110 protein-coding genes and 1 tRNA gene (1 of these 111 running past the window's edge) are annotated in these 115,343 nt (G+C 49.4%); 70 read left to right on the top strand and 41 right to left on the bottom strand.

What is annotated here, in order from left to right:
* The 7 genes from murG to secA all read left to right on the top strand — a co-directional run.
* Window positions 1-100: the 3' portion of an undecaprenyldiphospho-muramoylpentapeptide beta-N-acetylglucosaminyltransferase gene (gene murG, locus XMD579_RS09625; RefSeq protein ID WP_173506301.1), read on the top strand. It extends 980 nt beyond the left edge of the window; 100 of the gene's 1,080 nt are visible here — the last part of the coding sequence; the start codon falls outside the window, past its left edge; it ends in the stop codon at window positions 98-100.
* Window positions 97-1,530 (top strand): UDP-N-acetylmuramate--L-alanine ligase, encoded by a 1,434-nt coding sequence (gene murC / locus XMD579_RS09620; protein WP_173506300.1) that lies wholly within the window; start codon window positions 97-99, stop codon window positions 1,528-1,530. Before murG ends, murC begins: the two co-directional genes overlap by 4 nt.
* A 5-nt stretch (window positions 1,531-1,535) precedes the next feature.
* Window positions 1,536-2,486, top strand: coding sequence for a D-alanine--D-alanine ligase (locus tag XMD579_RS09615; protein ID WP_173484340.1), 951 nt, complete (start codon window positions 1,536-1,538; stop codon window positions 2,484-2,486).
* Between the two features lie 2 nt (window positions 2,487-2,488).
* On the top strand, window positions 2,489-3,346 hold the full coding sequence (locus tag XMD579_RS09610; protein ID WP_371731526.1) for a cell division protein FtsQ/DivIB: 858 nt from the start codon (window positions 2,489-2,491) through the stop codon (window positions 3,344-3,346).
* A gap of 93 nt (window positions 3,347-3,439) precedes the next feature.
* Complete coding sequence (gene ftsZ, locus XMD579_RS09605; RefSeq protein WP_173483061.1) at window positions 3,440-4,591, top strand: cell division protein FtsZ; 1,152 nt, start codon at window positions 3,440-3,442, stop codon at window positions 4,589-4,591.
* 100 nt (window positions 4,592-4,691) lie between these two features.
* On the top strand, window positions 4,692-5,606 hold the full coding sequence (lpxC, locus tag XMD579_RS09600) for a UDP-3-O-acyl-N-acetylglucosamine deacetylase (RefSeq protein WP_173481271.1): 915 nt from the start codon (window positions 4,692-4,694) through the stop codon (window positions 5,604-5,606).
* A gap of 150 nt (window positions 5,607-5,756) precedes the next feature.
* Complete coding sequence (gene secA, locus XMD579_RS09595; RefSeq protein ID WP_173481270.1) at window positions 5,757-8,501, top strand: preprotein translocase subunit SecA; 2,745 nt, start codon at window positions 5,757-5,759, stop codon at window positions 8,499-8,501.
* Between the two features lie 91 nt (window positions 8,502-8,592).
* Here the strand turns inward: secA and XMD579_RS09590 are convergent, their stop codons facing one another.
* Genes XMD579_RS09590 through XMD579_RS09580 form a run of 3 tightly spaced genes read right to left on the bottom strand, consistent with a single transcriptional unit; the run spans window position 8,593 to window position 10,836 of the window.
* Complete coding sequence (locus XMD579_RS09590) at window positions 8,593-9,684, bottom strand: hypothetical protein (RefSeq protein ID WP_173481269.1); 1,092 nt, start codon at window positions 9,682-9,684, stop codon at window positions 8,593-8,595.
* A 2-nt stretch (window positions 9,685-9,686) separates the two neighbouring features.
* Window positions 9,687-10,007 carry a thiosulfate sulfurtransferase GlpE gene (gene glpE / locus XMD579_RS09585; protein ID WP_173481268.1) on the bottom strand — a complete coding sequence of 107 codons (321 nt, stop codon included), beginning with the start codon at window positions 10,005-10,007 and terminating at the stop codon, window positions 9,687-9,689.
* Window positions 10,008-10,026: 19 nt separating this feature from the next.
* Window positions 10,027-10,836, bottom strand: coding sequence for a symmetrical bis(5'-nucleosyl)-tetraphosphatase (locus XMD579_RS09580; RefSeq protein WP_173481267.1), 810 nt, complete (start codon window positions 10,834-10,836; stop codon window positions 10,027-10,029).
* Window positions 10,837-10,907: 71 nt separating this feature from the next.
* On the opposite strand from XMD579_RS09580, the gene XMD579_RS09575 reads away from it, so the two are divergent.
* Genes XMD579_RS09575 through XMD579_RS09535 form a run of 9 tightly spaced genes read left to right on the top strand, consistent with a single transcriptional unit; the run spans window position 10,908 to window position 20,707 of the window.
* Window positions 10,908-11,420, top strand: coding sequence for a DNA-deoxyinosine glycosylase (locus XMD579_RS09575; protein ID WP_173483060.1), 513 nt, complete (start codon window positions 10,908-10,910; stop codon window positions 11,418-11,420).
* A 34-nt stretch (window positions 11,421-11,454) separates the two neighbouring features.
* Entirely contained in the window at window positions 11,455-11,925 is a 471-nt protein-coding gene (gene msrA / locus XMD579_RS09570; protein WP_173481265.1) for a peptide-methionine (S)-S-oxide reductase MsrA, read from the top strand.
* Window positions 11,913-12,590, top strand: coding sequence for a glutathione S-transferase (locus XMD579_RS09565; protein WP_173481264.1), 678 nt, complete (start codon window positions 11,913-11,915; stop codon window positions 12,588-12,590). The genes msrA and XMD579_RS09565 overlap by 13 nt, the downstream gene beginning before the upstream one ends.
* A gap of 34 nt (window positions 12,591-12,624) precedes the next feature.
* Window positions 12,625-13,842 (top strand): multidrug effflux MFS transporter, encoded by a 1,218-nt coding sequence (locus XMD579_RS09560; RefSeq protein WP_173484344.1) that lies wholly within the window; start codon window positions 12,625-12,627, stop codon window positions 13,840-13,842.
* Between the two features lie 2 nt (window positions 13,843-13,844).
* Window positions 13,845-15,212, top strand: coding sequence for a ribonuclease J (locus tag XMD579_RS09555; RefSeq protein ID WP_173506299.1), 1,368 nt, complete (start codon window positions 13,845-13,847; stop codon window positions 15,210-15,212).
* Window positions 15,213-15,228: 16 nt separating this feature from the next.
* Window positions 15,229-16,002, top strand: a complete 774-nt coding sequence (locus XMD579_RS09550) for an NRDE family protein (RefSeq protein ID WP_173481261.1) — start codon at window positions 15,229-15,231, stop codon at window positions 16,000-16,002.
* Window positions 16,003-16,005: 3 nt separating this feature from the next.
* A complete protein-coding gene (gene leuE, locus XMD579_RS09545; RefSeq protein ID WP_173481260.1) occupies window positions 16,006-16,641 on the top strand; it encodes a leucine efflux protein LeuE in 636 nt (211 codons plus the stop codon).
* A 42-nt stretch (window positions 16,642-16,683) separates the two neighbouring features.
* A complete protein-coding gene (locus XMD579_RS09540; RefSeq protein ID WP_173506298.1) occupies window positions 16,684-20,001 on the top strand; it encodes a response regulator in 3,318 nt (1,105 codons plus the stop codon).
* 7 nt (window positions 20,002-20,008) lie between these two features.
* Entirely contained in the window at window positions 20,009-20,707 is a 699-nt protein-coding gene (locus XMD579_RS09535) for a tRNA (guanosine(46)-N(7))-methyltransferase TrmB (RefSeq protein WP_173481258.1), read from the top strand.
* Here XMD579_RS09535 and XMD579_RS09530 read toward each other — a convergent pair.
* From XMD579_RS09530 to XMD579_RS09520, 4 genes are read right to left on the bottom strand one after another with little or no spacing between them, the layout of a single operon-like run.
* Window positions 20,696-21,676, bottom strand: coding sequence for an LPP20 family lipoprotein (locus XMD579_RS09530; RefSeq protein ID WP_173506297.1), 981 nt, complete (start codon window positions 21,674-21,676; stop codon window positions 20,696-20,698). The two genes, XMD579_RS09535 and XMD579_RS09530, sit on opposite strands and share 12 nt — an antisense overlap.
* Window positions 21,673-22,680: a CsgG/HfaB family protein gene (locus XMD579_RS09525; RefSeq protein ID WP_173506296.1), complete on the bottom strand. Its 1,008-nt coding sequence runs from the start codon at window positions 22,678-22,680 to the stop codon at window positions 21,673-21,675. The genes XMD579_RS09530 and XMD579_RS09525 overlap by 4 nt, the downstream gene beginning before the upstream one ends.
* Window positions 22,661-22,789 (bottom strand): hypothetical protein, encoded by a 129-nt coding sequence (locus XMD579_RS11455; RefSeq protein WP_256368157.1) that lies wholly within the window; start codon window positions 22,787-22,789, stop codon window positions 22,661-22,663. The genes XMD579_RS09525 and XMD579_RS11455 overlap by 20 nt, the downstream gene beginning before the upstream one ends.
* Window positions 22,790-22,796: 7 nt before the next feature.
* Window positions 22,797-23,300, bottom strand: coding sequence for an LPP20 family lipoprotein (locus tag XMD579_RS09520; RefSeq protein ID WP_173483055.1), 504 nt, complete (start codon window positions 23,298-23,300; stop codon window positions 22,797-22,799).
* Between the two features lie 169 nt (window positions 23,301-23,469).
* Between XMD579_RS09520 and XMD579_RS09515 the strand changes: the two genes are divergently transcribed.
* Genes XMD579_RS09515 through XMD579_RS09505 form a run of 3 tightly spaced genes read left to right on the top strand, consistent with a single transcriptional unit; the run spans window position 23,470 to window position 25,927 of the window.
* Window positions 23,470-23,739, top strand: a complete 270-nt coding sequence (locus tag XMD579_RS09515) for a hypothetical protein (RefSeq protein WP_173483054.1) — start codon at window positions 23,470-23,472, stop codon at window positions 23,737-23,739.
* A gap of 14 nt (window positions 23,740-23,753) precedes the next feature.
* On the top strand, window positions 23,754-25,394 hold the full coding sequence (locus XMD579_RS09510; protein WP_173494868.1) for a SulP family inorganic anion transporter: 1,641 nt from the start codon (window positions 23,754-23,756) through the stop codon (window positions 25,392-25,394).
* Between the two features lie 35 nt (window positions 25,395-25,429).
* Complete coding sequence (locus tag XMD579_RS09505; protein WP_173488691.1) at window positions 25,430-25,927, top strand: DsrE family protein; 498 nt, start codon at window positions 25,430-25,432, stop codon at window positions 25,925-25,927.
* Here the strand turns inward: XMD579_RS09505 and XMD579_RS09500 are convergent.
* The 4 genes from XMD579_RS09500 to XMD579_RS09485 form a co-directional block, all read right to left on the bottom strand.
* Window positions 25,924-26,727 carry an ion transporter gene (locus tag XMD579_RS09500; RefSeq protein WP_173481251.1) on the bottom strand — a complete coding sequence of 268 codons (804 nt, stop codon included), beginning with the start codon at window positions 26,725-26,727 and terminating at the stop codon, window positions 25,924-25,926. The genes XMD579_RS09505 and XMD579_RS09500 overlap by 4 nt on opposite strands.
* Before the next feature lie 92 nt (window positions 26,728-26,819).
* A complete protein-coding gene (locus XMD579_RS09495) occupies window positions 26,820-27,194 on the bottom strand; it encodes a DUF2237 family protein (protein ID WP_173481250.1) in 375 nt (124 codons plus the stop codon).
* A gap of 18 nt (window positions 27,195-27,212) precedes the next feature.
* Window positions 27,213-28,268, bottom strand: a complete 1,056-nt coding sequence (locus XMD579_RS09490; protein WP_173506295.1) for a PQQ-dependent sugar dehydrogenase — start codon at window positions 28,266-28,268, stop codon at window positions 27,213-27,215.
* Window positions 28,269-28,966: 698 nt separating this feature from the next.
* Window positions 28,967-29,043 (bottom strand) — tRNA-Met (locus XMD579_RS09485).
* Between the two features lie 118 nt (window positions 29,044-29,161).
* Here XMD579_RS09485 and XMD579_RS09480 point away from each other — a divergent pair.
* Window positions 29,162-30,016 carry a DUF72 domain-containing protein gene (locus XMD579_RS09480; RefSeq protein WP_173481248.1) on the top strand — a complete coding sequence of 285 codons (855 nt, stop codon included), beginning with the start codon at window positions 29,162-29,164 and terminating at the stop codon, window positions 30,014-30,016.
* 13 nt (window positions 30,017-30,029) lie between these two features.
* Here the strand turns inward: XMD579_RS09480 and apaG are convergent, their stop codons facing one another.
* From apaG to lptD, 5 genes are read right to left on the bottom strand one after another with little or no spacing between them, the layout of a single operon-like run.
* Complete coding sequence (gene apaG / locus XMD579_RS09475) at window positions 30,030-30,416, bottom strand: Co2+/Mg2+ efflux protein ApaG (RefSeq protein ID WP_173481247.1); 387 nt, start codon at window positions 30,414-30,416, stop codon at window positions 30,030-30,032.
* A 26-nt stretch (window positions 30,417-30,442) separates the two neighbouring features.
* A complete protein-coding gene (gene rsmA / locus XMD579_RS09470) occupies window positions 30,443-31,258 on the bottom strand; it encodes a 16S rRNA (adenine(1518)-N(6)/adenine(1519)-N(6))-dimethyltransferase RsmA (protein ID WP_173481246.1) in 816 nt (271 codons plus the stop codon).
* A 6-nt stretch (window positions 31,259-31,264) separates the two neighbouring features.
* Complete coding sequence (gene pdxA, locus XMD579_RS09465; protein ID WP_173483049.1) at window positions 31,265-32,254, bottom strand: 4-hydroxythreonine-4-phosphate dehydrogenase PdxA; 990 nt, start codon at window positions 32,252-32,254, stop codon at window positions 31,265-31,267.
* Entirely contained in the window at window positions 32,254-33,540 is a 1,287-nt protein-coding gene (locus XMD579_RS09460) for a peptidylprolyl isomerase (protein WP_371740262.1), read from the bottom strand. The genes pdxA and XMD579_RS09460 overlap by 1 nt, the downstream gene beginning before the upstream one ends.
* A complete protein-coding gene (lptD, locus tag XMD579_RS09455) occupies window positions 33,527-36,145 on the bottom strand; it encodes an LPS assembly protein LptD (RefSeq protein ID WP_173506294.1) in 2,619 nt (872 codons plus the stop codon). The genes XMD579_RS09460 and lptD overlap by 14 nt, the downstream gene beginning before the upstream one ends.
* Before the next feature lie 111 nt (window positions 36,146-36,256).
* On the opposite strand from lptD, the gene XMD579_RS09450 reads away from it, so the two are divergent.
* The 13 genes from XMD579_RS09450 to dnaB all read left to right on the top strand — a co-directional run bounded on the left by XMD579_RS09450 (window position 36,257) and on the right by dnaB (window position 47,933).
* On the top strand, window positions 36,257-37,279 hold the full coding sequence (locus XMD579_RS09450) for an aminoglycoside phosphotransferase family protein (RefSeq protein ID WP_173506293.1): 1,023 nt from the start codon (window positions 36,257-36,259) through the stop codon (window positions 37,277-37,279).
* Between the two features lie 5 nt (window positions 37,280-37,284).
* Window positions 37,285-37,962 carry an N-acetylmuramate alpha-1-phosphate uridylyltransferase MurU gene (murU, locus tag XMD579_RS09445; RefSeq protein ID WP_217364122.1) on the top strand — a complete coding sequence of 226 codons (678 nt, stop codon included), beginning with the start codon at window positions 37,285-37,287 and terminating at the stop codon, window positions 37,960-37,962.
* Window positions 37,962-38,768 (top strand): co-chaperone DjlA, encoded by an 807-nt coding sequence (gene djlA / locus XMD579_RS09440; RefSeq protein ID WP_173488683.1) that lies wholly within the window; start codon window positions 37,962-37,964, stop codon window positions 38,766-38,768. The genes murU and djlA overlap by 1 nt, the downstream gene beginning before the upstream one ends.
* A 91-nt stretch (window positions 38,769-38,859) precedes the next feature.
* A complete protein-coding gene (gene rpe, locus XMD579_RS09435; RefSeq protein ID WP_173483045.1) occupies window positions 38,860-39,531 on the top strand; it encodes a ribulose-phosphate 3-epimerase in 672 nt (223 codons plus the stop codon).
* A complete protein-coding gene (locus XMD579_RS09430; RefSeq protein ID WP_173488682.1) occupies window positions 39,528-40,208 on the top strand; it encodes a phosphoglycolate phosphatase in 681 nt (226 codons plus the stop codon). The genes rpe and XMD579_RS09430 overlap by 4 nt, the downstream gene beginning before the upstream one ends.
* A 38-nt stretch (window positions 40,209-40,246) precedes the next feature.
* Window positions 40,247-41,233, top strand: coding sequence for an AEC family transporter (locus XMD579_RS09425; protein ID WP_173484355.1), 987 nt, complete (start codon window positions 40,247-40,249; stop codon window positions 41,231-41,233).
* Window positions 41,234-41,373: 140 nt separating this feature from the next.
* Window positions 41,374-42,399 carry an anthranilate phosphoribosyltransferase gene (gene trpD / locus XMD579_RS09420; RefSeq protein WP_173481236.1) on the top strand — a complete coding sequence of 342 codons (1,026 nt, stop codon included), beginning with the start codon at window positions 41,374-41,376 and terminating at the stop codon, window positions 42,397-42,399.
* On the top strand, window positions 42,399-43,208 hold the full coding sequence (gene trpC / locus XMD579_RS09415; protein ID WP_173488681.1) for an indole-3-glycerol phosphate synthase TrpC: 810 nt from the start codon (window positions 42,399-42,401) through the stop codon (window positions 43,206-43,208). The genes trpD and trpC overlap by 1 nt, the downstream gene beginning before the upstream one ends.
* A gap of 12 nt (window positions 43,209-43,220) precedes the next feature.
* The gene (locus XMD579_RS09410; protein ID WP_173481234.1) at window positions 43,221-43,625 is read left to right on the top strand and encodes an OsmC family protein; all 405 of its coding nucleotides are present in this window, start codon (window positions 43,221-43,223) and stop codon (window positions 43,623-43,625) included.
* A gap of 144 nt (window positions 43,626-43,769) precedes the next feature.
* Window positions 43,770-44,177, top strand: a complete 408-nt coding sequence (gene rpsF / locus XMD579_RS09405) for a 30S ribosomal protein S6 (RefSeq protein ID WP_173481233.1) — start codon at window positions 43,770-43,772, stop codon at window positions 44,175-44,177.
* 20 nt (window positions 44,178-44,197) lie between these two features.
* Complete coding sequence (gene rpsR / locus XMD579_RS09400; protein ID WP_173481232.1) at window positions 44,198-44,428, top strand: 30S ribosomal protein S18; 231 nt, start codon at window positions 44,198-44,200, stop codon at window positions 44,426-44,428.
* Between the two features lie 87 nt (window positions 44,429-44,515).
* Window positions 44,516-44,962 carry a 50S ribosomal protein L9 gene (gene rplI / locus XMD579_RS09395; RefSeq protein ID WP_173481231.1) on the top strand — a complete coding sequence of 149 codons (447 nt, stop codon included), beginning with the start codon at window positions 44,516-44,518 and terminating at the stop codon, window positions 44,960-44,962.
* A 103-nt stretch (window positions 44,963-45,065) separates the two neighbouring features.
* Complete coding sequence (gene dnaB, locus XMD579_RS09390) at window positions 45,066-47,933, top strand: replicative DNA helicase (protein WP_173506291.1); 2,868 nt, start codon at window positions 45,066-45,068, stop codon at window positions 47,931-47,933.
* Window positions 47,934-48,061: 128 nt separating this feature from the next.
* Here the strand turns inward: dnaB and XMD579_RS09385 are convergent, their stop codons facing one another.
* Both XMD579_RS09385 and XMD579_RS09380 read right to left on the bottom strand, forming a co-directional pair.
* Entirely contained in the window at window positions 48,062-48,661 is a 600-nt protein-coding gene (locus tag XMD579_RS09385) for a glutathione S-transferase family protein (RefSeq protein ID WP_173506290.1), read from the bottom strand.
* 2 nt (window positions 48,662-48,663) lie between these two features.
* Window positions 48,664-49,095 carry a thioesterase family protein gene (locus XMD579_RS09380; RefSeq protein ID WP_173488678.1) on the bottom strand — a complete coding sequence of 144 codons (432 nt, stop codon included), beginning with the start codon at window positions 49,093-49,095 and terminating at the stop codon, window positions 48,664-48,666.
* An 88-nt stretch (window positions 49,096-49,183) separates the two neighbouring features.
* Between XMD579_RS09380 and XMD579_RS09375 the strand changes: the two genes are divergently transcribed.
* Together XMD579_RS09375 and XMD579_RS09370 are read left to right on the top strand one after the other, a co-directional pair.
* Entirely contained in the window at window positions 49,184-50,350 is a 1,167-nt protein-coding gene (locus tag XMD579_RS09375) for an MFS transporter (RefSeq protein ID WP_173506289.1), read from the top strand.
* A gap of 150 nt (window positions 50,351-50,500) precedes the next feature.
* Entirely contained in the window at window positions 50,501-53,656 is a 3,156-nt protein-coding gene (locus tag XMD579_RS09370; RefSeq protein ID WP_173506288.1) for a PAS domain-containing sensor histidine kinase, read from the top strand.
* Between the two features lie 69 nt (window positions 53,657-53,725).
* Here XMD579_RS09370 and XMD579_RS09365 read toward each other — a convergent pair whose 3' ends face one another.
* From XMD579_RS09365 to XMD579_RS09345, 5 genes are read right to left on the bottom strand one after another with little or no spacing between them, the layout of a single operon-like run.
* On the bottom strand, window positions 53,726-54,604 hold the full coding sequence (locus XMD579_RS09365) for an amidohydrolase family protein (protein ID WP_173481225.1): 879 nt from the start codon (window positions 54,602-54,604) through the stop codon (window positions 53,726-53,728).
* A gap of 11 nt (window positions 54,605-54,615) precedes the next feature.
* Window positions 54,616-56,466: a feruloyl-CoA synthase gene (locus XMD579_RS09360; RefSeq protein ID WP_173506287.1), complete on the bottom strand. Its 1,851-nt coding sequence runs from the start codon at window positions 56,464-56,466 to the stop codon at window positions 54,616-54,618.
* Between the two features lie 32 nt (window positions 56,467-56,498).
* The gene (locus tag XMD579_RS09355) at window positions 56,499-58,271 is read right to left on the bottom strand and encodes an acyl-CoA dehydrogenase (protein WP_173506286.1); all 1,773 of its coding nucleotides are present in this window, start codon (window positions 58,269-58,271) and stop codon (window positions 56,499-56,501) included.
* A 24-nt stretch (window positions 58,272-58,295) separates the two neighbouring features.
* The gene (locus XMD579_RS09350; protein ID WP_173481222.1) at window positions 58,296-59,063 is read right to left on the bottom strand and encodes a 3-hydroxyacyl-CoA dehydrogenase; all 768 of its coding nucleotides are present in this window, start codon (window positions 59,061-59,063) and stop codon (window positions 58,296-58,298) included.
* Between the two features lie 16 nt (window positions 59,064-59,079).
* Window positions 59,080-59,850, bottom strand: coding sequence for a crotonase/enoyl-CoA hydratase family protein (locus XMD579_RS09345; RefSeq protein WP_173481221.1), 771 nt, complete (start codon window positions 59,848-59,850; stop codon window positions 59,080-59,082).
* A gap of 207 nt (window positions 59,851-60,057) precedes the next feature.
* Between XMD579_RS09345 and XMD579_RS09340 the strand changes: the two genes are divergently transcribed.
* The 3 genes from XMD579_RS09340 (at window position 60,058) to pobA (ending at window position 62,754) form a co-directional block, all read left to right on the top strand.
* Window positions 60,058-60,528, top strand: a complete 471-nt coding sequence (locus tag XMD579_RS09340) for a MarR family winged helix-turn-helix transcriptional regulator (protein ID WP_173481220.1) — start codon at window positions 60,058-60,060, stop codon at window positions 60,526-60,528.
* Between the two features lie 22 nt (window positions 60,529-60,550).
* Window positions 60,551-61,432, top strand: a complete 882-nt coding sequence (locus XMD579_RS09335) for a helix-turn-helix domain-containing protein (RefSeq protein WP_173495304.1) — start codon at window positions 60,551-60,553, stop codon at window positions 61,430-61,432.
* A 110-nt stretch (window positions 61,433-61,542) separates the two neighbouring features.
* Entirely contained in the window at window positions 61,543-62,754 is a 1,212-nt protein-coding gene (gene pobA / locus XMD579_RS09330; RefSeq protein ID WP_217362084.1) for a 4-hydroxybenzoate 3-monooxygenase, read from the top strand.
* Between the two features lie 63 nt (window positions 62,755-62,817).
* Here pobA and XMD579_RS09325 read toward each other — a convergent pair whose 3' ends face one another.
* From XMD579_RS09325 to XMD579_RS09315, 3 genes are all read right to left on the bottom strand, one after another.
* The gene (locus tag XMD579_RS09325) at window positions 62,818-63,993 is read right to left on the bottom strand and encodes a YbfB/YjiJ family MFS transporter (protein WP_371731454.1); all 1,176 of its coding nucleotides are present in this window, start codon (window positions 63,991-63,993) and stop codon (window positions 62,818-62,820) included.
* A gap of 79 nt (window positions 63,994-64,072) precedes the next feature.
* The gene (locus XMD579_RS09320) at window positions 64,073-64,981 is read right to left on the bottom strand and encodes a DMT family transporter (RefSeq protein ID WP_173481217.1); all 909 of its coding nucleotides are present in this window, start codon (window positions 64,979-64,981) and stop codon (window positions 64,073-64,075) included.
* 80 nt (window positions 64,982-65,061) lie between these two features.
* Window positions 65,062-66,561 carry a CoA-acylating methylmalonate-semialdehyde dehydrogenase gene (locus XMD579_RS09315; RefSeq protein ID WP_173506285.1) on the bottom strand — a complete coding sequence of 500 codons (1,500 nt, stop codon included), beginning with the start codon at window positions 66,559-66,561 and terminating at the stop codon, window positions 65,062-65,064.
* A 111-nt stretch (window positions 66,562-66,672) separates the two neighbouring features.
* Here XMD579_RS09315 and XMD579_RS09310 point away from each other — a divergent pair, with 111 nt between their 5' ends.
* Both XMD579_RS09310 and XMD579_RS09305 read left to right on the top strand, forming a co-directional pair.
* Window positions 66,673-67,551, top strand: coding sequence for a LysR family transcriptional regulator (locus XMD579_RS09310; RefSeq protein ID WP_173495306.1), 879 nt, complete (start codon window positions 66,673-66,675; stop codon window positions 67,549-67,551).
* A gap of 5 nt (window positions 67,552-67,556) precedes the next feature.
* Complete coding sequence (locus XMD579_RS09305; protein ID WP_173506284.1) at window positions 67,557-68,498, top strand: ketopantoate reductase family protein; 942 nt, start codon at window positions 67,557-67,559, stop codon at window positions 68,496-68,498.
* A gap of 8 nt (window positions 68,499-68,506) precedes the next feature.
* Here XMD579_RS09305 and XMD579_RS09300 read toward each other — a convergent pair whose 3' ends face one another.
* Entirely contained in the window at window positions 68,507-68,698 is a 192-nt protein-coding gene (locus XMD579_RS09300; protein ID WP_173506283.1) for a hypothetical protein, read from the bottom strand.
* 105 nt (window positions 68,699-68,803) lie between these two features.
* Between XMD579_RS09300 and purU the strand changes: the two genes are divergently transcribed.
* Complete coding sequence (gene purU, locus XMD579_RS09295; protein WP_173506282.1) at window positions 68,804-69,673, top strand: formyltetrahydrofolate deformylase; 870 nt, start codon at window positions 68,804-68,806, stop codon at window positions 69,671-69,673.
* On the opposite strand, the gene XMD579_RS09290 is transcribed toward purU, so the two are convergent.
* The 7 genes from XMD579_RS09290 to XMD579_RS09260 form a co-directional block, all read right to left on the bottom strand.
* Window positions 69,674-71,218 (bottom strand): cryptochrome/photolyase family protein, encoded by a 1,545-nt coding sequence (locus XMD579_RS09290; RefSeq protein ID WP_173506281.1) that lies wholly within the window; start codon window positions 71,216-71,218, stop codon window positions 69,674-69,676.
* Window positions 71,215-71,358: a DUF2256 domain-containing protein gene (locus XMD579_RS09285; RefSeq protein ID WP_173481210.1), complete on the bottom strand. Its 144-nt coding sequence runs from the start codon at window positions 71,356-71,358 to the stop codon at window positions 71,215-71,217. The genes XMD579_RS09290 and XMD579_RS09285 overlap by 4 nt, the downstream gene beginning before the upstream one ends.
* Window positions 71,358-72,662 (bottom strand): DASH family cryptochrome, encoded by a 1,305-nt coding sequence (locus XMD579_RS09280; RefSeq protein WP_173484369.1) that lies wholly within the window; start codon window positions 72,660-72,662, stop codon window positions 71,358-71,360. The genes XMD579_RS09285 and XMD579_RS09280 overlap by 1 nt, the downstream gene beginning before the upstream one ends.
* A gap of 67 nt (window positions 72,663-72,729) precedes the next feature.
* Entirely contained in the window at window positions 72,730-73,692 is a 963-nt protein-coding gene (locus XMD579_RS09275; protein WP_173506280.1) for an SLAC1 anion channel family protein, read from the bottom strand.
* A gap of 57 nt (window positions 73,693-73,749) precedes the next feature.
* On the bottom strand, window positions 73,750-74,430 hold the full coding sequence (gene tsaA, locus XMD579_RS09270) for a tRNA (N6-threonylcarbamoyladenosine(37)-N6)-methyltransferase TrmO (RefSeq protein ID WP_173494913.1): 681 nt from the start codon (window positions 74,428-74,430) through the stop codon (window positions 73,750-73,752).
* Between the two features lie 4 nt (window positions 74,431-74,434).
* A complete protein-coding gene (locus XMD579_RS09265) occupies window positions 74,435-75,250 on the bottom strand; it encodes an SDR family oxidoreductase (protein WP_173481206.1) in 816 nt (271 codons plus the stop codon).
* A 60-nt stretch (window positions 75,251-75,310) separates the two neighbouring features.
* Window positions 75,311-76,009: a ComF family protein gene (locus tag XMD579_RS09260; RefSeq protein ID WP_173481205.1), complete on the bottom strand. Its 699-nt coding sequence runs from the start codon at window positions 76,007-76,009 to the stop codon at window positions 75,311-75,313.
* Between the two features lie 99 nt (window positions 76,010-76,108).
* On the opposite strand from XMD579_RS09260, the gene bioD reads away from it, so the two are divergent.
* A complete protein-coding gene (gene bioD / locus XMD579_RS09255) occupies window positions 76,109-76,771 on the top strand; it encodes a dethiobiotin synthase (protein ID WP_173481204.1) in 663 nt (220 codons plus the stop codon).
* On the opposite strand, the gene XMD579_RS09250 is transcribed toward bioD, so the two are convergent.
* Genes XMD579_RS09250 through xseA form a run of 4 tightly spaced genes read right to left on the bottom strand, consistent with a single transcriptional unit; the run spans window position 76,760 to window position 80,395 of the window.
* Window positions 76,760-77,518, bottom strand: a complete 759-nt coding sequence (locus XMD579_RS09250) for an alpha/beta fold hydrolase (RefSeq protein WP_173506279.1) — start codon at window positions 77,516-77,518, stop codon at window positions 76,760-76,762. The genes bioD and XMD579_RS09250 overlap by 12 nt on opposite strands.
* Window positions 77,519-77,521: 3 nt before the next feature.
* Complete coding sequence (locus tag XMD579_RS09245; protein WP_173481202.1) at window positions 77,522-78,148, bottom strand: FKBP-type peptidyl-prolyl cis-trans isomerase; 627 nt, start codon at window positions 78,146-78,148, stop codon at window positions 77,522-77,524.
* Window positions 78,149-78,197: 49 nt separating this feature from the next.
* Window positions 78,198-79,010: a peptidoglycan DD-metalloendopeptidase family protein gene (locus XMD579_RS09240; protein ID WP_173506278.1), complete on the bottom strand. Its 813-nt coding sequence runs from the start codon at window positions 79,008-79,010 to the stop codon at window positions 78,198-78,200.
* A gap of 29 nt (window positions 79,011-79,039) precedes the next feature.
* A complete protein-coding gene (gene xseA / locus XMD579_RS09235) occupies window positions 79,040-80,395 on the bottom strand; it encodes an exodeoxyribonuclease VII large subunit (RefSeq protein ID WP_173506277.1) in 1,356 nt (451 codons plus the stop codon).
* Between the two features lie 170 nt (window positions 80,396-80,565).
* Between xseA and guaB the strand changes: the two genes are divergently transcribed.
* From guaB to tadA, 7 genes are all read left to right on the top strand, one after another.
* Entirely contained in the window at window positions 80,566-82,035 is a 1,470-nt protein-coding gene (gene guaB / locus XMD579_RS09230; RefSeq protein ID WP_173506276.1) for an IMP dehydrogenase, read from the top strand.
* 90 nt (window positions 82,036-82,125) lie between these two features.
* Window positions 82,126-83,706 carry a glutamine-hydrolyzing GMP synthase gene (gene guaA, locus XMD579_RS09225; RefSeq protein WP_173481198.1) on the top strand — a complete coding sequence of 527 codons (1,581 nt, stop codon included), beginning with the start codon at window positions 82,126-82,128 and terminating at the stop codon, window positions 83,704-83,706.
* A gap of 3 nt (window positions 83,707-83,709) precedes the next feature.
* Window positions 83,710-84,255, top strand: a complete 546-nt coding sequence (locus tag XMD579_RS09220; protein ID WP_173506275.1) for an NnrU family protein — start codon at window positions 83,710-83,712, stop codon at window positions 84,253-84,255.
* A 30-nt stretch (window positions 84,256-84,285) separates the two neighbouring features.
* Window positions 84,286-84,837 carry a hypothetical protein gene (locus tag XMD579_RS09215; RefSeq protein WP_173481196.1) on the top strand — a complete coding sequence of 184 codons (552 nt, stop codon included), beginning with the start codon at window positions 84,286-84,288 and terminating at the stop codon, window positions 84,835-84,837.
* A gap of 2 nt (window positions 84,838-84,839) precedes the next feature.
* Complete coding sequence (locus XMD579_RS09210) at window positions 84,840-85,391, top strand: hypothetical protein (RefSeq protein WP_173494915.1); 552 nt, start codon at window positions 84,840-84,842, stop codon at window positions 85,389-85,391.
* A gap of 135 nt (window positions 85,392-85,526) precedes the next feature.
* Complete coding sequence (locus tag XMD579_RS09205) at window positions 85,527-85,829, top strand: hypothetical protein (protein ID WP_173483010.1); 303 nt, start codon at window positions 85,527-85,529, stop codon at window positions 85,827-85,829.
* 102 nt (window positions 85,830-85,931) lie between these two features.
* Window positions 85,932-86,435 (top strand): tRNA adenosine(34) deaminase TadA, encoded by a 504-nt coding sequence (gene tadA / locus XMD579_RS09200; RefSeq protein ID WP_371731755.1) that lies wholly within the window; start codon window positions 85,932-85,934, stop codon window positions 86,433-86,435.
* Here the strand turns inward: tadA and mltF are convergent.
* Window positions 86,419-87,831: a membrane-bound lytic murein transglycosylase MltF gene (gene mltF, locus XMD579_RS09195; RefSeq protein WP_173506274.1), complete on the bottom strand. Its 1,413-nt coding sequence runs from the start codon at window positions 87,829-87,831 to the stop codon at window positions 86,419-86,421. The two genes, tadA and mltF, sit on opposite strands and share 17 nt — an antisense overlap.
* A 104-nt stretch (window positions 87,832-87,935) precedes the next feature.
* Here mltF and purL point away from each other — a divergent pair, with 104 nt between their 5' ends.
* Window positions 87,936-91,838, top strand: a complete 3,903-nt coding sequence (gene purL / locus XMD579_RS09190; RefSeq protein WP_173483008.1) for a phosphoribosylformylglycinamidine synthase — start codon at window positions 87,936-87,938, stop codon at window positions 91,836-91,838.
* Window positions 91,839-91,925: 87 nt separating this feature from the next.
* On the opposite strand, the gene XMD579_RS09185 is transcribed toward purL, so the two are convergent.
* Entirely contained in the window at window positions 91,926-92,885 is a 960-nt protein-coding gene (locus XMD579_RS09185) for an outer membrane protein assembly factor BamD (protein WP_173481191.1), read from the bottom strand.
* Window positions 92,886-93,012: 127 nt separating this feature from the next.
* Here XMD579_RS09185 and rluD point away from each other — a divergent pair, with 127 nt between their 5' ends.
* The 7 genes from rluD (at window position 93,013) to XMD579_RS09150 (ending at window position 101,218) form a co-directional block, all read left to right on the top strand.
* Window positions 93,013-93,981, top strand: a complete 969-nt coding sequence (gene rluD / locus XMD579_RS09180; protein WP_173483007.1) for a 23S rRNA pseudouridine(1911/1915/1917) synthase RluD — start codon at window positions 93,013-93,015, stop codon at window positions 93,979-93,981.
* On the top strand, window positions 93,978-94,718 hold the full coding sequence (gene pgeF / locus XMD579_RS09175; RefSeq protein ID WP_173483006.1) for a peptidoglycan editing factor PgeF: 741 nt from the start codon (window positions 93,978-93,980) through the stop codon (window positions 94,716-94,718). The genes rluD and pgeF overlap by 4 nt, the downstream gene beginning before the upstream one ends.
* Window positions 94,708-95,775, top strand: coding sequence for a nitronate monooxygenase family protein (locus XMD579_RS09170; protein ID WP_217364116.1), 1,068 nt, complete (start codon window positions 94,708-94,710; stop codon window positions 95,773-95,775). The genes pgeF and XMD579_RS09170 overlap by 11 nt, the downstream gene beginning before the upstream one ends.
* A gap of 86 nt (window positions 95,776-95,861) precedes the next feature.
* Window positions 95,862-96,293 (top strand): translesion error-prone DNA polymerase V autoproteolytic subunit, encoded by a 432-nt coding sequence (umuD, locus tag XMD579_RS09165; protein ID WP_173481187.1) that lies wholly within the window; start codon window positions 95,862-95,864, stop codon window positions 96,291-96,293.
* Entirely contained in the window at window positions 96,293-97,558 is a 1,266-nt protein-coding gene (umuC, locus tag XMD579_RS09160) for a translesion error-prone DNA polymerase V subunit UmuC (RefSeq protein WP_371815201.1), read from the top strand. Before umuD ends, umuC begins: the two co-directional genes overlap by 1 nt.
* Window positions 97,559-97,692: 134 nt before the next feature.
* Window positions 97,693-100,269, top strand: coding sequence for an ATP-dependent chaperone ClpB (clpB, locus tag XMD579_RS09155; RefSeq protein WP_173506273.1), 2,577 nt, complete (start codon window positions 97,693-97,695; stop codon window positions 100,267-100,269).
* Between the two features lie 109 nt (window positions 100,270-100,378).
* On the top strand, window positions 100,379-101,218 hold the full coding sequence (locus XMD579_RS09150; RefSeq protein WP_173488659.1) for a 23S rRNA (adenine(2030)-N(6))-methyltransferase RlmJ: 840 nt from the start codon (window positions 100,379-100,381) through the stop codon (window positions 101,216-101,218).
* A 25-nt stretch (window positions 101,219-101,243) separates the two neighbouring features.
* Here XMD579_RS09150 and XMD579_RS09145 read toward each other — a convergent pair whose 3' ends face one another.
* A complete protein-coding gene (locus XMD579_RS09145; protein ID WP_173481184.1) occupies window positions 101,244-101,513 on the bottom strand; it encodes a hypothetical protein in 270 nt (89 codons plus the stop codon).
* A gap of 419 nt (window positions 101,514-101,932) precedes the next feature.
* On the opposite strand from XMD579_RS09145, the gene XMD579_RS09140 reads away from it, so the two are divergent.
* From XMD579_RS09140 to XMD579_RS09080, 13 genes are all read left to right on the top strand, one after another.
* Window positions 101,933-103,648: an acetolactate synthase 3 large subunit gene (locus XMD579_RS09140; protein ID WP_173482277.1), complete on the top strand. Its 1,716-nt coding sequence runs from the start codon at window positions 101,933-101,935 to the stop codon at window positions 103,646-103,648.
* Between the two features lie 3 nt (window positions 103,649-103,651).
* Window positions 103,652-104,143, top strand: a complete 492-nt coding sequence (ilvN, locus tag XMD579_RS09135; protein WP_173482278.1) for an acetolactate synthase small subunit — start codon at window positions 103,652-103,654, stop codon at window positions 104,141-104,143.
* A 153-nt stretch (window positions 104,144-104,296) separates the two neighbouring features.
* Window positions 104,297-105,301 (top strand): BMP family protein, encoded by a 1,005-nt coding sequence (locus XMD579_RS09130; protein WP_173482279.1) that lies wholly within the window; start codon window positions 104,297-104,299, stop codon window positions 105,299-105,301.
* Window positions 105,302-105,321: 20 nt separating this feature from the next.
* Window positions 105,322-106,908, top strand: a complete 1,587-nt coding sequence (locus XMD579_RS09125) for an ABC transporter ATP-binding protein (RefSeq protein ID WP_371815200.1) — start codon at window positions 105,322-105,324, stop codon at window positions 106,906-106,908.
* Window positions 106,905-108,020 (top strand): ABC transporter permease, encoded by a 1,116-nt coding sequence (locus XMD579_RS09120; protein WP_173482280.1) that lies wholly within the window; start codon window positions 106,905-106,907, stop codon window positions 108,018-108,020. The genes XMD579_RS09125 and XMD579_RS09120 overlap by 4 nt, the downstream gene beginning before the upstream one ends.
* A complete protein-coding gene (locus XMD579_RS09115) occupies window positions 108,020-108,994 on the top strand; it encodes an ABC transporter permease (protein ID WP_173483002.1) in 975 nt (324 codons plus the stop codon). The genes XMD579_RS09120 and XMD579_RS09115 overlap by 1 nt, the downstream gene beginning before the upstream one ends.
* Window positions 108,995-108,996: 2 nt before the next feature.
* Window positions 108,997-109,956, top strand: coding sequence for a nucleoside hydrolase (locus XMD579_RS09110; protein ID WP_173506272.1), 960 nt, complete (start codon window positions 108,997-108,999; stop codon window positions 109,954-109,956).
* A 4-nt stretch (window positions 109,957-109,960) separates the two neighbouring features.
* A complete protein-coding gene (locus tag XMD579_RS09105) occupies window positions 109,961-110,806 on the top strand; it encodes an isopenicillin N synthase family oxygenase (protein WP_173506271.1) in 846 nt (281 codons plus the stop codon).
* A gap of 98 nt (window positions 110,807-110,904) precedes the next feature.
* Window positions 110,905-111,768 carry an A24 family peptidase gene (locus tag XMD579_RS09100; RefSeq protein WP_173506270.1) on the top strand — a complete coding sequence of 288 codons (864 nt, stop codon included), beginning with the start codon at window positions 110,905-110,907 and terminating at the stop codon, window positions 111,766-111,768.
* A gap of 39 nt (window positions 111,769-111,807) precedes the next feature.
* On the top strand, window positions 111,808-112,572 hold the full coding sequence (gene pssA / locus XMD579_RS09095) for a CDP-diacylglycerol--serine O-phosphatidyltransferase (RefSeq protein ID WP_173482285.1): 765 nt from the start codon (window positions 111,808-111,810) through the stop codon (window positions 112,570-112,572).
* Window positions 112,573-112,669: 97 nt separating this feature from the next.
* Window positions 112,670-113,662 (top strand): protein-methionine-sulfoxide reductase catalytic subunit MsrP, encoded by a 993-nt coding sequence (gene msrP / locus XMD579_RS09090; RefSeq protein WP_173482286.1) that lies wholly within the window; start codon window positions 112,670-112,672, stop codon window positions 113,660-113,662.
* On the top strand, window positions 113,653-114,261 hold the full coding sequence (locus XMD579_RS09085; protein WP_173506269.1) for a sulfite oxidase heme-binding subunit YedZ: 609 nt from the start codon (window positions 113,653-113,655) through the stop codon (window positions 114,259-114,261). Before msrP ends, XMD579_RS09085 begins: the two co-directional genes overlap by 10 nt.
* Before the next feature lie 90 nt (window positions 114,262-114,351).
* Entirely contained in the window at window positions 114,352-114,954 is a 603-nt protein-coding gene (locus XMD579_RS09080; RefSeq protein WP_173484385.1) for a Yip1 family protein, read from the top strand.
* The last annotated feature ends 389 nt before the right edge of the window (window positions 114,955-115,343 follow it).

The following is a 115,343-nucleotide window of genomic DNA, read 5'->3' as shown; positions in this document are numbered from 1 at the left end:
TCGAACCGATCTGTTGGCCATGGCTAACGCTTCGCGTTCTCAGGCGAAACCAGACGCAACCCGTCAGGTCGCTGATATCTGTTTGGAGGTGGCCCTATGAGCCCAAAAGCCGGACATCGTAAAGAGTATGAAGTGCCAGAGATGCGCCGTATTAACCGAATCCACTTTGTGGGCATCGGAGGTGTGGGTATGTGTGGCATCGCCGAAGTGTTATTGAACCAGGGTTATGCTATCTCCGGTTCTGATATCCGTGAGTCGGCAGTGACCAATCGACTTAAGTCACTCGGCGCGACCATTTTTATTGGCCATGCGGCTGAGAATGTCGAGGGGATAGATGTCCTAGTCACCTCAACAGCGGTCGATCAAACCAATCCAGAAGTTGCCCGCGCCAAAGAGCAGTTAATACCGGTTGTTCGTCGTGCTGAAATGTTGGCCGAGTTGATGCGCTACCGCCATGGGATTGCAGTGGCAGGCACACACGGTAAAACAACGACGACCAGTTTGGTTGCCTCTATTCTCGCAGAAGCACAACAGTCACCCACCTTTGTGATCGGCGGTCGTCTAACCAGTGCAGGCACCAATGCTCAGCTTGGGCGCAGTCGTTACTTAGTCGCTGAAGCGGATGAGTCTGATGCCTCATTCCTGCACCTGCAGCCGATGGTGGCGATTGTCACCAACATCGATGCCGATCATATGGATACCTACGACGGTGACTTCGGCAAGTTGAAGCAGACCTTTATCCGTTTTCTGCAGAATCTCCCATTTTACGGACTGGCCGTTATGTGTATCGATGATCCCGTCGTGCGCGAATTGATGCCAGAGGTTGGGCGCCCCATGCTCAGTTATGGCTTCTCTGAAGATGCAGACTTCCAAGCCTATGATCTTGAACAGAATGGACTGCAGAGCCGTTTTAAAGTGAAACGTCCAGGTGGCCTTAGTGATCTTTCGGTCTGTCTAAATATGCCAGGACGCCACAACGTGTTGAACGCACTCGCGGCGATTGCCGTGGCAACGGATGAAGAGATCGACGATGCCGCGATCTGTCGAGCATTGGAGAAGTTCGAAGGCGTGGGCCGTCGTTTCCAGGTGTTGGGTGAGCTGCCACTAGAGAGTGGTAGCGTGACACTGGTTGATGATTACGGTCACCACCCACGTGAGGTGCAGGCGGTTATCAGTGCGGTCGAAGAGGGCTGGCCGGGTCGTCGCTTAGTGATGGTCTATCAGCCTCACCGCTACACACGTACGCGTGATCTCTATGAAGATTTTGTTCAGGTGTTGCAACGTCCCGATCAGCTACTGCTGCTTGAGGTCTATGCAGCCGGTGAGGAGGCGATTCCAGGCGCGGACACACGTTCCCTCTGCCGTTCTCTGCGTCAACGTGGCAAAGAGCCCATTTTTGTTGAATCAAATGAGCACATAGCCGAGATGTTGAAAGAGGTTCTGCAACCGGGTGATCTGCTTCTGACTCAGGGTGCAGGGAACATCACAACGCTGGCTCACCAGCTACGTGAACACTGGGGTGAGGTCTAAGTCTGATGGCTGAATCGATTACTAAATACTCCAAACAAGAGCTGCAAAGCCTAGGTCGTGTCGCCGTTATCATGGGTGGCAATGCGTCAGAACGTCAGGTATCTCTGAACAGTGGTAATGCGGTATTAGCGGCGCTGCAGAGTGCCGGTGTCGATGCGTTCGCACTGGATTTGACAGGTAATGGACAGAACCCATTAACTCAATTAGTGGAAACCGAATTTGATCGCGCGTTTCTGATTGTCCACGGGCCTGGTGGAGAAGATGGCCAGCTACAAGGCGCTCTTGAACTGATTAATAAGCCTTACACCGGCAGCGGCGTCGCAGCCTCTGCGGTGGGAATGGATAAGATGCGCACCAAGCAGCTCTGGTTAGGTGCCGGTCTACCCACTCCAGCCTATGCGTCGCTTTGCCCAAGCAGTGACTTTGATCAGATCGTTGAGGATCTCGGACTGCCTCTGATGGTGAAACCCGCTAATGAGGGGTCGAGTATTGGCATGAGTCGTGTCAGCAGCGCTCAAGAGTTACGTGATGCTTATGCTGTGGCGGCTCAGTTTGATAGCCGAGTGATCGCCGAACAGTGGGTCAATGGTCCTGAGTTCACCGTCGCAATTCTAAATGGCCGTGCACTGCCCATTATTCGCCTTGTGACACCCCATGAGTTTTACGACTTCGATGCTAAGTACCAAGCGAATGACACTCAATACCTGTTTGATACCGGTTTGGATAACGAGCAGATCGAAGAGATGCAAGGTCTGGTTGAGCAGGCTTTCCATGTAGTCGGTTGTAGTGGTTGGGGGCGCGTGGATTTGATGATGGATCAAGCGGGTCAGTTTCAGTTGTTAGAGGTAAATACCACACCGGGTATGACCGATCACAGTCTGGTGCCTATGGCGGCAAAACAGGCCGGAATTAGTTTTAGTGAACTCTGTGTCGAAATTGTGATGGAGGCTCGATAGTCGTGGCCTTCAGCCTACCTTGGAAAAAAACGATCCCCACTCAAGTGGCTGAGATCGTTGAGACTCAACAGTCAGCTGCGCAAGAGGCGGAGATCCTCTTTGAGCGAGCTGATCGTTTGGTTGAGTCCGAGGTGGCAAATGAGTCGGATTGGATCTGGAAGCCGGTGTTGGTACTGACCATCTGCGGGATTTTGCTGTCACTGATATTCACAGCGGTTCGCGAGTATACCCAGTGGTTGAATCGTCCTGTAGAGACCGTTGTTGTCGATGGAGCAACCCGTCACATCGATAAAACTGTCATCGCGAATCAGGTAGCAGCGGGTATCAATGGACGCATTTTGGAGCTCGACCTTGGCGCCATTCAAGAGCGACTTGTTGAGGAGCCATGGATCAATGAAGTTGAGGTGCGCCGAGCTTGGCCACCGGCTTTACAAGTGAAGTTGATTGAAGAGGTTCCTGTTGCACGTTGGGGAAATCGAGGCTTATTGAATCACCAGGGTGACATCTTCTGGCCAGAGAGGGTCGATGCTTATCAAGCCCTGCCCGAGTTGTCAGGACCGTCCCACGAGACGGTTCGAATTATGCAGCAGTTTAGGGATCTAAACTCACTGTTTATTCGATCGGGTATTACCTTGGCTGGACTGGAGTTGGAGTCTCGAGGTGCTTGGACACTGCATCTCAATAATGGAATCAAAGTGGTCGCAGGTCGAGATGACCTGATGCCCAGACTAAGGCGCTTCATACAGGTCTATGAAACGCAGCTGGTTAAGCAGCAAGAGTCAATTGAAGAGGTTGATATCCGTTACACCAATGGTGTGGCGGTTAAATGGAAAAAGGGTTCAGGAACCAAGCGTTCCTAAAACAGGTTTTCACGACTCAATCAGCAGAATTTGAGCGAGGGTATTTAAATGCTTCATCTCTATTGGGGAATAGAGTTGAAAGGGGGAGAGAAGATGTTTCAGTTAATTGATCAGGCTGCAGAAGGCGCAAAGATCAAAGTGGTCGGCATCGGGGGTGGCGGCGGTAACGCGGTTGCTCATATGCGTACACAAGCCATGGATGGGGTTCAGTTTATCTGTGTGAATACTGATGCCCAGGCGTTGAGTGATATTACTTTGAGTGAGGCGCTGCACATTGGTCGCGAAACGACCAATGGTCTTGGCGCAGGTGCTAATCCAGAGGTTGGGCGTGCCGCGGCTCAAGAGAGTCGAGCTGCGATTGCTGAACAGTTGGCGGGTGCCGATATGGTGTTCATTACGGCCGGCATGGGCGGTGGTACAGGTACCGGGGCAGCGCCAGTGGTTGCCGAGGTTGCACGTGAATTGGGTGCGCTGACGGTTGCGGTCGTGACTAAGCCGTTTAAGTTTGAAGGCAAGAGCAGAATGCGCATTGCGGATCAGGGTATCTCTGAGCTTAAAGAGGCGGTTGACTCGTTGATTATAATTCCCAACGAGAAGTTGATGAGCGCGCTTGGTAGTAAGGTGACGTTGATCAAAGCCTTTGCGGAAGCCAATAATGTTCTTAAAGGGGCGGTCGAGGGCATCTCTGATCTGATCACTCGTCCTGGTATGATCAATGTCGACTTTGCCGATGTACGTACTGTGATGACAGAGATGGGCATGTCGATGATGGGCACTGGCCGAGCATTAGGTGATGAGCGTGCTCGAATTGCGACAGAGCAGGCGGTTCAAAGTCCTCTTTTAGAAGGGGTTGATCTTAAAGGGGCTAAGGGTGTCTTGGTCAATGTAGCGGCAGGCAAAGATCTAAGCCTGGGTGAGTTTTCGGAAGTGGGTGATCTGGTTGCAGAGTACGCCGCTGAAGATGCCACTATCGTGGTCGGCACGGTAGTCGATGAAACTCTGGGAGACGAGATTAAGGTTACGGTTGTAGCAACAGGGTTAAGTTCTACTCAGCAGAGCGTTATACCGGAACCTGTGTTGGTTGTTGAAAACAGAGAGCCTAAAGCGAAATTGGACATCAATACGTTCGAGCTTCCGGAGATTCTGAAGCGAACTAATCTTGAAGCTCTGCTGGATAAGCCGGAGCCTGAAGATCCCTACGCGGATCTCGATTACTTAGATGTTCCGACCTATCTTCGTCGCTGAACGGAACCTGAATATTTTTTGAGTAAACGCTAGGAAGCGGGGTGGCTTTCCTTTATGATGTGCTGTTAATACGTCATAACTGGATTGGTTGCCCCCGCGGATGATTAAACAGCGCACACTCAAAAACAGCATTAAAGCGACAGGTATCGGCCTGCATTCAGGTCAAAAAGTCTACCTGACCTTGCGCCCAGCCCCTGTTAATACGGGTATTATCTTCCGTCGTGTGGATCTTGATCCCGTGGTTGAAATCCCTGCTGTTGCGCACAATGTCTCTGACACCACGCTGTCTACCAACATCTCTATGGGCGGCGCTCGTGTCGCGACGATTGAGCACCTTCTATCTGCTCTGGCGGGACTTGGTATCGATAATGCCTACATCGAGTTGAGTGCTGAAGAAGTCCCTATTATGGATGGCAGTGCCGCTCCTTTTGTTTTCTTGGTTCAGTCTGCCGGTATTGAAGAGCAGAACGCGCCTAAACAGTTCATCCGTATCCTTAAAGAGGTTCAGGTTGAACACGAAGGTAAGATTGCTAAATTCCTTCCGTTCAATGGATTTAAAGTCGGCTTTCAGATTGAGTTCGATCACCCAGTATTTGAAAACCGTACTCAGCATGCTGCCCTCGATTTTTCGAGCACCTCCTTTGTTAAAGAGGTGGCACGTGCGCGTACTTTTGGTTTTATGCGTGATATCGAATACCTACGTTCTCAAAACTTGGCGTTGGGTGGCAGCTTTGATAACGCAATCGTTGTTGATGACTACCGTATCCTCAATGAAGATGGCCTTCGTTACGAAGATGAGTTCGTTAAGCACAAGATTCTTGATGCAGTCGGTGATCTCTACCTACTCGGTAAGAGCTTGATCGGTGAGTTCTACGGCGATAAATCAGGTCACTTCCTGAATAACCGTCTGCTTCGTACGCTTCTAGAAGATGAATCTGCATGGGAAGTGGTGACCTTCGAAACTGACGATCACAAAGCCCCCATTTCATATCAGCGTCCAGCAGCTGCTGTCTGATTGAACAAAACATGTTATAAAACAGGGCCGACTTAGATCGGCCCTATTTTTTTGCAAAATAGCTAAGGGTTTACTCAGTAAAAGGTTGTTTTTAGGCTGAGTGCCCCCATAAAAAACTTAATTAATAATGACTCACTAGTTGACCCAATCATGCTTACCTCTTTCCTCTCTAAAATTTTCGGCAGTAAAAACGATCGTGAACTTAAACGTATGGGCCGCATCGTTAAACAAATTAACGAACTAGAACCCGAGTTTGAATCACTCAGTGACGAGGGGATCAAAGAGAAAACGGCTCAATTTAGAGAGCGACTCGAACAGGGAGAGTCTCTAGATAAGCTCCTACCTGAAGCCTTTGCCAACTGTCGAGAAGCGTCAAAACGCGTGATGGGTATGCGCCACTTCGACGTTCAGTTGATCGGTGGTATGACACTGCATGATGGCAAAGTGGCTGAGATGCGCACCGGTGAAGGTAAAACTCTGGTCGCTACGCTTGCGGTCTATCTAAACGCAATCTCTGCCAAAGGTGTTCACGTCGTAACCGTCAACGACTATCTTGCAAGTCGTGATGCAGAGTGGATGCGTCCACTCTACGAAGCACTGGGTCTATCAGTGGGTGTCGTTGTGTCAGGTCAGGATGGTGAGACCAAACGCGCTGCCTATGCCTGTGATATCACCTACGGTACCAATAACGAATTTGGTTTTGACTACCTGCGCGACAACATGGCGTTCAATCTGACCGATAAGGTTCAGCGTGATTTCAACTTTGCCGTGGTCGATGAGGTGGACTCGATTCTGATCGATGAAGCACGTACCCCGTTGATCATCTCAGGTCCTGCTGAAGACAGTTCAGAAACCTACAAAGCGATCAACACACTGATTCCACATCTGACTCAATTTGAAGGTGAGATTGATGTCAAAGATGAGACGCAGGTGATCAATGAAGATTTCCACGTCGATGAGAAGAACCGTACCGTTGAGTTGACCGAAGCGGGTCATGAAAAAGTTGAAGGCATGTTGATCGAAGCGGGTCTTCTTGCGGAAGGCGATAGTCTCTATGCTCCGCAGAACCTAACCCTGCTGCACCATGTCCTAGCGGCACTTCGCGCACACCACCTGTTTGTTAAAGATCGTGACTACATCGTTCAGGGTGGTCAGGTTGTCATCGTCGATGAGCATACCGGTCGTATCATGGCGGGCCGTCGTTGGTCAGAAGGTCTTCACCAAGCTGTTGAAGCGAAAGAGGGTGTTGAGATCCAGATGGAGAGCCAAACCCTAGCGTCGACCACCTTCCAGAACTACTTCCGTCTCTACAACAAGCTATCGGGTATGACCGGTACAGCGGATACGGAAGCGTTCGAGCTACGTCAAATTTATGGTCTGGACGTAGTGGTCATTCCGACTAACCGTCCGATTCAACGTATCGATTACAACGATCTGGTCTACTTGTCGATCGAGGATAAGTTCGAAGCGATCGTTAAAGAGGTTAAGCACTGCCAAGAGCAGCAACGCCCAATTCTAGTGGGTACTGCGTCAGTCAGCTCTTCTGAACTTCTTTCGCAGATGCTTGATAAAGCAGGCATCAAACATAACGTACTGAACGCCAAGCAACACGACCGAGAAGCGGGTGTCATCGCTGAAGCGGGTCGTCCAGGTGCAGTCACCATTGCAACCAATATGGCCGGTCGTGGTACCGATATCATGCTTGGCGGTAAGCTTGAAGTTGAACTTGAAGCACTAGGTGAAAATGCTACAGAAGAGCAGATCGAAGCCGCTAAAGCGGATTGGTCTAAGCGTCATGAAGCGGTGCTTGAGGCGGGTGGTCTACACATCATCGGTACTGAGCGTCACGAGTCTCGTCGTATCGATAATCAGTTGCGTGGTCGTGCTGGCCGCCAAGGTGACCCAGGTTCGTCACGTTTCTTCCTGTCACTTGAAGATGACTTGATGCGTATCTTCGCTTCCGATCGTGTTCGTAACATGATGAAAGCGCTAGGTATGGAGAAAGGTGAAGCGATTGAGCATAAGATGGTCTCCAATGCCATTGAGAAAGCTCAGCGCAAAGTGGAAGGCCGAAACTTCGATATTCGTAAGCAGCTTCTTGAGTATGATGATGTTGCTAACGACCAGCGTACCGTCATCTACGATCAGCGCAATGAGTTGATGTCGAGCGATGATATTTCTGAAACCATCGATGCGATCCGTGAAGAGGTGGTTAACGACACCATCAGCACCTTTATTCCACCTGAGTCACTCTCTGAACAGTGGGATATCCCGGGTCTGGAAGAGGAGATCAAAACACGCTTTGCCGTTGAGATGCCGATTCAGCAGTGGCTAGATGAGGACGATAACCTCTACGAAGAGACACTGCGCACACGCATTCTTGATCAGATCGTTGAAGTGTATCGCCAGAAAGAGGCGTTGGTCGGAACCGAATCCTTCCGTAATTTCGAGAAGCAAGTGATGCTTCAAGTGCTGGACCAGCTTTGGAAAGAGCACCTGCAGACGATGGATCTACTTCGTCGTGGCATTCACTTACGTGGTTATGCTCAGAAAAACCCGAAACAGGAGTACAAACGTGAGTCGTTTGAACTGTTCCAGGGGCTTCTAGAGAACATCAAAGCCGACGTTGTTCGTATCATCAGCCACGTTCAAGTGCGTGCTCCTGAAGATGTTGAAGAGATGGAGCGTCAGCGTCGTGAAGCGGCTGAGAAACAGGCTATGGACTTCAAACACGATGCTGCGACGGGAATGCAGGGTGAAGAGACTGATAGCGGTATTGAAGGCGAAGAACAACCAGCAACCTTCAAACGTGATGATCGTAAAGTAGGGCGTAACGAACCTTGTCCTTGTGGATCAGGCAAGAAATACAAAGCCTGTCACGGTAAGATCTCTTAAGCAAAATCGATCATTAAAGGCTGCTCATTGAGCGGCCTTTTTTGTGCGCGTTACTTTCGATCGGTTATTTTCTAGCCGTTATTTTGAAGGGTTAAGCAGAGAGAGTCGACAATCTCTCAATCTGTCTGCGACGCAACTCAGATCCTAGCTCGGCACCCGAGAATCCATCAGCCATCACCTGTTTTGGCTGAACAGCTGCGACTGACTCAACGGCTGTCGCTAAGTCAGCAGAGTTGAATCGGTTATCCTGCTGCAGTGCGTCGTGAATATGGATCAGAGGCTCAGCGGCGGTGGGTTGCTTGATCAATTTAAGATCGTTGATTAACTGAAGTTTTTGTTCGGCATCAGCTGTTGGGAAATTCGACAGAGTCGCTGAGTGTCTAGAGAAGGCAATAGCTAGCGATTTGAAACGGTTGGGGACTTTGAGTTTGAGCGCTAAGGCGTCAACCTCCTCGGTGCTCAGATTCGCAAGGTGGCACAACAGAGCAAATCGCTCCTCAGCCGCTTCAAGTAGTGGACTATCGACGCTATGCAAATCCTGCAACGCAATCCTGTCCAGTGGTGCCAGCAGGTAGTTGGCATGACTCTTTGCTAAGGTAGTTAAGAACTGACTGGGTGTCTTAGTATTTAGCGCTCGCTCAAACTCCTGCCAAACCCGCTCTGTGGTCAGATGGTCCAGCTCACCCGAGGCGCTCATACCCTGCATTAATGCTAGGGTCTCAGGTGCGACTTTGAAACCAAGGTGGGCAAAACGCGCATGGAAACGGGCCACACGAAGTACGCGGAGGGGATCCTCTAAAAAGGCGTCAGAGACGTGCCTGAGTAGGCGAGCATTTAGATCTTTTTGGCCGTTGAATGGGTCGGTAATGACGCCAGTATCACTCTTGGCCATCGCATTAATCGTCAGGTCTCTCCTGAGTAGATCCTCATCCAGGGTGACGCTTGGATCAGTATGGAAGGTGAACCCTTTGTAGCCGCGGCCACTTTTGCGTTCGGTTCTGGCTAAGGCATACTCTTCGTGCGTTTCAGGATGGAGGAAGACGGGAAAGTCACTGCCAACCGGCCTATAACCCGCTTCAAGCATCGCTTCTGGTGTGGCACCGACGACGACCCAATCTCGGTCTTTAACCTCAAGACCGAGTAGTTCGTCACGCACAGCACCACCCACCAGATAGATCTGCATGGTTAACCTTTTTCGCAGTGCTCAGGGAAGGCCAATACCCAGCGTTCAAAACCGCCATCAATGCTGTAGACCTCTTCAAAGCCACGCTCACAAAGGAAAGCGGCTGCAGATTGGCTGCTCATACCGTGGTAACAGCAGACAAGAATCGGCGAATCGAATTCGTGGCTATCGATGAACTCTTGTAGGTTGTCATTGGTTAGATTAACAGCGCCTTTGATGTGATTGTTGGCAAAGCTCTGTCCATCACGAATGTCGGCTACAACGGCGCCTTTCTCAATGAGTTCTAGGGCATCTTTTGCAACGACGTGTTTAAATTGATTCATTTAGTATCCTTAGTCATTCTTAACGATTTAACTCTTGGCTTGAGATCGAGAAGATCGATCCATCCTCTAGTCTCAAAGCCGTTAACTCTCCGCCCCAAACACATCCGGTGTCGAGAGCGTAATGATTGGGTGCCACTCGCAGCCCTAATGCCGCCCAGTGACCGGTAATCTGTTTGTGAGAACTGACCTGTGTCGGTAGTTCAAACCAGGGGAGGAAACCCTCAGGCTGTTCGTCTAATCCACCGTTTGCGTCAAAGTCCAATTTACCAGAGGGTTTAATATAGCGCATGCGGGTGAAGTAGTTAGTGATCGTTCGCAATCGATCGAAGCCAATGATCTCATCTTTCCATTTGGCGGGTTTATTGCCATACATCTGTTCGAAATAGTGGACGGACAGGGTGCTGTTTAAGCAATCAGTCACCTCTTTCGCCAGTTGCTCAGCTTGTTCTAAGGACCAGATGTGGGGAATGCCTGCATGGGTCATCACATAGCCTAAGGCGTCGCAGCGTTGAATCAGTGGTTGTTGTATAAGCCAACTCAGTAACTCATTGCGATCTTGCGCCTGCATGATCGGTTTTAATGTTTTTCCTACCTTTCGATCGACACCTGAGGCAAGTGCTAACAGGTGCAGGTCATGATTGCCAAGAACAATGCGCGCGCGAGGTCCAAGTGATTTTATAAATCGCAAAACCTCTAAGGAGTCAGGACCTCGATTAACCAGATCGCCAGCAATCCATAGCTGGTCATCTTCACTGAATTGGAGTGAATCAAGTAGGGCGATCAGTGTTCGATAGCACCCTTGAATATCTCCGATGGCATAGGTCGACATTGCGTTGTTAAAACCGCTTAGTTAGGCTGAAAGGCCATAGCATATAGGAATTCTTCAGTGGACCCAAAAGGATGATTGATCACTCGTTTAGCGCAGTCTGCAATACGAGCACTAAACTGCTAATCCTAGGCTCACTGCCTGGTAAAAAATCGATCGCTGAGCAGCAGTACTATGCCCACCCTAGAAATGCGCTTTGGCCTATTCTGTGTGACTGGCTGCAGATGCCAAATTCAATGAGTTACGAACAGAAGTTGGCCGCAGCCTTGGAAGGTGGGATTGGGTTTTGGGACGTCGTTGCTGAAGCCGAACGGCCGGGATCACTGGATTCAGATATCAAGTCATCGACTGTTCACTACAATCCAATTGATCAACTCATCGAGAGCTTGCCCAAGTTGAAGTGCATTGTTTTAAATGGCGGGGCAGCGATGAGGCTATTCAAACGAGCTGGGTTTGATCAGTTTGCTAAAGCAAAGGGGATAGACTTTTTTCAGCTGCCGTCGACCAGTCCGGCGCATGCATCGATGACCTTAGATGAAAAAAGAGTTGCGTGGCACTCTGTGCTGATCGACACTCTGAAAGAGTAACGTACATCCATTCGATATTATTGGAGGTGTTTGTATGGCATTAGCTACATTTGCTGCAGGTTGTTTTTGGGGTGTTGAACTGCGATTTTCCGATTTGACGGGTGTGACCGGCACTCAAGTGGGTTACATGGGCGGTGCTCTCGATCAGCCGAGCTACCAGGATGTCTGTACTGGCCAGACGGGTCATGCCGAGGTGGTGCAGATCGAATTTGATGAACACCTTATCGCGTATGAAGCCCTTTTAGACTCTTTTTGGCAATGGCATGATCCCACCACGCTGAATCGACAGGGACCTGATGTTGGCACGCAATATCGTTCAGCGATCTTTTATCAAGATGATACGCAACGCATCTTAGCGGAGCAGTCAAAAGCGGTTCTTGGAACCAGTGGCGTGTTTGCGAACCCTATCGTGACTGAGATTGTGCCGGCTCAAACCTTCTGGCCTGCAGAAGAGTACCATCAACAATATCTTAAAAAACGAGGCGCCTCTGCATGTGGAATTTAGCCACATCCAACCAATCCGCTCTTAAGTTGATTATTGGTAACCACAACTACTCAAGCTGGTCACTGCGTGCTTGGTTTTTTATGAAGCGATCAGGCCTCTATTTTGATCTGGAACGTTTAGCCCTGTTTGAGTCGGACTTCCATGAAAAACTCTCCCAATACAGTGATGCAGGGCGTGTGCCGGTGCTGATCGATTCTGAGCTTCAGGTTTGGGATTCCCTAGCAATCTGTGAATACCTCAGTGAAGCGCATCTAGCAGGATTAGGTTGGCCAGAATCCCTGCAAGATCGTGCTAAAACGAGATCCATAGTCTCTGAGGTCCACTCTGGTTTTGCCAATCTAAGGCATGCGCTACCGATGAACTGCCGTGCACAGCGATCGATCAGTGTGTCTGAGACGGTGCGATCAGAGATTGAGCGTATTGATCAGATCTGGAGTGATCCTTGGTTCATTAATGCTCGCGAGAAGGGAGTCGACTTAGGTATACTAGATGCATTCTTTGCACCGATTGCTTCTCGTTTTCATACCTATCAGATCGAACTGACAGAGCCTGCCTCACAATACCGAGATTGGCTGCTGCAGACCCCAGAGTTGATGGAGTGGTATCAACTAGCCTCAGAAGAGACTGAGGTGATTGAAGACGAAGAGGTAGGTACACCTCTTTAACTCGATTGATGCCACGCGCGTCATTTGGAATGGTATGAACACCAAATCTCCCGTGAAGCCAGAGTTTTTGCTCTTGATGGCCGCTTTGCAATGTCTAATGGCGCTCTATGTCGATGCGATGTTGCCTGCCCTGCATGAAATTGGATCTGATCTTAACGCCCTCGACAACAACCGTTATCAGTTTGTTATTACTAGCGTTATGTTGGGTCTGGCTGTAGGGCAGTTTTTCTATGGCCCCCTTGCCGATGCCTGGGGTCGAAAGCCTGCGGTCTATCTTGGCTTTACACTGATGCTGATCGGCACCCTGATCTCTCTGTTTGCAGAGACCTTTGAGGTCATGTTGGTGGGACGAGTGTTACAGGGGTTAGGTGCAGCGGGTCCGCGTGTTGTTACCATGGCGATTGTGCGTGATAAATACGTTGGGCGCGACATGGCGCGTGTGATGTCACTGATCATGACCATCTTTATATTCAGTCCCGTTGTGGTCCCTATGCTGGGCCAACTGGTATTGCTTGTCGCCGATTGGCGAGCAGTGTTTGGCATGCTGTTGGTGCTGACAACGGCGGCCTGGATCTGGTTTTCTCTACGCCAAGAGGAGACGCTTAATCCAGAGCATCAATCGACTCTCTCCTTTAAACCAGTGATGAAGGCGATGCGTCAGGTTGTGACGACCCGCGAAGGGTTTATCTACACCTTTGCCGGCGGCTTGGTACATGGATCATTGATTGGCTTTTTGGTCTCCGTACAGGGGATACTTCAAGGCATCTACGATACTGGCGCACTCTTTCCGGTCTACTTTGCAATGATGGCGCTTGGGGTTGGGATATCCTCTTTCATGAACTCAAAGCTGGTCTACCGCTTTGAGCTCAGAAAGTTGGTCATCTTTGTCATGGCGTTATCGGGTCTAATTTCATTGCTAGAGGCGATCGTCATTGGTGCTTGGCAGCTGACGGTTCCTCTACAGGTGTTTATCCTGATGATGATTGTTACGACCTTCTTTTTTGGCTTGTTGTTCGGCAACCTCAACGCGTTGGCAATGGCGCCCTTCGGTAAAATCGCAGGTGTCGCTTCAGGCACTATTGGGGCCTTTACCATGTTGCTGGGTGTCTTGGTTGGCTCGCTGATCGGCATGCAGTTTGATGGCACTGTTCTGCCTCTACTGATCGGATTCGCGGTTACAACCCTATCAGGCTTAATGTTAGTGATTCTCTTTTCAAAACCCAGAGTGCAACGTGTTGAGGTGCCACACTGATCATGAGTGATCAAACATCAGCTCTGCTCTCACCCGGCCAGGAAGATCTCTGGTTTTTGCCCTTAGGGGGTTCAGGCGAGATCGGTATGAACATGAATCTTCTCGGTCACGCCGGTGACTGGATCATGATCGACTGTGGTGTCACCTTTGACGAGGTGGTTGATCCTGAATCGCACCGCACTGCAGCTGTAGTGTCAGCCGACCCCAAGTTCATCTCGCGTCAAAAAGAGAACCTTAAGGGAATTGTCATAACCCATGCCCATGAGGATCACTTGGGAGCTCTGCCGTTCCTCTGGCCACGCTTGAAAGCACCCGTATACGCTTCGCCTTTCGCGGCAGAGGTGCTAAGAAGAAAACTGGCACAGCATGGCTTAGATGGCCGAGTACCTATTCAAGTGATCAACCAACGGGAGCGATTTACTCTCGGTAACTTCACCCTTGAATTTCTACCTATTACGCACTCGATTCCAGAAGCACAGTCTCTGCTTATTGAAACGGCTGTTGGTACGGTACTGCACACCGCCGACTGGAAAATCGATTATGACCCAGTCATTGGTGAGCCGTTCGATGAGTCACTCTATAAAGGGCTCTCTAAACTGAATATTCGTGCACTGCTTTGTGATTCGACCAATGCGCTGAAACCGGGAATGTCGAAATCAGAGTCGATCTGTTATCGCGGCATTTTGAAACAGCTGGAGTCGGTTCAAGGTCGAATTGTGGTCAGTTGCTTTAGCTCCAATTTGGCCCGCCTTGTCACAGTTGCCCGTGTAGCAGATGCTTTAGGTCGACGCTTTGCTCTGATTGGTCGTTCTCTAAAAAACATCTACTCCATCGCCAAAATGACCGGTTACTGGCCTGATGAGCTAGAACCCATTGATGAGTCTCATTTGGGTTATCTTCCAGCCGAAGAAGTGTTCGCGATTGCGACCGGTAGCCAGGGAGAAGAGCGTGCAGCACTGAATCGCTTAGCGCTAGACTCCTATCCTCATTTTTCAATGGAGGAGGGCGATCTGGTGTTGATGAGTTCGTTCCTTATTCCCGGAAATGAGCGGTTGGTAGAGCGGATGTTGGATCGTTTTAAAGCGCGCAAAGTTAAAGTGGTTGAATCGGCCACCAGCTCGACGCCGATTCATGCATCTGGCCACCCTTGTCAGGCTGAATTAGCCGATATGTACTCTTGGGTACAACCGATTATTGCGGTGCCATTGCATGGTGAGCCTGAGCACATCAAAGCGAATGCCGAGATTGCTCGTAAGTACTCCGTACCGGTTCAACTGATCGGTGAGAATGGCGATCTCTACGAGTTGGCGCCAGGTCATCGTATTCACTATGCCAAGGTGCCCGCCGGCCGTCTTGCTCTCGTTCAATAGCGGTCTGATTTTTGCAATGTGTCTGTTAGCTTTCAACTGGCGTCCTAACCACACTACCCCGTTACTCTTGGTAGCCAATCGAGATGAGTTCCATGACAGGCCAGCTCTGCCTATGCACTGGTGGCCTGTTCATCGAAGTGACTCTTCAGAGGTGTTGGCCGGCCAAGATTTAAAAGCCAAAGGAACTTGGTTGGGGTTCAATCGCTCTGGTCGATTCGCATTTTTGACGAACATTCGCCCTGGTTATATTGGCGTAGAGGGCGCTCGCAGTCGGGGTGAGATTCCACTGCTGTTCTTAAACTCAAACGAATCAATCCAGAAGATTGCTCAAGCGTTAAAAGAGAATAGAGATCAATATGCCGGCTTTAATTTGATTGTTGGTGAGCCTGGGGCGTTGTTTTGGATGAGTTCAAACAGTCCTGACCTTCAGCCAATAGAACCCGGAGTACATGCTCTGAGTAATGATGCACTTGATACTCCATGGCCTAAAGTGACACTGGCACGCCAACAGATCTCCGAACAGGGTGTGTTGCTAGAGACTCAACTGAACGGATCTGGTCTATTAATGGACCCTAACCTAGCGAATGACGCTGAACTTCCAGATACCGGTATCCCTGCCGATTGGGAGCGCTTACTCTCTTCTCAGTTGATTATCAGTGAAACCTACGGCACTCGATCTCGCTGCTTGTTCCGACTATCTGGTGGTCAGTATGATGTTGTTGATCAGCAGTTAGATAAAACCGGTGCTGTCGTGTCAGAACAGCCGTTTAGTTGGTTTGTCGGGGAGTAACAGATGTTTGGAATAGTGGATTTCTACACCTATCTTATTGGGACAATCATTATTATTTTGCTGCCCGGTCCCAACTCTATGTACGTCGCTACGGTAGCAGGGCGCCGTGGCGCTCTCGCAGGGTTTCAAGGCGCGGCGGGTATTTTTGTAGGGGATCTGACGTTGATGACACTGTCAGTCGCCGGTGTGGCGAGCCTGATTCAAACCACCCCAATTCTCTTTACGCTGCTTAAATATGCCGGTGGACTCTATCTGATGTGGCTCGGTTTTGGTCTGCTAAGATCGCTTTTCACTAAACCTCAAAACAGTGATTCGGACATCGATTTGCCCAAGGACTCTAAACACCCGTTTAGAGTAGCGCTGACGATCAGCCTTCTTAACCCCAAGGCAATACTCTTTTTTGTCTCGTTCTTCATTCAATTTGTCGATCCAAGCTACGACAACCCCTGGCTCTCTTTCGCCATTTTGGGTCTGGTTGTTCAACTCTGTTCACAGATCTATCTTGCGGTGTTGATTCTTATGACGATCTATTTCAAGTCTCTTCTAGCAGAGGGGGGGAAACTTTCAGGCTTTGCGAAAGGGTTAGCGGGATCACTGTTTATGGGGTATGGTCTTAAACTAGCACTATCAACTAACTAGTGTTCAGTTTTTGTATTAATAACCCGATCCTTTGGTCCAGGTATGAAGCTTATATTGAAAATAGCTCTATTGTTAGCGTTAACACTACAGGCTCCCCGGATCGCTGCTTCTGATGCCGAATTACTCTCTCAACTGAGTCAACAAGAGCGTGACTATCTCGAGAATAAACAGACCATAAGAATGCCCACCTATAGCAATTGGCGCCCCTTTAACTATGTTGATGCGGGTCAGCCGAAAGGCTATCTAATTGACTTAACTCGACAAATTAGCCAAAAGCTAGGTCTTGAACTGCGCTTTGTTAATGGGTTTGAGTGGTCGCAGCATATGGAAAAATTGGCCGATGGCCAGTTAGATGTTGTCGGTAATATGGTGCTGACTGAAGAGCGCCAACAGCGCTATCTTTTCAGTGAAAAGCAGACACTAGAACTGTTGACTGGGCTAGTCAGTTTAAAAGGGTACACGCGCTTTTCCGATCTGGATGGTCAGATTGTTGGTATTCAGAAAGACTCAATTTTTGAGAGCTATTTTAAGAAGCATTATCCTCAGGTTCGCTATAAAGAGTACTTATCATTTGATGAGATGATGGCCGCTCTGTTGAACGGTAAGGTTGATCTCTTTGTAGAGAACTATTCGATTGCCAACTATCTGATCAAGCATACCCACCTCTTTAATGAGGATCTGCAAGTTAGACTGCTAGAGTCTGAATCGGGACTGCAGTTAAATATGCATTTTGCGTTTAACCCGCAAGATAGAATGCTGAAAACCCTTTTTGATAAAGCCTACGATAGCTTCAGCCCTGATGAAATCAGGGCGCTACAAGAGCTGTGGGGCATGGTGCCAAACAGTGAATTGAGCCCTTTCACTAAAGAGAGCTTACAAAAGCTGCTCTATCTCTTTTTCGCCACAATGGGCGTCATATTTCTGCTGCTTTACCGCTATCTACTTCTATCGAAACAGAGCTCAAAAATAGCGCAGATTAACAAACAGTTAGAGCAAGAGCGTTCTGAACTAGAGCGTTTGAATCAAGCTTACGCGGAACAGGCGGCAAAAGTTCAAACCTCTGAAAAACTCTCAAAAGATTATCTCAATGCCTTAACTAAGATGGGTAATATGTTTGCCGTCATAGGTGTTGAGAGCCTGAAGGTGATCGATGCTGACGATAAGACCGCTCAGTGGTGGGGATATCATTCTGCTAAAGAGGTTATCGGTAAAACGATACCTGATTTGATGGATATCACTCCAGAGTTTGCCCGCCAATTTCACCTTGAAGCTAAACGCCAAGGTGCCGTAATCCGATTTCAAAAACAGCTGCGCCCAGCACCAGGTTCTGAGGCTAAAATGGGTGAAATCTGCTTGATCTATCAGCCGGCTAAAGATGGAGTCGAGGCTCATACCATCCGTTTAATGCGCGATGTTTCGGAAGAGCAGGCACTCCGTCAAGCATTAACGGATAAAGCTGAAGAGGCTGAAAGACTCTCACTGGTTAAAAGTGAGTTTTTGGCCAATATGAGTCATGAGATTAGAACACCTATGAATGCGGTGCTGACCTTGGCTCAAACCTTAGCGCGTGCTGAAAACGCCAATAAACCCGTACTCGAAAAAGCGAAAAAAATCCTAAGAGCGGGGCAGTCATTACAAAAGCTGATCGACGATATTCTGGATTTTTCTAAGATAGAGAGCGGTAAGCTCAAGCTGGTGACTACCGAATTCTATCTGGATGAACTGCTTGAAACCGTTGCTCTACTCATGTCCAGCTCAGTTAAAAGTAAGAAGGTTCACCTGGCGATTACACCGAGCTATCAGGGTAACCTCAAAATATCAGGCGACCAGCAACGCCTGGAGCAGATTTTGATCAATCTGATCAGTAACGCGATCAAGTTCACTTCGAGGGGCTATGTCGAGTTGAGGGTTGATGTGATCAATGCAGACACTGTACCCCGTCTTCGCTTTGCCATTCGTGATACTGGCATCGGTATGAGTGATGAGGTTTTAGCTAAAATTCTGAGGCCTTTTGAGCAGGGCGATGGTTCGATAACGCGTAAATATGGTGGGACTGGTCTAGGGCTCAGCATTACCCAGCAACTTCTCTCATTAATGGGAAGTGAGTTAATTTTTGAGTCCCAGCAGTTCCGAGGCACTACCGTCTCCTTCGAATTGACTCTGCCTGTGAAGGTTATTGACCCTGATCCTACAACAGAGGCTAGAGTTCTGATTGCCTGTAAAAACCCCTTTACACGTAACTCTCTTGTGGCCGTTGCTAAAGCGATGGGTCTAGATCATGAAGTAGGGCAGACTCAGAGTTATCTGATCTATCAACTCGTTTCAGCCATAAAGGCGGATCGCTCCTTTGACTCTGTCATTGTCGATGAAGAGATGTCCGGCAATAACCTGAAGGGTCTGGAAGCGGAGATCCAGAGTGAGTTACTGAGCAAGGGCGTTAATTGGTCTGGAAAACTGGTTACAGTTACCAGTCCTGTCAGTCATATTGAAGAGTATGAGAACAGCCCCTATGACTGTTTGATAGAACCTGTTACCAGTTCTACGTTAAAACGCATCATCAATTCTGATGCCCAGCCTGAGACAGAACATATTCCAAGTCAGCGACTTTTAAACCGAACACTGTTAGTGGTCGATGATAATCTTTTCAATCGTGATTCAGCTCGCGAGTTTCTTGAAGCGGAAGGGGCCTCAGTGATTCTTGCCAAGGATGGTAGTGAGGCGATCAAACTCTTAAGGGCGGCAGAGTTACCGATAGATTTGGTATTGATGGATGTGCAAATGCCAGTCATAGACGGTCTTGAAGCGACTCAAAGGATTCGTGCCCTGCGGCGGTTTGAAAATTTACCCATAATTGGTATGTCGGCAGGCGCCTATGCTGAGGATATTGAAAAGGCTTTAGAGTCCGGCATGAATAACTACATCACTAAACCGGTCGATATTGAGAAAGCCGTTGTCGCAATTGCAGAACTGATTGCGCCTGAAGCACTGAAGGAAAATGCGATCTCAACTAACACCAATCAATGCGATATAGATAGGCCTCAAAGCTACTTTGATATAGCACTGGCTAGAGATTATTGGAGCAGTGATGAAACGGCTAAAAAGTATGTTGCACAATTCATTGAAAAATACGCCCAAACTCTTGAGTCGTTGCAGCAAGAGTCCGATGAGCTAAATGTTGAGTTTATCCATAAAATGAAGGGCGCTAGCAGTATTTTGGGAATGCCACAGCTCACCGAAAATCTACTGCTTCTTGAAGCCCTTCTTCGTAATGGAAAAAAATTATCGGCTGAACAGGTCGCCACACTGGTGGCTGTTTGGGCAGAGACAAAGCGCGAAGCTTTGACAAGTTTGGAACCATAAATAACCGATGACCAAGCAAGAACAGGGTGTCTCTAAGGTCGTGACAACCAATCAGGCCGGTTTGCATGAGCGTCTCGATGAGATTGTATTGCGTAACTTAAATAACCCATTTCGCAAACCCATTGCCGACCATACTCAGGTCGCCTTTGATCAGGTGACCGATTGGCTCAAAGGTCGTTCCGGAGAGCTTATCTTGGACTCTTGCTGTGGTATTGGTGAAAGCTCCCGCCATCTTGCCAATCGATACCCAGACGCCAATGTCATAGCGGTTGATCGTTCTGCTTATCGTCTTAGTAAGCACGAAAACTGCTTCACGGGTGAGCTTGATAACCTACTCTTTGTGCGAGCGGATTTAATCGACTTTTGGCGCCTGGCTGCAGCTTCAGAGTGGCGTCTAGCCAAGCATTTTATTCTCTACCCCAACCCTTATCCTAAATCAGCTCAGGTTCAGAGACGTTGGCATGCCAGTCCTGTATTCAGTGATCTATTGACCTTGGGTGGGGAGTTAACCGTTAGAAGCAACTGGAGACTCTACATCGAGGAGTTCGTTAGGGCACTGGCGTTGGCGGGTCATGAAACTAGCGTGCAGTTATACAGCGCAGACCAACCGATGAGTGCATTTGAGCGGAAATATTGGGAGAGTGGTCAGCAGAGCTGGCAGTGCGTAGCGCAGCTTTCAGAGTCTGGCTCAGCTTTAAAACCCTAAGATCCTAAGAGCCTCTTCATCCTGTATGCGCCTGTTGAACGCTTGAATCAGCCCCGCCTTGGCCGTCGACTCAGAGGCTGATGAAGCCGATTTAATGGACAGAGTTGTGGCATGCTCCACCTTAGATTGACCATCCAAAAAGCGAATTGATAAATCGGCTTTGGCAATGTGAATGCCATAGGCGCTACTGATTTCTTCAATGACCTGGCACTCGACGGTTATAACACCAGATGAGGAGTTGATCTCAAAACCGGCTTCTAGGATTAGACGCTCCAGTGAGCCTTTAAAGCTCATGCAGCTTTGTTCGGTTTTTAGCATTACCGGGTGGTTGGTTTGGTAATCTTTAATGGCAGATTCAGTGTCTGCAACCTGGTTGCTGTACTTTTCCCCAATCTCCGATTCCCCCAGCTGTTTCAGAAGAGATATTAATGGCTGTTGAGCCTTTAGATCGGTTAGCTGTTGTCGAGCACTTGCCCAGTCAGAGAGAGTCTTGATTGGCTGTGCAGAGGAGGCGGTTAATCTGGGGTCTATTTCGTTTTTGAGGTTCTTAATTAAGGCCGTTTTTTTCAACGCTAGCAGGGTCGCGGTTCGTTGCGGTGCAATCACATCCTGTTTAAGGATCTCATATCCACCCAAAGGCAAACGCTCGGTTCTGCTTTGAATCGACGACTCCACCACTCGCTCAGTATATTCACGACTGTCTCTAACCGACGAAAGGCGCTGCTCTTGTGTGCTGGATAGTTGAACTAACAGTCTCTCGGCAAGATGAGCTAATGCAGCCTGCTCAGAGGCTTGTGCGCTGCCTCCCTCACCGACACCGTAAAATTGATCACCTGTGTTGACTAGCGGACTCATCAACCAATCAGGAGTCTTAGGTTCTGCGACAAGGATGACGGGTTCTCTGCTTGCACACCCAGTCGTTACAAAACTGGCCAACATTAGAAAAGCGAGAATGAATCTGCGGGTCATAGCTGGTTCTCTAAACGCGCCTGTTCACTCTTCTGACGTTCAACACGCAAAATGGCTTGGTTAATGATCTTGTTGGGCTCTTTTACCAACTGATCGGCTAACCGGTAGAGCTGCTCAGCTTGGCTAGTTTTACCGAGCTGCTCTTTAACAACGGCTAAATTGTAAGCCGCCACATAGCATTGGTCACCTGTACTGGTTAGAAGCTCGGAGAAGAGCACTTCAGCTTTGTCGATGCGGTGATCCTCAACGTACTCGATACCATACTCCAAAAGGTCCTCTTGCTCGCTGCTGTAGTCGATCTCTGGATCATCGAGCAGTTGCACTATGACAGTTGCCTCATAGGGAGCTATGTAAGTCATGAACTGATCGGTGATCTCATCAGCTAGGTTGCTTAGGACACTCTCGGGTGTTGGAAGAGAGTAGGCGCTGTCACGACAAGCATCGTGACTCTCTTTTGCCGTGAAGCGTTCAGAGAGAATCAGGTCCCCGCGTTCAGTATCAACGAGTCGGATGGTAGCGTGCAGGTTGGAGTGCATCTCATCACAAGGGATGTAGCGCTCATGAGTTTTTTTGCACTTCTGATCGGCACACTCAACACGAGTAACGTAGTAGAGCGAGTAGTCGGTGGTCTGAATCTCCACCTCACCAGTAATCAGTCCTTTCGCACCGATCAGCTGACCGATCTCAACAGACGTCTGTTCATCGACTAGCCCAGAGTGTTGAAGTTTTTGCTCGTCTAAAATTGATTCAAGATCCTTACGGTTGACCACGGTAAAAAAGGTCTCACCTGCCACCCTATGGTTGGTGACTCGAGATTCAATGCTGTTCGCCACACCGGAGTAGTCATTCTCAAATGGAAGCACCGCAACGACTTTGGTGGCGGCAGCCCGATCACTGATGGCTGGATTGATCAGGGTAATCTTAGCGGTCGATGAGCAGGCCGTAAGAAATAAAGCGGTGACCGCTAGGCCAAGGCTTTTTAATTTACAGTTTGTTAAGTTCACGCTCGGCACTCTGTTGTTGCGCTTGAGGAGAGGGGTCTTGCATCACCTCGTTAGAGGAGCAAGCCGAAAGTGATAAAGCTATCAGTAGTAGAGTAAATAGAGGTTTCATCAACAACTCACTTATCTAGTTGATCAATCTGAGAGTCGATCGCGTTATTGATCGTCGCTTTTTCAACGCCCAGCAAAATGAAGATGACCTCTGTTTCAGGGTGCTGCCAGTAGCTCACTTGTTGTGAGTTATTAATTGTCAATTCGGAGGTTTGTCTTGCGACTTGAGTGACGACGCGTTCAGCCGTCATCTCATCGGCACCCGTTGAACGTTGATAGGAGTCTAGTTTGCTTTTAATCTGAGCCTCGACCTGTTGTGCGATATCAGCACGAGCATTAATGGCTGCCTCTTTACGAGAAAAATCATACCCTAGCTTGCTCAATGGAGCAGATCCTACGCCGACATAACGATCAGCCTCCATGTAGCCACCACAAGCCCAAATAGGTGCTTGTTCACCATGGATGACGCATTCGCCACCTTCGACTAGATCGGGTTTAGGCAGTTCACTGCTGCAGCCGGCAAGGGTTGTTAAAAGTGTCGCAGTCATCAGTAACTTGGTGCGTAGGTTCATGATCATTATCCATTAGAAATTACTCATATGATGGTCACATATTTCCATAGAAATGTCAGGGTTATTTTTAGATGAAAATTGACACTCAACGGAATAAAACTCACCCGTGTGATTACCCCTTTACGGACAGATCACGTAAAATAACCAAAATCACAAATCAGAGTCTGTCATGGATAACCGCAGAAAAATTCGCGCTGCCGTCTCTCTTCTCTCGTTCATTGGGATTGTTGCCCCATTTATGTTTTTAATGGGTGCCGAAAATACCGAAGAGGCCTTTAATGAAAATGCCAGTTGGGTGATTAAAAATACGCTGGTGTGGATTGTTGTGATGTCTCTGCTGTTGATCAAGAATCCTAAGTTTTTTGGCGACGAAACCCCCTTCGATATACTGCTTCGTTACGCTAAACGTCTGTTTAAATCGAACGCTTCTGACCGATAGTGAGCCGTTGATCAATGCTTAAACTGAACGCACTATCTCTCTCTAATCTTCGCGGTGATCTGCTCGGTGGTTTAACCGCTGCGGTGGTCTCACTCCCTTTGGCGCTCACATTTGGTGTCGCCTCTGGCGCTGGCGCAGAGGCGGGACTCTATGGTGCGATCCTAATCGGTCTCTTTACCGCGCTGTTTGGTGGAACCTCTACGCTGATCTCTGAGCCTACTGGGCCTATGACCGTGGTGATGACCGCTGTGATCAGCACTCTAGTGGCTGCGAACCCTGAAAATGGTCTGTCTATGGCGTTTACCGTGGTGATCATGGCAGGGATATTCCAGATCGTGTTTGGTTATCTCAGGTTGGGCAAATACATCACCCTGATGCCCTATGCGGTGGTTTCTGGCTTTATGTCAGGCATCGGATTCATACTGATTATTCTGCAGATAGCCCCTGCGTTAGGGCAATCTCCACCGGCGGGCGGGGTGGTTGGTACCGTAACTCATCTGCCAGAGTTGATCATGAACGTGCACTTCAGTGAGTTGTTGCTGTTCTTGGTGACACTGGGTGTGTTGTTTAAAACGCCTGAAAAATACAAAAAGTTCGTGCCGCCTCAGTTGATTGCACTGGTTCTTATTACTCTGGTCTCTGTGATCATCTTTAGCAGTGATGGAGTCCAACGCATTGGTGAGATCGATGTGTCACTGCCTTCAATGACCTTGCCCTATTTCACCTATGATCAGCTTCAGATTATGTTGGTCGATGCGATGGTGTTGGGCATGCTTGGTTGTATCGATTCAATGCTTACCTCGGTCGTGGCGGACAACCTGACCCGAACAGAGCATGACTCCAACAAAGAGCTGTTTGGACAGGGGTTAGGCAATATCATGTCTGGTCTGTTCGGTGGTCTACCAGGTGCCGGTGCCACTATGGGCACCGTGGTCAATATTCAGTCCGGAGGGCGAACACCACTCTCAGGTGTTATAAGGGTTCTAGCACTGGCAATAGCTGTGTTTGGAGCAGGTTCATTGATCGAAAATATCCCTTTAGCGGTGCTGGCTGGTATTGCGGTAAAAGTGGGTGTCGATATTCTGGACTGGTCGTTCATTAAACGGGTTCACCTTGTCTCTAAATACAGCACGATGATCATGTATGCCGTTCTACTACTAACGGTCTTTGTCGATCTGATCGTTGCGGTGGGTGTCGGTGTCTTTGTCGCGAACGTCATCATCATCCGTAAGTTATCCGATGTTGAGGCTGAGAAGGTTCGCTCTATGTCCGATGTCGATGATGAGATTCCGCTGACCCCTGAACAGCAGTCCCTGTTGAATGAGGCGAATGGCCGTATCCTACTGGTCTACCTTTCGGGAGCGATGATTTTTGGTGTCTCCAAAGCCTTAGCCCGTGAGCGAAAAGACATCGCTAAACACGATGCGGTTATTTTTGATCTCAGTGACGTCAGCTATTTAGATGACACCATGACGCTCTCCATTGAGAACGTCATACTCGAAGCCTTAGATCTTGGTAAAGAGGTGCGTCTAGTGATGGCACCGGGCGCTGAGAAAGATCGATTGATTCGCCTTGGCCTTGATCAGCGCCTCCCGGCTGATCGTATAACAGAATCAAGAACCGAGGCATTGAGGCAGTCACTTTCCAGTTTATAAGCTAAGCTGAAGCAAAAGAGATTTGGAGGTCTACTATGTTCAGTTTGATCTTTAAGACAGTTCGCCACCTGTTACTCAGGGTATTGCTTCCGCTCAGTCTGCTCTTTTCAGGCGCGGCCTCAGCTAAAACGGTTAAAGAGATCCTTGCACTTGAAGAAGCGCCACCAGGAGTTGTGTTTGAAATTTTGGCGCCTAATCCACAACAGTGGCAACGGATTCAACCTCGTTTGATGGGTGCCATAGACTCTTTGCGATCAGCTTTTCCAGATCTCGATATTGCGGTGGTTAGCCACGGCAATGAACAGTTCGCTCTGACCACTGAGAATGAGAGTAAGTTCCCACTTTTGCATCAAGGGGTTCGTGATCTAGGTGAATCTGGCGTGGATCTGCATGTGTGTGAAACCTTTGCGAGTTGGAGCAACGTCACAGCAGAGGCTTTTCCAGACTACGTAGACGTTGCCCCTTCCGGTCCCGCGCAGATCAATAACTACGTTGCGATGGGGTATCTGTTGGTGGATCAGTTCGCGTTTTAATTCGCTCTCTGATTTAACATCTCTTTAATCTCAGCCAGCTGTTTTTGAAGATCAGCGATGGTTGGCTCATTGGCCTCGATCGCTTCCTCTTTAAGGATGCGCTCATGCTCCTCATTCATCACATTGACGACAATACCGATCACCATGTTCAAGAAGGCGAAGGCCGTTAAGAATATAAAGGATAGATAGTAGATCCAGCTTAGACTGTAGACCGTCATCGTTTCGTACATCACATCGGTCCAATCCTCAAAGGTCATCACCCTAAAGAGTGTCAACATCGACACCGCGACATCGCCCCAAAGGTCGGGGTTAATCGCAGCAAACAGCGTCGCACCAATAGCAGCATAGACGTAGAAAATGATGAACATCAGCAGAAGGACGTACCCTAGCTGAGGCAGTGCTTTGATCAACGAGTTCAGCAGCATTCTAAGTTCAGGAATGATGCTGACCATTCGGAAGACGCGGAACACGCGAACTAGACGTGCGACCAGAGCGGTATCGGCCTGACTGACAGGGATCAGGCTGATCACAACCACTAAGGTGTCGAATAGGTTCCAGGGATCCTTAAAGAAGGTGCGCTTGTTCTCATCGGCAATGAAACGAACCGTGATCTCGACCAGAAAGAAGACGGTAACTGCGATATCCAGCCAACCAACAATCATCTCAGCGGTGTCAGAAAGGTCAAAGGTCTTGGCACCAATCAGGAGCGCCGAGCCAATAATCACCGCAATTACGGTGAGCTCGAAGAGTTTGTTAGAGCGGATTTTAACGAGTGTCGATAGTAAAGCGTTGCTGTTCATTGGCTTAGAAATTCACTACATAAAATGGACGCTGATAGTAATTGAAAATACTGGAGTTGTGGAGAGGGTAGCTCTTGAGCTCTGTGTGAAAATTAATGAAGATCTATGCTGTACCGTTTGAGCGTCTCGAAACTGATAATCTCAAGTGTTTTTGCATTAGTTGCGGATAGATTAACTCTCGGGGCGCACCCTGAAACCTCGGCTTCCTCCCATCGTTGAGCACATAGGCACCAAGAGTCGCCTGGCTTTAAACCGGGGAACTGATATTCAGGCCGGGCGGTAATGAGATCATTCCCTTTGCGAAGTGAGAAGAGCAGAAACTCCTCCGTCATCACAGCGCAGACCGTGTGGGTTCCGCGATCATATTCATCTGTGTTGCAACATCCGTCTCTGTAATAGCCAGTTAGCGGATCACTGCTACACGTTTCAAGTGGCGTGCCTAATACGTTTAACTGTTGGTTGTTCATCTGTTTTACCTTAATGATTTATCGACTAATCCTATATAGGCCACCATTGGGTGCGTCACTTAACACTAAAATTGAGCCATCATTGGCCTGTTCAACGTCTCTAACTCTTCCCATCTCATCATTGAATAATCTCTCCTCTGAAACGGGCAGATTGCTATCAGGATCTATGACGATTCGGTAGATGCTTGTGAACTTCAAAGCGCCAACCAAAAGATTGCCCTGCCATTCGGGAAACATCTCTTCGGTATAGAAGGTCATTCCCGATGGTGCAATGCTTGGATCCCAGACCCAGAGAGGATCGGTATATCCATCGGGTGATGAGTTAAGACCTATATCCCCACCTATGTACTCCTTACCGTAAGAGACGGTTGGCCAACCGTAGTTGTTATCTTGCTCAATGAGATTGATCTCATCACCACCGCGTGGACCATGTTCATGAGACCATAAAAGTCCTGTATTAGGCTGTAATGCAAGACCTTGTGGGTTTCGATGACCCATCGAGTAGATCTCAGGCAACCAATCTTGCTGAGTATTGGCTGGCTCCGGCTCAACAAGGTTCAGTCGAATAATTGATCCAGCATGATTGGAGGGGTTTTGAGCGTTACTGCGATCACCACGGTCGCCCAACGAGGCAAACAGGTAGTTGCCCTTTATGACTATCCGACAGCCGAAGTGTGCACCGGAGGGAGAGCGATGGTTGGAGACAAAAATATCCTTGGGTGTTAAAAGCTGATACCCATCCAATTTGGCCGATGCAATCGCTAAGCCTGCACCACCTTCTAACGGTTTGCTGTAGCAAAGATGTACCCTATTTGATTGTTCATCATAGGCGACATCGAGAAGCCCGCCTTGCCTAAAACTTGCTACAAACGGGGTGGGTAAAACGGCTCTTTGCTGCCCGGTTGTAAGGTTAATGCGCAAAAGGGCACCGGCTCTTGCTGTCACGAGGACCTCTTCATCGTTAAGGACAGCGATACCCCAAGGGTGAGAAATGTCTGAACCTATTTTTTCGATGGTGAAGGCAAATGAAGCCTGGCCTAGTAGTAAGGCTGATAGGAGAGTGATGACTTTCATTTCAGATACCGTTGGTTTTTATGTAGTTACGGTATTTGGGCTGGGGTGGATTTTTGGCCAGATTTATGAAAACACCTCCTGTGTTTTCACCCTTCGGGCCGTCGCACCTTTGGTGCTCCTTTCAAGGCCAGATTTGCGATTACACATCCTGTGCAATCGTCCTTCGGACTGCCTTCGGCATCCCAAAATGCTATCCATGCATTTTGGTGAACTGAGTTGTTACTTCACATCCTGTGAAGTAATCCTGCGGACTAGCTTTCAGCTATCCAAATAATGCTGTCCTGCATTATTTGTCGTCAGTTCTGCATCTGGCCCATCCGCCAGACGAAAAAAAAGGTATAAACCCTGCGGGCCTATACCTTTTTTTACGTTGGTAGCGGGGGTGAGGTTTGAACTGGTGACCTTCACCGCGGAGCTAATAAGAGTGAGCCCGACGTGGTTTTTTGGGTCGTAGATTCAAGCCAGATTTATGAAAACACTTCCTGTGTTTTCACCCTTCGGGCCGTCGCACCTTTGGTGCTTCGTTCAAGGCCAGATTTGCGATTACACATCCTGTGCAATCGTCCTTCGGACTGCCTTCGGCATCCCAAAATGCTATCCATGCATTTTGGTGAACTGACTTCGCCAGTGCTCTTATATTCGCCCCCACCAACGAAAAAAGGGAAGTGCACTTTGAAGTACACTTCCCTTTTTTACGTTGGTAGCGGGGGCCAGATTTGAACTGACGACCTTCGGGTTATGAGCCCGACGAGCTACCGGGCTGCTCCACCCCGCATCAACGTGGGGCGTATTATACATAGGTTTAAGGTTGCTACAAGCCTGTTTCTAAAATATTACGATATTCTTCCACTATTTTTTTAGTTTGGTACTCTTTGTAGCCTATTTTAAGGAGTATGGCGTTGCACGATTACTATTTAGGCTTACCTCAGTGGCAACATCCTGTTTGGGAGGGCGGCTGTTTGGCAGGGGGTGGGACTGCGCTACAACGTTATGCTCGTCAATTTTCATCGGTTGAGGGAAACACGACTTTTTATGGTTTGCCTAAACCGGATACGGTGAAGCGTTGGCGGGATGAGACGCCTGATGACTTTCGATTCTGTTTTAAGTTCCACCAAGATCTTTCTCATCGCAGTGCTTTAGAGGTGGCTAATCCTAAAGTGGCCGAGCAGTTTGAAGTGTTGGAGCCGCTGGCGGATAAAATCGGGCTGCTCAATCTGCAGCTACCAAAAAGCTTTAACAGTGAAGGGATTGAGCATATCCATCGATTTCTGTTGGCTCTACCTAAAGCCTTCAACTACTCGGTTGAAGTTCGTCACCCTGAGTTCTTTGCGAAAGGGGACGAGGAGAGGGCGTTTAATCAGATGCTGCTGGAGACAGGCGTCAATCGTGTGATGTTCGACACCCGTCCCATTTTTGCAGTAACCGCCATGGACTCAGCTACCTTAGATGCTCAGCAGAAGAAGCCCAAAGTACCGCTCCATGTCATTGCAACTAGCAAGCATCCACAGGTGCGTTTTATATCGACTATGCAGTGGCAGGAGTCTGATCGCTATTTAGATCAGTGGGTCACTAAGGTGTTGCAGTGGATCGATGAGGGGAGAGTGCCTTATCTCTTCTTTCATACGCCAGATTGTGCTGAAGCACCGGAACTGGCTGCGCGTTTTGTCGATAAGTTGAAAGAGGCAAAACCCTCTGTGCAGGGGGCAACGCCTGAGTTGCTCGCGTCGGAACAGAGCTCTCTATTTTAGAGAGTCCGTTCTCCTAGTGTAACGCGTGAGTTTGTGCCAGTGTGAAGGGGGCAATGGTCGCTTGAAAGGTCTCATTTTCGTCGGTGATCATGTCGTAGTGACCCTGCATGGCACCCACCTCAGTCGCTAAGACCGTGCCGCTGGTGTAGCTGTAGCTTTTGCCCGGTTCAATGGTGGGCTGTTCACCGACAACTCCTTCCCCTAATACCTCTTGTGTCTTCTCATTGCCATCGGTAATCAGCCAGCGGCGGCTCAGTAGCTGGATAGGCATAGGGTTATGGTTGGTGATGGTGATGTGGTACGAAAAGACATAGCGATGTGTCTCTGGATCCGATTGGTCGGTCAGATAGTCGGTTGTCACATCGATCGCTACGTTTCGGCTCAGTTCATAATCTTGCATGTATAGACAGTCTCGTCGTGCAGTGCTTATTCAGCGCTGTTTCGTAAATCATAGATCGCGTCAGCGATGGCGACAAATTCAGCGAGAGAGAGGCGCTCAGGGCGTAATCCAGGATCAATACCCAAGGCTTCAAGTTGCTCGCCGGTAATCCAACCCTTCATATTGTTACGCAGAGTTTTACGTCGCTGACTGAAACCGGTTCTGACAACGTCAGCCAACAGCTCAGCACTTTTTGCTTGTATGGGTAGCGTTTTGTGCGGAATCAATCTAACAATGGCGGAATCGACCTTCGGTGCCGGATTAAAGGCGCCGGGTGGTACGATAAAGAGCTTCTCTACCTGACAGTAGTACTGCGCCATTATGCCAAGGCGGCCGTAGTGATTTTCCCCCGGCTGTGCAGCTAGACGTTCCACCACCTCTTTCTGCAGCATGAAGTGCATGTCGCTGATCAATCCTGAAAAACTCAAGAGATGGAAAATCAGCGGCGTTGAGATGTTGTAGGGCAGGTTGCCGATCACGCGAAGTGGGCGCTCATCTTGTTGCAGTGACGAGAAGTCAAACTTGAGAGCATCCGCCTCGTGAATCTTAAACTTATCTTCATACCTAAAAAACTTGGTACGCAGGACTGGGACGAGATCACGGTCTAACTCTACCGCTTCCAGCGCACCGGCGAGCTCTAGAATCTCTTCTGTAAGTGCACCTAAACCGGGACCAATCTCAACGAGGTGCTCTTCAGGTTTTGGATTAATCGCAGAGATGATACGACCAATAATAGTAGGGTCGTGCAGAAAGTTCTGACCGAAACGTTTGCGGGCCACGTGCCCAGGGTTTTTACTGCTCATATCAACCTATGATTGTTTACGGTTAGAAGCCATCTCGGCAGCATAACTAAGGGCGGTCTGCAAAGAGCCTGCATCGGCTCTGCCTGTGCCGGCAAGATCCAACGCGGTGCCGTGATCGACTGAGGTGCGCACAATAGGCAGACCCAAGGTGATGTTCACTGCTTGGCCAAACCCTTTGTACTTGAGAACCGGCAGCCCTTGGTCGTGGTACATCGCAAGCACCGCATCAGCGTCTTTTAGATGATGTTCGGTGAAGAGCGTATCGGCAGGGAGTGGGCCAATCAGGTTAACACCCTGTTCCCGGTAGCTATTCAATACCGGTTCGATCGTGTCGATCTCTTCACGTCCCATATGGCCGCCTTCGCCAGCATGGGGGTTTAAGCCTGCAACCAAGACGCTGGGTTTGTCACAACCAAAGTAGTGCTTCAGATCATCCAACAGAATATCGATGACCGAACGAAGTAGCGGTTGCGTTACCGCTTGAGGCACTTCAGATAATGGCAGGTGTGTCGTTGTAAGAGCAACTCGTAGCCCTTCGGTCGCCAACATCATAACAACCTGATCGACGTCACAACGCGATTGTAGAAACTCTGTATGGCCTGTGAAGGGGTAACCGGCATCATTGATAACACCCTTATGAACCGGTGCTGTGCAGATGGCATCAAACATGCCACCCAAAGCCCCGTCTACAGCTAAACGAAGGGTATTCAGAACATAGACGCTATTGAGCGGATCCAGTTGGCCTGGAATAACATCGGCATTCGATGGGGTGCCAATGTAAAAGAGCTCTCCAGGCTGACAGCCAACGGCAGGCTGGTCTGGATCAAACTCATGCAGTTTGATCGGCAAGCCTAAGAGTTTTGCGCGATCGACAATAATGTCAGGGTCACAGATGATGACCAGTTGGTGCTCAGAGCCTTGCTGGGCAATCTGAACACAAAGGTCTGGACCGATGCCGGCCGGCTCGCCCGGGGTCAGTGCAATTCGAAGAGCCACTACTTCACCTTAATGTCGACGTAGGCTTCTGAGCGAAGTTCACGTAACCAAGTGGAGAGTGCTTCATCGTACTTACGTTTACGGATTTCTGAGCGGGCTTGGTTTTCACGCATCTCAGTGGTGAAGTCCTGTTGGCGACGCTCTTGTACTTGTACAATGTGCCAGCCAAAGCGGGATTCGAAAGGCTCGCTCACCTCATTAATAGCCAGTTTGTCCATCTGCTGTTCAAACTCAACAACCATCTTGCCCGGTTGTATCCAGCCCAGTTCACCACCCAATGAGCCGCTGCCCGGGTCATCGCTGTAGCGGCGCGCCAACTCTTCAAATGGCTCGCCCTCTTTGTATCGTGAGTAGAGCTCTTCAGCGAAGGCTTGAGCCTGTGCTGATGTGCGAATCTCTGAAGGGGCTACCAAAATGTGGCGTGCTCGAGTTTCTGTTACCAGTGTGGCTTGATCGCCACGACGCTCGCGCAACTGCAGTAGGTTAAAGCCTGAAGGGGTTCTAACCACTTTAGAGACTTCGCCATTTGATAGACCCGACACAGCAGAGAATATTTGGGTCGGTAGCTCTTGTGCTTTACGCCAACCCAGGTCACCGCCATTAAGCGCATTGGGTGCGTCCGAGCTGCGTACTGCTAGATCCGCAAAATTAGCGCCTTGATCCAGTTCGGCTTTGAGTTGGTTGGCGCGCTCTTGAGCAGATTTAATCTGTTCTGGTGACGCAGGTGAAGGGAGAGCCACTAGAATGTTGCTCAGTAGATATTCACTGCGGTCTTGGTTCTTCGCCAAATCTGAATTGAGGTAGTTCTGAACCTCTTGGTCCGTTACGGTAACTCGACGGTTGACGTTGCTCTGCTGAACACGGCTAATGATCAGTTCACGACGAATCTGATCACGCACCTGCTGATAGTCACGCCCTTCGTTGATCAACGCTTTACGGAAATCACTCAGGGATAGGTTGTTCTGCTGAGCGATGCGGTTCATCGTACTGTTCAGCTCACTATCACTGACGCGAATGCCTTGGCGCTCTGCCAGTTGCAGTTGAATACTCTCAATGATCAGCTGCTCTTTGACTTGATTAGCCAAAACCTCAGCGGGTGGTAGCTGAGCTTTACGTGCCGTTAATTGAGCACGGATATCACGAATTCGCTGATCCACTTCGGAGCTCATGATGATGCTTTCGTTAACTACGACGGCAACACGGTCCAGTGCAACGGGCTCTGCAAGCACGGAGCTGCTTGAGAGGGCAAGAATCGCCGATGCGATCAAATGTTTAAAAGTTGTCACGGTCATCCTCGTTATAACCCGTTAAATCCTCAAGGAACTGACGACCTTCGCTCTGGCCAAAGGCGCCCAGACCGCGAAGAATGAATTGAATGTAGAACTTGTTCTCACGTTCGAAATCGCTGCTGCCGTCGACAATGCTTCGCTGTCCGGTAAAGCGCACCTTCCAACAGCAGTTTTCGTACTCGATACCGGCAAGCGTCTCTAGGTTTTCAGACTCTTTGATATCTTGGGTGTATCGTGCAACGCCGCTCCACTCTGTCGTGATCGGCCAACGCGTGGCCAGATCGATCTGGTTGAAGGTGTTGTTACCGTCACTGCTCTGCGTTTTACGTAGGTTTGCGTAGAGTAGTCGCTCATCATCTGGACGGTAGTAGGCACGATAGTTTTCGGTCAGTAACGCAGCTGTTTCACGATCAATGCGCGAGTCATGGCTCAGCGTCAGCACTTCAGAGGGCTTCCAGCTGGCGTAGACAGCGTAATCCGATTGATCTGCTGTACCGGTTGAATCGCCTGGGCGAGCATCGTGATCACCAAAGTAGTGAGCCTGTGCAATGCCTGCCGAGATCAGCTCACGCCCCGTTAGACTGTAGACTTTGCTCTCTAGACCTAGGGTTGCTTGATCGGTATGGCTGACACGGTCATTACCGGAGTAGCCTAAATTATCGAACAGGTTGCCGTAGCTAAAGCCAAGGGCGCCTGAGTCAAAGTTAAGTGTGTCTGTATCCTCACCATCAACATGTATCAGTTTGATGCGTGGCTCTAGCGTCTGAGTGGCAATCTCGCCCTGACGTTCAAAGATCAGGCCTGAATCCAACGAGGCAAACAGGTTGGTGTGCGACGCACTGCTATTATCTGAGAAGTCATAGCTTGAGTGCCAAACGCCCGCTTCAGGTCGTAGGTAACCCCAAGTGGTCTCCGCGCTGTAACCGATTGACTGGCGGGCATGAAGACGACTGCCGTCGGTTGCGCTCTCATTGGTTGAATCAAACTGTGTGTACTGCACGGCGAGATTCAGCACTGTCTCATTCAGACTTTGGCTGGTACTGAAGTTGAGCTGAGGCATGCGCTTGTAGCTGGTTGAGTTATCTAGAATCTGATAATCATTAACCAGTGCCGATGCACTCCAGCCATTACCGCTATAGGCTACTTGAGCACGCTGAGAAAGTACATCAGCAGCCGGTACTGCCAGCGTTACCGGCGTTAGGTCGTCAAAGTAGTTGTCATCACTGACGCGAGTGAAGCTGACATCACTCGACCAGTTGGGTGCCGGAGTGCCGGTATGATTGAAGTCGATCAACCAACGTTCACTCCCCTGAAGATCATCATCGGGAAGCCAGCTGGTATTCAGCGTGTTCATGCTGAAGCTGTTGAGGTAGCGCGCCTCGTTTTCAAACAGTACGCCACGCTGTTCGATGATGCGCGTCGTTAGCGTGTCATCGATGTTAGGCGCAATGTTGAAGTAGTAGGGCAGAGCCAGATCGTAACCATCCTGCTCGCTGGTGCTGAGGGATGGATAGAGTAAGCCCGTTCTGCGCGTGTCATTCAATGGCCAGTAGAAGTAGGGCAGGTAGAAGACCGGTACACCAGCAACTTCAAATCGGGTATTCCACGCCTCTCCATACCCCTCTTGAGGATAGAGCTCCATCTGCGCTGCTCGAATGCCCCAATCGTTATTACCCGGTTCACAGTAGGTAATCAGTGTATCTTCGGCTTCAACGCGCTGATCACCAAAGCGTGTCATCGCTTCTGCATCACCGCGCATATGTTGATCATGCATGACGAAGCGCGCTTCATTGGCGATGGCGATCTTATTGTTCAGGTCAGCAGACATGGCATCTGCAATCATCAACAGGTTGGGTTCACGGTAACGCACATCGCCACGCAGTAGGGCTTGTCGCGATTGCGCTTCAAACTCGGCGAGGTTGGACTTAATCTGGCGACCAGACTCTTCGATGATGACGTTGCCACGTAAAATGGATAAACCATCGAGATCGGCATCGGATTCGTCAGCGTTGATGACCGTGCTGCTCTCTTCGTTACCGGGAGCCAGATCGCCAACCCAGATGTCAGGCTCATCATAGCGACCTTTGCAGACCAGTCTTTCAGCATCCAGAGGTGCTAAACGAACCCAGTCTAAATTGATGTCACGTCGGTCATCACTAGGGTCACGAATGATGGCCCGAGCTGGAAGAGTGACTGCCTCAATCGGCTCATCTGTCGCTTCGCTCGTTGCAGTTGTTGCAACAGCTTTTGTGTCAGGCTCTGGTTTAGCGTCCGTTTTAACGGGTTCAGGTTTGGCGGCGATTGTCTGTTCTGGTTTCTGCTCTGGCTCGGCGGTCAGAGAATTTTTGGGCTCTTGCTCTTTTTTGGGCTCTGGCAGCGGTTTAGGCAGCGTTTTTGTGATCTGTGCTTCGATCGCATCTTCAGTTGCTGAGATGCGAGTTAACGGAACCGGCTCAGGTTTGTAATCGGCAGAAGCACCGCAGCTCCAACCTCGGTCAGTCTGCTGACAGTCCCAGGCGCCCGCTGCATTAGCGGCGTTTGAACCACCTGCAACAACCAAGCCTAAAATGATTTTTGTAATTGCGTTTTTTTCGAAGGGCATTGAATGCGATCCGCTGGCTACCGAGACGACGTTTAAGTAGCCTCAAAAGTCGAGTAATATTGGGCACTTATAATAAAGATTCCCGCTCTTCAGTACCAGAGGTTAACGTAAATGGGTTCGCGCCAAGCGCAATTAAAAAACTGGGCTAGACAGGTTTGGCCCTATGCCGATCGCGACCAGCTAGAGATTACCCCTGTCAGCGGTGATGCCAGTTTCCGTCGATACTTCCGTGCGTCGACACCTACAGCAGAGTTAATCGCTGTGGATGCCCCACCAGAGAAAGAGAATTCAGAGCCATTTGTGCGTATCGCTAAAGAGTGGTCTGAAAAAGGCATTCATGTGCCTGAAGTGGTGGCTGATGATCTTGCTTTAGGCTTTATGCTGCTGGAGGATTTTGCTGATCAGCAGCTCTTAGATCGCCTGAAATCCGAAGGTGATGCGCCCTATCTTCAGGCATTAGAGACGCTGTTGGGTATTCAGATGCTGCCGGCTGAGGGCTTGCCCAACTATGATGCCGCCGTGCTGACACGTGAGATGAATCTTTTCCCAGAGTGGTTCTTAGGTGAGATGCTTGGCATCACAGAGGGCTGGGATAGCCTTCTAGAGAAGACCTATCAGCAGTTGATCGAATCGGCGTTCAGTCAACCTCAAGTTTGTGTGCATCGCGACTATCACTCGCGCAATCTAATGCCGTTAGTCGATGGCGGACTGGGTGTGATCGATTTTCAGGATGCATTGATCGGTCCTGTCACCTATGACTTGGTGTCACTGTTACGTGATAGCTACATCGAGTGGCCAGAGTCAACGGTCGCTGAATGGGTAGAAAACTACCGCCTCATGCTGATGGATGTCGGTTTCTCTTTGCCAGACTCAGTAGGGTTTAAAAAGCTCTTCGATCTGATGGGCATGCAGCGTCAGCTCAAGGTGTTGGGTATCTTCTCCAGACTATACCTGCGTGATGGGAAATCGGGTTACCTTAAAGATATTCCATTGACCTTCGAATACCTCTACCGAGCTGCTTCGGCCCATTCGGAATTCTCCGATCTAAAAGAGGCGCTATCTGGGCTGATACCCGCCATGCGTCAACACGAGCTGCTTGGTCAGCATATCGCTTCAGAGTGGCCAAAACTGTGAAAGCTATGATTTTAGCGGCGGGCTTGGGAACTCGAATGCGCCCGCTGACACTGACAACCCCCAAGCCTTTGATACCGGCTTTAGGAAAGCCTTTAATTGTCTATCAGATCGAAAACCTGGTGCGCGCGGGTATCACCGATATTGTGATTAATCACGCTTGGCTCGGTGAGCAGATTGAGCAAGCACTGGGCTGTGGCGAGCAGTTTGGTTGCTCATTGCGTTATTCTGCTGAGCAAGAGCCTCTTGAGACGGCAGGTGGTATTCGTAAAGCACTGCCGATGCTCAAAACAGAGAGCTCAGATCAGCCGTTTCTTCTGGTCAATGGGGATGTCTATCTCTCCCAAGAGTACTCAGAACTGGATTTAACTCTGGATTCAGACGACCTGGCTAAACTCTGGTTGGTTGATAATCCAAGCTGGCACATTGATGGCGACTTTGCCTTGTCAGATCAGCGAGTCTCACTTCAGGGTGATGAAAAGCTGACTTTTGCGGGTGTGAGTCTGTTACGACCTTCACAGTTTGATGCGTTGGCGCTTAACGAAAAAGCGGCATTAGCGCCGCTTTTACGCAGAATGATAGAGCAGTCTAAAGTGGCCGGTGCTAAGCTAGGCGGATATTGGAATGATGTGGGTACGGTGGATCGCCTTGCCGATGTTGAAACCTTTTTGAAAGAGGCGGGTTGATGAATCCTCAAGCCATAGGCGAACAAATTTTTCGATACCGTACCGGTGTCGTGTTAGGTGCACTGGTAGGCCTGTTTACCGGGGGTATCTGGGGTCTGATTTTTGGTGGTTTTTTAGGCTTTCAGTTAGAGCGCGGCATTCGTTCAGCCAAGCAGATGGCACCTCAGTTAATCTTCTTCCGAGCGACCTTTGCTGTCATGGGGCGTATCGCAAAAGCGGATGGGCGGGTGACCGAAGATGAGATCGCATACGCCCGCTCCGTGATGGATCGAATGCAGCTCGATGAGTCCAAGCGTCGAGAGGCGATCGAGTACTTTACCGAGGGTAAGTCCCCAGACTTTGATCTGGATCCACTGTTGCGCCCACTTGCTGCAGTCTTTAGACATCGTAATGACCTGCGCATGATCTTTTTTGAATTGCAGATGGCAGCGGCTTTTGCCGATGGTGAAATCAGCGATGCCGAGCGTTTGGTGATTGTCGATATCTGTCAGCGACTGGGTCTTAAACGCGATGCCATTGATGCACTGATTCGTCGAATGCAGGCGCAAAGCAGCTTTCATCAGCATTGGCAGGGTGGTGCACCGACTCAGCAGCGTATCGATGAGGCCTATGGTGTACTCGGTGTGGATGCCAGTGCCACCGATGCACAGGTGAAACGGGCTTGGCGCAAACTGATGAGCCAGCACCACCCCGATAAGCTGGTCTCAAAAGGTTTGCCAGAAGAGATGATGCAGCTGGCTAAAGAGAAGGCGCAAGAGATCCAAGCGGCCTATGACCTGATTCGAGAGGTCCGCAAAGCCAGTTAACGGCCCATTAAAAGAGTCTTCAGTTTTTCTTTCTGTTGTCTCTTTTAGCACTGACTTAAAATGAACCCAATTAAACAGCTAGGTTAGACCCATGAAAGATTTTTTGATTGCCCCTTCGATATTGTCAGCTGACTTTGCTCGCTTAGGTGAAGAGGTTGAAAACGTATTGGAAGCAGGCGCCGATATTGTCCACTTCGATGTGATGGATAATCACTACGTTCCTAACCTAACCATCGGCCCAATGGTATGTAAGGCACTGGTTAACCATGGTATTAAAGCGCCAATTGATGTGCATCTGATGGTTAAACCTGTCGATCGTCTGATCGGTGACTTCATTGATGCTGGCGCCAGCTACATCACCTTCCACCCTGAAGCGTCTGAGCATATCGATCGCTCACTGCAGATGGTGCGTGACGGGGGTTGTAAATCTGGCTTGGTGTTTAACCCAGCGACACCGCTGCACTACCTTGATCATGTCATGGATAAAGTCGACATGATTCTTCTAATGTCGGTGAACCCGGGTTTTGGTGGTCAGAAGTTCATTCCAGGAACGCTGGATAAATTGCGCGAAGCACGTCGTCGTATTGATGAGTCTGGTTTGGATATCCGTCTTGAGATAGACGGTGGTGTAACGACCAGTAATATTGCAGAGATCGCTAAAGCGGGTGCCGATACATTCGTTGCAGGCTCTGCGATCTTCAATACCGATGACTACAAAGCGACCATCGACACAATGCGAGCGGAGCTAGCTACCACGCGATGAGACTCTTTGCCGATCAAGCACCCAAACTCATCATGTTGGATCTGGATGGTACTCTAGTCGACTCCGTTCCAGATCTAACGGTCGCGGTCGATCAGATGTTAAAAGCCGTTGGCAAACCCGAGGCGGGTGATGCCAAAATTCGAACCTGGGTCGGTAATGGTGCGCATGCGCTGGTCGCTAGGGCGCTATCGGATGCCATGGACTATCCCGCTGATCTTCAAAATACGCAGGAGTATCAGCACGCCTATCAGTTGTTTCTTCACTACTACGAAGCGTCTAATGGCGTGACGGCTTGTACCTACCCTGGGGTTAAAGAGGCGCTAGCGCGTTGGAGTCAAAAAGGCATTAAGCTGGCGGTTGTTACTAATAAGCCTATGCAGTTCACAACACCATTAATTGAAGGGGTGGGTATTGCTCATCTGTTTGATTTTGTGAGCGGTGGCGACTCGCTACCTAAACGTAAGCCCGAACCTGATCAGTTACTGGATATCATGGTTAAAGCGGGTGTGAATGCCGACGAATCGCTCATGGTGGGTGACTCTTCCAATGACATTAATGCCGCTCATGCTGCCGGCGTAGCCGCTCTGGCAGTGCCTTACGGATACAATCATGGGCTCCCTATTGAAGAGTGCAACCCAGATCAAGTAGTCGAGTCACTGGACTCTTTTCACCACTAATTGGCTATTAACTTTCAAGGATTGATGGTTAGCGCTTTATGGATAAGCTCTCCTTTTCGCTGTTCATTATTTTTGCTGGTCTGGGCAGTGGCTACCTGCTGCGCAGAGTCGTTGAAGCGTCTCTTATTAGGCTCCCTTTTGCGTTAACAACACTCAGTCGTGTGACGCGTGATTTAGGTATCATGGTGATGATACCCATCGCCTTTCTATTAGCGATCTGGGTGCTCGAGTTTACCGATACGACTCTGCTGGCACTGCCTTTGATCTGCCTATTTGCTTTGATAGTCGGCGGTCTGTTGGGGTATGGCTTAGGGCTATTGAATAAACAGGATCGTCCCGGTCGCGCTGTGATGGGCTTAACCACCAGCTTCACCAATATTGGTGCCATGGGATCCTTGGTGGTCTACCTCTTCTTGGGCGAGGCGGGCTTTGCGTTGGTCACCCTCTATCGACTGTTTGAGGAGATCTTCTATTTTCTGGTGGGGTATCCGGTCGCGCAGTGGGTTTCAGGTAAAGGGAGTGAGGGGCTGACTCGTTTTCAGCGACTCATTAAGGTGATTAAGCAGCCATTTCTTATCGCCATTTTAACGGCGTTTAGCCTTGGGTTTCTGTTTAACCTCAGCGGAATAGACCGCCCTCTATTTCTAGACAGTGCGAATGATTGGGTCATTCCGATCGGGACCTTCAGTATGCTGGTGTCGGTCGGCTTGGGATTGAAAGTGACCAGTATCGCGCGCTACGCCAAATATTCACTGCAAGTGGCCATTACCCGCGTCACTCTGTTACCGCTGTTGACCCTCTCTATGGCCTGGTTGGTTGGATTGGGCGAATACGCCGGTGGCTTGGCGCTCGGCGTCGTGTTGATATTGAGCTCCATGCCCCCTGCGGTCAACTCAGTGGTGGCCAGCGCCTATTACGATTTGGATGTTGATCTGGCTAACTCAAATTGGATTGTCTCGACGCTTTCGATGGCGTTGGTGGTTCCTTGGCTCTACTTCGCTCTGCATTTAATGCAATTGGTCTAGGATCGCCTAAAGGCTAAGGATTTTCTTCTAAAGAGGTTGCGAACCCGATTGGGATTGGGCATCGTACAGCATCACCAAAAGATAACAGTGATTGTTATAACAGTTGCGCGTGCGCTGCGAGCACGAAGAAAGGAAATACCATGGATATTAAAGAGGCATTAGCCTTAGTTGTTGCGGGGCATCACCTATCGCGTGATGAGATGACCGCGGCTATGCGCCAGATCATGACAGGTGAGGCGACCGACGCACAGATTGGTGCTTTTCTAACAGCGCTTCGCATTAAAGGCGAAACGGTAGAAGAGATTACCGCAGCAGCCGATGTTATGCGCTCTCTAGCAGTGCCGGTGAGTGTCACAGACCCTCAAGCGGTCGACATTGTTGGTACCGGCGGGGATGGTTCAAACCTGTTTAATGTCTCTTCTGCGACCTCGTTTGTTGTCGCAGCTGCGGGCGGTACTGTAGCAAAGCATGGTAATCGTTCGGTCTCTTCAAAATCAGGTGCTGCAGATCTTCTTGAGGCGGCGGGTATTCACTTGGCGCTGAACCCAGAGCAGGTGGCTCGCTGTATTGATGAGGTGGGAGTCGGCTTTATGTTTGCGCCTCAGCATCACAGTGCGATGAAGCATGCCATCGGTCCTCGTCGTGAGTTGGCGATGCGTACGCTGTTTAATGTTCTGGGTCCTCTGACCAACCCAGCGGGTGCTAAGCACTACCTCATGGGTGTGTTTGATGAGTCTTTGTGTCGCCCAATGGCTGAAGCTTTGCGCAGCTTGGGTGCCGTGCACGCTTTGGTCGTTCACTCTAATGATGGTCTGGATGAGATCTCGCTTGCGACCACAACGCAGGTGGCAGAGCTGAAAAACGGTGAAGTGACTGAGTATGAAATTACCGCTGAAAGCGCCGGTTTAGAGGCGCAAACCTTAGAAGGTTTGCAGGTGGCTGATGCGAACGAAAGTCTTGCTCTGATTCGAGCAGCGATGAGTGGTGCCAACCCTAAAGCAGCCGATATGGTAGCGCTGAATGCGGGTGCTGCACTCTACGCGGCAGACAAGGTTGAATCACTTAAAGCGGGTGTCCAGTTGGCGGTCGAGACGATCGCATCCGGTGCGGCGTTAGCGAAAATGGAAGAGCTGGCTCGTTTCAGTCAGGCGTTTAAGGAAGCCTAATGTCAAATATCCCAACGGTACTAACCCGAATTATTGATCGTAAATTTGAAGAGATTGCCGAGCGTTCAGAGCAGGTCTCTATCACTGATCTGAAAGCTCAAATTGAAGCGAACCGAGGCGGTGCCACTGATCCGCGCGGTTTCGTGAAATCGATGCGAAATGCATTGGCAGAAGGTCGCTCGGCCGTCATTGCTGAGATTAAAAAAGCGAGCCCCAGTAAAGGGGTGCTACGTGAACAGTTCCACCCAGCTGATATCGCGCAATCTTATGCCGTCGGCGGTGCAAGTTGTCTGTCGGTATTGACCGATGTTGATTTCTTTCAGGGGGCTACTGAGTACCTACAGCAGGCTCGTGCAGCCTGTTCGCTACCGGTCATTCGCAAAGACTTTATTGTCGATGAGTACCAGGTCTATGAAGCGCGTGCCATGGGTGCGGATTGTATACTGCTGATCGTCTCGGCGCTGGATGATGCCAAAATGAAAGAGCTCAACGACCTAGCTATATCGCTGGGTATGGATGTGCTAATCGAAGTGCACGATCGTGACGAGCTGCTCCGTTCTCTGCCGCTGGGCAACACCCTAGTGGGTATTAATAACCGTAACTTGCACACCTTTGACGTTAGCTTAGATGCCACCATACAGCTGTTGGCGGACATTCCTGATGATCGTATTGTAGTCACCGAGAGTGGTATTTTAGGGCCCGACGATGTGGCGCTAATGCGTCAGCATCAGGTTAACTCCTTCTTGGTGGGTGAAGCATTTATGCGTGCCGACGTGCCGGGTGAACGTCTGGCTGAATTGTTTAAATAAAAGGATTTTATGATGCATGTTGAAGTGAGCTGGGAAGGGGAAGAGCGTTTTAAAGCGATTACCGACTCTAAGTTTGAAGCACATATTGATCGTGATTTAGAGACTGGGCCGCGTCCAATGGAGTACATCTTGGTTGGCTTAGGTGGCTGTGCCAGTGTTGATGTCATGAGCATTCTGAAAAAAGCGCGCCAGGATGTGGTTAGCTGTGTTGCCTCCATTGATGCTGAGCGAGCAGACGCTGTGCCTGCTGTCTTCACTAAGATCCATCTGACTTTTAAGGTGACTGGTCACAACCTCAAGCCGGCCGCGGTTGAACGTGCGGCTCGTTTGTCGGCTGAACAGTACTGTTCAGTCTCTAAGATGTTGGAAGGCGGTGGAGTCGAGATTACTCACAGCGTGGAGATCAACGACGTATAATCCCGCACTGGACTTGCAAAAGGGCGCGCAGATCAGTATGATCACGCGTCCTTTTTTATATCAACCTCCTTGCTTTTGGAAAGATCGGCTGTAAAGGGGCCGGTCACTGACGATCCAAAGGCTAATAAACCGTAAGGAGCTACAATGCGTCACTACGAAGTACTGTTCATGGTTCACCCGAACCAGAGCGAGCAAGTGCCTGCAATGATCGAGCGTTACACGACTCTGATCGAAGGCGATAACGGCAAGATCCACCGTCTAGAAGACTGGGGTCGTCGTCAATTGGCTTACTCAATTAACAATGTACACAAAGCACACTACGTTCTTATGAACATCGAAGCTACTCAAGCTGTAATGGACGAGCTAGAAAACTTGTTCCGCTACAACGATGCTGTGCTACGTAACATGGTTATTCGCACTAAAGAAGCGATCACAGAGCCATCTCCAATCAAAGCTGCTGAAGCACGTGAAGAGCGTAAGCCTCGTCGCGAAGAGCGTCCAGCGCCAGCTAAAACTGAAGAAACTGCTCCAGCAGCAGCTTCTGAAGAATAATTTAAGTAGGAGATATTCAGATGGCACGTTTTTTCCGTCGTCGTAAGTTCTGTCGTTTCACTGCAGAAGGCGTTACTGAGATCGATTACAAAGATCTAGACGTCCTAAAAGGTTACATCACTGAAACTGGCAAGATCGTACCTAGCCGTATCACTGGTACTAAAGCTAAGTACCAGCGTCAGCTAGCTACTGCTATCAAGCGCGCTCGCTACGTAGCACTTCTTCCATACACTGACGGTCACGACCGTTAATAGTGATTGATAGCTCTATAGCTATCTTTGGGTGATTGTTTAATTTTTTACTGCAGGTATACCTGCAGCCTAAATGAGGTTTGAGAGATGGAAGTTATCCTCCTCGAGAAGATCGGTAAACTAGGTGCACTAGGCGATAAAGTTAACGTTAAAGCTGGCTTTGGTCGTAACTACCTGATCCCACAAGGTAAAGCAGTTTCTGCAACTGCTGCCAACGTTGCACGCTTCGAAGAGCGTCGTGCTGAACTAGAAGCGGCTGCTGCTGAAGCACTTGCTGCTGCGACTGCACGCGGTGAAGCTCTAGAAGGCAAAGAAGTAACTATCACAGCTACTGCTGGTGATGAAGGTAAACTGTTCGGCTCTATCGGCGCACGTGACATCGCAGAAGCGATCACTGCGGCTGGCGCTGAAGTAGAGAAGAGCGAAGTTCGTCTTCCAAACGGTGTTCTACGTAACATTGGCGAATACGAAATCGTTGTTCAACTACACGCAGAAGTATCTGCTACAGTGAACCTTAAGATCGCTGCTGAGTAATCAGACGCTTTCTTAAAAAAAACCGCGCTTCGGCGCGGTTTTTTTATGCCTAAACAGGTATAGTTACCTGCTCTAATAATTTTATCTCTGCAGTAATTAGACCATGCTCGATTTCCAAGACGACGATCTTACACAGGCCAAAGTACCCCCTCACTCGATAGAGGCGGAGCAGTCGGTGCTGGGTGGCTTGATGCTCGACAACAACGCCTGGGACGTTGTGTCGGAAGTCTGTCTGGAACAGCACTTCTACACCGGTGGGCATCGCATGATGTTCCGCACCATGCAGAAGTTGATTGATCAGGGTCGTCCGATCGATGTGGTGACACTCTCGGAAGAGCTGGATCGTACCGGTGAGCTGGAGCGTGCTGGCGGGCTGGAGTACCTAGTTGATCTTGCGCGCAACACGCCAAGTACCTCCAACATTCGAGCCTACTCAGAGATCGTCCGCGATCGTGCCTTGCTGCGTCAAATGATTTCGGTCTCAACAGAGATCTCAGACTCCTCCTTCTTCCCAGATGGTCGTTCGGCCGATGAGGTTTTGAATGAGGCGGAATCTAAGATCTTTCAGATTGCAGAGAATCGTCCCAACCAGAGTGGCCCTCAATCGGTTAACCCACTGCTAAAAGCGGCCGTTGAGCGTATCGATGAGCTGTTCAGTAATGGCGATGCACTCACCGGTCTAACCACTGGATTTGACGACCTCAACGAGCGCACCGGTGGTCTCCAGCCATCCGATTTGATCATCGTTGCCGCAAGGCCCTCGATGGGTAAGTGTATTGTTTCAGGTTCACGATTAGTCGATCCGAAAACGGGTTCACGATTAACGATCGATGAGATGGTTGCCGATCAATATGGTTCAGTTACTTCAGTTAATGATCAGTTTAAGTTAGTGGAAGCCCGTGCTTCACAGTTTGTGGATGATGGCATTAAACCTGTATTTGAAGTCAAAACCGCACTCGGTCGTTCGATTAAAACAACGTTAACTCACCCGTTTTTAACGGGTAAAGGGTGGAAGAGGCTAGCCGATATTTCCACTGGTGAAAAAATTGGTGTGCCTAGGGTGTTGCCAATTTTTGGCTCGACTCCGTTGCCAGAGTATCAAGTGAAAGCCCTAGCTTATTTCCTGAGCGATGGCGGTACCACGCAAACTAACCCCATCTTTACTAATGTAAATAAAACCATTGTTGCTGACTTTAAACAGGCCGTTGAACAGTTTAATTCAGTTAAGGTGACTCGTACGAGTTACGATCATCGTGCGCCAAGCTACCGTGTTTCTGGGCGCTCTGAAAATACCAATCTAATGAGAGTTAGATTTGCAGCATATTTAGAAAACGCGATGCAAAGGTTTGGGCTCTCAGGTAAGGCGTTAGCCAATAGATTATCTCTCCAGCCGTCGACAATCAGTGCCTGGCGTAATGCCGTTTCTGTGCCAAATCCATTAGGTTACCAGTCCCTTTGTGATGTGTTTGGAAGCGAATTTCAACAGGAGACTCATGACGTTTATGAGTCTGGTTCAACGTTAATTAACCCGGTGACAGTGTTCTTGAAAGAGCAGGGTGTTTGGGGTTGTTTAGCGCATGATAAGGTTATTCCTGAAGCAGTTTTTAGCTTGCCAAAAAGTCATTTGAAGCTCTTCCTAAATCGTATTTTTGCATGTGATGGTGGAGTCTCATTCAGTTCAACCGGGCAGATTCGGATTAGTTACGGCAGTGCCAGTGAATCCCTAGCAAGTGATATTCAACATTTGCTTTTGCGTTTTGGAATTGTTGCCAAGCTAAGAACTAAGACGCACCACAAGCGTGACCAGTTCGAAGTTGAGCTGATTTCGCGCGAATCCATAGAAACCTTTATCAATCAGATAGGAATGATTGGTAAAGAGGATCGCCTTGCAAAAGCCAAAGCTGAGTTGTCATTAAAAAGATCTCACTCCAACCGAGATGCTCTGCCAGATTCAGTCAACGACTACATTCTTGAACTGAAAGGCGAGCAGAGCTGGCCAGATCTATTTGCACAGAAAGGGTTAGAGTGCCCGAATGGATTTAATCCACATTTACAGGGCGTAAGTAAGCGTTCGTTAAGTCGCCAAAAAGCTCGTTTTTATGCAGAGCTCTTTGATGATAGCTATCTGATGAGCCTCTCTAGTTCTGATCTTTATTGGGATGAGATAGTCTCGATTGAGTATGTTGGAAATGAGCAAGTTTATGATTTAACCGTCCCTGAACTACACAACTTTGTCGCTGAAGACATTTGTGTCCATAACACCACCTTCGCTATGAACCTGGTGGAAAACGCCCTGATGGGGGATGACAAACCGGTTCTAGTCTTCAGCCTAGAGATGCCTGCAGCTCAGTTGATGACGCGTATGTTGTCATCGCTTGGCCGAATTAACCAGACGCGTGTGCGAAACGGTCAATTGGAAGATGATGATTGGCCTAAGCTGACAGCGGCCGTCAATATGCTGAAGAACAAGCCTCTGTATATCGACGATCAGCCGGGTATCAGTCCTAACGAGATGCGTACCCGTGCCCGTCGTATTGTGCGTGAGCATGGTGAGATCGGCATGATCATGGTCGACTACCTTCAGTTGATGCAGATTAAGACCGGTAAGAGTGAAGGGCGTACCGCCGAAATCTCAGAGATCTCCCGCTCGTTGAAAGCGCTAGCCAAAGAGATGAACTGTCCGGTGGTCGCATTGTCGCAGCTTAACCGTTCCCTTGAGCAGCGCCCAAATAAACGCCCAGTGAACTCCGACCTTCGTGAATCAGGTGCGATCGAGCAGGATGCTGACGTCATCATGTTCATCTACCGTGATGAGGTTTACAACGAAGATTCGCCCGAGAAAGGCGTTGCTGAGATCATCATTGGTAAGCAGCGTAATGGCCCGATTGGTACCACCCGATTGGCCTTTATCGGTAAGTACACCCGTTTCGAGAACCTGGCACACAGCTACGAATATCCACCGGATGAGTAAACAGCAGGAAAGTGACTGGCTTTAGCCTGTCATCTGCTGTTGCAGCCTTTTCCAGAGATTCACTGTTTGTAGTGAGCGGATGACAGGCTGAAGCCAGTCACCAAGACCTTGGGAGCTCGCTGACACCGTCAATAAAACTCGGTCAGATGAAACGGCTCAGATGCTTTTAACGGCTTACACCACTCTACCAGTTTCGCTCTTTCGGTCGCGTTCATTTCTGGAAAGCGAAACTCTAAGTATTCAAGCGCACACAGTAATAGTATCTGGCCCATTCCAGGCGTGGCTCCAACGACTCTTGGCGGGTGTTCAGCGAGCTCATCTAACAGGCGTTCAATGGCTCGTAATCGACGAGTAGGTAGTACGCTGTTACGGTTCTCGTCAGTCGCCAGTGATTTGTTAAAGAGCATCATCCAGACGGTTGCATCGAGTAAACCGATGGCTCTGCCTGCCAGCGACATCTCTTGAATGGCTTGAGCATTGGGAAAAAGCGGAGGGTTGGGTGCGCGGCGCTCCAAGTACTGCATGATCAGCAGGGTTTCGGTCAGGGTAGTGCCATCATCCAGAATCAGCGTGGGGACTTTGACACTGGGGTTGGCCTGAACCAGTTCAGGAGTGTTTGATGCGGGATCAACCCAAACCATGCTGCACTCTGAGTCTAGCCCTTTAAGCATGATCGCGATGCGCACCGCCCGCGCGTAGGGTGAGGTAGGCGTCAGCATTAACTGCATGGCTAAGCCTCTTTCATCAGGTTGGCACGGAACTGCTCTGGCAACGTCACCACTTTGCGTGCGTCATAATCAAAGAAGACAATACCTGTCTTAACGTGCGCTATCTCGACGGCGGTCGCTTTGTTGGTCATTAGATAGAAAATATCGCAGCCATACTTGTTGAAGTCCCCGACCGTGATGTCGATCTGAATTTGGTCACCATGGAAGCCTTCCGCTTTGTAGACAATGGCGCTGTCGGTCATGATGATGCCTAATCCCTCTACATCCATCTCGGTGTAGCCATACTGTCTGAAAAAACGGGTACGCGCTTCGTGTACAAAACTCAGAACCGAGTCATTACCTAGGTGGTTGCCGTAGTTGATATCGCTGATACGAACATCCATTACCGTCGAAAATAGGTAGTTATCGGGCATATCAATTTTTATACGTGCCATGGGCTGTAAATCCTTCTTGTAACACTAATCCCTATATGAGAACTTAGACTGTTATCGCACACAGCACTAGTGCTTTTAAGGAAATCTTATGTCTTCTGCCTCAACCAATGTAAAACTCTACCCCGTTGCGCAAGCACTAGGGGCTTCGACCCCGCCGATCATCATCTCGTTGGGCGGTCTGGTCAGTCTCTCTCTTAATGCACCGCAAGATCTGATCACCATGCCGGTGTTTCTGTTCAATTTAGGTGTTGCGCTCAGTACTTTGCCGGCGGCCTTTATGGTGCGACAGTTCGGGAGAAAAGCGGCTTATCTGTTTGCCGCCATGGTCTGCGTATTGGCGGGTATTGTCGCGGGGACGTCGATCATCAACCAGTCGTTTATCTGGTTCTGTAGCGGCACCTTCTTGGCGGGTTTCTACGCAGCGCATGTTCAGAGCTACCGGTTTGCCATTACCGAAGGGGTGGCGAGTGAAGAGCAGGGTAAGGCGATATCACGCGTTATGATTGGTGGTCTAGCGGCTGCGATTATTGGTCCACAGGTCGTTGTCTGGACCGAAGGCGCACTAGAGGCGCAATATGCCGGTAGCTTCCTGTCGATGTCCGTGCTGGGTGTGTTGGCTATTGTGCTGCTGACACAGCTTAAACCGGTGGAGTCCGCCTCTAAAGCGAAGTCGAGTGGCTCAAAGCTGGAGGCGCTGGCGCTGCTTAAGCGCCCAGCCTATCTGACAGCGGTTGCTGCCGGTGTGGTCTCCTATGGCCTAATGGCCTTTGTCATGACGGCCGCACCTATCGCCATGGTCTCGCATGGTCACGAGGTGCATCAAGCGGCGCTGGGAATTCAGTGGCACGTGTTGGCGATGTTCGCGCCGAGCTTCTTTACCGGGAAATTAATGGCTAAGTATGGCAAAGCGCGTATCACAGCCATAGGGCTTCTACTCATTGCGCTCTCTGGATTAATTGCGCTGTTTGGCTTGGAGCTGACCCACTTCTGGGGTTCGTTGATTCTGTTGGGTATCGGTTGGAACTTTGGCTTCATTGGTGCGACGGCGTTGGTGGCGCAAAGTGTTCCGGAAGAGGATAAGAGTGTTGCCCAAGGTTTAAACGACTTTTTGATCTTCTCCATTGTGGCGGTCGGCTCGTTTATGTCCGGTTTGCTGCTCAACTCGACCAGTTGGCAGGTACTTAATCTGGTGATCTTCCCGACTGTTGCGTTGGCGCTTGGTTTGATGCTGTTTAATCAAAAGCGTTCTAGTTGAGGATAAGTTGGCCTGAAAATTGCTTAGCTCTATTTAGGGCTTTATTAAGCTATTTTAGCTCCATCTGTCTTAAATGAGCCTTGTTATTTTGCAAATTCTCTCTATGTATTTGCAATTTGCAACGCAAAATAGTTAAAAGTTGGTTGATATATGAACAGTGCTTCAAAAACGATTTATGACAAGTTAGCGATTAAAGTCGCCTTTTTTATGGTGTTGCTATCGCTGCCAGCACTTGTGCTGAGCCTGTGGGGCGCTATCGCTATTGATGGTGCGTTCGGGCCAGTGATGGCCCAGGGTGTCTTGTTCATCTGTTTGATCATCGCGTCGCTGCGTTCTATTCCGCTGCGTTATCAGCACCGACTAATGATTTCGATCCTGGTTATCTTTATAGCGGGTGCAGTGGCAACGCTTCGTTATTCAAACCCAACGGTCGGTTATACCTACAGCCTGATCATCACACTGTTGATGTGTCTGTTGCTTCCTCGTTTTGCGGTCTTTGCTCTCTTGGCTTGTATTAATGCTTTGGTAGGCGCTGTTGCCGTTTTGATCTTTGATCTGTCAGTGGTTCGAGTGCTGCTTCAGTTCGTCACCTTTACCGGGTTGACGATCATTGGGCTTGAGGTGTTGTTTCAACTGTTAAGTCAACATATGAACTCTAATAAATGGATTGAAGAGGAAAGTGCTCGACAAAAGGTGGTCTCATCTGAGGCTAACATCGGTTTTTTTGAATACGGTCTGGAAACCGGGCTTTTAAAAGGGGATGCCGTCAATTCATCTCGATTCGGTCTGTCGAAGTCTGATGCCCCGATAGTGTTTAGCGACTATACGCACTGCTTTCCAGAGGAGAGTCTGGCAGCTATTAGTGAAGTGGTTGATAAACTAGTCAAAGGTCCGGTAGGCACTCATACGAATTTTGTTCACGATATGCGTATCCAGCCAAGTGGAGTGTTGTGTCATTTTAAAGTGGTCGGTCATTCCATAGAACGTAAGGGTGAAAAGCTATTTATCGGTGTTTCAATTGATATTACTGAAGAGGTTCAGTTCTCCAAAGAGGCCGAAGACTTAACCGATCAAATCAATCTTGTTTCAAATGTTGGTGGCGTTGGTCTTATCGAATTTTTCCCAGATACTCGCACCTTTAAGTGTAATTCTCAGGTATCTGCGCGTTTAGGGGTTGAACACTCAGAGTCAGAGCGCGACATAGAGCTTTTTTATGCTCACCAAACGGAAGAGATTCGCGCTCTATTTTTGACCCCACGACAAGCCCTAGCTGAGTCATCAAATGGTGAACTGCAATCTTTTGTGCATCCGTTTTACTTGGCTAACGGCGAATTGCATTACATGCGCGTATCACGCATCAAGCGGGAGCTGAACGGTCGCACAAGTTTCTTGGGACTTTCGCTGGATATAACCGATGAGGTGCAGGCCAAAGAGCAAGCAGAGAAACAGGCGGAGCAGTTAAACCTGCTAGCGATGAGTGGCGAGGTCGCCTACTTCGAGGTGGATCTTGAGCGCGGTCTGATAGACGGCAATCCACTTCTGAAACAACGCGCCGGACTGCCTGCCGATGCGCCGGCGTTTCCGATGGCTGAGATTGTCTCAAGTATTCCTGTCGAGGCTCGAGCCGAGTTCGAATCCAATGTACAGCGTGCTATCGAAGCGGGCCTGGGTGGTGTGACTACCTTTGAGCACCCCTACTACAAACACGATGGTGAATTGATCTATGTGCGTGTCACCGCCACCACGCAGATGCGCCACGGCCGGTTGCATGCGCTGGGTGCTTCGGTAGAGATCACTGAGGCTGTACGAGCTCGGCAGCAGGCTGAGAAACAGGCAGAACAGTTACGTCTCATCACTGAGCAGGGCAAAGTTGGTCTTTATGAGTTTGATCTTGAAAAAGGGGTTATGCATGCGAACTCGGTATTGTGCGAACGTTTTGGGGTTGATCCGGAGCTAGGTGAGATCTCCCAAGAGGTAATGATTGATAATCTCGCTGAGGAATCAAGAGCCAGCGCGCTTGAGCATATTGAGCGGGGCAAAACTGCACCTGAAGGATACTTTGCAACATCGACGGTTGATCATATCTTTAGCGATGGCTCCGTTCATAAGATTCGTATCTTCGAGAAGCTTGAGCGTCGTCAGGGTCGTCCATTTTATGTGGGGGCCTCAGTGGATGTTACGGACGAGGTAGAGGCCCGTGAGCAAGCTGAAACTGCAATGTCCAAGCTCGCCCAAGAACAGGATCGCCAGGCCCAGATGTACGCCGTAATTGGCCATGAATTGCGCACCCCTGCGGCCAGTCTGCAGATGATGCTCGATGATCTTGAAGAGGGAGAGACGCTGGATAAAGCCCTTGTCGAAAGCAATATTGAGCATCTTTTGGGTGTGATCGATACTTTGCGTGCAGTGGCTCAGCCGGAACGTATGGCGCAAGCCGCATTTAAAGATGTTGTGATAGATGAAATGCTCACGGCTCAGGTTGCAAACCTGTCGGGTCTTGCAGAGCGATCGGGTGTCGAACTTACCGCGGACTTATCGAATTTAACCAGTGACTCAGTTCATATTCAGTCTTCGTTGCTCAGACAGGTCACCGCGAACCTCATTAAAAACGCCATCATTCACTCGGGTGGGGATAAGGTTCAACTCCATGCTAGTGGCGAACTAAAAGGGAATCACACCAAGGCGTTGACGATTCGAATCTCAGATAACGGTAAGGGTATTGCTGAGTCTAAAATAGATACTCTGTTTGAGGCATATCAACGCGGTGACACTAACGCAGAGGGAACTGGCTTGGGTCTGTTTGTCTGCAAAGAGATAGTGGCTTTGATGGGCGGGGATCTTCATTATGAAACCTCTGAACAGGGCGGCGCTGAATTTGTGATCGAGTTAGTGGTCAATCTATCCAAACAGACTAGTGAAACTCCAGTGCCGATCGATAATCCACTGGAGGGTAAGCGAGTCTTGATGGCAGAGGATAATAACGTCATCCAGATGCTAACCGCCAAGATGTTGAAAAAGCAGGGCGCTAGTGTGGTTGTTAACAGCGATGGCCAACAGGCCCTAGACGCCTATGCCGAGGGTGCTTTTGATCTGGTGTTGTCTGATATCTTTATGCCGGAACTGGATGGCTACGGTCTAGTGAAAGGGCTGCGTGAGAGAGGCTATACTGGCCCCATTGTCGGTCTGACGGCAGCCACCATCGGCGCAGAGACCGATCTTATGTTAGAGGCCGGCGCTGATATCGTGATCTCTAAACCGATCGAACTGGCTAAACTCCAAGCCTTCTTGATTGAGTATGACAAATAAGCAGTGCAGTAAGTGAGTTCAGACAATAAAAAACGGGCCCTAGAGGCCCGTTTTTGTCAGTTTGAAAGGTTATTTCAAACCGAGAATGCGTGCAGCGTTCTCTTTCATGATCAGAGGTTTTACCTCCTCTTTAACGTCGAGTTTTTCGAAGTCAGCAATCCAGCGATCAGGTGTGATGACAGGCCAGTCAGAACCAAACAGCATCTTCTTCTTAAGCATACTGTTCATGTACTGCAGCAGGATTGGTGAGAAGTACTTCGGAGACCAACCAGATAGATCCATGTAGACGTTTGGCTTGTGTGTCAGTACTGACAGCTGCTCTTCCTGCCATGGGAAGGCTGGGTGTGCCATAACGATGGTCATGTCTGGGAAGTCTGCAGCAACATCGTCAAGGTAGATCGGCTGTGAGTACTTAAGACGCATGTTCATGCCACCAGGTGCACCCGCACCGACACCGGTCTGGCCGGTGTGGAATAGGGCGATAGCACCCTCTTCAGCAATCGCTTCGTATAGAACGTACGCTGAGCGATCGTTCGGGTAGAAGCCCTGCATGGTTGGGTGGAACTTAAAGCCTTTCACACCAAACTCACGTACAAGGCGGCGCGCTTCACGAGCACCTAAGCGGCCCTTAGCTGGGTCAATAGAGGCGAACGGGATGAGGATGTCATCATTCTCAGCACAGATGCGTGCTACCTCTTCGTTTTCGTAACGCTTAAAGCCGGTGTTGCGTTCTGCGTCTACTGGGAAGATAACCGATGCGATCTTGCGCTCACGGAAGTAAGCCGCTGTCTCATCGGGTGATGGCATCATGTTGTGGCCAGCGGGGTTCTTGAAGTACTTCGCAAAGGCTTCTTGGAACTCAAAGTAGCCATCATCACGATCACAAGAGCAGGGCTCTTCCGCGTGTGTGTGGAAGTCGATGGCGATGATTTCGTCTAGATTAATCATTCTCTATCCCCTTAAAGTGAGATCACGTGGTCATCGGGTGACTCAACGTATAGTGATTCCATTATATCAGCACGGCGAGCCATGACAGCGCGCTGGTTGATTGAGCCTTTATCAGTGATCTCGTTACCATCAATCGATGGCAGTTCAGACAGTACTGTGATGCGTTTAACACGTGTTGAACTACCGGTACTGGTGCCCGCCATCTGCTCAAGACGTTCAGCCATCACCTCTTTAACGTGAGGTTGAGCAACCAATGTTTCGTTGTCCATCTCTTTGCCACCAGGAACCAGCGCCTGAAGGTGAGCCCAGTCTGGGAAGATCATCGCTGCAATGTAACCACGGTCACGACCACAAATTACCGCATCTTGCACGTAAGGTGCGAAGTGGTGGATCAGTGAAGCACGCAGTGTGCCTACGCTGACCCAAGTACCGGTATCGAGTTTAAAGTCTTCAGAGACACGGCCATCAAACAGAAGGCCGCGGTTAGGTTCGTTCGCGTCGATCCATTTAACCGCATCGCCTAGACAGTAGAAGCCCTCTTCATCGAACGCTTTCTTAGTCTGCTCTTCGTTACGCCAGTATCCAGGGGTGATGGTAACCGCTTTCACGCGGATTTCTGTTTTGTCACCGTTAGGGATGAGCTTAAGCGTGATGCCGGGTGCTGGGCTGCCAACAACGCCTGATGCAGACTCTTCAACGGATGCGAACAAGACAGACGGTGCCGTCTCAGTGGCGCCAAGACCTGTCACCATAGGTACTTTCTTACCAGTGTGTTCAACCGAAAGCTCGTCAAGCTGATCCCAGACGTGCTGAGCTAGGCCAGCACCGGCGAAGAAGAACATCTTCAAGTTTTTGAACAGCGATTTAGCGATTTCAGGGTTCGCTTTTAGCTCTTTCGCCATCAACTCGTAGCCTTTAGGCACATTGAAGTAGATGGTTGGCGAAATCTCTTTGAGGTTCTCCATAGTGTGGTGAATCATCTTCGGTACCGGTTTACCTTCATCAATATAGAAAGTACCACCGTTGTAGATCGCCATACCGATGTTCTGGTTACCACCAAAGGTGTGGTTCCATGGTAGCCAATCCAGAATAACGGGCTTCTCATCTTTCAGGAATGCGTAGACCGAACGCACCATCTCTTGGTTTGCACAGATCATCTGCTGAGTGTTGATCACCGCTTTTGGCATGCCGGTTGAACCGGAAGTCCATAAGAACTTTGCGATCGCATCACCAGTTAGAGCGGCGTGTGTTGCGTCAGCTTCTGCTGAAGCTTCGCAATTGAGCGCCAGGTCAAGGTGGGTCACATCATAGCTTAAGCCATCCGTTGCGTGGTCTGCTGAACAGGTCAGTACTGGTGCTTTATCGATGTTAACCGCGTCAATGGCATCACGGTAAGGACCTAGGTTATCGGTAAAGATAAGACCCGGTGTCAGTGTGTCAAAGACGTGACGCAGTTTGCCGTAGTCGCTCGAGATTAACGAATATGCAGTCGAGATGGGTGAGAAAGGTACACCGATGTACATCGACGCTAGAGCAACCAATAGGTGTTCTGTCGAGTTGCCTGACAGGATAACCACTGGGCGATCGTTGCTCAGGTTTTGCGACAGCATCCAGCTGGCAATTGAACGTACACGCTCAAGTGTCTGTGCGAAGGTGAGTGATTCCCACTCACCATTTTCACCGCGCTGGCTGATCAGTACAGTGTCTGGGGTCTCTTTAGCCCAGTGAACCAGTTTATCGGTTAGCTTAACTGGGTAGTCAGCCAATGGCTCTGCACTGGTGACGTATTGCACGCCTTCGGCAGCGTTCTCAATCGTCACGCCGAAGTCGTTGATATTTACTGAATGAAATTCTGCAGTCATTTTTATCTCCTGATGCCTAATGCATCTAAGCGTTAAGCATCAAATTTGTAGTCCGCAATTCCGTCAGCTGCGGAATTGAAGTTAGCCACTTTTGCATACACCTGAGGTAACTGGTGCGCATTGTAGAACTTGGCTAGCGCGATCATGTTGCCAAAGAACTCTGGATCGTTGCTCTGTTCAGCAGTTGCTTTCAATGCAATCTCGCCAAGTTGCCATGCTGTCAGTAAGAAGCCCAGTGCATCCAGCATTGGGACTGCGCCAGCATTCAGTTGCAGTAGATCAGCCTCTTCAGCCAGCAGGGCAGGGAGGGTGTCACGAACGGCTGCGGTTGCTGCGGTAAGGTCCTGGCCCAGTTTGGCAAGATCCGTGTTTGCAGTGAGCTCATTAGCGACAGCATCGATCTCTTCAAGTAACTGAGTCAGTGCTACACCCTTATCCATACGAATCTTACGGAACAGCAAGTCGCTACCTTGAACACCGGTAGTACCTTCGTAAATGGTCGTGATGCGAGCATCACGCATAAACTGTGCAACGCCCGTCTCTTCAACAAAGCCCATGCCGCCAAATACCTGAATGCCGGTACCGGTCATTAGGTTGGCCTGTTCGGTCGCGAAGGCTTTAAAGATTGGAGTGAGTAGTGCAATACGCGACTCTGCTGCAGCTTTTTCAGCTTCGTCCGTTGCGTGTTCTGATTGATCAAACAGTGCTGCGATTAGGTAACCTAACGCGCGCTGACCAGTCGCAAATGACTTCATGGTCATTAGCATACGCGCAACATCGGGGTGCTGTGCGATGGCTACGCGACGCTCACCAGTAGCAAAGTGACGACCCTGTGGACGTTCAAGTGCATATTCACACGCCTGCTGATATGCGATTTGAGAAAGAGCTACACCCTGTACACCGACAGATAGGCGAGCTTCGTTCATCAGAATGAACATTGCCATCAAGCCTTTGTTCTCTGGACCGACTAATTCGCCGAAACAGTTGTCCTTGTCACCGTAGCTCATTGAACAGGTCGGGCTACCGTGTAGACCGGTTTTGTGTTCGATGCCGGTACAGACAACGTCGTTAAATTCACCCAGTGAACCATCGTCATTAATACGGTAAGTGGGTACAGCAAATAGAGAGATGCCACGGCTACCTTCAGGAGCATCGGGTGTGCGAGCTAGAACAAAGTGAACCTTGTTCTCAGTCATGTCGTGCTCACCGTAGGTGATGTAGATCTTTTGACCTTTAATTAGGTATTGGCCGTTATCCTGAGGAATCGCTTTGGTTTTGAGCTCACCCAAGTCAGTACCAGCGCTAGGCTCAGTTAAAGCCATGGCAGCAGTCCATTCGCCGGTGATGAACTTCTCGATGTAACGAGCTTTCTGCTCTTCCGTGCCGAACTTCATTAGGATTTCGCTACAGCCCTGAATGACTGCGTGGAACATAACAAACGAAAGGTTAGCGCTATGCCACATCTCGTTAACAGGCTGCGCGATGAATTTAGGCAGCTCCTGACCACCGAAATCCATAGGTAGGGCTAGGCCCATCCAGCCGTCTGCTGCGAACTGATCGAACGCCTCTTTCCAACCGGTAGGTGTGAAGACTTTGCCATCTTCAAAGCGACAACCTTCGTTGTCACCCACAGCATTCATTGGCGAAAGCGATTTTCCAGCCAGTTCACTGGCCGCTTCTAGAATGGCTGCCACAGTATCGGCATCGAAATCAGCCAAAGCTTCATTGGCGTTCAGACCGGTATTTTCAACAGCGTTCTGAACCAAAAACTGCATCTCTTTTAGCGGAGCTTGATAGTCACTCATCGTTAACTTACCTCTGCTTAATGATTATTTGGCGGCCATGCGGATCGCACCATCAAGGCGGATCACTTCACCGTTTAACATCTGGTTTTCGATGATCTGCTGTGCAAGCATTGCAAACTCATCTGGATTACCAAGACGTGAAGGGAAAGGTACAGATGCCCCAAGCGCTGCCTGAACCTCTTCAGGTAGTTCGTCCATCAGCGGTGTGCGGAATAGACCTGGAGCAACCGTCATGATGCGGATGCCAAGTTTCGCTAGTTCACGCGCTAGTGGTAGTGTCATTGCTGCTACACCGGCTTTAGATGCAGAGTAAGCCGCCTGACCAATCTGACCATCAAATGCAGCAACCGATGCCGTGTTGACAATCACACCGCGCTCGCCAGAATCACCTGGTTCGTTGTTCTGCATGACGTTCGCAGCCAAACGTGCAATGTTGAATGTACCGACTAGGTTGATGTTTACAATGCGCTGGAAGCTCGCAAGGTCGTGTGGGCCATCACGGCCAACCAGACGTTTAGCACCGCCAACACCAGCACAGTGAACAACCCCTGAGAGTGCACCAAACTTAGCTGTTGCTGCTTCAATACACGCGCTTACAGAAGCTTCATCAGAGACGTCAGTTTTACAAAAGATCGCCGAGTCGCCCAAATCGGCTGCAACACGGTTGCCGCCTGCTTCATTGATATCTGCGATACATACCTTGCCACCCATCGCACTTAGACGACGTGCCACTGCTTCACCAAGGCCTGAGCCAGCGCCAGTCACTAGAAATAGTTTATCTGCAATCTGCATAGTGAACTCCGGCCGCTTACTGCTGTGGCTGTTTTTTACGGTTTAGGAACTTCTCTAGACGAGCAACAACGTCTGGGTGAGTCTGTGTAATACCGCAAAGTAGAGACTCAGTGTACATGCCGTCGTCATGAGACATGCTGTCGATGTGACGAAGGCCTGTTGTCATAGCCCAGTTTGAGTAGGGTGAGTTGGTGGCAATGTGTGCTGCTAGCTCTTTTGCTTTCTCCAGTGACTGGCCATTTTCAACAACGTAGTGTGATAGGCCTAGGCGGTAGCCCTCCTCAGCGTCGACATCACGACCCGTTAGCATCATCTCAGTCATGCGGCCGGCACCGATAACGCGTGCAACGTTACGTGATGCACCACCACCCACGAAGATACCGTGGCGGCCTTCTGGTAGGCGGTAGTAAGTGCCTTTTTCAGAAACACGAACGTGTGCACAGGTTGCTAGCTCAAGGCCACCACCGATAACAGCACCCTGCATAGCGGCAATTACTGGAAGGCCTGAGTTTTGAATATGTCCAAAGGTGCGGTGCCACATGTTTGAGTGCTTAACAACATCTAGGCCTTGGCGTGCTTTGTGTTCCGCAAGATCAAGACCTGAACAGAACTCTGGGCCAGCACCCGAGAAAATCACGACACGTACATCTTCAGGCATGGTGATAAATACCTGTTCGATCTCAAGACACAGTTCGTCGTTGATCGCGTTTTTCTTCTCAGGACGGTTAAGGTGTAGGTGGCCGATGCCGTCTTCAACAGTGAACTGGATGTAAGTGTAGTTGCTCATAAGAAGCCTCATTTTGTTTGGGTGCTATGAAGCACAGTGTCTGTCTGATATTTGTTTATCATATAAACAATTAAAGGGTTCAGCAATATGCTTTGGTCTAAAACTGTTTAGTAACTAAACAATTTTAATTTAAGTACAAAGTGTGTTTACAATATCCCTATCTTTTTAAGTGCTTTATAGCTGCTGTATTAGTGTTAAGGGTAAAGAATGGCGAGTCGTTCAAAACGTAAAAATGAATTAGATGTGGATCTTGGCCTATTGGGGAGCTCCCTGGGTTACCACCTGCGTCGTGCTCAGCTTGCTGCCTTTAATGGGTTTTCCAAAGGTTGTGCTGAGTTAGGCATCAGTCCAGGTCTGTTTTCAGTGTTGGAAATTGTTTACCGCAACCCTGGCCTGACGCAGACCGCAGTGGCGAATACCCTTGGTACTGACCGTTCGGCTATGGTCGCAGCGATCGATAAGCTAGAAAAAATGAATCTGCTAGAGCGTTGTGCTGCCGAGAATGACAGACGATCCTATGCGCTCAGAATGACTGAGCATGGCAACGAGTGGTACCAAGCGGCAGAGAAGAAGGTGCAGGCTAACGAAGAGGCCTTCTATGAGCCGTTACAAGATTCAGAGCGCGAACTACTGGTCGATATGCTGACTCGTTTATCGAATCGAGCTGAGGCTCAGTAAAAGCATGACCGCCTCAACGAGCATGAACCCTATTCCCCAGTTTGGGCTCTACGGTGAATCTAATATCGATGATCCGGTGTTTGTGCATGTTGAGAACATCGCGAGCCGCAGTCGTGATAATGGTTGGTCGATCCAACCACACCGACATGGACGGATGTTCCAAATCATTTTTGTCTTTGATGGCATGGCTGAAGTGACCATCGATGATCAAAAACAGTCTCTCACAGGCCCCTTTGCGATTTCATTGCCAGCCGGCGTTGTACACGGCTTTCGATTCTCGCCCGAAACTGAGGGTGTCGTGCTGACATTGGCAGAACCGCTGTTGACCAACGAGTCCTATGAGCGTTGTGAACCCTATTTTGGTTCCCTGTTTGCTGGTGCATCGGTGATCTCTTTGGTGGGCCAGGAGCGTATTGTCCAGGAGATTCAAGGCTATATAGGAATGATCGAGCGGGAACTGGCCTCTGTCGATATGGGGCATTCTCTGGTTTCAGAGTGGTTAGCCCGAGCGACGTTGATGCAGCTGCGTCGTTTGCTAGTGACTGATGCCGACACCGCGCCATCACTTCAAGCCGCCAAACCGGTAATAAGATACCGGAAGCTGATCGAACAACACCTTTATGACCACCTGTCGGTAGAGCAGTATGCGTCGTTTATTGGAATATCGGCCGATCATCTTAACCGCCTCTGTAAACAGGAGGTGGGTAAAACCGCCAAGGCGATGGTGCAAGAGCGATTGCTGCTGGAAGCCAAGCGCCGTCTGGTGTTCACCCGTGGTAGTGTCGAAGAGTTAGCCTTTGATCTGGGCTTTAAAGATCCTGCCTACTTCTCGCGTTTCTTCAAGAAACTCACTGATCAAACCCCTGCTGTCTACCGTAGTTCTCATAACTACGACTCTAATTAAGATCGGAAAAGTACTATTGATGATCGTTAATGGCCCTGTTGGGAGCAGAGCCGTCGGTCCATTATGTTTGAACGATTTTGAATCATCTCGAGAGCAGAATAATGAAAACATTGAAGACACAAGTAGCGATCATTGGTGGCGGCCCTTCGGGTCTGTTGTTAGGACAACTGTTACACAAGAAAGGGATCTCTAACGTCATACTTGAACGTGTAACGGGTGATTACGTATTGGGTCGTATCCGCGCAGGTATCCTTGAGCAGGGCTTTGCAGATCTAGTCCGTGAAGCCGGTGTTGCTGAAAACATGGACAAGTGTGGTCACGTTCATGAAGGTGTCGTCATTGCAGTAAATGGTGAAAATCATCGTATCGACCTTAAAGGTTTGACAGGCGGTGACGTCGTTGTCTGTTACGGTCAGGTCGATATTACTGAAGACCTAATGGCTGCTCGTGAAGCAACTGAAGGCTTGGATACTTACTATGAAGCATCTGATGTTCAGCCACATGATGTGAAGAGTGATAATCCTTACGTGACATTCACACACGGTGGAGAAGAGTACCGTCTTGAGTGTGACTTCATCGCGGGTTGTGATGGCTTCCACGGCGTTTCACGTCAAACGATTCCTGAAGATGTTCGTACTGAGCACGAGCGTGTCTACCCATTCGGTTGGTTAGGTCTACTGGCTGATGTGCCTCCATGTCACGATGAGCTTATTTATGCGAAATCAGAGCGTGGCTTTGCCCTAGCATCACAGCGCTCACCAACTCGTTCACGTTACTACATTCAGGTACCTTTGACTGACAAGGTTGAAGATTGGTCTGATGAAGCGTTCTGGGAAGAGCTTAAAAAGCGCCTACCTAAAGAGGCGGCTGACAATGTTACTACTGGACCAGCACTTGAGAAGTCTATTGCACCGCTCCGTTCATTTGTTTGTGAGCCAATGCAGTACGGCAATCTTTTCCTAGTCGGTGATGCGGCACACATCGTACCGCCAACAGGCGCTAAAGGTCTTAACCTGGCTGCTTCTGATGTGGCAACGCTATACAAGATTCTGACTAAAGTTTATGAAACGGGTGATCGTAAATACATTGATCAGTACTCTGAAATCGCACTGCGCCGCGTTTGGCACGGTGAACGTTTCAGCTGGATGATGACTAACATGCTTCACGACTTTGGTGACGAAGTTAGCGATGCAGGTACTGATCCAGAAATGCGTCAGCGCTTTATGGATTCTGAGCTCAGCTACTTCATGAACTACGAAAATGGTCGTCGTGTTATTGCCGAGCAGTATGTAGGTCTTCCTTACGAAGATGTAAAAGAGTAATTTTACGCATCTGCTAAAAACGCCAGGCTGCTTAGTTGCAGCCTGGCGTTTTTATTTGGTCATTCACTTCAGGTTATAGCCAATCTTATGCAGGAACAGCATGCCTGCAATCATCACAACCAATGCTCCAAGAAGTGCTCCAAGGTAGGAGCCAGATAGGTCTGCAACGTAACCGGCAAAAATCGGTGCAACGATCTGAGCAACCCCAAAGCTGATGGTCAGTTTTGCCATCGCTTTCGCTGGGTTGTAGGGGAATGCGCGTCCGACAATGGCCAGCGTTAAGCTGACGATTCCGGCAAAGGTGCCTCCCCAACAAGCGGCGGCAATGAAACTAGCCAAACTTTGGTCGGTCACAAGCGGCAAGATAAACGAAATGATTTGAATGATGTAGGCCAATTGCAGGGCTTGTATCTGTCCAATGCGGTTAGCTACCTTGTCCCAGATCAGTGCCGACGGCGCCGCACAAAGTCCCACGATGACCCACACCCAACCACCTTTGCCGGCTAACTGAGGGGTGTTCTGTAGTATGTCGATAATGAACGTAGCACTAATGACGTAACCGACACCGGCACAGAAATAGGTGGCGATCAGTAGGTTCATAAACCGTGAATCAGGCTCTTCAGTTTGATTTGACGTACCTGCTTCAAATTTAGGTGGGTAGGGCATCCAAAGCCAAGCTGGAATTAGAAACACAGCGCCCATCAATGCAAGGTCTTGCCACTGTTGATCCCAGCTTAGATCGGCCGAAAATAGGGCTGTGATCAAACCGGTAAAGACAATACCGATGCCCATGCCGATGAAATGGACCCCTAATTGTGGCTTGAAATGATTGGCGCGCAACCAGTTTATGACCAGTCCAGAGGCGAGCAGCAGCCCCGCGGTACTGGAGATGCCAGAGAGAAATCTGAGTATTGACCAGAGCAGGTGATCCTCTGTAAGGCCAGTACCATACGTAGTGACCGTCGCAAGAATTAGATAAAAACGGTAGAGATGAAGTTTTGCTGACAGCTCTTTGATATTCGCCGCTAAGATAGCTCCGACTAAATAGCCGATGTAGTTGTAGGTTGCTAACCAGCCTCCCACTAACTTTGAGAGATCTGTCTGCTCTAGCATTTGCGGTAGCAGAGGTGTGTAAGCGAATCGAGCTATGCCAACCGTCAGGATCATTGAACAGATGCCAGCAAAGATAACTTTGTTGCGCTCAATGATTAAATGTCTGTTTGAATCTGTGCTGCTCACAATGCTCAATTCCTAAAGGTGATCGATCACTCTAATGCGAAAAAGTAGATAAATGTATTAAACCTTTAGTGCATCGATTTTAAGATGCGGAATGCCCATTGGATCTTAGTCGTTTCGATTTACAGAAAACCTTTAACAATAGGTCTGCTCTGGATATGAAAACCGCGAGCAGAATCAACGTGCAACCAAGTAGTTGTGACGCGGACATCGTCTCCTTCAGCCAAATCATACCTAAGATAGCCACCCAAACAGGCTCCAATGTCAGGATCAGAGCACCTCGGCTTGCGGGGCCAAGTTTCAGTGAGTAGGTCTGAACAAAAAAGCGCAGACTGGTCCCAATTAACACACTGGCAAGAAACCAGCCTAGAATCGAGATCTCGGCGTTAATGGTCCAGCTTTCGGTTAATAATGAGATCGGCAACAGAACAGCGCCCGCTGTCAGCAGTTGAATCGACGTCAGTGCTCTTAATGGTGTTTTACCGGCGGCGCGACTATTGATGTTTAGGTAGATTGCAAAAGAGATTGCTGACGCTAAGTAGTACCACTCACCCAAACCAAAGACAAAGTTAGATGTTAAGGTGAGAAAAGCAGCACCGATCACAGCAACCGGCACCGCGAACCAGGCAAAACGTGTGGGTTGGTCACCAAATAGTGGCGCCAAAAGAGGTGCAAAAATGGCACCTAAACTGGTCAGAAACGCGCCGATTCCGATATGAGTTCCGTGGAACAGGCCTAATATCCAAAACCCTAGGCCTGCGGCAAATATCACACCAACCAAGGTCACCCGCGAAAGGTCACGTAAGGTGAAGAGTAACAACTCACTGCGTGCGAACAGGGCAATCAGGAGCCCCGCCAACATAAATCGACAGCCCATGAATAGAATGGGTTCAAGACCTAGCAGAACCTCTTTAGAGAATATCCAGCTAATGGCAGCTAACAGGGAGGCCAGCAGCATGAGTAGGTCAGATTTAAGGTATTGAGGGTTCAATGTGTGATCTCGTAAGGTTGAGTGGATAGCATAAACAAAAAAGACGACCCAAGGGTCGTCTTTTTGTTGCTCAATGAAGATTACTTCATTGTTGGCATTGTGAACTCTGGACCAGCACTTAGACCGGTTGGCCAGCGAGCTGTGATTGTCTTCATACGAGTGTAGAAGCGAACGCCATCTGGGCCATGCATGTGCAGTGGACCGAATAGCGAACGTTTCCAGCCACCGAAGCTGTGGAATGCCATAGGTACTGGGATTGGCACGTTTACACCAACCATGCCGACCTGCACGTTTTCACAGAAGTTACGAGCCGTGTCACCGTCACGTGTGAAGATCGCCGTGCCGTTACCGTATTCGTGTTCGTTGATTAGGTTCAGAGCTTCTTCATAGCTGTTAACACGAACAACAGCTAGCACAGGGCCGAAGATCTCTTCGTTGTAGATGCGCATGCCAGGCTTAACGTTATCGAAAAGAGTTGGTCCAACAAAGTAGCCGTTATCATGATTAACCACTTTGAAGTTACGTCCATCAACAACCAACGTTGCGCCTTCTTCAACACCTGAATCGATGTAACCCAATACTTTGTCAGCGTGTACACGGCTGACGAGAGGACCCATGTGTGGCTCTGGTGAAGACATACCGTTACCAACGGTCATCTTCTCTATTTCAGCGGTTAGATCTTTGATCATGTGATCAGCTACTTCGTCGCCCACACAGACAGCAACCGAGATCGCCATACAACGCTCGCCTGCAGAACCGTAAGCAGCACCCATTAGAGAGTTAACAACTTGAGATGGCTCAGCATCTGGCATAACGATCATGTGGTTTTTAGCACCGCCTAGTGCTTGTACACGTTTACCGTGTGCGCTTGCAGTTGAGTAGATGTACTCAGCGATTGGCGTAGAACCTACGAAGCTTACTGCTTGAATGCGCTCATCTGTTAGAAGCACGTCGACCGCTTCTTTGTCACCGTTAACGATGTTGAATACACCATCTGGAAGACCCGCTTCAGTTAGAAGCTCAGCTAGACGCATAGTCGTCGTTGGATCTTTCTCAGAAGGTTTCATTACGAAGGTGTTACCGCAGGCAATTGCTACCGGGAACATCCACATTGGAACCATTGCTGGGAAGTTGAATGGGCTGATACCCGCACAAACACCCATAGGCATCATCTGACTGTAACTATCGACACCGGTACCAACATTTAAGCTGTGTTCGCCTTTTTGTAGGTGAGGGATACCACAAGCGAACTCTACAACTTCAAGCCCACGAGTCAGTTCGCCTTTCGCGTCAGAGAAGACTTTACCGTGCTCAGAAGTAATTAGCTCAGCAAGTTCATCAGCGTTAGCTTCTACTAGCTCTTTAAACTTAAACATGACGCGAGCGCGCTGAAGTGGAGTCACTTTGCTCCAAGTTTTAAAAGCTTCTTGTGCATTGGCAATCGCTGCACGAGTCTCATCTGCAGTTGAAAGCGCAACCTCTTTAGTTTGTGCGCCAGTCGCAGGGTTGTAGACAGGTGCTGTACGACCTGAGTTTGAAGCGACGTGCTGGCCGCCGATGTAGTTACCTACGATAGACATAGAACTTCTCCTTTATTGGTATGGAGTTATTAGACATCATCATATTTGTTGTAACAATATAAAATAATTAATGTATGATATATCAAAATTGATAGATCAATTGGGTGGGTTATGCGCAGTTCAACATTTAACTGGGAAGATGCTCGTTACTTTCTTGCCGTTGCTAGGGCAGGGCAGATGGGCAAGGCGGCCGCGAGCCTCAACATCTCGACGATTACATTGTCGCGTCATCTATCCTATCTACAGCAACGTACCGGTACGCCACTCTTCACCCGTCTCAGTAGAGGCCTTAAATTAACGGATGAGGGGTTGCGTTTGATGCACTATCTTGAACGCGCTGAGGCGGAAATAGAGGCGGCTTCAGAAATTTTTCGAGGCCCAACAAATTCAGTCAGTGGTACGGTCCGAATCGCCGCTCCAGAGGGGTTCGCTCTTCGTGTGCTGACACCGCAACTCAACGCACTATTAGAAGCTAATCCTGATCTCAATCTCGAAATTGTCCCTCAATCACGCGGTTTCTCGTTATCACGTCGTGAGGCCGATATTGCCGTGATGGTCGGTAAACCTACCGAGCCAAATCTGGACTCTATCTGTTTGGGTAGCTATAGCCTTGGGCTCTATGCATCTCGACCGTACCTTGATAAGTTTGGAGTGCCCAAAGACATTGAGGGTTTAGCTAATCACAGATTGATAGGCTATGTAGAGGATCTTCTTTTCTCAGATAAATTGAACACGCCTAGGTCAGTCTGGTCGCAATGGCATTCACAAGCGGCAATCTACTCTCCCATTGGTCAAGTAGAGGCCGTTAAAGCAGGATTAGGGGTAGGGGTATTGCATCGCTTTCTCATAAAAGAGACGGATGATTTAATTAGACTCATTCCTGAGATTGAGGTTCAGCGTGAGTTCTATCTTGTCTATCACCAAAGTACCGAGAAGGTACCTCGAATCGGTGCTACCCTCGAATTTATGAAGGGATTAAAAGTTGAGTAGTGTCTATGAATGATGTCATGATTCTAGGGGCGGGTGCATTAGGTGCTTTTGTCGGTGGTTGTATTGCCAAAGCGGGTTACAGCGTTCAGTTGGTCAATCGCTCAAGCAGTAATGCTGAAGTGGTAAACGCTCAGGGGCTCAAAGTTGAAACCAGTGATGATACCTTTGTTGTTCACCCAAGTGCGGTGCAGTTAGAGCACGCGTGCGATGCTCGTTTTGTACTGCTGTTCACTAAAACCTACCAAAGTGTAGAGGCTATCAAGGCCATTGAACCAAAACTATCACCTTCATCGATCATAGTAACGCTTCAAAACGGTTTGGGTAATGGTCTGCGAATCGCTGAACATGTTAAACAGTCTGTGATTCATGGCGTTACGATGATTCCCGCAACTCAGGTTGAGCCTGGCTTTGTTCGCTCGCACGGGTTTAGCGATACCTGGTTTGGCCCACTCAATCCCAGTGATCAACATGCGCTTTCAGCAGCGATTGAGTTGGAGAAAATACTCACAGAGGCAGGTATTACCGCTGCCAATGTCGATCAGCCACTGAACAAGATCTGGCAGAAAGCCTGCTTTAATGTCGCTATGAACGGAGTTTGTGCCTTAACAGATGCCGGCCCAGGCATTGTTAATGACACTGAGGCGTTGAAGCGGGAAGCTCACGCGTTGGCTGATGAGGCTGTCAGTGTCGCGAACGCAATGGATGCGATTGTGGATACAGAGGCGCTGCATAACCTAATCAACTTCGCCTGTGCCGAACACCGCTTTCATCAGCCCTCGATGTTGCAAGACGTGCGGGCGGGGCGCTTAACAGAGGTCGATTCGTTGAATGGATTTGTTGTTGAACAAGCGAAACGCTTGGGTGTTTCGGTTCCCAAAAATGAGCTGATGACGGCACTCATATTGGCACGCCAGGTTTCACCTAAGTTCTGGTCAGGAGTGAAGTAACTGAGTGGCTACAACTCTTTAGGAAAGGTGTGAATTAATCGCCAATAGGTATACCCAAACAGACCCGTAGCAAGAATCGACCAGAAGGGTGCGGCACCCCAAAGGAACCACTCAGCTGCAGCCCAAAGTCCTGTAAATATGACAGTACCATAGCGGCGCGCTTTGGGTTTGAAAAAAGCTAGGTCATCATCGCGAATCACAATTTGTATCCTTAGGTGGATTGCATATAAAAACGAAGCGTTTATTCTAAACGCATATTAGATATTCGAGCTAATTAAGTTCGATCTGCACAATTAGGAAACAGCGTGTCTACGTCACATCATTATACACTCAAGGTTGAGTGTCCCGGCCGTACTGGATTGGTGGCCGCAATCACTACATTTTTAGCGAATCGTGATTTTTTCATTGTCGAAATGAAGCAGTTTGATGACGAAGTGTCGGGTCGTTTTTTCAGCCGTTTAGAGTTTACAACTCATACACCATTGGATTTAGACCTGATAGCAAAAGAGTTTAATCGCGAAGTTGCTGATGCGTTAGAGATGAACGCTCAGTGGCGCAGTGCTAAAGCGCCCATGAAAACGCTGATACTGGTCTCACAACATGATCACTGCTTGATGGAGCTGCTCTACCAGCAGAAACGAGGTGAGCTCAATATTGAAGTGACAGGCATTCTGTCGAACCACCCAGACCTTGAGCCTGTCGCCAATTTCTACGGCTTAGACTTTGAGTTGTTGCCTAGCCTGGAGACAAAACTTGAGACCAAAGCTGCTCGTGAAAAGCGCATTCTTCAAGCGTTCAAAGAGACAGGTTCTGAGTTGGTGATACTGGCTCGATACATGCAGATTCTGTCGCCTGAGCTCTGTTCGGCGTTGGCTGGGCAGTGCATCAATATACACCACTCATTCTTGCCAGGCTTTAAGGGCGCTAGACCCTATTTCCAAGCTTATGATCGCGGTGTTAAACAGATTGGTGCAACCGCTCACTATGTTACTTCTGATCTTGATGAAGGTCCGATCATCGAACAAGAGGTGGGACGTGTTGATCACAGTTTCGGCCCTGATGATTTGCGAGACATGGGGCGTAACATGGAGAACCTGGCGTTATCCAAAGCCGTGCGTGCTCACACCGAACAGCGCGTCTTTGTGAATGGCCTTAAGACGGTTGTTCTCTCCTAGTTACAGTGCATTTAGGTTCTGCAAATAGTGCTCGGCTGTTTGCAGAATCTCTGTTTTCTCCTCTTCAGGCTTTTTATCCCAGTTACGATAGACCATCGCGGTGCGTGGGTTGTTGCTGAAACGGCTGGCGTGGCGATGTTGGAAGTGCCAATAGAGGCTATTGAATGGGCAGCTGTTATCCCCCGAGCGTTGTTTCACATCGTAGTGACACCCTTTGCAGTAGTCGCTCATTCGATTGATGTACTGGCCTGATCCTGAATAGGGTTTGGAAGCTAGCAAGCCGCCGTCGGCAAACTGACTCATACCGTGGGTGTTGGGCATCTCTACCCACTCAATGGCGTCGATGTAGATGCCTAGATACCAGGCATCAACCTGTTTAGGATCAATGCCAGCCATTAAACAGAAGTTCCCTATAACCATCAGTCGCTGAATGTGGTGCGCGTAGGCGTACTCCAGTGACTGATCAATGCACTGGTGCATGCAGTTCATTTTGGTCTTACCATCCCAGAAAAAGTCGGGGAGATGCCTATCTGCATTCAGGGCATTCATGCTGGGGTATTCAGGTAGATTGATCCAGTAGATGCCACGAACAAACTCGCGCCAACCTAGAATCTGCCTGACAAAGCCCTCTATCTGAGCAAGATCGATACGTTCGGGTTGCTCGCGGTATGCTTGAATGGCTCGCTCAATCACCTGTGCCGGTGAGATCATTTTACAGTTCAGAGCGAAGGAGATTCGTGAATGGTAGAGACTCCATTTGTGCTCCGAGTTCGCCGTCATCGCATCCTGGAATTTTCCAAATAGAGGTAGGCAGTGAGTGCAGAAAAACTCCAGCAACTCCAGCGCTTCACTTCGTGTGATTGGCCAGACAAGTTGTGTGCCCATCTCACCAAAGTAGTTGATGCCGTGTCGATCTAAACGGTTTCGAATATCTTCTGTGTTGTGAGCAAACACCAGTGGTTCTGGAATGTCCGCAAGATCCGCTTTTTTAAACGCTTTTTGGTTCTCGGTATCGTAATTCCAACGACCGCCTTCGGGCTCTTTGCCCTGCATAAGGTAGCCATGTTTAACCCGCATGCGTCGGTAGAAGGCCTCCATGCGGTGTCCAGTATTGGGCTTAAACTCTTTGCTAATCGCTTCAAATGGCAGCAGGAAGTGCTCGGTGTCGAATTCACGCAAACCGGTCCCTTCAGGCAGTGACAGGTTACGACACTGTTCAAGAAGACGTATCTCATCGGGTCGCTGATACTCGATCTGTGTAAAGCCGTGGCATTTGATCAAATGGTTGATCAATGAGTCTAGGGATTTAAAATCGGCAGTCTCATCAAGCGTTAAATGAATGACCTGATGACCCGCGCTTTTAAGAGCCTCGGCAAAGCGCTGCATGGCCATAAAAAAAGCGGTGATCTTTTGCAGATGGTGTTTAACGTAATTCTGCTCTTGGTGCAGTTCAGCAATGAGGTAGGTCACCTCGTCCGATTTATCACGAAACCAGCTGTGTTTGGCGTTGAGTTGGTCGCCGAGTACCAGTCTAAGGGTGCTCATCGCTGTTGCTTAGCCTCGCGTCGACAGCGCTCTGAGCAGTATTTCACCTGCTCCCAATCGCGCTCCCACTTTTTGCGCCAGTTGAAGGGCTTTTGGCACTGCTCACAGATTTTGCTTGGTAGATTGAGTTTGTGGTGCATTATTTCATCTCGATGGGCCAGTCGTGGTAGTCGACACGATCGATTGGCAGCATCATCTCTTCACCGCCCCAACGCTGTATAAATAGCCCCTCAGGGTCATAGGTTTGTGTCTGCTTCGCCAGATTGAATTGTCGATGGCCGCGCGGGTCTGCACCAACTCCACCTAAGTACTGCCAGTTCCCCCAATTACTGGCCAGATCAAAATCGATCAGCGCCTCTTCAAAGTAGGCCGCACCGTAACGCCAGTCAATGCCAAGCTCATGCACTAAGCAGCTCGCCACCAGCTGTCTGGCGCGATTGGATTGATAACCCGTTGCTTTCAACTGACGCATGGCAGCGTTGACGATTGGGTAGGGGGTGGTGCCTTCAATCCAGGACTTCATTCGTTCTGGGTAGAAAGAGGTTAAGGGCTTACGATTAAATGGCCCAGTCTGGTGATAGATCTTGTTGCCCCACTTGTGGGCATACCACTGGAAATAGTCACGCCACAGCAGTTCAAAAAATATCCAGTAGGTCGAGTCATTTGCAACCACATCTTCCTCATAACGATTCAGCCTCTCAATGATGCGCTTGGGTGACAATACCCCTAGCGCTAACCAGGGACTGAATTTAGTCGAGCACGCCCACTCATCCAGACCATTCCTAGTCTCCTTGTAGGTGGCGGGTAGATCACTGGAGAAATAGTGTTCGAGATGGTCTAACGCGCTCTGCTCAGAACCGTTGAAGGCATTCTCGCTAGAGCAATCAATGTTGAATGTGGAACCCTGTTTATCGCCGAGAGGAGGTAGGCTGTCAGGTTCAGCAATAGGGGCATCAACCTCGATCGACTCTATCTTCTTTCTAAAGGGGGTGAAGCTATCCGGCAGTTCCGCTAGGGCAAAGGGAAGTTGTCGCTCACCGTAAAGAGTGTGCGTCTCTAACACTGTTATCACTAGGTGCGGAAAGCGTGATGCGATCTCTTTAAGAGCGCTCTGCTCATAGCTGCCAGTGTGTCGAGAGGTGACTAAATGCTCGACTTGATCACGTAAAATGACCTGGCTTAACGCTTCGACGTAATCGCTTTCAATCACTTCTAACGCCTGGTTCAGCAGGCTAAGTTTGCTGTGCAAGCTTGACAGTGCTTGGTTTAAAAACTGTTGGCGATGCTTACCGATTCCTTTGAAACCAAATCGATTGGTGCGCTTATCCCTGGGGTGTTGGATGAAGAGACAGGTTAGCTGTTCGCTGTTACGGGCTTTATTAAAGACGGGGTTGTCATCAAGGCGTAAGTTGTTGGTGAACCAGAGCAGTGTGTGTCGATACATGGGGCGATCCTATGGTTGAATCTTTGATACGCACTGCTCTGGGCTTTAGAGCACGGAGTGACTGGAATCAATCGGGTTGGAAAATAGATCCTTTGATAGCCGCTTTGACCGTTTTGACAATCAACACCGTTAGCAAAATAGAGACCAGTGTCAGCATCAGGTGGCTCAATGTTTGGAAGAAGAGAGTCTGGCTCTGCTCAAACATGATCAGTGTGCCAATGGTGAAGGCTGCAATTGGGAAAGAGTAGGCCCACCAAGAGACAAAGAAGGGGATTCTTGCAAAACGTGGAAGCTGCGACACAAGTAGCAGAACCAAGAACATCGCCGCGTAGTAGAGGATGTGTGCAAAGTTATCGACAACGCCCTGATTGAGCTTCAAATAGGCAATAAATCCGACCGCGGGCGGCGCGATCATGATAAACAGTGTCGGCAGTAACTTCTCTGGGAGTGGCTCGTGAAAAATGATGCGGTTAAAAACTAATACCTTTAACACAATCCAGTAGACTATTCCGATCGCAAAGAAGAACCAGCTGACCTCGGTAAAGCCCAGCGTAACCCCGCCAATGGGTGCAATGATGTTGCCCACAATCGGGATGAACCAAGCAGGGGTCGTGTGTTGTACCTGCCAGCGAGCGTGGTGTATCCATTGATTCATCAAATAGAGCGTCAAGATCAGTTGGATTGAAGCGCCCATCCACCATACGGCCGTTGCCAGAGGTGTCATGATCTCCGCCATTGCGACCGCGATCAGCATTAAACCGATGGAAAAAGCAGGGAAGAAGCTGATTTTGATGGGGTGATTAAACTCGGCAATCACCTGATGAGCATGACGGCGCATCTTTAATAGGTAGCTGATTGCCAGTGTTGCTAATAGAACGGCCGTAATCACTAACAGTACTTGCCACACAAGGTTAGTAATACCTAGAACCTCAGAGGCTTTTTTCCAAGCGAGGGTTAAGCCACTCATTCCCATTACCGTTGCGAACAGAGCCACCGGCATATGGGCTAGACGAGATGTCACATCATTCATTGTTTAATCCTGTGAAATTAGATGGATCTAATATAAGGGCTAACCTTAATGGCAACATTAAGATTGATCAATTGCTATCACCTCTATGGCATCTCTACTGATCGAAAACTGAATGTTGAAGCGCTCCAAACTGATTCCGTAAATACGTGTCTCATCAGAGTGAAAGGCGGGTCTAGGGTCTTGCCTTAGAACCTCTTCAATGAGTGTCGATAGTTGTGGTTCTTTAGAGATAACCTCTAAGGCCTGTTCAGAAAATTGAATAGGTTGTTGCAAGGGTTCGGGCTGTTCCATGCCGGGGTAAACGGCATCTGGCAGCGCGTCGGAGTAGGGGATGTAGGGTTTGATATCAAAGACCGGAGTGCCATCGACAAGGTCGATACCGGACAGATTCAGGTGAACCCCTTGGTTTGTATTGATTGAGTCGAGTTTCACAACCGATAACCCCATGGCGTTGGGGCGATGTGTGCTGCGTGTGGCAAACACGCCTAGCTTCTCGTTGCCACCTAGGCGGGGTGGTCGAGTTAAAGGCTTCCAGCCGGCATTCAGGTTCTCACTGAACTGAAAAATCAGCCAAACGTGAGAGCAGTGCTCTAACCCCCTAACGGCATCAGGGTCGTTGTAGGGTGAGACTAGCTCCAATACAGCTTGCGCGGAGGGCGCAAGGCCAGGCTGGCGCGGTGCGCCAAACTTCTCTTTGAATGGTGTTTTGATGAAACCGATCGGTTCAATACTGTGCATTCAGTTACATCTCTTCAATCGGTCTATCAGGAACGGCAGCGTCATCGTAGGCCCCCCAAATGGTTTGATCGAACTGAATGACGGATCCCGTCATCATGCCGCTGTCCTCTGAAGCCATCCATAGCACCGCTTTAGCGACCTCATCAGTCTGAAGAATTCTGCCTGCCGGAAGGGTGGCTGCTTTCCGATCAATAAATGAATCATCCCCCGTCTCTTGAGCGATCAGCTCTCGCTCGTGATCAGAGTTCATCCAGCCTATATCGAGCTGATTGACGCGAATTTGGTTTCTTAACAGGGCATAGCCAGAGTTTCTGGTGAGTGTCGCCAAGGCACCTTTTGATGCGCAGTAGGGGGATAGAAAAGGTTGTCCGGCATGTTCTGACATCGATCCAATGTTGATGATGGCTCCTTTGATCTTCTCGCGAATCATCACTTTGACACTCTCTTGCATGAGAAAGAAGGGCGCCTTTGTGTTGATGGCGAACATTTGATCGAACAGTTCTGGAGAGGTCGTCAGTAGGTTGCCTCTATCCGTTAATCCTGCCGCATTCACCAATAGATCAACCCGTCCAAACTGCTGATCGGTCTCGGCCACAATGTTGCGAACCTGGTCTATTTGATCGAGTTCAGCCGCAACAAAATGGGTTTTAATGCCATACTGTTCCGCGATCTCTGAAGAGACCTGTTTGCCTCTGATCTGGTTGCGGCCGGTGATAACAATTCCTGCTGCGCCTGCTTGGGCAAATTGGTGTGCGATGGCTGCGCCCAAGCCTTGAGTGCTGCCTGTAATGATTGCTACTTTTCCATCGATACGGTTCATCAATCTGTCCTAGTTTGATACTGACATCACCATACTGTTAAGAAAGGTTTGTGAAAAGTCTTATCGTCCTGGCGTTCTACAAATACTAATCGCTTCAATGTAAACCGTACCCGCTGCTTTGAGTGCTTCAGATGCTCGGTCAAAGGTGGTGCCGGTGGTATGAATATCATCGATCAATAGGACGTGACTGGGCGCTGGCTGATTGCAGTAGAAGGTCGAACCTAAATTGGTTTTACGTTCTGCACGATTGAGTGAGGCTTGATGGTCTGTTCGACGCTTTTTTTGAAGGGATTGTCGATCAAGGGGGAGCTTTAAATAGCGACTCAAATGTTGGGCAATGATCTCCGCTTGATTAAAGCCACGCAGTGCACAATCGATTGGGTGACTGGGTATCGGTATCAGTGTGGGTTGGGTGCCGAATCGAGAGAGATCGATCTGCTTTGCCAGCAGCTGGCTCATCCAGAAAAGGGGCTCTGGATTCTTTCCCTGTTTGATCTTCTGGAATAGCTCTCGCATGGGGAACTGGTAGATCAGTGGTGATTGTGCGGTATCAAAATGAAACCACTCGCCATAGCAGTCTGGGCAGGATTCGTCTGGTTGATTAAGAGGGTAAGCGCAGACCTGGCAGGGGGTGCTGTTTTTAGCAAGGTCTGCAAAGCAACCCAAACAGAGTGGCTCATTGAACGGTTTGCTTAGTCTGCATAATGGACATTTTGCTGAGTCAAATAGCCACTCAACGATCGACTCTATCTGAAACATCAGTCTGGCCTCCTTGCCTATGATAAATTTAGTTTAGTCAGCGTTTTTAACTCTGTAAAATAGTCGCTCAAACTTAATCTGAAAGGGGCAGTGCGCGGTATGAAGCAGCGTTTTTTTGTGACGGGCACTGAGGTCTCTTCACCCGTCAATGAATTCAGTTGTGCGCTTTTAAAGCAGGCTAATCAGAAAGGGTTTAGCTCTCTGGGTCTTAAGCCCGTTGCGACTGGCTGCAGTGAAGTGGATGGAGAGTTAAAGAGCCAAGAGGCGCTGAATTTAATGGCGTGCTCCTCCATTGAGCTCTCCTATCTTCAGGTGAATCCTTTCTCGCTAGCCGCAAATGCTTCGCCACACATTGCTGCTGAGATGGCGGACGTTAGAATGAGTGCTGATCGAATTAAAGCCTACATGAGCGGTGCACTGATGCGTTCGGTCAACCTGGCATTGGTCGAGGGAGTCAGTGGATGGCGGGCGCCCATCAATGATCGTGAGTCGATGGCTAGCGTCGCACAGGCGCTTGGCTTTTCAGTGATATTGGTCGTCAATCTGAATGAGAATGCGATCAATCAGACCTTGTTAACCGTCGAAGCGATTCGTCGTGATGGTCTCGCTTTGGCCGGCTGGGTCGTGTCACAGACTCAGTGTGACTCTGATGAACGAGCAATCGAGTGGTTGCGCAGAGTGGTTCCAGCGCCTTATTTAGGTTCTCTCGCTAGCGAAGGGGGTGAGTCAGATCGGTTGGATTGGGCGCCACTAGGACTGTAAAAACCGCTCAACAATCTTTGTAAAAAGCGCAGGCTTCTCTGCGTGTGGCCAGTGCCCAGTCCCCTCGATGATTCTGAGTTGAACTTTGGGGAAGCGTTTAACCACCTCGTTTTGGTATTCAGGCTTGATGTAGTCTGATTCGCTGCCTTTGATGAAAAGAGTTGGGCCTAGGTATTCCCCCTCACTCATTGGGCTGGCGATCTGATCATACTCGCGCTCAAGTGCCTCTAAGTTCATTCGCCAATCAAACCCCGCTTCTGTGCGATAGAGGTTCTTCAGAAGAAAGGCTCGAATACTGGCACTGTCTATGTGTTGACTGAGGTGTCGATCAGCCTCGGTTCGGCTCTTGATCTCGTTCAGTGGGACCTGTTTTAGCCCTTTAAACACATCGGTGTGGTGGTGAGGGTATTGCACGGGAGCAATATCAACCACGATTAATCGTGAAACGCGTTCGGGATGATTCAGTGCTAGCTCCATGGCGATCTTGCCGCCCATAGAGTGCCCCAATAGATTAAATTGCTGCAACCCAAGTTGGTCGGCCAGTGCCAGGACGGAGTCTGCAAAAGTGCTGTAGTTAAACTGATCAACCTGAGGAGAGCGGCCATGGTTCAGCATGTCGGGAGCGATGACATCAAACTGCTGTTGCAGTGCTTTGATGGGACCGCCAAGATTTTCCCAGCTGCCGAATAGGCCGTGTAACATCAAAAGCGGTTCACCAGAACCGCTTCGATGAAAGTGCAAGCTCATCGCTTACAGAACATCCAATAGCTCAACGTCAAATAGAAGCGTTGAGTAAGGAGGGATGCCGCCCGGAGAACCTTGCGCACCGTAGGCTAGGTTGTAAGGGATAAATAGGCGCCATTTAGAGCCTTTAGGCATCAACTGAAGGGCTTCAGTCCAACCTGCGATTACACCTGTTACGGGGAATTCGATCGGTTGACCGCGCTCGACAGAGCTGTCGAAGACAGAACCGTCTGTGAATGTGCCGTGGTAGTGAACGCGTACTTTGTTAGCCGTTGTTGGCTTCTCAGCATCCGCATCACCTGCCGATAGGATTTCGTATTGCAGACCCGATTCAGTCACTGTTACTTCATCACGCTTTGCGTTGTCGTCTAGGAACTGTTGGCCAGCAGCCGCTTTCTCTTTGGCTTCTGCTTCTTGTTTAGCGCGTAGGCGTTCAGTCAGCTCGTTGAATGCCGCTTGTAGATCTTCTGGTTCTACGTGCATCGCTTCGCCGGCGAAAGAGGCTTTAAGGCCAAAGGCAACCGCGTTGATGTCTACGCCGTCAAAACCGTTTTGTGCCAGTTGGTCACCCATCTGACGACCAATGCCGTAGCTGGCGCGCTGTTCAATTGTTTCTAATGTAATGTCGCTCATGATTATCCAAATGTTTCGTTTAAGAACGGCGCGCAGGGTAACATATTCGTTACGGTTGAACGAATAGCAGTGGGTCTACGCGTTGGTTATTTAGACTCACGCCCCAGTGTAGGTGGGGTCCTGTCACTCGTCCGGTGGCACCTACCAGACCGATCTGTTGTCCCAGATCGATTTGATCACCGACTTTAACGTCAATTTGGCTCATGTGGCAGTACATGGTGGATAGGCCATGGCCATGGTCGATGATCACGGTATTGCCATTGAAGAAGTAATCTCCTACGGCGGTTACTTTGCCTTTAGCCGCTGCTTTAATCGGTGATCGATCGGGTGCGGCAATGTCCAGTCCAGAGTGGGGTGCACGAGGCTGATCATTGAAAAAACGTTTAAGTCCAAAGGCGCTGGAGTAGGGGCCTTCAGCAGGCATAGCCAAAGTCAGTATTGGGTCTTCGTTTTTGGTAAACAGTTTGTAGGCGCTCTTTTGCTCAGCCGACTCTCGTTTCCAACGTGCAACCTGTTTGGGGTCGGGTTCGACGTATTTACGCTGCTTAATCTTCAAACGCTGTTCTGGATAGGCTTTATCGTCTAATTGAAAGGTTAGAGTCTTGCCACTGAATTTGAGCTCCTGTGCTTTGCCAACGGTTGCCTTAAGGCTAATGCCGGCAACGGCAGTCCACTGTCCCTCTTGATCGACAACCATCACTCGGTAACCGTCATACGTCACTTCAGGTGCAGGTTCGCTGCTGGGCAGGCCTAGGTCTACGATGGCGATACCGCCCGGTACACGAGACTCTGTGGGCAGTGCTTTTGCAGTTAGGCTGAATAGAGCCAGTGACAGTGTCATCAGAAACAGGGGTAATCGCATACTCTCTCCCTTAATTATTAGTGTGCTTATCAATCGTTGGTTTCGGTGTGGATATCTGTAACCGTTGATGTGATGGAGCCTTTTTGCAGTCGAATATTGATACTCTGCCCGGCCTTAACTTGGCGTGAATCGCGTATCACCTCGTGCTGATCAGTCGTCGCCAATGCATAGCCACGCTCAAGCGTCGCTAGCGGGCTAATGGCCTGAAGGCGGCCCACCTTTTCAGCCAGCTCCAGCTTTCGTCGATCAATTTTACTCTTCGTAAGACTCTCTAACCGACTCATCAGTTGTTTAACCTGTTCCTGATGAGCAGTAAGAGTTCTACTCGGATTGAGACGACTAAGCTGGCTTTGGTTCTGATTGAGTTGGCTGCGTTTGTCGCGCATCAATCGGTTCATCGCGCTGTGCAGTCGCAGCTCCAACTCGTCACTACGCTGTACCTGTTCGCGGATACGCTCTCCGGGGTGTCTAAGCCGCTGTCGCAGGCTCTTTAACTGAGCCTGTTTTGCTGCCAATAACCAGCCAAACCGCTGTTTCAAAGCTCGTTCGGCGCGATTGATGTTAGCTAATATCTCTGCGCCATTGGGGCTGAGTAGTTCGGCTGCTGCTGACGGAGTAGGGGCTCTTAAATCCGCCACCATATCGGCGATGGAGAAGTCGACTTCATGCCCGACCGCAGAAACGGTCGGGATGTTTGAGTTGGCTAGACTGAGCGCAACGACCTCTTCGTTAAAGGGCCAGAGATCTTCAAGTGAACCACCACCACGACCCACAATGAGTACATCCGCGATCCCTTCGCGGTTCGCCAGTTCAATCGCCTTAACAATTTGCCCAGCGGCTTCATTGCCTTGAACCGCCGTTGGGTAAAGCCTAACGGGTAGTCCAGGGTAGCGACGTTTGAGTACCGTCAAGATATCGTGAATCGCGGCTCCAGTGGGGGAGGTAATCACGCCTATGCATTTAGGGTGATCAGGGATCGGTTTTTTACGGTCTGCATCAAACAGTCCTTGCGCTTGCAGTTTTAGCTTTAGCTTTTCGAATAGGACTTGGAGTTGCCCTTGGCCATCTTGCTCCATAGCGCTACAGATCATCTGATAGTCGCCACGCCCTTCGTAAAGACTCACGCGCCCAGTAACAACCACCTGGTCACCCTCTTTGGGGGCAAAGTTCACTCGCAAATTGTTACCACGGAACATGGCGCAGCGAACCTGTGCTTTCTGATCTTTAAGTGTGAAGTACCAGTGGCCAGAGCTTGGCTTGGCTAAGTTGCTGATTTCGCCGACGACCCTGATCGAAAGAAACGAGTTCTCCAGCAGCGATTTCACCTGCTTATTCAGCTCGCTAACTGCGATGGCCGTTCGGTTTGAAGAGGTTTGAACATTCATCCGATCATGCTAGCGGTTGTTGCCGCTTTTTAACAGAAAAAATCCTTTTGTGCGGCGCAGAAAAAAGGGTAAAAAATGCCGCTATTTGCTGAGACTTTAGATTGATAAAAAAGGCGTATTTTAGTAATATATTTGGCTAATTTTTTGCCCATTTAGACAGGTTTTTTAGAATGTTACGAATTGTTGAAGAGGCTTTGACCTTTGATGATGTACTTCTCGTTCCCGCTTATTCAGAAGTGTTACCTAACGCCGTTAGTTTGAAAACACGTCTGACCAAGGGTATCGAACTCAACATCCCACTGGTTTCTGCGGCGATGGATACCGTGACTGAATCTCGTCTTGCGATAGCTATGGCGCAAGAGGGTGGTATCGGCATCATTCATAAAAACCTGACCATCGAACAGCAAGCTGAAAATGTTCGCCGAGTGAAAAAGTTTGAGGCGGGTGTTGTCACTGACCCAGTCACTTGCCAGCCGACTACAACGGTTCGTGAAATCATCGCGCTGTCTCGTGAAGTGGGCTTTTCTGGTTTTCCTGTTGTTGAGAACGGCGACCTGGTCGGTATCGTCACTAGCCGCGATGTTCGTTTTGAAGAGAATCTAGATACTCCCGTCTCTAACATCATGACTCCCAAAGAGCGTCTAGTGACGGTGGGTGAAGATGCGACTCACAAAGAGATCTCTGACCTTCTGCGTAAACACCGTATCGAGAAACTGCTAACCGTAAACGATCAGTACCAATTGACGGGTATGGTGACGGTTAAAGATATGAACAAGGCGCAGGCTTACCCTAATGCGGCTAAAGATTCTCGCGGTCGTCTACTGGTAGGCGCTGCGGTAGGTACTGGTGCGGATACAGAAGCTCGCGTTGCAGCACTGGCTGAAGCGGGTGCCGATGTCATTGTTGTTGATACGGCACACGGTCACTCAAAAGGCGTTATCGATCGTGTTCGTTGGGTTAAACAGAACTTCCCAGATGTACAGGTGATCGGCGGTAACATCGCAACAGCAGACGCTGCAATCGCGTTAGCGGATGCGGGTGCTGACGGCGTTAAAGTGGGTATCGGCCCTGGTTCTATCTGTACGACTCGTATCGTTGCAGGTATCGGTGTGCCACAGATCAGTGCGGTTGCCAATGTGGCTGCGGCGATGGCGGAGCGCGGCGTGCCTCTGATTGCTGACGGTGGTATCCGTTTCTCGGGTGATATCTCGAAAGCGATTGTTGCGGGTGCCTCTGCGGTGATGGTGGGTTCTATGCTTGCCGGTACTGATGAAGCGCCAGGTGAAGTTGAGCTGTTCCAAGGTCGTGCATTTAAGTCATACCGTGGTATGGGCTCTTTAGGAGCGATGTCAGGATCCACTGGCTCTTCAGACCGCTACTTCCAAGATGCGAAAGCGGGTGAAGATAAGCTTGTCCCAGAAGGTATTGAAGGTCGTGTACCTTCGAAAGGTCCACTGGCAGGTGTTGTACACCAGTTAATGGGCGGTCTTCGCGCCTCTATGGGTTACACCGGTTCGGGCGATATCGATACCATGCGCACCAAGCCAGAGTTTGTTCGCATTACCAATGCGGGTATGAGCGAAAGTCACGTGCACGATGTCAGCATTACCAAAGAGGCACCAAACTACCGCGTCGGTTAAGACTCGATAGTTAGAATCTCAGTGGGGTAACTCAGGTTGCCCCATTTTTAGTTTTAAGGGCAGCTTGCCCGCAGTTGGAATCAGAAAGAAATGAGCCAAGATATCCATTCGCAACGCATACTTATCCTAGATTTTGGATCGCAGTACACCCAGTTGATCGCACGTCGTGTTCGTGAAATCGGCGTCTACTCTGAGATCTATGCTTGGGATATGGACGAAGCTGACATTCGTGCCTTCAATCCAAAGGGTATCATCCTAGCCGGTGGCCCTGAGTCTGTGACTGAGTTGGATTCTCCACGTGCTCCACAGGTTGTTTTCGATCTAGGTGTTCCGGTTCTGGGTATCTGTTACGGCATGCAGACCATGGCAGAACAGCTTGGCGGTAAAGTGGCTTCGTCGGACGAGCGTGAATTCGGTTATGCACGTGTCCGTTTGATGGATAACGCAAGTCGTCTACTTGAAGGTATCGAAGATCATATGGCAAACAACGGTGTCATGTCGTTGGATGTCTGGATGAGCCACGGCGATAAGGTCGTTGAGTTACCTGAGGGTTTCTCAATCATCGCTGCGACTGAGTCAGCACCCGTTGCCGCTATGTGTGATCCTGCTCGTCAACTTTACGGCGTGCAGTTCCACCCAGAGGTGACTCATACGAAACAGGGTCTGCGTATTCTTGAGCGTTTTGTCCGTGACATCTGTGGTACTGAAGCACTTTGGACGCCGGCCAATATCATTGCGGATCTGGTTGAGCGTGTTCAAGCTCAGGTGGGTGACAATAAAGTATTGCTTGGCCTATCGGGAGGTGTCGATTCCTCTGTGGTTGCAGCGCTTCTGCATAAAGCGATCGGCGATAAGCTGACCTGTGTCTTTGTTGATAACGGTCTTCTTCGTAAGAACGAAGGCGATCAGGTCATGGAGATGTTTGCGAACAACATGGGTGTTCGTGTTATTCGTTCTGATTCTGAAGATCTTTTCTTGGGTCGTCTTAAAGGTGAAGCGGATCCTGAGAAGAAGCGTAAGATTATCGGTAATACCTTCATTGAAGTATTTGATGATGAGGCGGCTAAACTAACTGAGTGTCGCTTCTTGGCTCAGGGCACCATCTACCCGGATGTGATTGAGTCGGCTGCCTCGAAGACCGGCAAGGCGCATGTGATCAAGTCGCACCACAACGTGGGTGGTCTTCCTGAAGATATGGCATTTGAGTTGGTTGAGCCACTGCGTGAACTGTTTAAAGACGAAGTTCGCAAGATCGGTCTTGAACTGGGTCTTCCCTACGATATGGTCTACCGTCACCCCTTCCCAGGCCCTGGTCTCGGTGTTCGTATTTTGGGTGAAGTTAAGAAAGAGTATGCCGACATTCTTCGTGAAGCGGATGCGATCTTTATCGAAGAGCTGCATAAAGCGGATTGGTACCATAAAACGAGCCAAGCCTTTGCCGTATTCCTACCCGTTAAGTCGGTAGGGGTTGTGGGTGATGGCCGCCGTTACGAATGGGTGATTGCGATTCGCGCCGTTGAAACGATCGACTTCATGACCGCTCGCTGGGCTCACCTACCTTACGAGCTGCTAGAGACGGTCTCTAGCCGTATTATCAATGAAATTCCGCAGGTCTCTCGTGTGACATACGATGTTTCGAGCAAACCACCTGCAACCATTGAGTGGGAATAATCGATGTTTCTTTTAAGTTCAGGTGTTTTTCTCTGGTCATTAGCGCACCTTCTTAAGCGCATAGCACCCGCTTTTAGGGCCTCTTTAGGCAATCTTGGAAAAGGCCTGATCGCTGTTGCGATTCTGATCTCAGTGTTAATGATGGTGTTTGGTTATCAGCAAGTTGAGACGACTTACTACTGGGGTCGCAACCCCGCGATGGTGGGTATCAATAACCTGTTGATGCTGCTGGCTGTCTACCTACTGGTCGTTTCAGTCGTTAAAAGTGCATTGGCAAACCGTGTGCGTCATTTGCAACTGAGCGCTGTCAAAACCTGGGCGATTGCGCACTTGATGGTTAATGGTGACAGCGCGTCGTTTGTTCTGTTTGGTGGTCTGCTCGCTTGGGCCGTGATCAGCGTGATACTGATTAACAAAGCGGGTAAGCCTGAACTTGAAAAACGACCAACGAGTCTTGTTCGTGAACTGATTGCCGCCATCGTTACGGCTGTTCTGTTTGGTGCCATAGCCATGGCTCATATGAAACTGGGCTACCCAGTTTTTGGTTAAGGGTCGACTGAGCGTTTAGGGATGAAGCAGATGAAACCATTAATCTTTGGATATCTCATTTTAATGGTCTCTATGCTGCTTCAGTACCAGGTCATTTGGCCTGCTGAGGCTGTGTTGCTGTCTCACTGGTCAGAAGGTCCAGCCAGTCTTCTGTTTCTTCCTCATGGCATCAAAGCGCTGTTGATCGTTTTGGTCGGACCGATTGCGGTTTTACCTATCACTTTAGCTCATTTAACGACCGATATCCTGATCGGAGTCGATGCCGGAAGGATTCTCTTCTCTGCGTTTGTTAGCTCGGTTGTCATGTTAATACCGATGTTGATGTTTAACTACGTCTCGCAACGTCCACTCTTATCGGGTGTAATGGGATCAGGGTTCTCATTGCCTCAAATGACTCGGCTGACCTTCTCGGTTGGTTTGATTGCTGCACTTCTTAATGCATTGGCGAATGCGGCCTGGTATAGCGAGAGCGGTGTAACGCTTTTGGCGTTTCGATATTTAACGGGTGATCTGTTGGGTATATTCGTGGCTCTTCTGCTTTGGAGTCTATTGTCTCGAATTGCTCATAGAGTGAGTGATTAGTTGTGCTGCAGATTACGTTGTTTGCGCTACTCTCTGTTGGATTGCTTATCCAATATGAAGTGATCTTTCCGTTAGAGTCCTATCTACTGCCTGCTTCAGCGGCTAGCTTTCTTTATATTCCGCACGGCATTAAAACGGTGATGGTGGTGTTGTCTGGTTATCGAGCGCTTCTACCGATTTTTACCGCCCATCTTATGGCCTATGTGATATGGGCGGTTCCGACACCGTCGATCGCTTTAGATGCCCTAGTTAGTACACTGGTGATGTTTATTCCATTGGTTATTTGGAACTTTAATCGACTTGCACCACTGTTGGCGCCCCTGCCCATTGCTGACGACTCTAAATTGGTTCTGTTCAGAATTGTTCTGGCTGTCGCTTTTGTATCATCACTATTTAATGCACTTTTGCATACTCTACTGTTCACTAATGAGTCGATCGGACTGTTGTCGTTTAGATTTTTGGTAGGTGACTTGCTAGGTACTCTGCTCGCACTGACTCTGTTGATGCTGTCTAAGAAACACCTAGTGAATCTTATTAAGAAGCAGGTAAACTGACTTTTTAGTCAATTTCGCGATGTGGAATACCTTAGTTGATTGCTAGGTTTAATAAGTCTGCTATAATGCACAAGTTGATAGCAGTGAGAGGCTGTTAAGGCCGAAGTTCCTGCTGAATAATTAAAGGAACTCTGTATGAGCACTTTGAAATTTTATCTAGGTTTGATCAAGCTAATTGATTCAACCTCAAAAGAGCTGGGTTTGGATTCGTTGACTGATTCTGACCGTCAAGTTCTTAACATGCTTTGGGAAGTGGCTGATCAAAATACGGCTAAAGCCTCTCTTAGCTACGAAGTCTTTGCTGACTCTGCGATTGCAAAAGGGATTAAAGTCTCTCGCTCGCAATTCTTTAAGTCATTGAAAAAACTTGAAGATGTTGAGTTGATTAAGCGTGTTGAAGGGCCTCGTAGCTCTACTTACCAGCTGAAAGCTGAGTAATCGCTCGTTAAAAGCAAAACATCAGATTAAAGCTGCACACTGTGCGGCTTTTTTGTTTTTGGGGTGCAAGTTACCATAGGGTTTTAAAATTTAGGACGTAATGTGGACGATCAGTATTGGATGAGGCAGGCGCTTGAGCTAGCGGCGCAGGCGGGTGAGCACAACGAAGTGCCTGTGGGTGCAATTGTTGTCCTTGATGATCAAGTCATAGGTCGTGGCTTTAATCGTCCAATCAGCGGCTGTGATCCATCAGCACATGCAGAGATCCAAGCCCTCAGGGATGCTGCTAATCGTCTTGAGAACTATCGCCTTGTGGATGCAACGCTCTATGTAACGATCGAACCCTGTTCTATGTGTGCTGGTGCCATTGTGCACTCTCGTATCAAGCGATTGGTGTTCGGAGCCTTGGAGCCCAAAGCGGGGGTGGCAACTAGCCAAGCTCAATTTTTTGTTCAGCCTTGGCTCAATCATCGTGTGGAAGTGCAGGGTGGGTTACTGGCAGATGAGTGCTCATCAATGATCAGTGACTTCTTTGCACGCCGTCGAGATGAAAAGCGACAAGCCAGGCTCAACAAGTTTGGCGAGGCCTCTAATCCAGAGGTTTAAGTTTGATAGAACGGTTTTGATTCAACCGCCTGAACGGTTCAATGATCTGCGTATACTTTTGAATGTTGTTCACATAGGTGACGGGTTCACTACCGCGAGCCTCTCCATGACGGGTTTTGGCCGCAATCTCTGGATCTTCAAGTAGTGGTAAAAACTGCGCTACATCCTCCCACCTGTCAGCATTTTTGCCGCCACGTTGAGTCAGTATGCGAGCATCCTCTAGGTGTCCAAAGCCAACATTATAACCGGCCATGGCTAACCAAAGTCGTTCGGGCTCTGGAATACGATCAGGCACTTTTTCTTCCATTTTTCTCAGGTATTTTGCACCCCCGATGATGCTCTCTCTGGGGTCTGTTCTCTCCTCAACCCCCATCTCTTCTGCTGTCGCTTGCGAGAGCATCATGATGCCTCGCACGCCTGTGCTAGAAACGGCATCCTCATCCCAGTGCGACTCTTGATAGCCCACCGCGGCGAGAATGTGATGATCGAGCCCAACCAACTCGCCTGCTTCAACGAAGTAGGGGTTTAAAGGCTTATAGCGCTCCTCAAGTGCCATGCGAAAAGCGTGTGTCTCGACAAAGTTAAGGGGATTTTTGGGTGGGGTAGAGTCTCGGTTGAGCTGCTTAATCAGCCTCTTGGATTCGGGTTTTTCTAACCAATCGCTTACGGCTCGGTTTAGAGTTTGATCTTCACTTTTTAGCGAGTACCAAACAGCAGGAGCGTCGCTTTGGATCTCAAAGGCTTTTGCTAACTCGGGGTGATAGCTTTTCACCCGACTGAAAAGATCGGAAGGTACAACCGCGAAGGTGGCCTCCCTGTTCTGTAATAGGGTCATCAGGTCTAAATGATTGAGTTCCTCAAGAAGGTCAACTTCTATATCGGGTTTGATGCTGAGCAGTTGGGCCGCCTCGGCACTGCCATCCAAAGCAATAATGTTGCCCTCTTTGATATCAGCGAATGATTTAGGACGCTTGAATCCTTGGGTCTTTCTGTAGATAACCAGTGTGCGGCTGTCGCGATAGCTTGGATGGGGTTGGTATATCGACTCTCGAGATGGCGTTAGGTGAAGATTGGCAGCTGCAATATCGGCTCGACGATCACGCAAAGCCTGAAAAACATGTTGATGATCTTCCGCGATAATGAATTCGATACCGACACCTAGATGATCGGCAAAGTTTGTCGCCAGTTGATACTCAAAGCCTGTGCGAGTCTGATCAATATCGAGTGTGGATAGGGGGGCTGCAAGTGAAACGACACGTAGATAGCCTCTATCCGTTATCTGTTCGATCAGCGGTTTTCGGTTGGCACTGGTCAAGACAATCCAAACCGCCAGAAACAGAATGCCGGCAGTATAGATATACGGTCTTAATCTTGGTGCTTGTCGAAGGATAAACATTCGTATTGATTAGCTGCTAGCTCTCCCTAATTGCGTCAGTTTGCGCTAAAATTGCACGTTTTCCAACGCCTGATTCGCAGGATCACCAAGAGGCCTCTGAAACCATGCTCGTTTTGCGCGGAGCTCCAGCTCTTTCTGCCTTCCGTCACGCTAAGCTTTTTAACGCTGTTAGCCAAAAAGTTCCGTCAGTTACCGGACTTTATGCGGAGTTTGTTCACTTTGCCGATATGAACTCTGAGTTGAGTTCTGAGAAACACTCAATTCTTGAGCGTATCCTACGATATGGGCCAAAAGCGGATCAGCAAGATCCCAAAGGCAAACTTATTCTGGTTGTTCCTCGCCCAGGTACTATTTCACCTTGGTCTTCTAAAGCGACTGATATCGTACATAACTGTGGTTTGGATGCGATTGATCGTATTGAGCGCGGTACGGCGTTTTACGTTGAGAGTGCGGCAGAGCTAAGCGAGCAAGAGTTGAGCGATGTTCAGGCCGTGCTTCATGATCGCATGGTTGAAGCGGTCATGAGCGACCTAGAGCAAGCTAGCTCACTATTTAGACACGAACAGCCACGCGAAATGGGTCGTGTTGATATCCTGGGCGGTGGTCGTGAAGCCTTGGCTACCGCTAACCAAACATTGGGTCTAGCACTGGCTGAAGATGAGATCGATTACCTTGTCGATAGCTTCAAAGAACTAGGCCGTAACCCAGCTGACGTAGAGTTGATGATGTTTGCACAGGCGAACTCAGAGCACTGTCGTCACAAGATCTTCAATGCCTCTTGGGATATCGATGGAGAAGCGCAGCAGAAATCTCTGTTCGGTATGATCAAGAACACCAATGAGCTAGGCGGCGAAAAAGTTCTATCAGCGTACAAAGATAACGCGGCTGTTATCGAAGGTTGGCAGGCACCGCGTTTCTACCCGAACTCTGAATCTCAACAGTACGGCTACAATGATGAGCCTGTACATATCCTGATGAAGGTTGAGACCCACAACCACCCAACCGCTATTGCGCCTTTTTCGGGCTCTGCAACGGGTTCTGGCGGTGAAATTCGCGACGAAGGTGCAACAGGTCGTGGTGCTAAACCTAAAGCAGGTTTAACCGGCTTTACGGTCTCTGATCTAAACATTCCTGGTTTTGAGCAACCATGGGAGTCGAAATACGGTAAGCCTGAACGCATTGTGTCGCCACTCGATATCATGATCGAAGGTCCAATTGGTGGCGCGGCGTTCAATAACGAATTTGGTCGTCCAAACCTGAACGGTTATTTCCGCACCTTTGAACAATCGGTACCTGGCGCAAACGGTGAAGAGGTACGTGGATATCACAAACCGATCATGCTGGCCGGTGGTATGGGTAATATCCGTGCTGACCATGTTGAAAAAGGTGAGATCGAGGTTGGTTCTAAACTGATCTGTCTAGGCGGTCCTGCAATGTTGATCGGTCTCGGTGGTGGCGCTGCTTCCTCAATGAGTTCAGGCAGTTCATCAGCCGATCTTGATTTTGCGTCTGTTCAACGTGGCAACCCAGAGATGGAACGTCGCTGTCAGGAGGTTATTGACCGCTGTTGGCAGCTAGGTGAAGCCAACCCAATCGAGTTTATCCACGACGTAGGGGCAGGTGGTCTTTCGAACGCATTCCCAGAATTGGTAAAAGACGGTGGTCGTGGTGGTTACTTCCAGCTACGTAACGTCAACAACGATGAGCCAGGAATGGCTCCGCTAGAGATCTGGTGTAACGAAGCGCAAGAGCGTTATGTGATGTCGGTTAAACCGGCGGATCTTCCGCGTTTTGAAGAGATCTGTCAGCGTGAGCGTTGTCCTTATGCTGTAGTCGGTGAAGCGACAGAAGATCACCACCTCACTCTGAACGACACACACTTTGAAAATAAACCGGTTGATCTACCAATGAGCGTGCTCTTTGGTAAACCGCCTAAAATGCACCGTTCGGTTACTCGCGCACAGTACGAAGTGCCTGCGTTTGATAGCAGCAACATTAAACTGGCTGAAGCGGTTGAACGTGTTCTCAAGCTGCCAGCAGTTGCCTCTAAATCTTTCTTGATCACCATTGGTGACCGCTCGATTACTGGTCAGGTTGTTCGTGATCAGATGGTTGGACCTTGGCAGGTACCTGTTGCCGACTGTGCAGTAACCTCGACAGGCTTTGTCGGTTACACCGGTGAAGCGATGGCAATGGGTGAGCGTACACCACTGGCTGTGGTTGATGGCCCTGCATCTGGTCGTATGGCGATTGGTGAGACACTCACCAACCTTGCTGGCACACCGATTGAAGCCCTAAGTGATGTGAAGCTGTCAGCCAACTGGATGTGTGCTGCAGGTCACCCTGGTGAAGATGAGAAGCTGTACGATACCGTTCGCGCGGTAGGTATGGAGTTGTGTCCTGAACTGGGTATTACGATTCCAGTGGGTAAAGACTCGATGTCGATGCGTACTGTATGGCAGGATGCTGATGAGCAGAAATCTGTGACATCACCACTCTCATTGGTGATCTCTGGCTTTGCACCCGTCTCTGATGTTCGCCGTGTACTGACACCTGAGCTTCGCACGGATCAAGGTGAAACGGATCTGATCTTGTTGGATCTTGGGCAGGGTAAAAACCGCTTGGGCCTATCGGCACTAGCGCAGGTATTTAACGAAGTGGGCGCTGATGTTCCAGATCTTGATGATGCGGATCAGTTCTCTACCTTCTTTGCCGCCATTCAAGGCCTGAATGAGCAAGGTTTACTGCTGGCTTACCACGACCGTTCAGACGGTGGCCTCCTAGCGACCATTGCAGAGATGGCGTTTGCTGGTCGCACTGGTGTTGACTTGAGTTTAGATCTTCTAGCATCTGATAAGTCTGAAATTGCAGCGGCGCTGTTTGCGGAAGAGCTCGGTGCGGTCGTTCAGGTTAAGCGTGAAGATACAGAACAGGTACTGACTGAGTTGAATGCGGCTGGTATCGGTGAGATCGCATCAGTGGTTGGTGCTTTGAATCCTGATGATCTGTTGAACATCAGTTTCGATGATGAAGAGGTCTACTCTGAAAGCCGAGTGACACTGCAGCGTTGGTGGGCAGAGACCTCTTACCAGCTGCAATCGCTACGTGATAACTCAGACTGTGCCAAGCAGGAGTTTGACGCGCTGTTGGATGCTGAAGATCCTGGTCTGAATGCTGACCTTTCGTTCGATGTGAATGAAGATGTTGCCGCACCCTTTATCTCTACTGGGGTTCGTCCAGAGATGGCTGTTCTGCGTGAGCAGGGCGTTAATGGTCAAATTGAGATGGCTGCCGCGTTTGATCGCGCTGGCTTCAATACGGTTGATGTTCACATGAGTGACATCCTTGCGGGTCGTATTGAGCTGGATCGCTTCAAAGGCTTGGTCGCTTGTGGTGGTTTCTCTTACGGTGACGTACTGGGAGCAGGTGAAGGTTGGGCGAAATCGGTTCTGTTTAATGACCGTGCGCGTGATCAATTCAGTGCCTTCTTCGAGCGCCAAGACAGCTTCGCACTGGGTGTCTGTAACGGTTGTCAGATGCTCTCTAACCTACACGAACTGATTCCAGGTGCTGAGCTGTGGCCACACTTTGTGCGCAATGAGTCTGAGCAGTTTGAAGCTCGTGTGGCGATGGTTGAAGTGCAGAAATCGAACTCACTGTTCCTAGCGGGTATGGAAGGTTCGCGTATGCCAATCGCTGTTGCACACGGCGAAGGTCGCGCTGAATTTGCCGATGCGTCGCATCTGGCTAATCTAAGTGGTTCAGGTACCGTGGCGTTGCGTTATGTAAATAACCGCGGCGAATTGACGCAGAACTACCCAGCGAACCCGAACGGTTCACCAGAGGGGATTACCGGTGTTACCTCTGCCGACGGTCGTGTCACCATCATGATGCCTCACCCAGAGCGAGTGTTCCGTGCCGTACAGAACTCTTGGGCTCCAGATCATTGGAGTGAAGATGGTGCATGGATGCGTATGTTCCGTAATGCACGTAAGTGGGTTGGCTAAGCCACCCACTGTTAGCCACTCAATTTAGAGTGTCGAACGCATAAAAAAGGCGACCTAATGGTCGCCTTTCTTCTATCTTTTTTCTGACTATTCGAACAGTCCGAAGGTGATGCGATCGAATAGAGAACGCTCCTCATCTGCTTGCTCTGATGTGTCAGTCGCCTCTGTCGCTGGCGCTTCATCGGCACGCACCGGTTGAGCCAGTGAGCTGGTTGGTTGAATCGGCTCCGCCAGTTCTGTCCCTTCACCGAGCAGGCCAAAGCTTGCGGTGTAGATCAGATCATTGCGTGGTGCTTTGAATGAGCGAACCTGGTAGTCAGGGAAGTTGGTTGCCAAGACAGTACTCGCATCAGCGGCCAGTTCAGTCAGTCCAAGCTCAGTGTAAGCTTCTGCCATGATTGCCAAGGCATCCGGTGTTGCCGGAGTCTCTTGTAGGTTCTCAACCACGTAACGACCACGGTTTGCGGCTGCCAGCCATGCTTGACGTTTCATGTAGTAGAGTGCGACGTGGATTTCGTAGGTGGCTAGACGGTTTTTGAGGTACTGCATACGACGTTGCGCGTCGGCGGCGTACTCGCTGTCTGGGAAGCGGTTAATCAAGGTTGTAAAACTGTCGAACGAGTCGCGTGCTGCACCTGGATCACGCTGAGCCACATCAATGGGTAGGTATTTAGCAAAGAAAGAGCGCTCGGCTTCAAAGGCGCTTAACCCTTTCATGTAGTAGGCGTAGTCGACGTTGTCGTGATTAGGGTGTAGACGAATGAATCGATCGGCTGCGGCTGCAGCAGAGGTGTTTTGGTTCATTCTAAAGTGTGCGTAGATCAACTCTAGCTGTGACTGTTCAGAGTAACGGCCAAATGGGTAGCGCGCTTCAAGAAGTTGTAGTTTCTCGATCGCGAGCTGGTTATTGCCCGCATCAATTGCACTTAGCGCCTCTTCATAGAGCTGCTCCTCAGGAACATCTGGCTCTATTTTCTCCCCATTGCTACTACAACCCACCAGTAGGGTGGCAGCGAAAAGAGCGGGAATCAGTCGGTTAAAACGCATGTTTACATCCTAATCTATATACAGCGGTTCAGCGCTGCGATCTCTATTGAGATATACTATTCAATATTCCTTATTTAAACACAGAGCTTAGCTCACCAAAACACTCTTAGAGCCAGATAGAGCAATAATGTCAGAACATATTCACCTTGAAGCCGTTGTACCCGATGAACTCTACGGTAAACGACTCGATCAAGCCGTTGCGCAGATCTTTCCCGACTACTCCCGTTCACGCCTGCAGGGGTGGATAAAAGAGGGGGAGTTGACCGTTGATGGCAAAGTGCTGCGTACGCGCGACAAGCTGACCGGTGGTGAAAAGATTGTCGTCGACGCTCAAATCGCAGTCATTGAAGAGCATAAGGGTGAGGATATCCCGCTCGATATCGTGTTTGAAGATGAACACATTCTTGTGCTGAACAAACCCTCGGGTTTGGTGGTACACCCTGCGTCGGGTCATGCCGAAGGAACACTGTTGAATGCTCTGTTGCATCACGCCCCAGAGGTAGCTCAGGTACCGCGGGCCGGTATTGTGCATCGCCTTGACCGTGAAACCACTGGCCTGATGGTTGTGGCTAAAACGATTCAAGCGCAAACAGATCTGGTTGAGCAGCTACAAGAGCGTTCGATGGGTCGCGAATACGAAGCGGTTGTTCAGGGTGTCATGATTGGTGGTGGTACCGTTGATGAGCCGATGGGTCGACACAGTAAGAACCGTCTTAAAATGGCGGTTGTGGGGCTGGGTAAAGAGGCGATCACACACTACCGCGTGTTGAAGAAGTTTCGTTCACACACTCACATTCGCCTGAAGCTGGAGACAGGTCGTACGCACCAGATTCGCGTTCACATGGCGCACATTAAATATCCATTGGTCGGCGATCCACTCTACGGTGGTCGTTTCCGTCTGCCAAAGAACTGCAGCGAGCGTATGGTGCAGACGTTGAAAGGGTTTCGTCGCCAAGCGCTGCATGCGAAAAAGTTGGAGCTTTGGCACCCTTACACCGGTGAACACTGCAGCTGGGAGATCGATCTTCCAGACGATATGCAGCGCCTGCTGAGCGTTCTTGATAAAGATGCGACGAAATACGATTACGAGCTATGAACTTAATCTGGGCTGACTGGCCGGCACCGCCGAACATTAAAGCACTCTGTACGACGCGCCAGGGTGGTGTCAGCTCAGCGCCGTTTGATCAGCTTAATTTAGGTGATCACGTTGGGGATGACCCCCAAGCCGTTTTGGATAACCGTCAGTCTCTTCTGAATTCACTCTCTCTAGTGAAACCGGCACAGTGGCTGAAGCAGGTTCACGGTGTTGAAGTGGTTGAGGCGTTCCCAGATCAACAGATTCGTCAAGCGGACGCCTGCTACACAACAGAGGCGGGCGTTGCGTGCGTCATCATGACGGCAGACTGCTTGCCTGTACTATTTACTAATCGATCAGGTAGCAAAGTGGCAGCTGCGCATGCCGGCTGGCGTGGTTTAGCGGAAGGTGTGTTAGAGCAGACTCTTTCGCAGTTTGATGATCCGTCTGAGGTCATGGTGTGGATGGGGCCGGCGATTGGTCCCGATGCGTTTGAAGTGGGTCAGGAGGTGTATGACCGTTTCGTCGACGATCTGGCCCAGTCGCCTGACGCGTTTAAGCCCAGCCCCTCGCATAATGAACGCTGGATGGCCGATATCTACCGCCTAGCTCGATTGCGTCTAAACAGAGCCGGTGTTCGCCAGATTTTTGGCGGCGGTTTATGTACTTACACCGATTCAGAGCGCTTTTTCTCTTACCGTCGCCAAGCTCAAACGGGGCGTATGGCTAGCCTAATTTGGATGGACGATGATGAATAGCTCCGGTTTGGCTGGGCTCGGTATTACCCATCCTATTATTCAGGCGCCGATGGCGGGTGTGTCGACACCTGAACTGGCCGCGGCGGTCTCTAATGCAGGGGCGTTGGGCTCTATTGCGGTTGGAGCTGTTAATGCTGATACCGCGCGTCAATTGATCCAGAGAACGCGGGCTTTGACGGATCAACCGTTCAACGTCAATCTGTTTTGCCATCAGCAACCTCAGCGTAGTGCTCAGGTCGAGCAAGCGTGGATTGAGCGCCTAACTCCGCATTTTGATCGTTTCGGCGCGAATCCACCCGCTCAATTGAATGAGATCTACCTAAGCTTCCTAGATGATCCCAATATGTTGGCGGTGCTGTTAGAAGAGCAGCCTGCGGTTGTCAGCTTTCACTTTGGTCTGCCCGAGGCCGCTTGGATTAAGCAGTTACAAAACAGGGGTGTCCTGACGCTGGCCTGTGTCACCTCGTTGAGCGAAGCGCAGTTAGCGATTGCGGCGGGTGTTGATGCTTTGGTGGCTCAGGGTGTTGAGGCAGGTGGGCATCGCGGTCTCTTCGATCCTCACCAGGATTCACGGCTAATGACAATGGATCTGGTCACTCAGTTGGCCTCTTTTGTTGAACAGCCAATTATTGCCGCAGGCGGCATTATGACAGGGGCTGATATTGCCGCCGCGTTGAGTGCTGGCGCTGTGGCTGTACAGATGGGGACAGCCTTTGTGCTCTGCCCTGAATCTTCGGCCAATGCTGGATATCGAGCCAATCTATGTCGTGGCGCTTCGGTTAACACCGAGATCACATCAGCCATCTCCGGTCGACCGGCTCGCGGCATTATCAATCGAGCGCACACCGAGATTGAGCCTGACAACAGAGCGGATATTCCCGATTACCCTCTGACCTATGATGCGATGAAGCAGTTGGCTACAGCTGCTGCTGCACAGGGCGATGAGGGGTATGCCGCACACTGGGCTGGCACGGGTGCTGGGTTGGCGAGATCCATGCCCGCTGCGCAGCTGGTCGAGACTCTCGTGTCAGAGCTGCAAGCCTCACTCAACTCATAAAATCCGATAATCAGATTGCCTAATTTTTAGTAGTCGATATATACTGTTTATCCATACAGTATATATCGATTGATTAGGTATTAACGATGGCGATTACGCAGATAGCTGATGCGGTCGATCTTACCGCTGACCATTTAAAAATTCCTTTCTATACAGAGAGTGTTCCGGCTGGGTTTCCATCACCGGCTCAAGATTATATTGATAAGACGTTGAGTCTTAATGAGCTCTGCATTAAGCACCCCAATGCCACCTATTTCGTCCGTGTCGATGGTGACTCTATGGACGGTGTGGGTATCTACAAGGGGGATGTCTTGGTGGTCGATCGATCGCTGACCGCTCAGCATGGTGACGTGGTGATTGCCAGTGTCAGCGGTGAGATGACGGTGAAGACGCTGCAGCTACGTCCACGCGTGCGTCTGGTTCCACAGAATCGACGCTACTCGCCCATCGAGTTAAAAGAGGGGAGTGAGTTGCAAGTGTTTGGTGTGGTGGTCAGTGTTGTCAGGGTGTTGAAGTAGTGTCGCAAGTGATCGCGCTGGTCGATTGCAATAACTTCTATGTCTCTTGCGAGCGGCTGTTTCGTCCAGACCTGCAGGGCGTGCCGATGGTGGTGCTCTCTAATAATGATGGTTGTGCTGTTGCGCGCAGTGCCGAGGTGAAAGCCCTAGGCGTCAAAATGGGGGTACCTCGGTTTCAGATTGAAGAGCTGATAGAGCAACACGGTATCTGCACCTTCTCGTCAAACTACACACTCTACGGCGATATCTCTGCGCGTGTTATGAATACGCTGGAATCGATCGCCCCGCGAGTGTTTGTCTACTCAATCGACGAAGCTTTTATGGATCTGTCGGGGCTGCAGAAAAACTACTCACTGTTGGAGTTTGGTCGTTTCACTAAAAGCAAAGTGGAGAAAGAGGTTGGTATACCGGTATGCGTTGGCATATCGACCACTAAAACCTTGGCGAAGTTGGCCAATCAGGGGGCTAAAAAGTACCTCTCTACGGGCGGTGTGGTTGATCTAACCGAGGTCGAACGACAGCGTAAGCTGATGGCAATGACCGAGGTGGGTGATGTCTGGGGTGTTGGACGTCGTATCAGTCAACGTCTGGAGTCGATGGGCGTTAAGAGTGCATTAGATCTTGCCGATGCTGACCCTAAATGGATACGAAAACACTTCTCTGTCGTGTTGGAACGGACGGTGTCTGAACTCAACGGGGTCTCTTGTATCCCCTTTGACGATACCCCGCCGGTCAAGAAGCAGATTGTCGTGTCGCGCTCCTTTGGTGAACGCATCACCGAGCTAGCGGAGATGCGCAAAGCGATTGCCGGTTTTATTACTCGTGCTGCAGAGAAGCTGCGTAAAGAGGGGCAGGTGGCTCAGCATCTGCAGGTCTTTTTGCGCACCAGTCCGTTTGCAAAGAGTCAGCCGCAGTATGCCAACTCCACCAGCGAACGACTGGTGGAGCCAACGGATGATACGCGACAGCTATTGGCCGCTTCGATGCGCCTGATAGAGCGTATCTGGTTAAGTGGTTATCAGTTTGCCAAAGCGGGTGTGATGTTGAGCGACTTTTACGATCCAAAGCTTCAGCAGCAGACGCTATTTTGTGCGGACGGGGAGAGTCGCAGTGAAGCGTTGATGACCACCCTGGATCAGATTAACTATAAAACAGGTCGTGTACAGTTTGCCCGTCGTATCGATCGGAATCCTTGGGATATGAAGCGTGAAATGCTCTCTCCGCGTTACACCACCAGTTGGTTAGAGTTACCGCGAGTCAAATAGAGAGGTGTTAAATAGTTAAAATAATGTCGTAAAAGTTTCATTAAACCCCTTGAAATAGTCAGACTTACCCTCACATAAAAGATAGAAACATTCATTGGCCTTGCTTCGGGAGGCCGCTATCAGTGGAGGCTAAGATGCGCCCAGATAAATTTACTTCAAAATTGCAGGAAGCACTGTCAGATGCTCAGTCATTGGCCGTCGGTAAGGATCACAATCAGATTGAACCTATCCACCTGCTCGCTGCGTTGATCGATCAGCGTGGTGGATCAATTCGTCCCCTGCTCAAGCAGGCTGGTACGGAACTGCCGCAATTAACCCGTAAAGTGGGTGAGGCGCTTGAACGACTGCCGGTGGTCAGTTCGCCCGATGGTGATATTCGCCTATCTCAAGATATGGCTCGTCTATTCAATCTAACCGACAAACTCGCTCAGCAGCGCGGCGATCAGTTCGTGGCGAGTGAGCTCGTCATACTGGCTATGCTGAGTGATAAAGGTGATGCCGGGAAAGTCTTGCAGGCTGCGGGTCTTACACAAGAGAAGCTGGTTGAAGCGATTAATGCGGTAAGGGGAGGTGAAGCGGTGATGGATCCTAATGCAGAAGAGAGCCGTCAAGCTCTGGATAAATACTGTGTTGATTTAACAGAGCGGGCAGAGAGCGGCAAGCTTGATCCGGTGATTGGGCGCGATGATGAGATTCGTCGCACCATTCAAGTGCTCCAGCGTCGCACGAAAAACAATCCGGTACTGATTGGTGAGCCGGGCGTAGGTAAAACCGCCATCGTTGAGGGCCTCGCGCAACGGATCATCAACGGCGAAGTGCCAGAGGGGCTGAAACATAAGCGAGTGCTGTCGCTCGATATGGGATCTCTAATAGCCGGTGCAAAGTTCCGCGGTGAATTCGAGGAGCGATTGAAGGCGGTCCTTAATGAGCTCTCTAAGCAGGAAGGGCAAATCATTCTGTTTATCGATGAGCTTCACACCATGGTCGGTGCCGGTAAGGGCGACGGTGCGATGGATGCCGGTAACATGCTGAAGCCTGCATTAGCACGCGGTGAGCTGCACTGTGTGGGCGCGACTACTCTGGATGAGTATCGTCAGTATGTAGAGAAGGACGCAGCGCTTGAGCGTCGCTTCCAGAAGGTGATTGTTGATGAGCCGAGTGAAGAGGATACGATTGCGATTCTACGTGGTCTTAAAGAGCGCTACGAAGTACACCACGGCGTCGACATCACTGATTCTGCGATCATCGCGTCTGCAAAGCTGAGTCAACGCTACATCACCGATCGTCAGTTGCCTGATAAAGCGATCGATCTGATCGATGAGGCGGCATCCCGTATCCGTATGGAGATGGACTCCAAACCGGAAGAGATGGACCGTCTGGAGCGTCGTCTAATTCAGTTGAAGATGGAGCGTGAGGCGCTGAAAAAAGAGAAGGATTCAGCGGCTAAAAAACGCTTAGAAGAGCTCGAAGAGACCATCAGTGCTCTAGAGAAAGAGTACTCAGATCTAGAAGAGATCTGGAAGGCGGATAAAGCGGTACTGCAGGGTTCTCAGCAGATTAAAGAGCAGTTAGACCAGGCCCGTATCGAGATGGAGCAGGCACGTCGTGCAGGCGATCTGGCGAAAATGTCAGAGATACAGTACGGCAAGATTCCAGAGTTAGAGGCGCAATTGCAAGCGGCCGATAGTGAAGATGAAGCCGAGGCTCAAACGGAGTTGTTGCGCAATAAAGTCACCGAAGAGGAGGTGGCTGAAGTGGTCTCACGCTGGACCGGTATTCCAGTCAATAAAATGCTCGAGGGCGAGCGTGACAAACTGCTGCGCATGGAGCAAGAGCTGCACAAGCGAGTCGTCGGTCAGGGTGAGGCGGTTGAAGCCGTCTCGAATGCGGTGCGCCGCTCAAGAGCAGGTCTGGCTGATCCGAATCGCCCGAACGGTAGCTTCCTATTTTTAGGCCCTACTGGTGTTGGTAAAACTGAGCTGTGTAAAGCGCTAGCCAGCTATCTGTTTGATACCGAAGAGGCGATGGTGCGCATCGACATGTCAGAGTTCATGGAGAAACATTCGGTTGCTCGATTGATTGGTGCACCTCCAGGCTATGTAGGTTATGAAGAGGGCGGTTATCTAACCGAAGCGGTTCGTCGCAAGCCTTACTCAGTCCTACTGTTAGACGAGGTCGAAAAGGCGCATCCCGATGTCTTCAATATCCTGTTGCAGGTGTTAGAAGATGGTCGTTTGACTGATGGTCAGGGTCGTACCGTCGATTTCCGCAATACCATCGTGGTGATGACCTCGAACCTAGGCTCGGATCTGATCGCGGGTTACAGCGATGATCAGGATTATGAGCAGATGAAAGGTGCGGTCATGGAAGTGGTGGGTACCCACTTTAGACCGGAAGTGATCAACCGTATCGACGAAGTTGTCGTGTTCCACAGCTTGCGCAAAGAGCAGGTGGCAGGCATCGCAACCATTCAGTTGGAGCGTCTGCGTAAACGCCTTGCTGAGCATGATCTGGGACTCAAGTTGACATCAACGGCCATGGATAAGTTGGTGGAGGTCGGTTTTGAGCCAATTTATGGTGCAAGGCCACTCAAACGTGCGATTCAGCAGTGGATCGAAAACCCATTGGCGCAGCGTCTATTGGCAGGCGACTTCATGCCTGGAGCTGAAATTGCGGTCGATGTGGCGGACGGTGAATTCACCTTCCGCTAGCTCTACTACGGTGCTAAATCGGGGTCTGGCCTTCTGTCAGACCCCGTTATTGTGAAACCGCTATTTAAACCGCTATCATTGCGCTTCTACCAAATTTTGAGGCACCTCCTTGCTTAGCTATCAACACGGCTTTCACGCCGGAAACTTTGCCGATGTTCACAAACATCTCACCCTTCAACTTCTACTGAATGCGCTCAATAAAAAGGCGAAACCTTGGAGCTATTTAGAGACGCACTCGGGTCGTGGGTTATATGACCTCTCGTCAGAGCAGGCGCAGAAGACCGGTGAGTTTCGTGATGGGGTGGCCAAGCTGTGGGGGCAAAAACAGCCGGAAGCTGTTCAGCAGTACCTGTCAGCCATCGCTGAAGTGTCTCAATCTGATCAGCTTCTTCACTACCCTGGATCACCGACACTGACGGCCCTAAATACACGTGAGCTGGATCAGATTCATCTAATGGAACTGCACCCACAAGAGGTTAAAGAGTTAAAGCGCAATATGCGCCTGTTTGCCAATGTTGGGGTGCACCACCGAGATGGCTATGAAGGAGTCTTATCACTACTCCCCCCTAAACCTAATCGGGGACTTCTATTGATCGACCCCGCTTATGAGGTGAAAGAGGAGTATCAACAGGTGGCGAGCTTTGTCGGAGAGGCAATGAAACGCTGGCCCAATGGTCAAATTGCTGTCTGGTACCCACTGCTGGCGGCTAATCGTCATGAGAATATGCTGAAAGCGATGGTTCGACAGCTACCGGATGTTGGTGTGTTGGATTCACAGTTTATTGTGGCTGAGCCCAAAGAGCGGGGTATGTACGGATCTGGAATGTTGCTGATCAATCCCCCTTGGCAATTTGATCAGCAGTTAGATGAGTTGCTACCGAATGTGTTAGCTCAACTCAACGCAGAAGCGCCAGAGACGACGCTTCGTTGGCTGAAACAGGCGCCTTAAGAGGTCTATTTAGAAAAGAGATGGGCTAGTAAAGCGCCTGCTCATCTTTTACCACCTCAATCAGCAACTCAATGAACAGCTCATCGGCTTCGCTGCGCTCTAAACCAATGTGAACGCTGGTGGTGTCATTGAGCTCATCAGCGATTAACTGAACTGCATTCTCTTGGCCCATATGCTTGCGCGCAATCTCTTTGGCGGTTGAGCAAATCTCCGGCTCCATCAGTACCTTTCGAGTAAAGCGAACCAGCTCTTCAATAACGCGATCTTTCTGTTTTACATCGGAAATCGAAACCATTGTTTTTCTCCCTATGACCTCCCTGAACTATAACTCGCACAATGGAGTCGCGCTAGCAGGAGGGCGGATTTTTGTGAAATTGTCGAAATCGTTGAAAAGTTGTTCTTTTTTTAGACAATTTAGCCGCCGCGACGGTTGAAGTTACTGCGCTGCAGTGCGAAAATTTAAAGCTTACTGTTATATGCAAATAACCCCGCGTATGGCAGACGTTTAAAAGGCTTACTAAGCATTACCCAGCTCAGGTCTAACGCTGCTGATAAAGAGATCCTTATTTCAGTAGTATCGAGTGCTTTTTGTGTTAGCGCACACCCGTATTGATGACGTTTTGGCGGACAATCCCGCTGGCGCTGCACCCACTCATTTATGAATCAGACAAAGACAGAGTGTTGAATAGACAACACAATATTGAGGGTAAAAAGGTGGAACTACTTTCAGGTGCGGAAATGGTCGTACGCGCGCTTCGTGATGAAGGCGTTAAGTACATCTACGGCTATCCTGGCGGCGCATTGCTACACGTTTACGATGCGATCTTCCAACAGGATGAAGTTGAGCACATTCTTGTTCGTCACGAACAAGCAGCAACACACATGGCGGATGCCTACGCTCGTGCAACTAACAAAGCAGGTGTCGCGCTAGTAACTTCTGGCCCAGGTGCAACGAATGCGGTGACTGGCATCGCAACGGCTTACATGGATTCGATTCCAATGGTCGTGATTACAGGTCAGGTTATGAGCTACCTGATCGGTGAGGACGCATTCCAAGAGACGGATATGCTTGGCATCTCTCGTCCGATCGTTAAACACAGCTTCAGTGTGCAGCGTCCAGAGGATATCCCTTCGATCATTAAGAAGGCATTCCACATCGCACAGAGCGGTCGTCCGGGTCCAGTGGTTGTAGATATCCCTAAAGATATGACGACGCCAACTGAGCGTTACCCATACGACTACCCAGCAAACGTGAAAATGCGCTCTTACGGCCCTATCAGTCGTGGCCACAGTGGTCAGATCAAGAAAGCCGTTGATATGTTGCTAGCGGCTAAGCGTCCTGTGATCTACACCGGTGGTGGTGTCATCATGGGTGACGCAAGCGAAGAGCTGGTTAAACTGGCACAAGAGCTTAACTACCCAGTGACTAATACCCTAATGGGTCTTGGCGGCTACCCAGGTACTGATCGTCAATCATTGGGCATGCTGGGTATGCACGGTAGTTACGAAGCCAACATGGCAATGCACCACTCAGACTTCATTCTGGCGGTGGGTGCGCGATTCGATGACCGCGTTACCAACGGCACTGATAAGTTCTGTCCTACGGCGCGCATTGCACACATCGATATCGATCCTGCGTCGATCTCTAAGACGATCGATGTGGATGTGCCGATTGTAGGTCCTGCTAAAGCGGTTCTTAAAGAGATGCTTGAGTTGGTGGCTGAAGCGAAGACTCAGCCAGATGCTGAAGCGATCGCAAACTGGTGGAAACAGATCGATGAGTGGCGTCAACGCCACGGTGGCCGTTTTGAGCTAGGCGACAAGATGAAGCCTCAGCAGGTTATCGAGATGCTCTCTAAAGTGACTAACGGTGATGCGTTCGTCTGTTCTGACGTTGGTCAGCACCAGATGTTTGCGGCTCAGTACTACAAGTTCAATAAGCCAAATCGTTGGATTAACTCGGGCGGCCTAGGCACCATGGGCTTTGGTCTTCCGGCTGCGATGGGGGTTAAGTTGAACTTCCCTGACGCTGACGTTGCCTGTGTTACCGGTGAAGGCTCTATTCAGATGAATATCCAAGAGCTATCGACCTGTAAACAGTACGATCTGCCAGTGAAGATCATCAACCTTAATAACCAATCATTGGGTATGGTTCGCCAGTGGCAAGATATGAACTATGAGTCACGTCACTCGCAGTCTTACATGAAGTCACTACCAGACTTTATCAAACTGGTTGAATCCTACGGTCACGTCGGTATGAAGGTGGAGCGTTACGAAGATCTAGAAGGCGCAATGCGTGAAGCGTTCGCCATGAAAGATCGTCTAGTCTTCATGGATATCTATGTAGATCCATTTGAGCACGTCTACCCAATGCAGGTTCCACGCGGCTCTATGCGTGATATGTGGTTGAACAAAACGGAGAGGACTTAAACGATGCGTCATATCATTTCAGTTCTTCTAGAGAACGAACCCGGTGCACTGTCACGTGTTGTTGGCCTGTTCTCGCAGCGCAACTACAACATTGAATCGCTCACGGTAGCCCCAACTGAAGATCCAACGCTGTCTCGTTTGACAGTAACAACCATCGGTAATGACCGTGTTGTTGAGCAGATCACCAAGCAGTTGAACAAGCTAATCGATGTCGTGAAGGTTGTTGATCTATCGGAAGGCGATCACATCGAACGTGAAGTTATGATGATCAAGCTGAAAGCAAATGGTCAGATGCGTGCAGAGATTAAGCGTACTGCGGATATCTTCCGTGGCCACATCATCGATGTGACGCCGAATACTTACACTGTTCAGTTGATTGGTGATTCGGCTAAGCTGGATGCCTTTATTGCAGCCTTAGGTACCGCATCGATTCTTGAAGTGGTTCGCTCGGGCGTATCCGGTATTGCTCGCGGCGAGAAAGTATTGAGCGTTTAACGCATTTCATACTTCGAAAATCCCGGCTTTTGCTGGGATTTTTTTTGTCTAAAAATAGACTTGTTTGCCTCTCTGTTTAGGGATAAGGTTGACTGATCGGTCCAGATTTCTGATGACCAATCAAACTTCGATCACAAATAAGGAACACCAATAATGAAACGTGTAGTTTTGAAAACACTCGCTCTTTCAGTAGCGGTAGCTTCAGCATCGGCTCAAGCGGCAGACCTAAATCCAGCTGTTGTTTTTGACATGGGTGGTAAGTTCGATAAATCGTTTAACCAGTCTGTTTATAACGGCATGGAGCGATTTAAAGAGGAGAGCGGTGTTAACTACCGTGAGTTCGAGGTGACTAATGCATCACAGCGTGAACAGGCGATCCGTCGTTTTGCGCAGCGTGGTGCTAACCCAATCATCAGCGTTGGCTTCGCCCAAGCTGCGGCCGTTGATAAAGTGGCCGGTGAGTTCCCAGATGCACGCATCACTCTGATCGATATGGTGGTTGATAAGCCAAACGTTCAGTCAGTTGTCTTCAATGAGCACGAGGGTTCATTCCTTGTCGGTATGCTTGCCGCAATGAAATCAGAAACAGGGACTGTCAGCTTTGTCGGTGGCATGGACATTCCACTGATTCGTAAGTTTGAGTGTGGTTATGCTCAGGGTGCTCAGTACGTTAACAAAGATATCAACGTGATCCGTAACATGACCGGTACGACGCCAAGCGCTTGGAATGACCCAGCAAAAGGTGCTGAGCTAGCTGTCAGCCAATTCGACCGTGGTTCTGATGTTGTTTACGCAGCAGCGGGCGGAACAGGTGTTGGTGTCTACCAAGCCGCGGCTGACTCTGGCAAATACGCGATTGGTGTCGACTCTAACCAGAACTACCTACAGCCAGGAACGATGCTAACCTCCATGGTCAAGCGTGTTGATGTAGCAGCGTATAACTCGCTTAAAGCGATGCAAGATGGTACTTGGCAAGCGGGTTTCCAAGCGCTTGGTCTAGCGCAGGGTGGTGTCGATTGGGCGCTTGATGAGCACAACGAAGCGCTGATCACCGCTGAGATGAAATCGGCCGTTGAAGCTGCGAAAAAAGCGATCATCGCTGGTGAAATCAAAGTTCACGACTACATGAGCGACAACAGCTGTCCAGCACTCGACTAAGATAGAGGTCTAACCGAGTGGTGACACAACCTATACAGGATCCCAATCGGGATCCTGTTTCTTATTCAATTCAGTTAGCGAAGATCAATAAACACTTCGGTGCCGTCAAAGCCAATGTCGACGTTGATCTGAATGTCGTCAAAGGTGAGATACACGCCATCGTTGGTGAAAACGGTGCCGGAAAGTCGACACTGATGAGTATCCTCTATGGGTTTTACGAGGCCGATAGTGGTTCTATCTATGTGGATGGCAAAGTGGTCAGTATCACTGACTCTAAACGCGCTATCGAGCTAGGGATTGGCATGGTCCATCAACACTTCATGTTGGTGGATAATTTCACGGTACTTGAGAATATCGTGCTGGGCGCTGAGGGTAGCTGGTCTTTAACGCATTCACTCGCTAAAGCACGTAAAAAACTGCAAGAGATCTCAGACCGTTATGGGTTGAATGTTGATCTGGATGCGGTGGTTTCACACCTACCGGTCGGTTTGCAGCAGCGTGTAGAGATTCTTAAAGCGCTCTATCGCGACGCAAAAATACTGATTCTTGACGAACCTACTGGTGTATTAACCCCTCAAGAGGTGGACCAACTCTTTGCGATTTTAAAAACACTTAAATCACAGGGCGTCAGCATTCTACTGATCACCCATAAGCTGCAAGAGGTGATTGCGATCAGTGATCAGGTCTCTGTTATGCGAGCTGGGGCGATGGTGGCGACCGTTAACACGGCGGAAACTACTCGTGAAGCGCTCGCTGAGCTTATGGTCGGCCGTAAGGTTCTGTTACGGGTAGATAAACAAGAAGCCAATTCGGGCGCAGCGCTGCTTAAGGTGGATTCGCTAACCTGGCATGATGACGCCAATGTGCCTCGTTTGGAGGACGTGTCGTTCACAGTGAGTGCGGGTGAAATCGTTGGTGTTGCTGGTGTATCTGGCAATGGTCAGACCGAACTTCTAGGTCTGTTGTCGGGCATGCTCGATGTGCAGCAAGGGCAGATTAATATTGAAGGAGTCTGCATTGATGCTCAGCATCAAATGACGCCTAAACAGATTCGTCACCTCGGCGTCGGACATGTGGCAGAGGATCGGCACCGTGATGGCATGGTGGGTGCGTTCAGCGCAGAAGAGACGGCCATTATGGGCTTTCAAGATGAGCCGGAGTTCAATGGCTCGATTTTGCAAAATCGCTCTGCCATCACTGAGCACTGTCAGGAGTTAATGAGCACCTTTGATGTGCGCCCAGTGGATCCCAATCTCAAATCGGCCAGTTTCTCTGGCGGTAATCAACAGAAACTCTGTATCGCACGTGAGATGAACGCTACACCTAAAGTGTTACTGGTGGGACAACCGACACGTGGCGTTGATATCGGTGCGATCGAGTTTATACATCAGCAGATTGTTGCGCTGCGTGATCAAGGAAGTGCTGTGTTAGTCGTCTCTGTAGAGTTAGAAGAGATCCTGTCGTTGTGTGATCGAGTGCTGGTGATGTCAGAAGGGCGCATCGTGGGTAATGTGTTGGCTTCAGAAACCGATGCGCGCTCGTTAGGGTTAATGATGTCCAGCTCAAGAAGCGGTGATCAAATGGCTCAGCAGGGGGGGCAATCATGAGTCGTCGTGCAAAGCTCCCTGCTTGGGCAGACATTGGACTAATTCCGTTAATCAATGTCTTGTTGGCGTTTTTGTCAGCCGGTGTTGTGGTGGCTCTGATTGGTGAAAGCCCATTAGAGGCGGTGCAAGTACTTATTCGTGGCGCCTTTGGATACGATGAAGGGGTTGGCTATACGCTCTACTACACAACCAACTTTATCTTTACCGGTTTGGCGGTAGCCGTCGCATTCCATGCGGGGCTATTCAATATCGGTGGGGAGGGGCAGGCGTATATAGGTGGTTTAGGTGTGGGACTGATCTGTCTCGCTTTAGATCATCTTTTGCCATGGTGGGCTCTGCTACCTCTGGCCATTATTGCTGGATCCTTATTTGGTGCTGCTTGGGCGTTTATACCCGGCTATTTGCAAGCTTATCGCGGTAGTCATGTGGTGATTACTACCATTATGTTCAACTTCATTGCGTCTGCATTGATGGTCTATCTATTGGTGAATGTGCTGATTCAACCGGGTTCCATGTCACCAGAGACACGAGCGATTGCTCCCGAATCGACACTGCCGCTGATGCATGAGTTCTTTGCGTTTTTTGGGATCAAGATTACTCAAACGCCGCTTAATCTGTCTCTTTTTGTTGCACTATTGGCTTGTCTGTTTGTCTGGGTGCTTATTTGGAAAACTCGTTGGGGCTATGCCATTCGCATGATCGGTTTCAATGAGTCAGCTGCGGTCTATAGCGGAATCAATCCAAAACGAATGGTCGTCATTGCGATGATGATTTCAGGCTCTTTGGCCGGATTGGTCGCAATCAATGAGGTGATGGGGGCACAAGAGCGTGTCGGTTTAGACTTCGTCTCTGGTGCTGGGTTTACTGGCATCGCTGTCGCCTTGATGGGGCGCAATCACCCATTGGGTATTATCATTGCTAGCCTGCTGTTTGGCGCGCTATTTCAGGGTGGGGCAGAGTTGGCGTTTGAGTTTTCAACCATCACACGTGATCTTGTTGTGGTGATTCAAGGCTTGGTCATTCTGTTCTGCGGTGCTCTGGCCTACATGATGCGTGGACCGCTGGAACGACTCTTTGCATTGGTTTCCCGCTCAAGTCAGGAGGAGCGATAATGGAGTTTTCTGTTCAGTTAATCTCTGCATTAGATTCCACACTTCGACTGGCGGCACCGTTAATTTTATGTGCCATGGCGGGTCTCTTTTCAGAGCGCTCGGGTATTGTAGATATCGGCTTAGAGGGCAAGATGCTAGCGGGTGCCTTTGCGGCGGCGGCAATGACGGCTGTAACGGGTTCGGTATGGTTAGGTCTGCTTGCTGCCATATTGGTCTCAATTATGATGGCGTTACTGCATGGTTTTGCCTGTATCACTCACCGAGGTGATCAGGTCGTCAGTGGTTTGGCTATCAATATCTTAGCGGCAGGTTTGACTGTTGTGTTGGGTATTGCCTGGTTCCGTCGCGGTGGGCAGACACCCTCTCTAACTTCAGAAGAGCGCTTTGGCCCTCTAACCTGGCCGTTGAGTGAGTGGTTGTCGGATGTTCCGCTACTAGGGCCCATCTATACAGAGCTACTCAGTGGACACAATCTATTGGTCTATGTCGCTTTGATGGCGGTACCGATGACGGCTTGGATCGTTTTTAAAACTCGTTTTGGGTTAAGGCTTCGTGCAGTCGGTGAGAATCCGCAGGCGGTTGATACCGCCGGGATTTCAGTCGCTTGGTTGCGTTACCGTGCCGTCATTATGGCGGGTCTGCTCTGTGGTTTAGCAGGTGCTTACCTCTCTATCGCGTTGGGTGCAGGTTTCATTAAAGATATGTCGGCCGGTAAGGGGTACATCGCACTGGCCGCACTTATTTTTGGTAAGTGGCGTCCATTCCCCGCACTCTTCGCTTGTCTTCTATTTGGTTTCTTAGAAGCCGTAGCAACCCGCATGCAGGGGGTTCAACTGCCCGTTGTTGGCGAAATTGATGTACAGCTGATGCAGGCACTTCCTTATATTCTTACCGTTATTCTGTTGGCGGGTTTCATTGGTCGGGCGATCGCACCTAAAGCGATTGGTACCCCTTACAGTAAAGATCGAGCATAACAATGGCACAGCACAAGATTATTTTAGACACAGACCCTGGTATCGATGATGCGATGGCGATTTTTACCGCGATGGCACACCCTGATATTGAGCTGTTGGGCCTTACAACAACCTTTGGCAATGTCTCTGTTGAACAGGCTACTCAAAATGCCCTTACGCTGGTTGAGATGGCCTGCTCTGAAACGCCCGTTGCACAGGGTGTTGCGACGCCGATGATCAAGCCTCTAGCGGAATTTCCAGACTTTGTTCATGGAGTCGATGGGTTTGGTAATCTCAATTTAGCACCCCCTAAGAGAACATCGCTCCCTCAATCGGCGGCTGAATTCATTGTCGATCAAGCGAATCAGAACCCGGGTGAGATCGTTATCGTTGCGATTGGTCCTTTGGGTAACTTAGCTCAGGCGCTGCAGCTGGACCCTGAATTACCTAGCAAGATTAAGCAGGTTGTTATTATGGGTGGCGTGATTGCGAGTGATGGGAATGTCTCTCCGGTAGCTGAGGCTAATATTCTCTCTGATCCGCACGCTGCCGATAAAGTGATGGCTGCGGCTTGGCCTTTGGTCATGGTAGGGCTCGATGTAACTCATCAGATTATGTTGCCTCGATCACTGTTTGATCGTATTGCTAAAGAGAACGCCAAGGTGGGTTCATTTATGCAGAGTGCGGCTAAATTCTACATCGACTTTTACTCTAGCGTGCGGAATATTGATGGCTGCTATTCGCATGACGTTTCGGCCCTCGCTTATGTTGTGCATCCTGAGTTATTTGAAACGGTTTCAGGCCCAATCTGTGTTGCGACAGAAGGCGTTGCTATGGGTCAAACCATCATGAGTCGATTTGGCATACCCTATATGCTGGATTATTGGAAAGATCGTCCTGATCAGATGGCCTGCATGGGTGTTGACGATGCTGGCGTGGTCGATTTTTTCGAAACAGCAATGACAAACAGTTACTGGAGCTAATGGTATGTCGAATTTTTTAGAAGCGGTCGATTATCAATCGGAAGGAGCTAGTGAGGCGTTTGTTAAATCGCTGCATGAGACCGGCTTCGGCGTCCTCAAAAATCATCCTATTGCCGAAGCGCAAGTGCGAGCCATCTACGAGCATTGGCAGGCCTTTTTTAATAGCGATCGCAAATCTGACTTTGACTACAACGTCGGTACTCAGGATGGTTTTTTCTCCAGCAAAATTTCTGAAGTGGCGAAAGATCATACTGTTAAAGACATCAAAGAGTATTTTCACTACTACCCCTGGGGGCAGTGCCCTGAGGATTTGCGTGAAGAGCTACAGGCTTACTATTCTCAAACCAGTTCATTAGCTTCTGAGCTGCTGGGTTGGGTCGAAGAGTTTAGCCCTGAAGAGGTGAAAGCAAGCTACCGTGAGCCACTACCCAATATGATCAACGGCAGTGAACAGACGCTGCTCCGTGTGCTTCACTACCCACCCTTTGATGGTAATGAAGAGCCGGGTGCCATCCGCGCGGCCGCACACGGTGACATAAACCTGCTAACGATTTTGCCCGCAGCCAGTGAGCCAGGTTTGCAGGTTCTCAGCAAAACAGGCGAGTGGCTTGATGTACCGGCTGAGTTTGGAAATTTGATCGTGAACATAGGCGATATGCTGCAAGAGGCATCGGCAGGTTATTTCCCGTCGACCATACATCGAGTGATCAACCCTGTTGGTGGCGCAACCAAAAAATCGCGCATCTCACTGCCGTTGTTTCTTCACCCTAGACCAGATGTGGTTCTATCGGATCGATACACAGCGGATAGCTATTTAAAAGAGCGGCTCAAAGAGTTGGGCGTTATCTGATCCTAAACCCGGCAATGTTCGGGTTTTTTTAGCGCAAAAATATCTGGAATATTCTTTGCATGCTAGGATAACTGGATGATCAATTATAAGGCGATGCAATGAGCGCTTATCTATCGACCCTAGAGTCGATCTATCTCCCTGCAGTGGTTATGTTTTCTCTATTGGTTGGCAGCTTTCTGAATGTTGTGATTCATCGCCTGCCGATTATGATGATGAATAGCTGGCGCCGTGAAGCCGCTGAATTCTTGGATCAGCAGGAGATAAGCGATGATCAACCTATCTCATTGTCTCAGCCACGCTCACGCTGCCCTCAATGCGGACATGCAATACGCTGGTATGAAAACATCCTAATCCTCTCCTATCTGTTAATTTTGAAAGGGCGCTGTTCAGGATGTGCCAGTTCGATCTCTATGCGTTACCCAATGATCGAAGGGTTGACGGCTGTAGTGGGTCTCACTATTGCGCTCTATTTTGGCTTTACTCTTCAGATGTTGGTGATGCTGTTCGTCAGTTACTCTCTGATTGTCTTGATCTTTATCGATGCAGATCATCAGCTGTTGCCCGATCAGATCACCTTGCCCCTTCTTTGGGCGGGTCTACTGGTTAATCTGGTATTTGGCTGGGTCCCGTTGGACTCTGCAGTGACTGGTGCGATGCTTGGCTATCTGGTTCTTTGGCTGGTGTTCTGGCTGTTTAAGTTGGTAACAGGTAAGGAGGGTATGGGCTACGGCGACTTTAAGTTGCTGTCGGCTCTTGGGGCTTGGGGTGGCTATGCGATCCTTCCCGGAATTATTCTGATCTCATCCGTTGCGGGTGTTATCTATGCACTTGTCGGCGCGTTGTTTGGTCGTCAGGATCTCACTAAACCCATGCCGTTTGGCCCATTTTTAGCCTTAGCTGGATGGCTGATGTTGATTTGGGGTGATCAAATTAATCAATGGTATCTGTCGCTTCTTCTATAGATTCGTTAGACTTGCAGCATATTTTTTAAGGGCTTAAACATGACTGACCAGATTGACCCAGAGACGTCTGACGCGACCAGTGAAGATAGCGTAAAGCGACCTCGTGGTATCTATTTGTTACCAAACCTATTTACGACGGGAGCACTGTTCTCAGGTTTCTATGCTGTCATTTCGGGCATGAACGGTCATTTCACTGCAGCGGCAGTCGCCATTTTTGTTGCTATGATTTTTGATGGTTTAGATGGTCGTGTGGCTCGAATGACAAACACACAATCTAAGTTTGGCGCTGAATACGATTCGCTGTCAGATATGGTCTCTTTCGGTGTGGCTCCCGCTCTGGTTAGTTTTACTTGGGTATTACAGAGCTTAGGAAAGTTTGGCTGGGTGGCTGCCTTTATCTACTGCGCCTGTGCTGCACTTCGTTTGGCACGATTTAATACTCAGATTGGCTCTTTGGATAAACGCTACTTTATGGGGCTGCCGAGCCCAGCGGCGGCGGCAACCATTGCTGGATTGATCTGGTTTATGACTGAAAAGGGGATAGACCCAGCCCCATTTGCTTGGTTGATCGCACTCTATGTGGCGCTCATTGGTCTCTCTATGGTGAGTAATGTTCTCTACAACAGCGGTAAAGAGATCAACTTAAAAGGGAAGATCACCTTTGTAAAAATGATTGTGATCGTACTGGTTGTCGCCTTTCTAGCGACAGATCCTGATCTCTACCTGTGGCTTATCTTTCTTGCTTACACTGTATCAGGCCCTATTCAATGGCTGCTTAGAAGTAGAAAACGACAAGCAGAGTAATACATCATTAGAAAGCCACCTTCGGGTGGTTTTTTATTTGTAAGGCATTTGTCAGCTTAGCGACTAATATTAGAGGTATAGCGATAGGAGATTAATTATGTTGATCGGTAAGCCTTCCAAAATTCTAAGCAGTGAAATCACATCTGAATCGGTCTATTTTTCTAGGCGTTCGCTATTGAAAGGACTGGGTTTGGTCGCAGGTGCTGCTTCGATGCCTAGCTATGCGCTGACACAACCCAAGAGTTCCGATCTGCCACTCTATCCTGGTCCTGACTGGTTAAGACCGAAGCTCGAAAGCGCAAAGACAACTTGGAGCGTCGATGAAGAGTTAACGCCTTACGATTCGGTCATTACCTACAACAACTTCTACGAGTTCGGCCTCAATAAAGAGGATCCGTATGAGAGAGCTCAGAATTTTAAGACAGACCCCTGGCAGGTTGAGATAGTGGGTGAGGTAGAGCGCCCGGGTATCTATAACCTGGAGGATCTTCTTGCAAAAGTGGACATAGAAGAGAGGATCTACCGCTTTCGATGCGTAGAGGCATGGTCGATGGTCATTCCTTGGCTCGGTTTCTCTCTGGCTTCACTGATAAAGCAGTTGAATCCAACTTCAAACGCTAAATACGTTGAGTTTGTCACGCTTGAAGACCCAGAGCAGATGCCGGGTCAGCGTTCACTCTTCAGTACCATCGATTGGCCATACAGAGAAGGGTTAAGAATAGATGAGGCAATGCATCCACTGACGTTGTTAGCGGTCGGTGTTTATGGTCAAGCGATGCCTCCACAGAATGGCGCGCCGCTTAGGTTGGTAGTGCCTTGGAAATATGGCTTCAAAAGTATTAAGTCTATCGTGCAGATTCGATTCAGGGAGACCATGCCGCAAAATACTTGGCGCTTAACGGCTTCTCAGGAGTATGGCTTTTATGCCAACGTCAATCCGAATGTAGATCACCCTAGATGGTCGCAAGCGACAGAGAGAAGGCTACCATCATCACTGTTTAATCCGAGAATCATAGAGACTCAAATGTTTAACGGCTATGAAGAGGTCGCACCTCTCTATGCTGGGATGGATCTCTCTAAATGGTATTAACCAGCAGGGGCTTATCTAGACGGCTCATCTGGATAGCACTTTTTTCGTCGTTGGCCTTGCCATTGATATGGCTGGTCTACTTGGCCTATAGCAATCAGTTGGGAGCTGATCCAGCGAAAGAGCTTGTCGATGAATTAGGGCAGTGGGCAATTCGGTTTTTGATCCTGACACTCTGTGCATCAACCTTCAGTCGGCGTTTGAATATAAAGTTTTTGCTGCAACATCGGAGAATGGTGGGGCTGTATGCACTCTTTTATGCGGTGCTCCATCTTTTGGCGGTATCGACCTTTATTCTTGGCTGGCGTGTTGATCTGCTGATTAGAGAGTTAACGGATAGGCCCTATATTATGTTGGGTATGGCTGGGCTTTTGTTGCTCATCCCTTTGGGAATTACATCCACAAAAGGGTGGCAGAAAAAATTGGGTCGTAAATGGACAACGCTTCATAAATTGATCTACCCAGCAGCTATGCTAGCGCTGTTACACCTGGTACTACTAATAAGGGCAAGCATTTTAGAGGCGATGATCTATACGCTTTTAATATCTCTACTTTTAATAGAACGATTGTTTAGAAAAAGAAAACCTAAAAAGAGAGAGTGAACTAACACATAAATCCCAGACGTATCCTATATTGAATGTGTTGAATCAATAAAAACAAACTCAAAGTTCAGCTTTGAAAGGAGTGTAACAATGATTCTGCAGCATCTTTCGGGTGTGTTCTATCACCCAGTAAAAGAGTGGAAGTCAATTGATAAAGACTCTTCACTAACACTAAACAATGTCATTATTCAGCTGGTACTGCTGGCACTTATACCACCTATATCGTTATTCATAGGAACTACCCAGGTGGGATGGAGTGTCTCCTATGGTGAATATCACCTGTTGGCGAGCGAATCCGCCTTTGGAGCCGCGGTAGCATTTTACATTGCTATATTAGGCGTCATCACCGGGTTGACCTACAGCATACGTTGGATGGAGAAAACCTATGGTGCCAACGCGGGTGTTGATGAGTGTGCGCGTTTAGCGCTATACACTGCAACGCCGATGTTGCTGGCAGGGCTCATTGGCCTGTATCCAATGCTGTGGCTCTGCGTGAGTGTCGGAATGTTAGCGGTAGCTTTTAGTGTCTATCTGCTCTACACAGGAGTACCCGTCATAATGCATATTGAAGAGGAGAGAGCGTTTATGTTCTCTACATCAATATTGACGGTTGGTCTTGTAGCGCTTGTCACCATTATGGCTGCGAGCGTTATTCTGTGGAGTACAGTCGTACCGCTGACCATATTAAGTTAAATTTATTTCCCTCAAGGGTTGACGCTCTGTTCAACCTAAGTATAATTCGCGCTCTCGATTACGGAGTCACACCTGATTACAGGTTGATCAGTAACCGAGAGGTGCGAATTAACTGTTTGTTTTTTAAGCAAATAATTGAAAGTTTTTGACGCATAAGACAGTTTTTAATTTTTAAAAAAATATTAAAAACTTGTTGACATGTGATGATGCAATCAATAATATACGCACCTCGCTTGAGACGAGTACTCAAGCAGCCACCAAAAGATCGGTGGCACGCTCTTTAACAATTAATCAGGTAATGCGTGTGGGCGCTTGTTGAGGTTGAGCACAAAAGCTTAACAAGACAAGCAACCTATATGTGAATTCATTTAGCGTAATGTTTTTCTTGA

Origin of the sequence: Marinobacterium sp. xm-d-579, from assembly GCF_013282935.1 — a bacterium.
Lineage (GTDB): Bacteria > Pseudomonadota > Gammaproteobacteria > Pseudomonadales > Balneatricaceae > Marinobacterium_E.
This window is presented reverse-complemented; position numbering and strand designations above follow the sequence as displayed.

Bases quoted from the DNA above. Each gene is read 5' to 3' on its own strand.
- XMD579_RS09360 (WP_173506287.1), bottom strand. From the start codon at position 56,466: ATGACTGCAGAATTTCATTCAGTAAATATCAACGACTTCGGCGTGACG.
- XMD579_RS11455 (WP_256368157.1), bottom strand. From the start codon at position 22,789: ATGAAACCTCTATTTACTCTACTACTGATAGCTTTATCACTTTCGGCT.
- XMD579_RS09120 (WP_173482280.1), top strand. From the start codon at position 106,905: ATGAGTCGTCGTGCAAAGCTCCCTGCTTGGGCAGACATTGGACTAATT.
- XMD579_RS09365 (WP_173481225.1), bottom strand. From the start codon at position 54,604: ATGATTAATCTAGACGAAATCATCGCCATCGACTTCCACACACACGCG.
- rplI (WP_173481231.1), top strand. From the start codon at position 44,516: ATGGAAGTTATCCTCCTCGAGAAGATCGGTAAACTAGGTGCACTAGGC.
- XMD579_RS09520 (WP_173483055.1), bottom strand. From the start codon at position 23,300: ATGAACCTACGCACCAAGTTACTGATGACTGCGACACTTTTAACAACC.
- XMD579_RS09130 (WP_173482279.1), top strand. From the start codon at position 104,297: ATGAAACGTGTAGTTTTGAAAACACTCGCTCTTTCAGTAGCGGTAGCT.
- clpB (WP_173506273.1), top strand. From the start codon at position 97,693: ATGCGCCCAGATAAATTTACTTCAAAATTGCAGGAAGCACTGTCAGAT.
- XMD579_RS09105 (WP_173506271.1), top strand. From the start codon at position 109,961: ATGTCGAATTTTTTAGAAGCGGTCGATTATCAATCGGAAGGAGCTAGT.
- XMD579_RS09265 (WP_173481206.1), bottom strand. From the start codon at position 75,250: ATGAACCGTATCGATGGAAAAGTAGCAATCATTACAGGCAGCACTCAA.
- XMD579_RS09505 (WP_173488691.1), top strand. From the start codon at position 25,430: ATGTTCAGTTTGATCTTTAAGACAGTTCGCCACCTGTTACTCAGGGTA.
- XMD579_RS09495 (WP_173481250.1), bottom strand. From the start codon at position 27,194: ATGAACAACCAACAGTTAAACGTATTAGGCACGCCACTTGAAACGTGT.
- purL (WP_173483008.1), top strand. From the start codon at position 87,936: ATGCTCGTTTTGCGCGGAGCTCCAGCTCTTTCTGCCTTCCGTCACGCT.
- XMD579_RS09145 (WP_173481184.1), bottom strand. From the start codon at position 101,513: ATGGTTTCGATTTCCGATGTAAAACAGAAAGATCGCGTTATTGAAGAG.
- bioD (WP_173481204.1), top strand. From the start codon at position 76,109: ATGAAGCAGCGTTTTTTTGTGACGGGCACTGAGGTCTCTTCACCCGTC.
- XMD579_RS09550 (WP_173481261.1), top strand. From the start codon at position 15,229: ATGTGTCTGTTAGCTTTCAACTGGCGTCCTAACCACACTACCCCGTTA.
- XMD579_RS09450 (WP_173506293.1), top strand. From the start codon at position 36,257: ATGGGTTCGCGCCAAGCGCAATTAAAAAACTGGGCTAGACAGGTTTGG.
- djlA (WP_173488683.1), top strand. From the start codon at position 37,962: ATGAATCCTCAAGCCATAGGCGAACAAATTTTTCGATACCGTACCGGT.
- murC (WP_173506300.1), top strand. From the start codon at position 97: ATGAGCCCAAAAGCCGGACATCGTAAAGAGTATGAAGTGCCAGAGATG.
- rpe (WP_173483045.1), top strand. From the start codon at position 38,860: ATGAAAGATTTTTTGATTGCCCCTTCGATATTGTCAGCTGACTTTGCT.
- rpsR (WP_173481232.1), top strand. From the start codon at position 44,198: ATGGCACGTTTTTTCCGTCGTCGTAAGTTCTGTCGTTTCACTGCAGAA.
- XMD579_RS09100 (WP_173506270.1), top strand. From the start codon at position 110,905: ATGAGCGCTTATCTATCGACCCTAGAGTCGATCTATCTCCCTGCAGTG.
- XMD579_RS09375 (WP_173506289.1), top strand. From the start codon at position 49,184: ATGTCTTCTGCCTCAACCAATGTAAAACTCTACCCCGTTGCGCAAGCA.
- XMD579_RS09170 (WP_217364116.1), top strand. From the start codon at position 94,708: ATGATGAATAGCTCCGGTTTGGCTGGGCTCGGTATTACCCATCCTATT.
- XMD579_RS09560 (WP_173484344.1), top strand. From the start codon at position 12,625: ATGAACACCAAATCTCCCGTGAAGCCAGAGTTTTTGCTCTTGATGGCC.
- XMD579_RS09555 (WP_173506299.1), top strand. From the start codon at position 13,845: ATGAGTGATCAAACATCAGCTCTGCTCTCACCCGGCCAGGAAGATCTC.
- XMD579_RS09580 (WP_173481267.1), bottom strand. From the start codon at position 10,836: ATGTCGACCTATGCCATCGGAGATATTCAAGGGTGCTATCGAACACTG.
- XMD579_RS09310 (WP_173495306.1), top strand. From the start codon at position 66,673: ATGCGCAGTTCAACATTTAACTGGGAAGATGCTCGTTACTTTCTTGCC.
- XMD579_RS09250 (WP_173506279.1), bottom strand. From the start codon at position 77,518: ATGAGCTTGCACTTTCATCGAAGCGGTTCTGGTGAACCGCTTTTGATG.
- msrA (WP_173481265.1), top strand. From the start codon at position 11,455: ATGGCATTAGCTACATTTGCTGCAGGTTGTTTTTGGGGTGTTGAACTG.
- trpC (WP_173488681.1), top strand. From the start codon at position 42,399: ATGTCAAATATCCCAACGGTACTAACCCGAATTATTGATCGTAAATTT.
- XMD579_RS09340 (WP_173481220.1), top strand. From the start codon at position 60,058: ATGGCGAGTCGTTCAAAACGTAAAAATGAATTAGATGTGGATCTTGGC.
- umuD (WP_173481187.1), top strand. From the start codon at position 95,862: ATGGCGATTACGCAGATAGCTGATGCGGTCGATCTTACCGCTGACCAT.
- XMD579_RS09220 (WP_173506275.1), top strand. From the start codon at position 83,710: ATGTTTCTTTTAAGTTCAGGTGTTTTTCTCTGGTCATTAGCGCACCTT.
- XMD579_RS09430 (WP_173488682.1), top strand. From the start codon at position 39,528: ATGAGACTCTTTGCCGATCAAGCACCCAAACTCATCATGTTGGATCTG.
- XMD579_RS09385 (WP_173506290.1), bottom strand. From the start codon at position 48,661: ATGCAGTTAATGCTGACGCCTACCTCACCCTACGCGCGGGCGGTGCGC.
- guaB (WP_173506276.1), top strand. From the start codon at position 80,566: ATGTTACGAATTGTTGAAGAGGCTTTGACCTTTGATGATGTACTTCTC.
- XMD579_RS09345 (WP_173481221.1), bottom strand. From the start codon at position 59,850: ATGAGCAACTACACTTACATCCAGTTCACTGTTGAAGACGGCATCGGC.
- XMD579_RS09110 (WP_173506272.1), top strand. From the start codon at position 108,997: ATGGCACAGCACAAGATTATTTTAGACACAGACCCTGGTATCGATGAT.
- msrP (WP_173482286.1), top strand. From the start codon at position 112,670: ATGTTGATCGGTAAGCCTTCCAAAATTCTAAGCAGTGAAATCACATCT.
- apaG (WP_173481247.1), bottom strand. From the start codon at position 30,416: ATGCAAGATTATGAACTGAGCCGAAACGTAGCGATCGATGTGACAACC.
- dnaB (WP_173506291.1), top strand. From the start codon at position 45,066: ATGCTCGATTTCCAAGACGACGATCTTACACAGGCCAAAGTACCCCCT.
- XMD579_RS09215 (WP_173481196.1), top strand. From the start codon at position 84,286: ATGAAACCATTAATCTTTGGATATCTCATTTTAATGGTCTCTATGCTG.
- XMD579_RS09285 (WP_173481210.1), bottom strand. From the start codon at position 71,358: ATGCACCACAAACTCAATCTACCAAGCAAAATCTGTGAGCAGTGCCAA.
- XMD579_RS09510 (WP_173494868.1), top strand. From the start codon at position 23,754: ATGCTTAAACTGAACGCACTATCTCTCTCTAATCTTCGCGGTGATCTG.
- lpxC (WP_173481271.1), top strand. From the start codon at position 4,692: ATGATTAAACAGCGCACACTCAAAAACAGCATTAAAGCGACAGGTATC.
- XMD579_RS09500 (WP_173481251.1), bottom strand. From the start codon at position 26,727: ATGAACAGCAACGCTTTACTATCGACACTCGTTAAAATCCGCTCTAAC.
- XMD579_RS09280 (WP_173484369.1), bottom strand. From the start codon at position 72,662: ATGTATCGACACACACTGCTCTGGTTCACCAACAACTTACGCCTTGAT.
- XMD579_RS09335 (WP_173495304.1), top strand. From the start codon at position 60,551: ATGAACCCTATTCCCCAGTTTGGGCTCTACGGTGAATCTAATATCGAT.
- XMD579_RS09315 (WP_173506285.1), bottom strand. From the start codon at position 66,561: ATGTCTATCGTAGGTAACTACATCGGCGGCCAGCACGTCGCTTCAAAC.
- XMD579_RS09350 (WP_173481222.1), bottom strand. From the start codon at position 59,063: ATGCAGATTGCAGATAAACTATTTCTAGTGACTGGCGCTGGCTCAGGC.
- rsmA (WP_173481246.1), bottom strand. From the start codon at position 31,258: ATGAGCAGTAAAAACCCTGGGCACGTGGCCCGCAAACGTTTCGGTCAG.
- trpD (WP_173481236.1), top strand. From the start codon at position 41,374: ATGGATATTAAAGAGGCATTAGCCTTAGTTGTTGCGGGGCATCACCTA.
- lptD (WP_173506294.1), bottom strand. From the start codon at position 36,145: ATGCCCTTCGAAAAAAACGCAATTACAAAAATCATTTTAGGCTTGGTT.
- XMD579_RS09515 (WP_173483054.1), top strand. From the start codon at position 23,470: ATGGATAACCGCAGAAAAATTCGCGCTGCCGTCTCTCTTCTCTCGTTC.
- XMD579_RS09490 (WP_173506295.1), bottom strand. From the start codon at position 28,268: ATGAAAGTCATCACTCTCCTATCAGCCTTACTACTAGGCCAGGCTTCA.
- pgeF (WP_173483006.1), top strand. From the start codon at position 93,978: ATGAACTTAATCTGGGCTGACTGGCCGGCACCGCCGAACATTAAAGCA.
- XMD579_RS09115 (WP_173483002.1), top strand. From the start codon at position 108,020: ATGGAGTTTTCTGTTCAGTTAATCTCTGCATTAGATTCCACACTTCGA.
- XMD579_RS09575 (WP_173483060.1), top strand. From the start codon at position 10,908: ATGATTGATCACTCGTTTAGCGCAGTCTGCAATACGAGCACTAAACTG.
- XMD579_RS09185 (WP_173481191.1), bottom strand. From the start codon at position 92,885: ATGCGTTTTAACCGACTGATTCCCGCTCTTTTCGCTGCCACCCTACTG.
- XMD579_RS09260 (WP_173481205.1), bottom strand. From the start codon at position 76,009: ATGTTTCAGATAGAGTCGATCGTTGAGTGGCTATTTGACTCAGCAAAA.
- XMD579_RS09245 (WP_173481202.1), bottom strand. From the start codon at position 78,148: ATGAGCGACATTACATTAGAAACAATTGAACAGCGCGCCAGCTACGGC.
- XMD579_RS09370 (WP_173506288.1), top strand. From the start codon at position 50,501: ATGAACAGTGCTTCAAAAACGATTTATGACAAGTTAGCGATTAAAGTC.
- XMD579_RS09410 (WP_173481234.1), top strand. From the start codon at position 43,221: ATGCATGTTGAAGTGAGCTGGGAAGGGGAAGAGCGTTTTAAAGCGATT.
- tsaA (WP_173494913.1), bottom strand. From the start codon at position 74,430: ATGCACAGTATTGAACCGATCGGTTTCATCAAAACACCATTCAAAGAG.
- murU (WP_217364122.1), top strand. From the start codon at position 37,285: ATGATTTTAGCGGCGGGCTTGGGAACTCGAATGCGCCCGCTGACACTG.
- XMD579_RS09565 (WP_173481264.1), top strand. From the start codon at position 11,913: ATGTGGAATTTAGCCACATCCAACCAATCCGCTCTTAAGTTGATTATT.
- XMD579_RS09615 (WP_173484340.1), top strand. From the start codon at position 1,536: ATGGCTGAATCGATTACTAAATACTCCAAACAAGAGCTGCAAAGCCTA.
- ilvN (WP_173482278.1), top strand. From the start codon at position 103,652: ATGCGTCATATCATTTCAGTTCTTCTAGAGAACGAACCCGGTGCACTG.
- XMD579_RS09275 (WP_173506280.1), bottom strand. From the start codon at position 73,692: ATGAATGATGTGACATCTCGTCTAGCCCATATGCCGGTGGCTCTGTTC.
- XMD579_RS09590 (WP_173481269.1), bottom strand. From the start codon at position 9,684: ATGCAGATCTATCTGGTGGGTGGTGCTGTGCGTGACGAACTACTCGGT.
- XMD579_RS09305 (WP_173506284.1), top strand. From the start codon at position 67,557: ATGAATGATGTCATGATTCTAGGGGCGGGTGCATTAGGTGCTTTTGTC.
- XMD579_RS09535 (WP_173481258.1), top strand. From the start codon at position 20,009: ATGACCAAGCAAGAACAGGGTGTCTCTAAGGTCGTGACAACCAATCAG.
- ftsZ (WP_173483061.1), top strand. From the start codon at position 3,440: ATGTTTCAGTTAATTGATCAGGCTGCAGAAGGCGCAAAGATCAAAGTG.
- XMD579_RS09425 (WP_173484355.1), top strand. From the start codon at position 40,247: ATGGATAAGCTCTCCTTTTCGCTGTTCATTATTTTTGCTGGTCTGGGC.
- XMD579_RS09240 (WP_173506278.1), bottom strand. From the start codon at position 79,010: ATGCGATTACCCCTGTTTCTGATGACACTGTCACTGGCTCTATTCAGC.
- rpsF (WP_173481233.1), top strand. From the start codon at position 43,770: ATGCGTCACTACGAAGTACTGTTCATGGTTCACCCGAACCAGAGCGAG.
- glpE (WP_173481268.1), bottom strand. From the start codon at position 10,007: ATGAATCAATTTAAACACGTCGTTGCAAAAGATGCCCTAGAACTCATT.
- XMD579_RS09530 (WP_173506297.1), bottom strand. From the start codon at position 21,676: ATGACCCGCAGATTCATTCTCGCTTTTCTAATGTTGGCCAGTTTTGTA.
- XMD579_RS09540 (WP_173506298.1), top strand. From the start codon at position 16,684: ATGAAGCTTATATTGAAAATAGCTCTATTGTTAGCGTTAACACTACAG.
- XMD579_RS09290 (WP_173506281.1), bottom strand. From the start codon at position 71,218: ATGAGCACCCTTAGACTGGTACTCGGCGACCAACTCAACGCCAAACAC.
- leuE (WP_173481260.1), top strand. From the start codon at position 16,006: ATGTTTGGAATAGTGGATTTCTACACCTATCTTATTGGGACAATCATT.
- XMD579_RS09080 (WP_173484385.1), top strand. From the start codon at position 114,352: ATGATTCTGCAGCATCTTTCGGGTGTGTTCTATCACCCAGTAAAAGAG.
- rluD (WP_173483007.1), top strand. From the start codon at position 93,013: ATGTCAGAACATATTCACCTTGAAGCCGTTGTACCCGATGAACTCTAC.
- pssA (WP_173482285.1), top strand. From the start codon at position 111,808: ATGACTGACCAGATTGACCCAGAGACGTCTGACGCGACCAGTGAAGAT.
- guaA (WP_173481198.1), top strand. From the start codon at position 82,126: ATGAGCCAAGATATCCATTCGCAACGCATACTTATCCTAGATTTTGGA.
- XMD579_RS09085 (WP_173506269.1), top strand. From the start codon at position 113,653: ATGGTATTAACCAGCAGGGGCTTATCTAGACGGCTCATCTGGATAGCA.
- xseA (WP_173506277.1), bottom strand. From the start codon at position 80,395: ATGAATGTTCAAACCTCTTCAAACCGAACGGCCATCGCAGTTAGCGAG.
- XMD579_RS09355 (WP_173506286.1), bottom strand. From the start codon at position 58,271: ATGAGTGACTATCAAGCTCCGCTAAAAGAGATGCAGTTTTTGGTTCAG.
- XMD579_RS09380 (WP_173488678.1), bottom strand. From the start codon at position 49,095: ATGGCACGTATAAAAATTGATATGCCCGATAACTACCTATTTTCGACG.
- secA (WP_173481270.1), top strand. From the start codon at position 5,757: ATGCTTACCTCTTTCCTCTCTAAAATTTTCGGCAGTAAAAACGATCGT.
- mltF (WP_173506274.1), bottom strand. From the start codon at position 87,831: ATGTTTATCCTTCGACAAGCACCAAGATTAAGACCGTATATCTATACT.
- XMD579_RS09205 (WP_173483010.1), top strand. From the start codon at position 85,527: ATGAGCACTTTGAAATTTTATCTAGGTTTGATCAAGCTAATTGATTCA.
- XMD579_RS09480 (WP_173481248.1), top strand. From the start codon at position 29,162: ATGGCGTTGCACGATTACTATTTAGGCTTACCTCAGTGGCAACATCCT.